The sequence below is a fragment of the Pseudomonas deceptionensis genome, from assembly GCF_900106095.1.
GTDB classification, from domain to species: domain Bacteria; phylum Pseudomonadota; class Gammaproteobacteria; order Pseudomonadales; family Pseudomonadaceae; genus Aquipseudomonas; species Aquipseudomonas deceptionensis.
This window is the reverse complement of sequence record NZ_FNUD01000002.1, coordinates 4,208,083-4,321,004: the sequence shown is the minus strand read 5'-3', so window position 1 is coordinate 4,321,004 and position 112,922 is coordinate 4,208,083. Positions and strand designations below refer to the sequence as shown.

Sequence of the window (112,922 nt, the reverse complement as noted above, 5' to 3'; positions counted from 1 at the left end):
ACAGCAAACCTTCGGTGGCCTGGCTGGCCAGATCAAAACTTGGGGTGACGAGGATCAGTCCTACGCTGACCAGTATCACCAAAATGATTTCGTTAAGCCGGATACGCTCGCGAAAAATCAGCCCCTCCAGTATTACGGTAAACGCCGGAAAGCTGGCAAAGCCCAGCGTTGCAATCGCCACCCCGGCAATCTTGACCGAGATAAAAAAACTCACCCAGTGCCCGGCCAGCAGCAAGCCGCTGAGCAGCAGATTGCGCGCGTCACGCAGTGATAACCGGTACCAGACCGTACTTTTGGCCAGCCCGGCGAAGCAGACCAGGGCCAGCACGGCGAAAGCGGCGCGGCCGAAGACAATGATCGAGGCGGATGCCGCCGCGAGTTTGCCGAACACGCCGGTCAGGCCGAACATCAACGCGCCAATATGCAGAGCGCCCAAAGCGGTACGCGGAGTCATTGCAATCCTTAAATCAATACAGGCAAGGGGTGCAGTCTAAGGCGCGTGTCGGGTGGCTGTCTGTCGCGGGACTGGCGTCAGTTGTCGCCAGCCTCGCGTCGCAGCACCGAGGGCGATGCACCGAATTCGCGGAGCATGGCGGCGGCGAATGCGCTTTGCGAGCTGTAACCGACGCGACTGGCGATTTCACCGATGGGCAGATGGCTATTGCTCAGGAGGGTGCGCGCGCTGTGCAAACGGCGCTGACGGATGTAGTCCATCGGTGTTTGCCCGCACTCGGTGATAAAGCGACTGTGCAGGCGCGCGCAGGACAAACCCGCAATGCGTGCAAGATCTGCAACCTGAAGCGGGTAGGCGGCGTTCTGGTCGATATAGGCATCCAGCGCGCCGAAGGGCAGGCGTTTGGGTTGGGCTTGTTCTGGCGCGAGGGTGTTCAAGCTGGCCAGCAGCAGAATCGCCCCTTGGTGAGCGATCAGGGGGTCCGTCACGGGGCTGGCGGCAAGCCAGCTCACCAGTTGATGCTGCCTGGGGTCGAGGGGCAAGTGCCCGGCGGTGTCGAGCAACCGGCGGCTGGCATCGGCGTGGTTGCCCAGGGATTGTCCGAGCCAGTTCTCGCCCGGCACATCTAGCACCAGGCAATGGCTGCCCAAGGGGCTGCCGCAGGTGTGGTGGGCCCCGGCGGGCACGATGATCAAGTGCTGTTGGTGCAGCAGGCTGGCCCGGCCGTCCACCTCAAAGTCGAGCTTGCCGGACAAGCTGATCACCACCTGCGCGTGCTCATGGCTGTGGGCAATCACGTCGTGACGGTAATGGCGCAGTGACAGGATTTGGCCCATGGTGATCTCATCTTGGTGTAGCCGCTGCCGCAGGCTGTCTAGTGACGCCAAAACGCCGGAATGCACAGTACGAACACGGTAATGATCTCCAGGCGTCCAAGCAACATGCCCAGCGACAGAATCCACTTGGCCGCATCCGGCAGGCTGGCGAAGTTGCCGGACGGCCCAATGGTCTCGCCCAGCCCCGGCCCTACGCCCGACACGGTACTGGCGGCGCCGGTGAGGGCGGTCATCCAGTCCAGTCCCAGTAGCGACAGTGCCAGCGCGATCACGCAAATGGTGATGGCGAAGAAGAACGAAAAGGTCAAAATCGAGCGTACGATTTCTTCGTCGAGGCGGTGGCCGTTGTATTTCTGTTTGATCACGGCCCGGGGGTGGATCAACTGGTTAAGGTTGGCCTTGAGCAGGATATAGGCAACTTGAAAGCGGAAAATCTTGATCCCGCCTGCGGTTGAGCCCGAACAGCCACCGATAAAACCCAGATAGAAAAACAGCATCAGCGAGAAGTTACCCCACAGGCTGTAGTCGCCCAGCGCAAAGCCTGTGGTCGTTACAACCGACGTCACGTTCAGCGCCACATGGCGGAAGGCGTCCCAGTAGGGCATGTTGGTGGTCCACCACAGCCAGGCGCTGAGTACGATCCAGGTCACCAGCAACAACCCGAGCAAGCCTTGTACCTGCTGGTCCTTGATTAGCGCCTTGCGATGACCGCGCAGGGTGGCGACATACAGGGTAAACGGCAGGCTGCCCATGATCATCACGGCAATGGCAACCCAGTGCACCGCCGGTTGTGACCACTTGGCCAGCGACTGGTCGGAGGTCGAGAACCCGCCGGTGGAAATCGCCGACATGGCATGGTTGATCGCATCAAACACACTCATGCCTGCCCACCAGAACGCCAGGCTACCGATGATGGTGATGCCGACGTAAGCGGCCACAATCAGGCGGGCCACCATGTGCGAGCGCGGCATGACCTTTTCGGAACGGTCAGAAGATTCGGTCTGGAACAGGCGCATGCCACCGATTCGCAGCAGCGGCAAAATTGCTACCGCCATGCCGATAAAGCCGATGCCGCCAAGCCAGTGCAGCATCGAGCGCCACATCAGGATCCCCGGGGACATGGTGTCCAGCCCGCTCAACACGGTTGAACCGGTGGCGGTGATGCCGGACATGCTCTCGAAAAACGAGTCGGTGTAGCTGATGTGCTGCGTCAGCAAAAACGGCAGCGCGGCAAACACGCACACCACCACCCAGCTGGACACGGTCAGCAGGTACATGTCACGAGGGCGCAGGTGTACCTGTTCGGGGCGGCCTGGGATGACCAGTGCCAGACCGGCAAGAAAGGTGATCAGGCTGGCCCACAAAAAGGACGGAAGATCGCCCATGTGGTCATAAATCACCAGCGTCAGCATGGGCACCGCCATGCTGATCGCGAGCGTAATCAGGAAGATGCCGATAATAAAACCGATGATGCGTAAGGTCGGCAACGCCATGAAGTCAGCTCGGGCTTGAAGGAGGGGCGCCATTCTACCTGTGGCCCGGGGTATGTAAACCGCCTGCGGTTGAGGAGATGCCGTTAGAATAGCCGCACATTTTCTTCAGGAGGTGGCCAATGGAGGCTCTCGACGCTTTGCTCAACCGTGTTTCTGCCCCGCGCCTGATCGATCCGGCACCGACGGCTGAGCAACGTGAAGTACTGTTTGCAGCCGCCTTGCGCGCCCCGGACCACGGCCAGCTGCGGCCTTACCGTTTTTTGACGGTTGAAGGCGATGCGCGCAACCAACTGGGCGAAATCCTCGCCGAGGCCGTCCAGATTCAGGGCGGGGAAGTGACACAGGCCGCGCTGGACAAGGCTCGCGCCATGCCTTTGCGCGCACCTATGGTGGTTGTGGTGGTGGCCCGCTTGCAGGATCACTTCAAAGTGCCAAAGTCTGAGCAGCTGATTACCGCGGGCTGCGCGGCCCATGCCATTGAGCTGGCGGCTTTTGCCCAGGGCATTGGCGCGGTCTGGCGCACGGGTGAGTTGTCGTATGCGCCGCACGTAGCCAAAGGCCTGGGTTTGAGCGAGGGCGAAGAAGTGGTGGCTTTCCTGTACCTAGGTACGGCGCTGAACGAACTGCGCACAGCGCCGAAGGTGGATAGCGCCGAATTTGTGAAGGCGTGGTCGGTCAAGTAATGCAGTACAGCTTGTAACCGCTGAGGAGCGGAGCGAGGCTGCGATCGGCGGCGTAGCCGTCGTACAACCTGAGTGCGCGGTATGTCTGGTACGCCTTGCAACCTGATCTTGCGACGGCTTTTGCGCCGATCGCAGCCTCGCTCCTCAGCGGCTACAGCGTTCCGTTGGGCTCCAATGGCAACTCCAGCGTGGCAATAAACCCGCCATCCGGATGATTGCCCAGAATCAAGCGCCCACCATGACGTTCCGCCGCCCGGCGAGCAATTGCCAGCCCCAGACCATGCCCTGCCGCCGTCTGCCCCGGCGCGCGGAAGAACGGCTCACCCAGCTGCGCCAAATACTCCTCGGCTACCCCGGGGCCATGGTCACGCACCTTGATGGTGATGTGCTCGCCCTCGCGCGCCGCACTCAACTCGATCGGCTGGCCGGGCGGGTTGAAACGTTGCGCATTGCGTAGCAGGTTGTCCACCGCCCGCTCGATCATGGTTGGCCAGCCATTGAGGCTCAAATCCGGCTCGGCAAGCAATTGCACCGATTGCTCGGGGGCCGCCATCGACGCATCCTTTTGCACCGCGCCGAGCAGGGCATTGAGCGCCACGTGCTCGGCGCTGGCCTGATCGGCATCCACCCGTGCCAGGGCCAGAATCTCGCTGATCAATGACTCCAGGCGATCGCATTCACGGGTCAGGCGCGGCCAGAGTTTTTCCCGCTCTTGCGGCCCGGCACGTTCGGCCAGCGCCAGGGCGATCTTGAGCCGGGCCAGCGGCGAGCGCAGCTCGTGGGACACGTCGCGCAGCAACTGGCGCTGGCTGCCGATCAAGCTTTGCAGGCGTGCGCCCATGCGGTTGAAGTCGGTAGCCAGCACGCCAAACTCGTCACGGCGCGAGGCCAGGCGCGCCAGGCTGTTCTGTTGATAGGTGGTCTGCCCCAGATCATGCACCGCCCCGCGCAGACGGCTCAGCGGGCGGGTGATCGACAGCGTGACCAGCAGGCTGAACAGTGTCAGTACCACCAGCGCAATCCCCAGCGCACTCAGCGGCCAGATCAGGCTCTGACGATGCCAGGCATCCAGTTCCGGGTGCGGAATGCGATAGATCAGCAGGTAAGTTTCGGCGGTTTTGGGGCTGGTGTACTCGACGGTCAGGCGGCGCCACGGCAACTGTTCTTCACCCGGGTGCTGACGGGCTTCCCAGGCGGCTGCCCGGCGGGGGAAGGTGCCACGTACTACGGGGTCGCCACTTTCGTTAAGGACTTGCACATCGATGTGGTAGCGACGTTTACGTTTTTCGAGGAATTCTTGCGCCGCGTCGGCGCCCTGAGTCTCGTAGCGCTCAGTCCATTGTGGCGCCAGATTGGCGATCCCTGGATGGCGAGAAAGAATCCACGCGTCCTGATTGAGCATATGCCCCAGCAGGATCGACAGCCCTGCGACCAAGGCAATCGCCAGCCAGAAGCTGGCAAGAATGCGCCAAAACAGTGACCGCACGGTAATTCCTCACGAGTAATGGATTAAAACGAGTAAAGCCCAACGGCCAAGGGCCGTTGGGCTTGATGTGCGCGTGGATTATTGCGCTTTAGTCGCTTGCTGTGCTTTCCATTCCTTGAACTGCTTCCACTCAGCCTGACGCTCGGCGCGTTTCTTTTGCATCTCGTCGAAGCGTTTTTGCTGATCAGGTTTGAGCACGGCACGGATATCGCTCTGGGTTTTGGCCTGCTTGGCCGCGATCTCGTCTTTCAGTGCTTTCTGATCAGCGGCTGGAAGTTTTTCCAGGTACTTCTCAACCAGCTGCTTGCGGTCGTGCATTTGTTCGCCCATCAACTTGCCGATCTCCTGGCGCTGTTCGCGGCTCAGGTCCAGTTGGCTGTAAGGGGCATCGCCGCGACCGTGGTGTTCACCGCCGTGTCGCTGGCCCATCGGGCCGTCACCACCAGGCATGGCCATTGCGACGGTTGGCAGCGCTGCAGCAAACATCAAAGCAATTAGAGTCTTACGCATGGTGTGTCTCCTTCGATTTCGGTTCCGGTGAATCCGGATGCGCCCAGTTTAGGGAGATCAAGGTCAATCGCTGTCAGCCATGCGTAAAGCTTTGGTAAAGACGGTTTTGCCGGGTGTTTACACAAGGGCTCAGGTTCCAGCCCTCTCCCGTTGGAAGAGGGGGCCTTGGCTTTAATCAGGCGCTGTAGAAGTACCCGCGGCTGCGCAGTGCCACGATGCGCGGACTGCCATCAGGGTGGGGGCCGATCTTTTTGCGCAGGTTGCTGACGTGCATGTCCAGGCTGCGGTCGTACAGGGTCAGCTTGCGGCCCAGGGCGATCTGCGCCAGTTCCTGCTTGTCCAGCGGCTCGCCGGGCTGGCGCAGCAAGGCTTCCAGCAGGCGGCTTTCGGAGACGGTCAGGGTGATGTCGTGCTGGTCGATAGTGACCACGCCGCGCATCGGGCTGAAGCACAGGTCCCCCAGCTCGATCTGGCTGGACACGGCGGTCGGGTGGCTGCGGCGCAATACGGCCCGCAGGCGCGCGGTCAGCTCGCGGGGGTCGCAAGGCTTGGCCAGGTAGTCATCGGCGCCCAGCTCGAGCCCCAGGATGCGGTCAAGCGGTTCGCCACGGGCTGACAGCATCAGCACCGGCAGGTCGGGGTGATCGTTGCGAAGTTGTTTGAGCAGCTCAAGACCGCTGCCGTCAGGGAGCATCACATCCAGCACTACGGCGTCGGGGCTGGATTCGGCCAGCGCCTTGCGGGCGCTCAGACCGTCGTGGCAAGCGCGGACCTGGAAGCCTTCCTGGCTCAGCCAACTGACCAGCAGCTCACACAGCTCCTGGTCATCATCTATCAGTAACAGGTCGCTCATGACTTACTCGATTTAGCCAGTGCCGACGTGTCTACGTCGGCTACCGGCAAAGATACCGCAGAGGGGCGGGTTACGGCAGGACCTGCTTGAACGGCTTGACGCTGACATTGGCGTACACGCCAGCAGCGATGTACGGGTCGGCGTCGGCCCAGGCCTGGGCGATGATCAGTGACTCGAACTCGGCCACGATCAGGCTACCGGTGAAACCGGCAGCGCCCGGATCATTGCTGTCGATGGCCGGGTGCGGGCCGGCCAACACCATGCGACCTGCCGCTTTAAGCTGTTGCAAGCGTTCAAGGTGCGCAGGGCGGGCAGCCAGGCGAGCTTCGAGCGAATTGGCGACGTCTGTTGCAATAATGGCGTAGAGCATGTCAGTCCTTGGTCTTGGGGGTGGTTGGATCGGTGTCATGCAGATGGCGTGACAGGTAAATGCCCTGGGCAATCAGGAACAGCACGGTCATGCCCAGGCTGCCGAACACCTTGAAGTCGACCCAGATGCTTTGATAAGTGAACGCAACGAACAGGTTGGCAGCGCCGCAAAACAGGAAGAAGGCGATCCAGGCAACGTTCAGGCGGGTCCACACGGGGTCGGGCAGGGTCAGGGCGTGCCCCATCATGCGTTTGATCAGCAGCTTGTCGCCAATGAAGTGGCTACCGGCAAACGCCAGTGCAAACAGCCAGTTCACCACCGGTGCTTTCCACTTGAGGAAGGTTTCGCTGTGGAAGGCCAGGGTCAGGCTGCCGAACAACAGGCAGGCGACCAAGGTCAGCCATTGGCTTTTTTCGAGTTTGCGCTGTTTGAAAAACAGGATGCCGTAAACCACCAGCGAACTGGCGATCAACATCGCCGTAGCGCTGTAGATGCCCCCTACGGACAGGCTGTGCCCGCCGATTTCGACGATGCGCGGGTCGATTTTGAAAACGATGAAAAACAGTAACAGCGGGATGAAGTCGATGAATTGTTTCACAGTGGCAGCCAGAAGCAGGATGTGGCGGCATAATAACAAACATCAATGACAGCGAAAGCGTCAGCTAGAGGTTATTAAATCCCCGTGGAAATTGACTTGCATTGCCATAGCACAGCTTCCGATGGCGCGCTGGCGCCTGCGGTACTGGTCGCACGTGCGTTCGAGAAAGGTGTGCGAGTCCTGGCCCTGACCGATCACGACACACTTGAAGGCCTTGACGAAGCCCGTGCAGCGGCCCAGGCGTTGAACATGACGTTGATCAACGGCGTCGAATTGTCATGCACCTGGGGCGGCGCCACGATTCATGTGCTCGGCTACGGTTTTGATGTCAATGCCCCGGCATTGGTCGAGGCCATTGCCAAATTGCACGACGGTCGCTGGCTGCGCGCTGAAGAGATCAGCCGCAAGCTGGAGCTCAAGGGCATGCCCGGCGCGCTTGAAGGTGCCCGTGCCATCCAGCAGGGGCTGGGCGACAGCGGCAATGCGCCGGCCCGTCCCCACTTTGCCGACTTTCTGGTTCAGGCCGGTCACGTCAAGGACCGCGCCGAGGCGTTTCGCAAGTGGCTGGGCGCCGGCAAGCTGGGCGACGTCAAGTTGCATTGGCCAACCCTTGAAGACACGGTTGCCACCCTGCGGGCCGCGGGGGCCTGGGTCAGCCTGGCGCACCCGTCGCACTACGATTTCACCCGTAGCAAGCGCCGACGGCTGATTGGCGACTATATTCAAGCAGGGGGTCACGCCATTGAAGTGGTCAACGGGCATCAGCCAGCCGAGCAGGTAGGCAGCCTGGCGATCCTTGCGCGTGAGTTCGGTCTGCTGGTCAGTGCCGGCAGTGATTTTCATGGCCCGGGAGGTTGGTCCGAAATCGGTGAGTACCGTCCGATTCCGGAAGACCTGCCACCACTGTGGTGTCGATTCAAATATGACCAGCCCGCAGCCAACGTCTGAACAGGTAACCACTGTGAGTCAATTTTTCCAGATTCATCCGGAAAACCCACAACCGCGCCTGATCAAACAGGCTGTTGAAATCATCAAGAAGGGCGGGGTAGTCATCTACCCCACCGATTCGTCCTACGCCGTGGGTTGCCAGATGGGTGACAAGGGCGCTATCGAACGGATCAAGCGCCTGCGCAATCTGGACGACAAGCACAACTTCACCCTGATGTGCTGCGACCTGTCGCAGCTGGGGTTGTTTGCCAAGGTCGATACCGGCACGTTCCGCCTGCTCAAGGCCCACACACCGGGGCCTTACACGTTTATCCTCAACGCCACCCGCGAAGTGCCGCGCCTGCTGCTGCACCCCAAGCGCCGTACCATCGGCCTGCGGGTGCCGAGCCATCCGATTGCGCTGGCGCTGCTGGAAGAGCTGCGCGAGCCGCTGATGAGCGTGACCCTGATCCTGCCGGGCGAAAGCGAGCCAATGGAAGACCCTTACGAGATCCGTGATGCCCTGGAAAAACAGGTCGACCTGATCATTGATGGCGGTTTCGGCGGCAACAAGGCCTCGACCGTGATCAGCCTGGTGGACAGCGGTGACCCCGAAATTGTCCGCGTTGGCTGTGGCGATCCAGAACCGTTTATGGTCGAGGCCTGATGTCTGACGTTCAAGCTCCTGAGGCGGTAGAGGCCCAGGCCGGTGTCCAGCAAGAACTGTCCCTCGCTATGGTCTATGGCCAGGCAGTCATCGAAATGCCCCAGGACCTGTACATCCCGCCGGATGCACTGGAGGTGTTTCTCGATGCCTTTGAAGGCCCGCTCGACCTGCTGCTTTACCTGATCCGCAAGCAGAACATCGACATCCTCGACATCCCGGTGGCGGAAATTACCCGCCAGTACATGGGCTATGTCGAGCTCATGAAAACGGTGCGTCTGGAGCTGGCTGCCGAATACCTGGTCATGGCCGCGATGCTGGCTGAGATCAAGTCCCGCATGCTGTTGCCGCGTTCGGTAGCAATCGAAGAGGACGAGGGCGACCCCCGTGCCGAACTGATTCGCCGTCTGCAGCAATACGAGCGCTTCAAGGCTGCCGCTGAAGGGATCGAAGGCTTGAGTCGGGTAGGGCGTGATGTGTATGTGCCCAGACTCGACGCGCCCGAAGCGCGGGCGCGCAAGCTGGTGCCGGATGTCGCGCTGGAAGAGCTGCTGATGTCCATGGCCGAAGTGTTGCGCCGCACCGACATGTTTGAAAGTCACCAGGTCAGCCGCGAGGCCCTGTCGACCCGCGAGCGTATGAGCGATGTGCTTGAGCGTCTCAAGGGCGGCGGTTTTGTGCCGTTTGTCGAGCTGTTTACCGCCGAAGAAGGCCGTATTGGTGTGGTTGTGACCTTTATGGCTGTCCTTGAGCTGGTCAAGGAGTCGCTGGTCGAATTGGTGCAAAATGAACCCTATGCACCGATCCATGTGCGGGCAAGAGCCGAATAAAGAGCTGAAACCATGAATTTGACTGAACCCCGCGAGCTGGCCCCCTTGCTTGAGGCCTTTCTGTTGGCCTCGGGAAAGCCGCAGAGCCTTGAACGCCTGTTTGAACTGTTTGAAGAGGGCGAGCGCCCGGAACCGCCCGTATTCAAAAAGGCCCTGGAGCTGCTGCGCAAATCCTGTGACGGCCGGGCGTTTGAGCTTAAGGAAGTCGCCTCGGGCTACCGCCTGCAGATTCGCGAGAAGTATTCGCCCTGGATCGGCCGCCTGTGGGAAGAGCGCCCGCAGCGCTACTCCCGGGCGATGCTTGAAACCATGGCATTGATCGCCTATCGCCAGCCCATCACCCGGGGCGAGATCGAGGATGTGCGGGGTGTGGCGGTCAACAGCCATATCGTCAAAACCTTGCTTGAACGCGAGTGGATTCGCGTGGTGGGCTATCGCGATGTGCCGGGCAAACCGGCGATGTTTGCGACCACCAAGGGTTTTCTCGATCACTTCAACCTCAAGAGCCTCGACGAGCTGCCGCCGCTGGCCGAGCTGCGTGAGCTGGAACCTGATCCGATCCTCGATTTCGACGATGCCCCGGTGCCTGCGCACCTTCAAGCGTTGGCTGACGAAAGTGCCGAGCCGGAAGAACCCAAGGATGAAACCAGCTTCCGCACCTTGCTGACGGAACTGGACTCGATGGAAGAAGGTCTTAAAACCGACTTTGACGACTTGCTGCGCGACGTTGCGCCCGTCGATGTTCCGGAGCCGGAGCCGGAGCCGGAGCTGGCGGTAGCGGTAGAAGTAGCGGTAGAGATTCAACCACAACCGCAGCAACCCTCTGCGGCAGAGCTGGCCCGTGAGCGATTGCGCGCAGCCGTTGCTGCCCTCGAGCAGCGATCCGCCATGAGCGAGGAAGCGCTTGAGGCGCAGGCTCTGGCTGAAGCCATCGAGCAAGAACGCCGCGAGCTGGAGGACTGACGCAAAACCCCTGTGGGAGCGAGCCTGCTCGCTCCCACAAAAAAAGCAGTTGAGGTGTATTCATGAGTTCACCCAAAGACCCCTGCATCGGCGTCTGCAAGTTTACCGATGACATTTGCATCGGTTGCGGGCGCACCAAGCGTGAAATCAAAGCCTGGAAGAAGCTCGACAAAGACGAAAAGCGTGTGGTGCTGGCTGAGTCGGCTCTGCGTTTACTGGCGTTTGAGGCCACCGGCCGGCGGAAAAAGAAGTAAGTCGCCACTTCGTGACCAGGCTTTGATGCGCAATGGCCAACATCAGCGTATGATTCGCGACCCCTCGGAACTCGTTCGAGTCCCAGGACCTATTTTCAACACTTCAGGCGTTCGCCTGAATTGACACACCGGGAGGTGCCCAGATGAAAGATCTAGACCCTAAAGACAGCCAGGAAATTGGCCCAGCAGGCGAAAAACTGCAAAAAGTCCTCGCCCGTATTGGCGTTGGCTCGCGTCGCGACGTAGAGAGTTGGATCAGCCAGGGCCGTATCAAGGTCAATGGCAAGGATGCAACCCTGGGTCTGCGCGTTGACCTGCACGACGCCATCTCCATCGATGGCAAGGTGATCAAGCGTGAAGAGGCAGCCGAATCGGTTCGCCGCGTGATCATGTACAACAAACCAGACGGCGAAATCTGCACCCGTGACGACCCAGAAGGCCGTCCGACCGTGTTTGACAAACTGCCGCGTCCAAAAGAAGGCCGCTGGATCAACATCGGCCGTCTGGACATCAACACCACCGGCTTGCTGATGTTCACCACTGACGGTGAGCTGGCTAACCGCCTGATGCACCCTTCCTACGAGATGGACCGTGAATACGCGGTACGTGTACGTGGCGAAGTGGATGACGAGATGATCGAGCGCCTCAAGGCCGGCGTTGTGCTGGAAGACGGCCCGGCGCGTTTCACCGACATCAAGCAGGCGCCGGGCGGCGAAGGCTTCAACCATTGGTACCACTGCGTAGTGATGGAAGGCCGTAACCGTGAAGTGCGTCGCCTGTGGGAATCCCAGGGCCTGGTGGTCAGCCGCCTGAAGCGCGTGCGTTTCGGTCCGGTGTTCCTCAACTCCGACCTGCCGATGGGTCGCTGGCGCGAAATGAGCCAGTTTGAGGTCGATATCCTCAGCGCTGAAGTTGGCCTCACGCCGGTTGCCATGCCGCAAATGAACGCCAAGAGCAAAGACAAGCTTGAGCGTATGCAGCGTAAATCGTCGCGTCCTGTGGCGCGTACCGACCGTGTTGCGCGCACTCTGCGCCCGGCCGAAGGTGCTCCACTGGTGCCGCGTCCAGCGCGTCAGCCGCACATCGAAGGCGAGCGCCCGGCGCGTCCTGCCCGCGAAGAAGCTGCCCGTCCTGCACGCAAGCCGTCGGGTCGCACTGACCGTGTGCCAGCGGGTCGTGGTGCACCGGTTGCCGAGCGTCCGAGCGAAGTCAACAAGCGTCCAACCAAGCCAAGCCGTTCAGGCCCCAAGCTGGTTGACGATGCACCGTCGGGCAAGCGTCGCGGCGCTCCAACCGGTTCCGGTCAGCGTCCAGGCTTCGGTCGTCGCAAGCCGCAGTAAGCTGTAGCGCTGTAAAAAGAACGCCAACCCCCTCGGGGGTTGGCGTTTTTTTATGCCTGGCTGATTGATGCCATTTTGGTCATGAACGGCTGCAGAGATACTTCGGCCGTGGGAGCGAGCCTGCTCGCGAAGAGCATTCGCGAGCAGGCTCGCTCCCACAAGGGGCCTTGTACAGGTTGGGCTGTTGTTTTTTAAGTGGCAATTTTTCGTTACGCTGCGTCAATAAATTCATACGAATTCAGCCACTTACCGACCTGCAACTTCCGAAAACAGCGCTCTGTAATGATTTTTTTCCGTTTTTTACAGAATCAAGACAGTTCCTATCGATATTGCGGCTTGTTTCGCCTTGCTATCGGCTGTGTGATGGGATCTTGCCTACGTGCGGGTGTACAATGCGCCGCGTTTTAACTGTGACTCAATTGCGTACCCGCGCATTTTGCCAAGGCTGCACGCCTTGAAAATTCCGCAACGCCACAAGCGCTGCGGGTTCGATTCCGTCACAGATAAAAACAAACAGGTGACGCATGACTCGTGAAACAACCTTGGATTCCTGGCGCCTGCGCTGGGGTTTGATTTGTGTTGTAGACCCTTCGATCACTGCCTCTGGTGCTCAAGCTGCAACGCACTGAATGACATCAAACCTTGTGTGGGACCTTTTCAATGAGTGGAAATACCTCGCATTCGGGCGAGCTTAAACGCGGCCTGAAAAATCGTCATATCCAGCTGATAGCCCTCGGTGGCGCGATTGGTACTGGCCTGTTCCTCGGTTCGGCCGGGGTACTGAAGTCGGCCGGCCCGTCGATGATCCTCGGCTACGCGATCTGCGGCTTTATCGCGTTCATGATCATGCGCCAGCTGGGTGAAATGATCGTCGAAGAACCGGTAGCCGGTTCTTTCAGCCACTTTGCCCACAAGTACTGGGGCGGTTTTGCCGGCTTCATGTCGGGCTGGAACTGCTGGGTGCTGTACATCCTGGTGGGCATGTCAGAGCTGACCGCCGTCGGTAAATACGTGCACTACTGGTGGCCTGAGATCCCGACCTGGGCTTCGGCAGCTGCCTTCTTTGTCCTGATCAACCTGATTAACCTGACCAACGTCAAAGTGTTCGGCGAGGCCGAGTTCTGGTTCGCGATTATCAAGGTTGTGGCGATTGTGGGCATGATCGCCCTGGGCAGCTACCTGCTGGTCAGCGGCACCGGCGGTCCTCAGGCATCGGTCAGCAACCTGTGGGAACACGGCGGCTTCTTCCCGAACGGGACGACCGGCCTGATCATGGCCATGGCCTTTATCATGTTCTCCTTCGGTGGTCTGGAAATGCTCGGTTTCACCGCAGCAGAAGCCGACAAGCCACGCACCGTGATCCCTAAAGCGATCAATCAGGTGATCTACCGCATCCTGATTTTCTACATCGGTGCTCTGGTAGTCCTGTTGTCGCTGACCCCGTGGGACTCGTTGCTTGAAACCCTGAATGCCGGTGGCGACAGCTACAGCAGCAGTCCGTTCGTGCAAGTATTCTCGATGCTGGGCAGCAACACCGCTGCGCACATCCTCAACTTTGTGGTCCTGACCGCAGCGTTGTCGGTGTACAACAGCGGTACCTACTGCAACAGCCGCATGTTGCTGGGCATGGCGCAGCAGGGCGATGCCCCGAAAGTGCTGGCCAAGATCGACAAGCGCGGCGTGCCGGTCAACTCGATCCTGGCGTCGGCTGCGGTGACCGTGATTGCGGTGCTGCTCAACTACCTGATGCCTCACGATGCGCTGGAACTGCTGATGTCGCTGGTAGTGGCCACGCTGGTGATCAACTGGGCGATGATCAGCTTCTCGCACCTCAAGTTCCGCCAGCACATGGACAAAACGGCACAAACGCCGCTGTTCAAGGCACTGTGGTATCCGTACGGCAACTACGTCTGCCTGGCATTTGTGGCCTTTATTCTGGTGATCATGCTGCTGATCCCGGGTATCCGGGTGTCGGTGTACGCGATTCCGGTGTGGGTGGTCTTCATGTGGGTGTGTTTCCTGGTCAAAAACAAGCGCGCGGTGCAGGCATCGGCTGCGGCCTACAGCTCAGCGGCTAAATAAGCTCGGCGGTAAACACGACAAACCCGGCCATTGCGCCGGGTTTGTTGTTTGTGGGGTATCCTGCAGGCCCTGAAGACGGACCCATTTTCAATGCTGGTGATTTCCAACAACGTGCACATCCCTGATGCCGAGATCGAGCTGACGGCGATTCGCGCTCAAGGTGCGGGCGGGCAGAACGTCAATAAAGTTTCAAGCGCCATGCACTTGCGCTTCGACATACCCAATTCGTCACTGCCGGAGTTTTACAAGGAGCGGCTGCTGGCGCTACGCGACAGCCGGATCACGGGCGAGGGCGTGCTGATCATCAAGGCCCAGCAATATCGCACCCAGGAACAGAACCGTGCCGATGCGCTGGAGCGTCTGGTCGAGTTGATCGTCAGTGCAACCAAGGTCGAAAAAAAACGCCGCCCCACCAAACCCACCCTGGGTTCGAAGAAGCGACGTCTGGAGTCCAAGACCAAGCGCGGCAGCATCAAGGCCGGGCGGGGCAAGGTAGATTTCTAGTTCTATGCTGATCGCTGGCGTTTGGCCTGGCGATACAGATAAACACTGAGCAGCAATCCGCTAAACGCCGCCAGTGCCGCAAACAGAAAGATCGAGGCAAAGCCAAAGCCTGCGGCCACGGCGCCCACCAGCGGGCCGGTGATGCCCAGCGACAGGTCGATAAACAGCGAGTACGCACCCACGGCTGCGCCACGGCTCGATGCGGGTACCAGGTTCACCGCCTCCACGCCCAGCGCCGGGAATACCAGCGAGAAGCCAAAACCGCTCAAGGCCGCGCCCGCCAGGGCCAGTTCCGGGTTTGGCGCCAGCCACAGCAACAGCAAACCCAGGGTTTCGACGCTCAGGCAGGCAATCGCCACCCGAAAACCGCCGATACGGTTGATCAGGTTGCCGAACAGCAGTCGCGCGCCGATAAAGCTGGCGCCAAACAGGCTCAGGCACAGCACTGCGTTTTCCCAGTGGTTGGTCGCGTAGTACAGGGTGATAAAAGTCGCGATCGTGCCAAAGCCGATCGAGCCCAGCGCCAGCCCGGCGCCGTGGGGGAAAACGCGTCCCAGCACATGCAGGAACGGCAAGCGCACGCCGCTGACGACAGGGGCGGCGCGTTTGGGCCAGGCCAGCAGCAGACCTACGGTCGCCAGCGCAATAATGCTCGCGCCCATGCTCCACATGCCCCAATGGCTGACCATCAGCACGCCCAGTGGCGCGCCAATGGCTATCGCGCCGTAGCTGGCGATGCCGTTCCAGGAAATCACCTTGGCCGTGTTGTGTGCACCTACCCGGCCAATGCCCCAGCCGATGGAACCGGAGCCCACCAGGCTCTCCGCGCTGCCCAGCACCAGCCGGCCGATCAGCAGGCAAGTCAGGCTCAAGGCCGGCGTCGCCGAGGTCCAGCTGGATGCCAGCATCAATACGCCACTCAAGCCGCAGCCCGCCAAGCCATACATCACGGCGCGCTTGCTGCCCAGGTTGTCGATGATGCGGCTGGCGTAAGGGCGGCTCAGCAACGTGGCCAGATATTGCACGCTGATCACCAGCCCGGCGATGACGGTGCCGAAACCGAGGTGGTTGTGGACGTAACCGGGCAGAACGGCCAGCGGGATGCCGATATTCAGGTAGCCGATAAAAGTGAACAGAACAATGGAAACCACTTGTAGCGTGATCGCCATAGGGCGCTGAGTGTCAGGCATGGGGTAGGGGTCCTGCGGGGAGCGGTTGGGTGCAGATTACAGTGGTGCTACCAATTGTGTCGCGATCAAGGCAGCCAGGGCATTTTCCTGGGTGCCGAAACGCTTGAGCAACGTTGCTTGCTTTTCGGGGCTGAGGCGCTCCCACAGGTCGATCATTTTTTCGGCGGTGCCGATCAGAACGCTGGCTTGGGTTTCGCTGAAAGTGTCAGTCACGCTTAGATCCGGGGGTAGAGGGGGGTGGAACGATTGTGTCAGACGGTGTGAAAAACAGGCTGCTTTTCGCACCGTCTGATTGTGAGCCGTCAGTCTTCGCTGTCGGCCTGGAGGCTTTCTGGTGCCTCATCCAGTGCGGTGTTTTCACCGCTGGAGTGTTGCGGGTTTGGCTGCTGAGTTTCGTGCAGGCTTGGGAAGGGGAGGTTTGGGATCTCGTGCATCGTCGCGCTCCTCGCAAGGTGTGTTTTAAGTAGCTTGCTAAGGATACAGGACAGAGTGTGACAATTTGTCTTTTTATTGCGTCTGGGGGGATTTGTATCGAATTTTATATCTTGAGGTGCGAACGGCGTGTGTAGCCGCTGCCGCAGGCTGCGATCGAGCCCGCAGGGGTCGCTCTTGTTCAAGAGTGAAGGTCCTGCGGCCCTTATCGCAGCCTTCGGCAGCGGCTACAGAGGGATCAGCGGGTGCAGACCTGCGCAATCGCCTTGGCCAGCAGGCTCAGGCGGGTGCCGTCGACGCCGGCCATGTTGGCGCGGCCAGAACCGACCATGTAGACGCTGTGCTTCTCGCGCAACAACTGGACTTGTTCCTGGGTCAGGCCGGTGTAAGAAAACATCCCGCGTTGCTCATTGATATGAGCGAAATGTTCGGCCAGCCCGAATGGCGCCAGTGCTTCTACAAGCCCGCTGCGTAATTGCGCGATGCGGCTGCGCATGGCCTCCACTTCGTCGATCCACAGGTTTTTAAGCGCTGCATCGCCAAGGATGGTCGCGACTACCGCCGCACCATGATCCGGCGGGTTGGACCACAGGTTGCGCGCCAGGTAGGCCAGCTGGCTGCGGATATCCGTCAGCTTTTCGGCATCATTGGCACACACGATCAAGGCGCCAACCCGCTCGCGGTACAGGCCGAAGTTCTTCGAGCATGAGCTGGTGATCAGCACTTCCGGCAATTCGCTGGCGAACAGGCGAGTCGACCAGGCATCTTCCTGCAGGCCGTCACCGAAGCCCTGATAAGCGAAGTCGATCAGCGGCAGCAGCTCGCGACGGCGTACCACCTCCAGCACCTGCAGCCAGTCAGCCCGGGACAGGTCGAAACCGGTCGGGTTGTGGCAGCAGGCGTGAAGCAGTACCACATCGCCTTTTGGTGCGTGTTCCAGTGCCTGGAGCATCGCCGCAACGTTGAGCTTGTTGTCGCGGCCCACGTAGGGGTAGTGGCTGATCTTCAGCCCGGCAGCGGCAAAGATGGTTTCATGGATCGGCCATGTCGGATCGCTCAGCCAGATGCCCCGGCCCGGCAGGCATTGCGCGATGAAGTCGGCGCTCAGGCGCAACGCACCGGTGCCGCCCGGGGTTTGGGTGGCTCCCGCACGTTTGCCCGCCAGCAGCGGCGAACCCTCACCCAGTACCAGTTCGCTGATCAGTTGCCCAAAGCGGCTGTCGCCATGACCGCCGATATAGGTTTTGGTCAGTTGCTGGTCAACCAGGCGCTGTTCGGCTTTCTTGACCGACTGCAAGATCGGCGTCAGGCCATTGGCGTCCTTGTAGACGCCCACGCCCAGGTCGAACTTGTCCGGGTTGCTGTCCTGCTGGTAGGCATCCATCAAACCGAGGATCGGGTCGCCCGGCACCCGCCCAATGGCTGCAAAGTGCATTACTTGCGGCCTTCTGCGGTTTTGGCGACTTCGTCAGTGCGCGCGGCCATGATGAAATCGTTGCGGTGCAGGCCTTTGATCGAGTGGCTCCACCAGGTCACGGTCACCGAGCCCCACTCGGTCAGCAGGCCCGGGTGATGGCCTTCGGCTTCTGCGATTTCGCCCACGGCATTGGTGAAGGCCAGTGCGAATTTGAAGTTCTTGAACAGAAAGACCTTTTCCAGCTGCATGATGCCGTCGCGAACTTCGATGTTCCAATCCGGAATCTGTTTGATCAGTACCGGCAGTTCTTCGTCGCTGACCTGTGGAGCATCGGCGCGGCAGGCTTCGCAGTGGGCTTGGTTCAGTGCGTTCATGGTGGATTCCTGAATTCAGTTTTTATTGATGTGTAAAAAGACGTGTTATGCCGCTTTCGGTTTAGGCGCGAACTTTGGCGCGTGCAGGCCCATGGTCATGCCTTTTTCTACCATGCCCATGATGTCTTCGTGGGCAAGGTCGAACAGTCGCTTCAAGTCCGGCAGGACAAAGTACAGCGGCTGCAAAATATCGATGCGGTACGGCGTGCGCATGGCTTCCAGCGGATCGAAGGCCTGATGTTCCGGCTCTGACGACAGGCTGTAAACCGTTTCTTTGGGCGACGAAAGAATCCCGCCGCCATAGATGCGTTTGCCTTCTGGCGTGTCGACCAGACCGAACTCGATGGTCATCCAGTACAGGCGGGCCAGGTATACCCGTTGCTCCTTGCTCGCTTGCAGCCCCAGCTTGCCGTAGGTGTGGGTGAACTCGGCAAACCACGGGTTGGTCAGCAGCGGGCAGTGGCCGAAAATTTCGTGGAAAATATCCGGCTCTTGCAGGTAATCCAGCTCTTCGGGGGTACGAATAAAGGTCGCTACCGGGAATTGCTTATTGGCGAGCAATTCAAAGAAGGTCTGGAAGGGGATCAGTGCAGGAACGCGGGCAACTTGCCAGCCAGTGGTGGCACCCAGTACCTGGTTGATTTCACTCAGTTGCGGGATGCGGTCGTGGGGCAGGCCCAGCTTTTCGATGCCTTGCATGTACTCTGGGCAGGCGCGGCCTTCCAGCAGCTTCAGCTGACGGGTAATCAGTGTGTTCCACACCGCGTGTTCGCCAGGTGTGTAGTCGATAAAGCCACTGGCATCCGGCTCACGGGCGACGTATTTCGTTTGCTTCATGATGCTCTCCGCAAGGAAATCGTTTTTATTATTCGGTGTTGTGCGATGCCTTAGTGATACCCCAAGTGATTGCTGCATGCAGCTAGCCTAAAGCCAGTAATGCTGGGATGATGCTCGTTATTCGTAAAGTATTCGTTACGCACTGAGGGTTTGGCTGTCATTCTTGAGTGTGCGACAGCAAAACTGTCACAAAATCGTGACGACGAAATGCCCCTGAAGTAGGAAAACTTCTCTGTGGGAGCGAGCCTGCTCGCGAAAGGCGCTCTTGAGGCCTTCGCGAGCACGCTCGCTCCCACACTGGATCTCCATTGTTAGTTATTCCCGAGCCCTGCCCATGCGTATCAAAGTTCACTGCCAAAACCGGATTGGCATCCTTCGCGACATTCTCAATCTGCTGGTTGCCTATGGCATCAACGTGAAGCGGGGGGAGGTCGGGGGAGATCAGGGCAACGCGATTTATCTGTACTGCCCGAACTTGATCAACCTGCAATTCCAGGCCATGCGCCCGAAATTTGAAACCATTGCCGGGGTGTTTGGGGTCAAACGCGTAGGTTTGATGCCCAGCGAGCGACGGCATATGGAGCTCAATGCCTTACTAGGGGCGTTGGAGTTTCCGGTGCTGTCCATCGACATGGGGGGCTGCATTGTTGCCGCCAACCGTGCGGCGGCGCAGTTGCTGGGGGTGCGGGTCGATGAAGTGCCGGGTATTTCCCTGTCGCGTTATGCCGAAGACTTCGACCTGCCCGAGCTGGTGCGGGCCAACAAGTCGCGGATCAATGGCTTGCGGGTCAAGATCAAGGGGCTGGTGTACCTGGCCGATATCGCGCCACTGCAACTGGAACATGATGAAAGCGAGGCCATGGCCGGCGCCGTCCTGACCCTGCACCGCGCTGACCGCGTGGGCGAGCAGATCTACAACGTGCGCAAGCAGGAGTTGCGCGGTTTTGACAGCATCTTCCAGAGCTCTAAAGTCATGGCCGCTGTGGTGCGTGAAGCCCGGCGCATGGCGCCCCTGGACGCGCCGCTATTAATAGAAGGCGAAACCGGCACCGGCAAAGAACTGCTGGCCCGCGCCTGTCACCTGGCCAGCCCCCGTGGCCAGTCGCCGCTGATGGCGCTCAACTGCGCAGGGCTGCCCGAGTCGATGGCTGAAACCGAGCTGTTCGGGTACGGCCCGGGGGCGTTTGAAGGCGCGCGGGCCGAAGGCAAGCTCGGCCTGCTGGAACTGACAGCGGGCGGTACGTTGTTTCTCGATGGTGTAGGCGAAATGAGCCCGCGTTTGCAGGTCAAGCTGCTGCGCTTTTTGCAGGACGGTTGCTTCCGGCGGGTCGGCAGCGATGAAGAGGTCTACCTCGATGTGCGGGTGATGTGCGCCACTCAGGTCGACCTGTCCGAGTTGTGCGCCCGGGGCGAGTTCCGCCAGGACCTGTACCACCGGCTGAACGTGTTGTCGCTGCATATCCCGCCGCTGCGCGATTGCCTGGACGGGCTGGAGCCTTTGGTCGAGCACTTTCTGGATCAGGCCAGCCGACAGATCGGTTGCCCGCTGCCCCGCCTGGCGCCTGCCGCGATGGATCGGTTGAGCCACTACCACTGGCCGGGTAACGTGCGCCAACTGGAAAACGTGCTGTTTCAGGCGGTGTCGCTGTGTGATGGCGGGGTGGTCAAAGCCGAGCATATCCGCCTGCCGGACTACGGCGTGCGCCAGCCGCTGGGCGAGTTCTCGCTGGAAGGCGGCCTGGACCAGATTGTCGGGCGTTTCGAGAAGGCGGTGCTGGAGCAGCTGTATTCCGAGCACCCGAGTAGCCGATTGCTGGGCAAGCGGCTGGGGGTTTCCCACACCACCATCGCCAACAAACTGCGCGAGTACGACATTATCAAGGCTAAGCAGTAGAGCCGTGGGAGCGAGCCTGCGCGCGAATGGCCTTCGCGAGCAGGCTCGCTCCCACAGGTTTTGCGTTGTCTGGCAGACCATGCCTTGCCGCTACCGGCAGAACCCCGCCGTATTCTCGTCTTTTGCTGCTCTGTCCTCATTCCGAAATCAGCCACCCGCCCAGTCAATGCGGCCTTTCGCAGCGTCAAAATAAAGTTGGTGCGCAAATTGCTTTAGCCATTGGAGTACAGCGGTGGGCGGCAAGCGTCCGTCAGACAGAGGAAAGACTGTGGACAAGTACCTTTATGTGGCAATGACCGGCGCCAGTCAGAACGCACTGGCGCAAAAGGCGCATGCCAACAATCTGGCGAACATCTCGACCAACGGGTTTCAGCGTGACCTGGAACAGGCCCGCTCGATGCCGGTGTTTGGTGACAGCTTTCCGGCGCGGGCCTTTGCCCTGACCGAACGCCCGGCGACTGACTTCACCCCCGGTGCCATGATTGAGACCGGACGCGATTTGGACGTGGCCGTGTCCGGCGATGGCTGGCTGGCCGTGCAGGCGCCTGACGGCAGCGAAGCCTATGTGCGTACCGCGAGCATGAACGTGGATGCCCTGGGCATTCTGCGTGCTGGCAACGGCATGCCGATCATGGGCAATGGCGGGCCGATCGCGGTGCCGCCCCAGCAGCAAATCGAAGTCGGCCAGGACGGCACCATCAGCATCCGTGCCCAGGGCGAAGGCCCGCGGGTGATGGCGCAAGTGGACCGCATCAAGCTGGTCCAGCCGGACCTGAAAACCATGAGCAAGGGCCTGGACGGCTTGATCCACACCAACGATGGCCAGCCGGCACAGGCCGATGCCAACGTGCAGGTGGTCTCGGGGTTTCTGGAGGCGAGCAACGTCAATGCCGTCGATGAGATGACCTCGGTGCTGGCCCTGTCCAAGCAGTTCGAGCTGCACATCAAAATGATGAACACCGCCAAAGAAGACGACCAGGCCATGACTCGGGTCTTGTCCATCAGCTAATTACTTGAACGCAGCGCCGAAAAACCGGCGCGCGAGGAGAGCACCATGCTTCCGGCACTTTGGGTTGCAAAAACAGGTCTGGCTGCACAAGACACCAACCTGACCACCATTTCCAACAACCTGGCCAACGTGTCGACCACCGGTTTCAAACGTGATCGCGCCGAGTTTCAGGACTTGCTCTACCAGATCAAACGCCAGCCAGGTGCCCAGTCGACCCAGGACAGCGAGCTGCCGTCAGGCCTGCAAGTGGGCACCGGGGTGCGCATTGTCGGCACGCAAAAGAACTTCGCCGCCGGTAGCCTGCAAACCACCGACCAGCCGTTGGACATGGCCATCAATGGCCGTGGTTTCTTCCAGATCATGCAGCCCGACGGGACTACGGCCTACAGCCGCGACGGTACTTTCCACCTGGACTCCAACGGCCAGATCGTCACCGCCAACGGCTTTGCCCTGGAACCGGCGATTGTGGTGCCTGCCGATGCCCAGACCTTCACCGTGGGCCAGGACGGCACCGTCTCGGTGACGATTTCCGGCAACCCGGCTGCCCAGGTGATCGGCAACGTGCAGACCGCCGACTTCATCAACCCGGCGGGCTTGCAGTCCCAGGGCGGCAACCTGTTCCTTGAGACTGCATCCAGCGGCGCACCGCAAATCGGCACCCCCGGTCTGAACGGTTTTGGTCTGACCATGCAAAGCATGCTCGAGACTTCTAACGTCAGCACCGTAGAAGAAATGGTCAACATGATCACCACTCAGCGCGCCTACGAGATGAACTCCAAAGTGATCTCCACCGCTGACCAAATGTTGTCGTTCGTAACGCAAAATCTGTAATCGCGCAGGAGAGCTCATGAAACGCTTGTTTTCTGTTCTGGCCCTGGGCGGCATTACGTTTCTGGCGGGCTGTGTCAGCCCGCCACCGCGTCAGAACGATCCGTACTACGCCCCTGTCCTGCCACGCACGCCGCTGCCGGCAGCGGCCAACAACGGCTCGATTTACCAGGCCGGTTTTGAGCAGAACCTGTACAGCGACCGCAAGGCGTTCCGCATTGGCGACATCATTACCATCACCCTGAACGAGAAGACCCAGGCGAGCAAAAACGCCAACTCGGCGATCGGTAAAAACAGCAATACCAGCATCGGCCTGACCTCCCTGTTCGGCAGCGGCCTGACCACCAACAACCCGCTGGGCAGTGGTGACCTGAGCCTGAATGCCGGATACAGCGGCAGCCGTGCCACCAAGGGCGACAGCAAGGCGGGGCAGGGCAACAGCCTCACCGGTTCGATCACCGTGACCGTGGCCGACGTGCTGCCCAACGGCATCATCGCCGTGCGCGGCGAGAAGTGGATGACCCTTAACACCGGCGACGAACTGGTGCGTATTGCCGGCCTGGTTCGCGCGGACGACATCTCCACCGACAACACCGTGTCCTCGACCCGGGTGGCCGATGCGCGCATCACCTACTCCGGGACGGGCTCGTTTGCCGATGCCAGTCAGCCGGGCTGGTTTGACCGCTTCTTCCTTAGCCCGCTTTTTCCTTTTTAGTGATGGCCCACATGCCCAACCTCAAGCATTTGCTGGCAGCCGTGTTGCTGATGTCGGCCTCCCTGGGCGCCCACGCCGAGCGGCTGAAAGACATCGCCAGCATTTCTGGCGTGCGCTCCAACCAATTGATTGGTTATGGCCTGGTGGTCGGCTTGAATGGTACGGGTGACCAGACCACGCAAACCCCGTTCACCCTGCAGACCTTCAACAACATGCTGTCGCAGTTCGGCATCAAGGTCCCGCCGGGTTCGGGCAATGTGCAGCTCAAGAACGTCGCGGCAGTGTCCATCAGTGCCGACTTGCCGGCGTTTGCCAAGCCGGGGCAGGTGGTCGACATTACCGTGTCCTCCATCGGCAACTCCAAGAGCCTGCGTGGCGGTACGCTGTTGCTGACACCCCTCAAGGGTATCGACGGCAATGTGTACGCCATCGCCCAGGGCAACCTGTTGGTGGGCGGGTTCGACGCCGAAGGCCGTGACGGTTCCAAAATCACCGTCAACGTCCCGTCAGCCGGGCGTATCCCCGGCGGCGCATCGGTTGAGCGGGCAGTGCCCAGCGGTTTCAACCAGGGCAACAGCCTGACCCTGAACCTCAATCGTTCGGACTTCACCACCGCCAAGCGCGTGGTGGACAAGATCAACGACTACCTGGGCCCGGGCGTTGCGCAGGCCATCGATGGCGGCTCGATCCGCGTCACCGCACCCCTGGACCCAAGCCAGCGGGTCGACTACCTGTCGATCCTGGAAAACCTCGAAGTCGACCCCGGGCAGGCGGTGGCCAAGGTCATCATCAACTCGCGCACCGGCACCATCGTGATCGGCCAGAACGTCAAGGTATCGCCTGCGGCCGTGACCCACGGCAGCCTGACCGTGACCATCACCGAAGACCCGATCGTCAGCCAGCCGGGCCCGCTGTCCAACGGCCAGACCGCCGTGGTACCGCGCTCGCAGATCAATGCCCAGCAGGAAGCCAAGCCGATGTTCAAGTTCGGCCCGGGCACCACGCTGGACGAAATCGTGCGTGCGGTGAATCAGGTGGGGGCTGCGCCCAGCGACTTGATGGCGATTCTCGAAGCCCTCAAACAGGCCGGCGCGCTGCAAGCCGACTTGATCGTGATCTGAGGCCAACGTCATGGACATGCGTAAGAGCGGTGTGGTCAGTGGCAGTGATTCCGGGGCGTTCACCGACCTTAATCGGCTGAACAACCTGAAGGTCGGCGACCGCGAAAGCGAAGGCAACATGCGTAAGGTTGCGCAGGAGTTCGAGTCGCTGTTCCTCAACGAAATGCTCAAATCCATGCGCTCGGCCAACGAAGTACTGGGCAAGGACAATCCGCTCAACACCCCGGCGGCCAAGCAGTATCAGGAAATGTACGACCAGCAGCTGTCGGTGACCTTGTCCCGGCAGGGCGGCGGCATCGGCCTGGCAGACGTGCTGATGCGCCAGATGTCGAAAAACAAATCCGCGGTGCCGGGGGAGGCTGCGGCCACCACCGCGCTGACCCCGCAAGCCAAGGCTCCGGTCGCTGCCACCTCTGCCGACAGCCCCTTTGTCCGCTCCAGTGGCCAGCGTCAGTTGTGGGCCTCGCGGGTCGCCATCGCGCCGAATGCGGCAGAGGGTGGGCACAAAAATGACATGGCCATGCTCAACCAGCGGCGTCTGGCGTTGCCGACCAAGCTGACCGACCGCTTGCTGGCCGGGATTGTGCCGTCCGCCGACCCGGCGCGCTCGACCCTCAACACCGGTGCAGTGCCGGGGCGCACCTCGCCGGGGCTGGATGCGGTGCTCAAGGGCAGCCGCCAGCCGATGCTCAGCGCCTCGGGTGCCCAAGGGCGGATGCAGATTTATGGCCGTGCCGTGGCGCAACCGCCGCTGGCCCCGGCCAAGCAAGCCTTCGAGTCGCCGGATGCCTTCGTCGCCACCATGCTGCCGATGGCGCAGCAGGCGGCCGACCGTATTGGCGTCGATCCGCTGTACCTGGTGGCGCAAGCTGCGCTGGAAACCGGCTGGGGCAAATCGGTGATGCGCCAGCAAGACGGCAGCAGCAGCCACAACCTGTTCGGCATCAAGGCCACCGGCAGTTGGCAGGGCGCGCAGGCGCGGGCCATCACCAGTGAGTTCAAGGGCGGGCAGATGGTCAAGGAAACGGCGGACTTCCGTTCCTACGACTCCTATCAAGACAGCTTCCACGATCTGGTGACGCTGTTGCAGAGCAACAATCGTTATAAAGAAGTGCTCAATGCGGCCGATAAACCGGAGCAGTTTGTACGCGAGTTGCAGAAGGCCGGTTACGCGACCGACCCTGAGTACGCGAGCAAGATTTCGCAGATAGCCAAGCAAATGAAAACCTACCAGAGCTACGCCTCGACGGGTTCTCTCACGAATTTATAAGGTTTGAACCATGGCGAGTTTGATCAACATCGGGATGTCGGGGCTTAACGCCAGTCAGGGCGCATTGGCCACCGTGGGCAATAACATTGCCAACGCCAATACCTCGGGCTATTCGCGTCAGCAAATCGTCCAGGGCAGTGGTGCCTCGCAACAGGTGGGCGGGGTGTTTATCGGCACCGGCACCACCCTGGCCGACGTGCGCCGCGTCTACAACGCCTACCTCGACGCCCAGTTGCAAACCACCACCTCGCTCAATGGCGATGCCCAGGCGTACCTGGATCAGATCGGTTCGGTCGACAAGCTGCTGTCGGATAAAAACACCGGCGTCTCGGCCGCCCTCAGCAGCTTTTTCTCATCGTTACAGACCGCCGCCAGCGCGCCCGGCGACATGTCGGCGCGCCAGTTGTTGCTGACCAACGCGCAAACCCTGAGCAACCGGTTCAACTCGATTTCGTCCCAGCTCAACCAGCAGAACGAAGGCATCAACAGCCAGCTGGACACCTTGACCTCGATGGTCAACCAGCACACGGCCACCATTGCTTCGCTGAACAAGCAGATTGCCCAGGCGACGACTGCCGGCAACACCCCGAACAACCTGCTGGATGCGCGCAACGAAGCCGTGCGCACCCTCAACGAGCTGGTGGGCGTTACGGTTCAGGAACACGACAACGTTTACGACATTACCCTGGGCACCGGCCAGGCGCTGGTGCAGGGCAATACGTCCAACACCCTCTCGGTGCAGCCGGGCCAGGTCGATAAAAGCCAGTACAGCGTTCAGATCAACTACGCGCAGTCCAAGTCCGACGTGACCTCGGTCATCAGCGGCGGCAAGATCGGCGGCCTGCTGCGTTATCGCGACGATGTGCTTGCACCTGCGATGAACGACCTGGGGCGCACCGCGATTGTGGTCGCCGATGCGATCAACAAGCAGCTGGGCCAGGGGCTGGACGCCAATGGCGAGTTTGGCTCGTCGCTGTTCAACAACATCAACAGCGAAAAGGCCATCACCCAGCGCAGCCTGGCAGCCACGGGCAACAGTGCCGGCTCCAGCAACCTGAACGTGAGCATCAGTGACAGCAGCCAACTGACGACTTACGACTACAAGGTGACGTTTACCAGTGCCACCGAATACACGGTCCAGCGTTCTGACGGCCAGGATGCCAAGGGGCCGTTCAAGCTCGGCGACAAGCAGGAGATCGACGGCTTTACCCTCCAGCTCCCCCAGGGCGGCGCGGTAGCTGCGGGCGACAGCTTCAAGGTCAGCCCCACCCGCAACGGCGCCAGCGCTATCGGCGTGCAAATGAGCGATGCCAATAAGTTGGCGTTTGCCGGGCCTTTGGTGGCGGGGGCGGGCGGTTCCAACAGTGGTACCGGTGCGGTGGGCGGCCTGAGCCTGTCCTCGGTGCTGGATATTTACGGCGGCGTCGATCTGGGCAAGTCGCAAAGTGATATTGAAGGCGCGATGCCGGTACGGATTGCCTTTGACGAAGCCGGCACCGACGGCACCCAGACTTATCGGGTGCTGAACGAAGCGGGCAAGGAAATCGGCAAAGGCAGCATCGTGCCGGGGCAGGACAACAAGGTCACGATCAATGTGCCCGTCACCAACGCGGACGGCACCACGACCAACGTCGGTTTTGACACTGTTATCAGCGGCTCGCCGGGCAAGGGCGACAGTTTCGATATCAAGTTCAACAAGGACGGCAAGGCCGACAACCGCAACGCCAACGAACTACTGGGCCTGCAAACCAAAGCCACCGTCGGCGTGGACAAGAGCGGCAACGGCGGTGTGAGCCTGGGTACCTCCTACAGCCAGCTGGTGTCCAAGGTGGGCGGCAAGGCCAGCCAGGCCTCGGTCGATGCCACGGCCAATGGCGCGGCACTGGCCTATGCCAAGGAAGTGCGCAACTCGGTGTCCCAGGTCAACCTGGACGAAGAAGCGTCCAACCTGGTCAAGTTTCAGCAGTACTACACCGCCTCGTCGCAGATCATTAAAGCGGCGCAAGCAACCTTCAGCACGCTGATCAACAGTCTTTAAGGGAGCCCGCGACGATGCGTATTTCTACCTCGCAGTTTTTTGAATCGACCAGTGCCACCTACCAGAACAACTTCTCGTCGGTGATCAAGACCCAGGGCCAGATCGACTCCGGCGTGCGCATCCAGACGGCCGCGGATGATCCGGTGGGCGCGGCCCGCCTGCTGCAACTGCAGCAGCAAAAAGACATGCTGGGCCAGTACAGCACCAACATGAACAGCATCAAGTCTTCCTTGGGTGCTCAGGAATCGGTGCTCGACAGCATCAACACCGCGCTGCAGAGCGCCAGTGAGCTGGCCTTGGGGGCTGGTAGCGGTAAAAGTGATGCTGATCGCGCCACGATTGCCAACGAGCTGAAAAACATCGAAGACCAAGTATTCAGCCTGCTCAATAGCAGGGACGCCTCGGGCAATTACATGTTCTCGGGCTCTAAGGCCGATACGCCGCCTTACACCCGCAATAACGACGGCACATATAGTTATCAGGGCGACGATACGCAGCTCAACCTGAAGGTTTCGGACACCCTGAATCTGGCCAGCAGCGACACGGCCAAAAGCTTTATGGAGAACGCGGTCAATACCGGACGTACACAAACCACGTATGTACCGACGCTGGACGCCAATGGGGTGCCGACAGTCAATGATGCCAAAGTCTCAGTGTCGGCCGGCTTGATCACCTCGAGTTCGGTGTTCAACAAAAGCTTTGCCGATGGTCAGCCCTACTCGCTGGAGTTCACCAGCAGCACGCAATACAAACTGACTGACACTAACGGCAAAGATGTGACCTCTGAAGTGCCGGGCAATGGCACCTTCGATTCGACCAAGGAGGGGGCGCACAGCATCAGCCTACGGGGTGTGTCGTTTGATATCGACGTGAACCTCAAGGATATTTCTGCGGCGGATCAGGATGCTTTTGTGGCTGGTCGTACCTTCAACCTGGAGGCCAAGCCGGACACCTTTCACGCATCGCGCACGCCGAGCAATGCCTCGACGGCACAGATTACCGGCTCAACAGTTGACGATGCTAAAGCTTATAGCGACAGCTTCCCGAGCAATGGCGCGGTGATTAAATTCACCAGCGACATCGAGTACGAAATCTACGCCCAGCCTATAACGGCGAGCAGCAAATCGATTGCCAATGGAAGCATGACCGGCGACGCAATCACGGTCATGGGGGTCAAGTTCGATTTTACCGGCGCGCGGGCGGCGGGCGACCAGTTTGTGGTCAAGGGCAACAACCACCAGAGCCAAAGTGCGCTAGACACCATCAGCCAGTTGCGTTCGGCCTTGATGGTGCCAACCGACAAATTCCCGGCGGCCCAACAAACCCAGAATGATGCCATCAACTCCGCCATTGGTAACCTGCAAAACGCCAGTGCGGGCGTTGATACTGCGCGTGGCTCGATTGGTGCGCGCTTGAAGGCCGTCGATGTCCAGGCCGACGCCAATATCAGCCTGGGCCTGGCCAACGACTCCACCACGGCGGCGATTGGCAACACCGACATGGCCGGGGCGTCCATCGAACTGGCGTTCCAGAAAGCCATGCTCGAAGCCTCGCAACTGGCGTTCGTCAAAATTTCCCAGCTGAGCCTGTTTAACCAGCTTTAAACAGCTGCGCTAAGGCCGCTGTGTGGGAGCGAGCCTGCTCGCGATAGCATTAACGAGGTGATTCAGGCATACCGCGTTGAGGCTATCGCGAGCAGGCTCGCTCCCACAGGGAATCTCTGCGTTCTCGTAATGTTTTGTATAAAACCACACAAAATAGCGTGACCTGTGAGTCATAACGCGCATCTTCACTGTATCGTGTGAAACGTACGGGCGGGTGCCGGGCCTTTTTCAGGCTGTTTTGTATTTTTTCAAGCACCCACATTCGCCGCATTCCTGCGCGATAAAGCCCTTTTATTGTCAGCGCCCCTCGATTGTGCGAGCGGGTGATCTCCAGCTATTTAGTATTGGGAAGCCACAATGATTGGCATTAAAAGCATCGCCAGTTACGTGCCGGCGGGCGGTATAGACAACTATGCCCAGGGCGCGAAGTTCTCCAAGGACGAAGACTTCATTCTGGGCAAGATCGGTTCGGCCTTTCTGCCACGTAAAGATGCTGACCAGGAAACCTCGGATCTGTGTGTCGAAGCCGTCAACGCGCTGTTCGCCAACAATCCGCAGCTCAAGCGCGAATCCATCGACGCGCTGATCGTCGTCACCCAGAACGGCGATGCTGAAGGCCTGCCGCACACGGCCGCCATCGTCCAGGACAAGCTCGGCCTGCCGACCCACGTCGCCGCCTTTGATATCTCCCTGGGTTGCTCGGGTTATGTCTACGGCATCTACGCGATGAAAGGCTTTATGGAAGCCACGGGCCTGAAAAACGGCTTGTTGATCACCGCCGACCCGTATTCGAAAATCGTCGACCCGGAAGACCGCAACACCACCATGCTCTTCGGCGATGCCGCGACCGCCACCTGGATGGGTGAAGACGCGACCTGGCAGCTGGGCAAGGCCAAATTCGGTACTGACGGCTCCGGCGCCCCGCATCTGAAAGTCAGCGATGGCGTGTTCTTCATGAACGGCCGCCAAGTATTCAACTTTGCATTGCTCAAAGTGCCTGCGCACTTGAACGAATTGCTGGAAGAGTCCGAGCTGACTTCCCAAGACATCGACGCCTTCTGCATCCACCAGGGCAGTGCGGCCATTGTCGACGCCGTGGCCCGTCGCTTTGAAGGCGAGCCCGAGAAGTTCATCAAGGACATGGTCGAGACCGGCAACACCGTGTCATCGAGCATCCCGTTGCTGCTGGAAAAGCACGCGATGGAGTCCACCTGGAAGCGCGTAGCCCTGAGCGGCTTCGGCGTTGGCCTGTCGTGGGGTTCGGCGATCCTCTATCGCCCATAAGCTTCACGCTGAAATACAAAACGCCCGTGGCCCAAAAAGCCACGGGCGTTTTGCGTTAAGAGCGGCCCTCACCCTAACCCTCTCCCGGAGGGAGAGGGGACTGACCGCGTTGTTCTGCCTAATCCATCGACCTGAATCATCGAGTCGATTATGGACTCACAGCCTCAATCTCAGGTCGAAGAGAATCTGCAGCATTCCAAAATCGGCTCACTCTCCCTCCGGGAGGGGGTGGGGTGAGGGTGGGATTTGAAGCCGGGCACAAGTTCGACGGCCTGAGCTAACCCCCTGAAATACAAGGGATGGCCCCCTGCCAGTAAAAAAAATCAAAAAACCCCTCAAGCAACCAGCATTCACGACGATAACTATTACGAAGGTTCTCTAGGCCACACCCGGCGGTTGCCAGGGCCGGAAGCCGCAGTATTCATCTAATGAGGATTTCGTCATGGGTTTATCAGTTAATACAAACGCAACGTCGTCGATTGTTCAGAACAACTTGAACAAGGCTGCTACTAACCTGAGCACCTCGATGACCCGTTTGTCTTCCGGCCTGAAAATCAACAGCGCCAAAGACGACGCCGCCGGCATGCAAATCGCTAACCGTCTGACTAGCCAGATGAAAGGCCTCACTGTTGCTGTTAAGAACGCCAACGACGGTATCTCCATGGCTCAGACCGCTGAAGGCGCGATGCAGGAATCGACCAACATTCTGCAGCGTATGCGTGAACTGGCCCTGCAATCGGCAAACGGCTCGAACAGCGATGAAGACCGCAAATCCCTGAACCAGGAATTCACTGCCCTGAAGGGTGAAATCAACCGTATTTCCAGCACCACCACCTTCGGTGGCAAAAACCTGCTGGACGGTACGATGCAGAATACCAAGTTCCAGGTCGGTGCTAACGCCAATGAAACCATCTCCTTCGGCGTGGGTGACCTGAGTTCGGCAGGCCTTAAAGGCCAGTACAGCACTGCTTCGGTTGCCGGTGGCAACCTGGCGGGCATGGCTGCTTCGGTTACTGGCGGTGCCAAGAATGGCGGTGCGACGGTTGTTACGGGTGCAGTGCCGGCTCCGGCATACACGACAACTGGGACTGAAAAACTCAATATCAATGGTCGAGATGTAACGATTGCTGCTGGTGAGGCAACTGTTGCTGACCAAGCGGCTGCCATCCAACTTGAGTTGGATAAAGATGCAACCAATACAATTAAAGCTACTGAAGCTGGTGGTGCTCTCGTCCTGACGAATACCCATGGTGGGGTTTCCATCGCCGGTGCGGATGCTGATAAGTTTGGTCTTACTGCAGGTACTACCAATACGGTCACTACTGGCGCCTCGAAGTTGGCTGCGGGCGAAATCACTGTCAATGGCAAGACAGTTACTTTGGGCGCCACTGGTAAAGACACCGTTAAGGATGTTCTCGATCAGCTTAACGCTCTGCCTGACGTAGGCTCTGCAACAATCGACAAAAATGGCCGCATCTCGCTGACCTCTGCGGATGGCAAAGCACTTACTCTGGCAGACGGCGCCAACGCTAACGGCGGTCCTGGCTCGCTCGCTGCACTGGGTCTGGCCAGCGGGACTACTAACGTAAAAACCGTTGCTGACACCTCGCTGAAAATTGGCGCAACCGAAATCAAGATCGCCAAAGGGAGCGACATTGACTCTGTGATCTCGTCGATCAACAGCGCCAGTGCAGGTGCAACGGCTACCAAGACTGAGGACGGCAAAATTTCCCTGTCCGCCAACAAGGATATCGTCATCAGTGCGGGCAGCACCGGCACCTTGGCTGATCTGGGCCTGAAAGCTGAAACTATCAGCGCTGTGACTTCGCAGACCACCGTCGATCAGTTGGATATTCTGGATGCTACTGCATCTCAGAACACCGTTCAGGCGCTTGACGCTGCAATTCAGCAGATCGACAGCCAGCGTTCTGCACTGGGTGCTGTGCAAAACCGTTTCGACAGCACTGTTTCTAACTTGAACAGCATCAATGAAAACGCCTCCGCCGCGCGTGGCCGTGTGCAGGATGCTGACTTCGCTTCTGAAACCGCTGAATTGACCAAGCAACAAACCCTGCAGCAGGCATCCACCGCGATCCTATCCCAGGCCAACCAGTTGCCATCCGCAGTTATGAAGCTGCTTCAGTAATAATGGCAATAGTTTGAAAACAGAAGGGCGCGTTTACGCGCCCTTTTGTGTTTTAGGCTCTTGGTGAATGCCAATGCCCGAGGTGGCATGAATTTTGTTGCTGTCTGCTGAATAAGGTGTTGTTAGCCAACAAAACGGCAGGCAGTGAAAGGAGAAAGAAGATGGCCAGTTCAACGGTGAGCGGTGTCGGCTCGGGTATTGATACTCAGTCCATTGTAAAGGCGTTGGTCGCTGCAGAAAAAGCGCCCAAGCAGACGCAAATTACTACCCAGCAAACGCAAACGACAACGCAACTGTCGGCACTGGGTACGGTAAAGGGCGCTCTTGATTCTTATCGTGCGGCCATCGACAAACTCAAGGACCCTTCCAGCTTCAGTGGCTTGGCGGGTACAACTTCAGACGACAAAAAAAGCAAGGTCACCATCGATGCTACGGCATCAACCGGCACTTACAGTCTTGTGGTCGAGCAGTTGGCCACTGCGTCGAAGGTCAGTAGTCCGGTGTACGAGAAGGGTGCTTCGGCAGTGGTCAATAGCGGTACCGAGGCCGCCACGCTGAAAATTTCTCAATCTGGTGTTGACTACAATGTGAGCATCGCCCCTGGTGCAACCATGAAGCAAGTGCGTGAGTCCATTAACACGCAGCTGTCGGGCAAGGGTATCAGTGCCAACGTATTGACCGATGCCAGTGGTTCCCGTCTGGTGCTGACCTCGTCGAAGATGGGCAAGGATACCGAGATCACCATGGGTGGTGACTCGGAGTTGGCTAACGGATATACCTCGCTGGTTGAGCCGCAAAACTCCATTTATACCATCGATGGTTTGAAGATGGAGTCGGCTAGCAACAAGGTTGACTCGGCCATCAGTGGTGTGACGATCGAGCTTCTGGCCGGGGACAAGGCGGCGACTACTATTACGGTTGCGGCTAGCTCCACGACGTTGAAAACCTCGGTACAGGCTTTCGTCACGGCCTACAACGCATTGATGACGACGATCAATGCTCAAACTAAGGTCACGGCCACGGGGGACTCCTCAACCACTATGTCGGGCGCTCTGACAGGCGATGCGTCCATGCGTCAGCTGGTGTCCAGCTTGCGTGGCGAGTTGCTCAATGGCGCGGCTGCGGAAACGACCATGGGGTTGTCGCAGATGGGGGTCAAGACGGATGCTAAAACTGGCTTGCTGACTCTGGATGATGCCGCGTGGAGTAAGGCAATCGCCAAACCCACGGGAGCGATGGATATCGCCAAGACTTTCACCGGTGACACGGGCCTGATAGCACGGATGACCAAAGCCACAGCTTCGTATGTGGGCTCAGCTGGCACCTTGACTCAGCGTACCGGCGATCTCAACAACAAGCTGACAGACCTGACGACGCAGCAGGCGGATCTAGATCGCCGTATGGAGACTCTGCAAACCACGCTCTCTGCCAAATACAATGCGATGGATACGCTGGTTGCTCAGCTCAATGCCACAAGTTCCAGTGTCATGACTACTCTGAATTCGCTTAATAACCCTAAGACAACCTGATCTCACTGAGCCTCACCGCTAAAGCTTCCGGCAGCTCAGTCGATATAAAAATCAAGAACCAGTCATTTTTGCCTGACACCGTAATGAGGTAGAAACATGAACCCGATGCGCGCCCTTCGTCAGTATCAGAAGGTTAATTCCCACGCTCAAATCTCCGAAGCCAGCCCCCATCGCTTGATTCAAATGCTGATGGAAGGCGGTCTGGATCGCATGGCCCAGGCCAAAGGCGCGATGAGCCGTGGTGATGTCCCGCAGAAGGCGATGTTGATCACCAAGGCCATCGATATCATCACCGGTCTGCGTCAGGGCCTGGATGAGGACAAGACCGACGACAAGGCGGCCTTGCAGCAGCTGGACAGCCTGTACGAGTACATGACCGTGCGCCTGACCCTGGCCAATGCCAAAAACGATCCGGAAATCATCGATGAAGTGGCGCGCCTGCTGATCACGGTGAAAAGCGGTTGGGATGCTATCGCGGCAGAACACGGCTAACAGCCTGAGGAGTGCGTCATGAGCCAGCTTCAACGAATTCAGGAAACCCGCGAAGCGCTGATTGATGCGCTGGCCGAGCGCAATTGGGATGCCATTGGCGAGTTGGACTCGGCCTGCCGGGTGTGTGTCGAGAATGTGCTGGACGAAGCGCCGCTGGATGAAGCCGTGTTGCGCGAAAATCTGGAAGGGCTGTTGGTGGTGTATCGCATGCTGCTGGAGGCGGCGACCGATGAGCGTCAGTCGGTCGTTGACCAAATGGGGCAGATCAATCAAGCAAAAAATGCGTCAAAGGTTTACCATCTATTCGGTTAAGGCATAAAGAATATGTGGTTAATCGCGTTTTAAACCGCCATAAATTTGACTATGCACAGTTTTTTGACTTAACTAGCGCGTTATTCTGTATTCAGTCGTCTTAGATATCCAACAGGGTTAGGGCGTCTATATATGTCTTGCCATCCGGGACATTGAGTTGACTAGGGAAGTTGCTATTGCATGTGGCGTGAAACCAAAATTCTGCTGATCGATGACGATAGCGTCCGCCGCCGCGACCTGGCGGTGATCCTGAATTTTCTCGGCGAAGAAAATTTAGCCAGCCCTGGCCACGAGTGGGAGCAGGCCGTCAGTTCGCTGACATCCAGTCGTGAAGTGCTCTGTGTGCTCGTAGGCACCGTGAGCACTGCGGGTGGTCTTTCTGGCTTGCTTAAGACACTGGCTGTGTGGGATGAGTTCCTGCCAATCATGCTTTTAGGTGAGGTTTCTTCGGTCGACTTGCCTGAAGACCAGCGCCGCCGGGTGTTGTCCAACCTCGAAATGCCCCCCAGCTACAGCAAATTGCTTGATTCCCTGCACCGTGCCCAGGTCTATCGCGAGATGTACGACCAGGCCCGCGAGCGCGGCCGTCATCGTGAGCCCAACCTGTTCCGCAGCCTAGTCGGTACCAGCCGGGCGATTCAGCATGTGCGCCAGATGATGCAGCAAGTGGCCGACACCGATGCCAGCGTATTGATCCTCGGCGAGTCCGGGACCGGCAAGGAGGTGGTTGCGCGTAACCTGCATTACCACTCCAAGCGCCGCGACGCGCCGTTTGTGCCGGTCAACTGCGGGGCGATACCTGCCGAGCTGCTGGAAAGCGAGTTGTTTGGGCATGAGAAGGGCGCCTTCACCGGCGCAATCACCAGCCGCGCCGGGCGTTTTGAACTGGCCAATGGCGGCACGCTGTTCCTCGATGAAATCGGCGACATGCCGCTGCCGATGCAGGTCAAGTTGCTGCGGGTGTTGCAGGAGCGGACCTTTGAGCGCGTAGGCAGCAACAAGACCCAGTGCGCCGATGTGCGGATCATTGCCGCGACCCACAAAAACCTCGAAAGCATGATTGAAGTCGGCGCCTTCCGCGAAGACTTGTACTACCGCCTCAACGTGTTCCCGATCGAAATGGCGCCCCTGCGTGAGCGGGTCGAAGACATTCCGTTGCTGATGAACGAGCTGATTTCGCGCATGGAGCACGAAAAACGCGGCTCGATCCGCTTCAATTCTGCCGCCATCATGTCGCTGTGCCGCCATGCGTGGCCGGGCAACGTCCGCGAGCTGGCCAACCTGGTGGAGCGCATGGCGATCATGCATCCGTACGGGGTGATTGGCGTGGCAGAGCTGCCGAAAAAATTCCGCTACGTGGACGACGAAGACGAGCAGATGGTCGACAGCCTGCGCAGCGACATGGAAGAGCGCGTGGCGATCAACAATGCCAACACCGACTTTGTGGCCAGCGCCAATGCGATGCTGCCGCCCGAAGGCCTGGACCTCAAGGACTACCTTGGCGGTCTGGAGCAAGGCCTGATCCAGCAGGCGCTCGACGACGCCAATGGCATCGTCGCCCGTGCGGCAGAACGCCTGCGGATCCGTCGCACCACCCTGGTGGAAAAGATGCGCAAATACGGCATGAGCCGTCGCGAAGGCGAGGAACAGGCAGACGATTGACGCTTGCGCGATCATCGCCCTGTAGCCGCTGAGGAGTGAAGCGAGGCTGCGACCGGCTGCGACCGGCTGCGAAGCAGTCGCAAAGTCGGATCATACGGTATATCAGGGTGTCCTCGCAGTCGGTCGCAGCCTTCGTTCCTCGTCAGCGGCTACAGTTGCAAAGCGTGCATTGTATGTAGCCCGATAATTCACCCCTATCAGGCACGGGTATTGCACCGCTTGGTCTAACGAACCGTTTTATGACGGTCAGCCAAGCGAGTACCCCCCCCCATGTCGCAAGCCGCCCAATTATCCTCGGCTCCTGATCCCTACAGTCTGCTTGAAGCCCGTGTCTCTGAGCTCAAAGGCGAGCTGGCGGTGGTCAGCGCGCAGCGCATGGCGGAGCTAGCAGAAAAAGAACGGCTGGCCAATCGGCTGCAAAACCTCCTGGACCTGCTGCCGGGCGGGGTCATCGTGATTGATGATCGCGGCCGGGTGCACGAAGCCAATCCTGCTGCCTGCGAGTTGCTGGGCCTGCCTCTGGTCGGCGAGTTGTGGCGCCATGTGATTGCCCGCTGCTTTGCCCCCCGTGAAGACGATGGCCACGAGGTGTCCCTGAAGGACGGGCGACGCCTGTCGATTGCCACGCGTTCGCTGGACGCGGAGCCGGGGCAACTGGTGCTGCTCAACGACCTGACAGAAACCCGGCGCCTGCAAGATCAACTGGCCCGCCATGAGCGCTTGTCGTCATTGGGGCGCATGGTCGCCTCCCTGGCCCACCAGATTCGTACGCCGCTCTCGGCGGCCCTGATTTACGCCAGCCATTTGACCGAGCAAGTGCTGCCGGTTGAAACCCAGCAGCGTTTCGCCGGGCGCCTCAAAGAGCGTTTGCACGAACTGGAGCATCAGGTGCGCGACATGCTGGTGTTTGCCCGGGGTGAGCTGCCCCTGACGGACCGGGTAACCCCCAAAGTCTTGATGCAAACCCTGCAAGCCGCCGCCCAGACCCATGTTCAGGGCGTGCCAGTCCGTTGGCAGTGCGACGCGTATACCGGTCAGTTGCTGTGCAACCGCGACACCCTGGTCGGTGCGGTGCTCAACCTGATTGAAAACGCCCTGCAAACCGGTGTGCCCCAGGCCCGGCTCAAAGTCCATCTCTACCGTCGTGACAACAACCTGAGGTTGTGCGTGAGTGACAGCGGCGGCGGTATTGAGCCCCGGGTGCTGTCGCGTCTGGGAGAACCGTTTTTCACCACCAAGGCCACCGGCACCGGCCTTGGGTTGGCGGTGGTCAATGCAGTGGTGCGGGCCCATCAGGGCCAGTTGCAATTACGTTCGCGGCTGGGGCGTGGCACCTGCGCCTTGCTCAGCTTGCCGCTGATTCCCGGTGTGGCGGAGGCAAACTGATGGTGATGCGAATCAACGTGCTGCTGGTGGAAGACGATCACGCATTGCGCGAAGCCCTGGCCGATACCTTGTTGCTGGCAGGTCACGGCTTTCGGGCTGTCAGTTCGGGGGAAGAAGCCCTGGCGGCGGTGATGGTGGAGTCGTTCAGCCTGGTAATCAGTGACGTGAACATGCCGGGCATGGATGGTCATCAACTGCTCGCCCGGCTGCGCACCTGTCAGCCTCAGTTGCCGGTGCTGCTCATGACCGCCCACGGCGCCGTGGAGCGTGCGGTGGATGCGATGCGTCAGGGGGCGGTGGATTATCTGGTCAAGCCGTTTGAGCCCAAGGCCTTGCTCGATCTGGTGGCCCGCCATGCCCTGGGCAGTCTTGGGGCGGCGGATACCCGAGGCCCGGTGGCGGTTGAGCCGGCAAGTGCGCAGTTGCTGGAGCTGGCGGCGCGGGTGGCCCGCAGTGATGCGACGGTATTGATCTCGGGTGAGTCTGGCACCGGCAAAGAGGTGTTGGCGCGCTATATCCACCAGCATTCCCGGCGGGTGGATCACCCGTTTGTGGCGATCAACTGCGCGGCCATCCCCGATAACATGCTCGAGGCCACGCTGTTCGGTCACGAAAAAGGTTCGTTCACCGGCGCGATTGCGGCCCAGGCCGGCAAGTTCGAGCAGGCCGATGGCGGTACCTTGCTGCTCGATGAGATTTCCGAGATGCCTTTGGGCCTGCAGGCGAAATTGCTGCGCGTGCTGCAAGAGCGGGAAGTCGAACGGGTGGGCGGGCGCAAGCCGATCGTGCTGGATATCCGCGTGGTTGCCACCACCAACCGCGACCTGGCGGGCGAAGTGGCGGCGGGGCGCTTCCGCGAAGATCTGTACTACCGCCTTTCGGTCTTTCCGCTGGCCTGGCGCCCGTTGCGCGAGCGCACCGCCGACATTCTGCCGCTGGCCGAGCGGTTGCTGGCCAAGCACATCGGCAAGATGAAGCACACGGCGGTGGGGTTCTCGGCGGATGCCAAGGCGTGCCTGAGTGCGTATCCGTGGCCGGGCAATGTGCGCGAGCTGGATAACGCGATTCAGCGAGCGCTGATTTTGCATCAGCACGGGATGATCGAAGCGGCAGATTTTTGCCTGGCCGGGCCCGTGGCCTGCGCACCGTTGCCGCCTTTGGCGCGTATTGAGCCGTTGGTGGTCGAGGTTGCGGAGTCGATGGGCGGGTTGGGCGATGACCTGCGTCGGCGCGAGTTTCAGATGATCATCGATACCTTGCGTGCCGAGCGTGGCCGGCGCAAGGAAGCCTCCGAGCGCCTGGGCATCAGCCCGCGCACTCTGCGCTACAAACTGGCGCAGATGCGCGATGCGGGGATGGATGTTGAGGCTTACTTGTTTGCTTCGGGCTGACAGAGTGCCCCTTTTCTGTGGGCGCGAGCCTGCTCGCGATGCGGTTTACCAGGTGCACAAGGTGATGCCTTCGCGAGCAGGCCCGCTCCCACAGAGTGGAGTAACTTTTTACCTGCGACGATTTGTAACGTTAATTGTTTTATAACGACAAAGAGCTGGCACCCTTGTTGCTACACCACTGTATGCGCTGTGAAAGTGTCAAAAAAATGCGGGTCGTCGGAGGCAGTAGTCCATGAGCCAAGGTATTGAATTTAATCGATTGATGTTGGACATGCGGGCCATGCAAATGGACGCCATGGCGCAACCGAAATCGGCTGTGCAGGCCGCTCCTGAAGCGGGTGCCAGCAGTTTCTCCGACATGCTCGGCAACGCGATCAACAAGGTCAGCGAAACGCAGCAGGCATCGAGCCAGCTGTCGAACGCGTTCGAGATCGGCAAGAGCGGTGTCGATCTGACAGACGTGATGATTGCTTCGCAGAAGGCCAGTGTCTCTTTTCAGGCGTTGACCCAAGTGCGTAACAAACTGGTTCAGGCGTACCAGGACATCATGCAGATGCCGGTTTAAGGACGATATCAAGTCATGGCAGATGCACTCCCGGATAATGCTCCGGCCAACCCAGGCGCAGGCAGCAAACCGCTGTTTGGTCTCTCGTTTCTGGATAACCTGGCCGATATGACCATGTTGCGTCAGGTCGGCCTTATGGTCGGTCTGGCGGCGAGCGTGGCGATCGGCTTTGCCGTGGTGCTGTGGTCCCAGCAGCCCGATTACCGGCCGCTGTACGGCAGCCTGGCCGGTATGGATGCCAAGCAGGTCATGGAAACCCTGACTGCTGCAGACATTGCCTACAGCGTTGAGCCCAACTCGGGTGCCTTGCTGGTCAAGGCCGATGACGTGTCCCGCGCGCGCCTCAAACTCGCCGCCGCAGGCGTCACCCCCACCGACAGTAATATCGGTTTCGAAATTCTCGACAAAGACCAGGGCCTGGGCACCAGCCAGTTCATGGAGGCCACGCGCTATCGCCGTGGCCTGGAAGGCGAACTGGCCCGCACCATCTCCAGCCTGAGCAACGTCAAGGGTGCTCGGGTGCATCTGGCAATCCCCAAAAGCTCGGTGTTCGTGCGCGATGAGCGCAAGCCCAGTGCCTCGGTATTGGTTGAACTGTACGGCGGCCGTTCGCTGGAGCCTGGCCAGGTGCTGGCGATCATCAATCTGGTAGCCACCAGCGTGCCGGAGCTGAACAAGTCACAGATCACCATCGTCGACCAAAAGGGCAACCTGCTCTCGGACCAGGCGCAAAACTCCGAACTGACCATGGCCGGCAAGCAATTCGATTACAGCCGGCGCATGGAAAGCATGCTGACCCAGCGCGTGCACAACATTCTGCAACCGGTGCTGGGCAATGACCGCTACAAGGCAGAAGTGTCGGCCGATGTGGATTTCAGCGCGGTGGAGTCCACCTCCGAGCAGTTCAACCCCGATCAACCGGCCCTGCGCAGCGAGCAATCCACCAACGAGCAGCGCACGGCCAGCAGCGGCCCCCAAGGCGTGCCCGGTGCATTGAGCAACCAGCCGCCGAGCCCTGCGTCCGCGCCACAGCAAACCGGGCAGGGTGCAGCCTCCGGGACCATCCAGCCGGGCCAGCCTTTGCTCGATGCCAACGGCCAGCAAATCATGGACCCGGGCACCGGTCAGCCGATGCTGGCGCCGTATCCGACGGACAAACGCTCGCAATCGACCCGCAATTTCGAGCTGGACCGCTCCATCAGTCACACCAAACAGCAGCAGGGTCGGGTCAATCGCCTGTCGGTGGCGGTGGTGATCGACGACAAGGTCAACGTCAACCCGGTCAACGGCGAGATCACCCAGGTGCCGTGGACCACGGATCAACTGGCGCGCTTTACCCGTCTGGTGCAGGACGCCGTGGGCTTTGATGCCAGCCGTGGCGACAGCGTCAGCGTGATCAACGTGCCGTTCTCCACCGAGCGTGCAGAAGTCATTGCCGACATCCCGTTCTACTCTCAGCCCTGGTTCTGGGATGTGCTCAAGCAAGTGCTGGGCGTGCTGTTTATTCTGGTGCTGGTGTTTGGCGTGTTGCGCCCGGTGCTCAACAACATCACCGGCAACGGGCGCGGCAAGCAGGTGGCCGGTATTGGCAGCGATGCCGAGTTGAACGGCATGGGTGGCATGGATGGCGAACTGGCCAACGACCGCGTCAGCCTTGGCGGCCCGCAAAGCATTCTGTTGCCTAGCCCGAGCGAAGGCTATGACGCTCAGTTGAACGCCATCAAGAGTCTGGTCGCAGAAGATCCGGGCCGTGTGGCCCAGGTAGTAAAAGAGTGGATCAATGCCGATGAGTGACAACCGAGCAGCCGTTAACGCCAAACTCAGCCGCGTCGACAAGGCCGCGATCCTGCTGCTGTCGCTCGGCGAAACCGATGCGGCCCAGGTGCTGCGGCACATGGGGCCCAAGGAAGTGCAGCGGGTAGGCGTGGCCATGGCACAAATGCGCAACGTGCACCGCGAGCAGGTTGAGCAGGTGATGAGCGAGTTCGTCGAGATCGTCGGCGATCAGACCAGCCTTGGCGTTGGCTCCGACAGCTACATCCGCAAAATGCTCACCTCGGCCCTGGGCGAAGACAAGGCCAACGGCCTGATCGACCGCATTCTGCTGGGTGGCAACACCAGCGGCCTCGACAGCCTTAAGTGGATGGAGCCGCGGGCCGTGGCCGACGTGATCCGCTTCGAACACCCGCAAATCCAGGCCATCGTCGTTGCCTATCTGGACCCGGATCAGGCCGGCGAAGTGCTCGGCCACTTCGATCAGAAGGCGCGTCTTGACATCATCCTGCGGGTCTCGTCGCTCAATACCGTGCAGCCGGCGGCGCTCAAAGAGCTGAACCAGATCCTCGAAAAACAGTTCGCCGGCAACTCCAACGCGGCGCGCACCTCACTGGGTGGCGTCAAGCGGGCGGCCGATATCATGAACTTCCTCGACAGTTCGATGGAAGCGCAGTTGATGGACTCGATCCGCGACATCGACGAAGACCTGTCCGGCCAGATCGAAGACCTGATGTTCGTGTTCAACAACCTGGCCGATGTCGATGACCGCGGCATTCAGGCGCTGCTGCGCGAAGTGTCTTCGGACGTGCTGGTGCTGGCGCTCAAGGGCTCCGACGAAAACGTCCAGGAAAAGATCTTCAAGAACATGTCCAAGCGTGCCGCCGAATTGCTGCGCGACGATCTGGAAGCCAAGGGCCCGGTGCGCGTCAGCGATGTCGAAACTGCGCAGAAGGAAATCCTCACCATCGCCCGCCGTATGGCCGAAGCCGGAGACATTGTTCTCGGCGGGAAGGGCGGCGAAGAGATGATTTAAGTGAGCAGCGGCGAGTCCCCCGGTGATGTGATCCGCGCCAAGGATGTGGGTGCCTTCGATGTATGGGGGCTGCCCAGCTTTGACCCGTGGCGCGAACCTGAAGAACCCGAGCCCGAGCCGGTCGAAGAACTGCCGGTGGAGAGCGAAGAAGTGCCGCTGGAAGAAGTCCAGCCACTGACCCTCGAAGAACTCGAAAGCATTCGTCAGGAAGCCTGGAACGAAGGCTTCGCCACGGGTGAGAGAGAAGGTTTTCACAGCACTCAGCTCAAGGTTCGCCAGGAAGCTGAAATCGCCTTGAGCGCCAAGGTCGACAGCCTCGAACGCTTGATGAGCAGCTTGCTGGCGCCGCTTGCCGAGCAGGACCAGCAACTGGAAAAAGCCATGGTCGGCCTGGTCGAACACATGACCCGGCAAGTGATCCAGCGCGAACTGAAAACCGATTCCACACAGATCGAGAAAGTGCTGCGTGAAGGCCTGAAACTGTTGCCGATGGGCGCCGAGAACATTCGGTTGTTTATCAATCCGCAGGACTTCGACCAGATCAAAGCCCTGCGCGAACGCCATGACGAGCACTGGCGGATTCTTGAAGACGACACCCTGCAGCCCGGCGGTTGCCGTATTGAAACCGAACACAGCCGCATCGATGCCAGCATCGAAACCCGCATCAAACAGGCCATGAACCAGTTGCTCGACCAGCTTCACGAGCAGTCGCTGCACCCGGCGGCGCCTGATATCGACATCGACCTCGATGCACCTTAAGCGCACCAGCTTTGCCAAGCGCCTGAGCACCTATGCCCCGGCCGTGTCTTTGCCTGTGCAGCCGGTGGTCGAAGGTCGCCTGCTGCGTATGGTCGGCCTGACCCTTGAAGCCGAAGGCCTGCGCGCCGCCATGGGCAGCCGCTGCCTGGTGATTAACGACGACAGCTTTCACCCGGTGGAAGTCGAAGCCGAAGTGATGGGGTTCTCGGGTGGCAAAATCTTCCTGATGCCCGTGGGCAGCGTCGCCGGGATCGCGCCGGGCGCCCGGGTGGTGCCCCTGGCCGATAACGGCCGCTTGCCCATGGGCATGAGCATGCTCGGGCGGGTGCTGGATGGCGCCGGGCGCGCCCTGGACGGCAAGGGTCCGATGAAGGCTGAAGACTGGGTGCCGATGGACGGCCCCACCATCAACCCGCTCAAGCGCGACCCCATCAGCGTACCGCTGGACGTGGGCATTCGCAGCATCAACGGTTTATTGACGGTCGGACGCGGTCAGCGTCTGGGTCTATTCGCTGGTACCGGCGTGGGCAAGAGTGTGCTGCTGGGCATGATGACCCGTTTCACCGAAGCCGACATCATCGTGGTGGGCCTGATCGGCGAGCGGGGGCGCGAGGTGAAGGAGTTCATTGAGCATATCCTCGGCACCGAAGGCCTCAAGCGTTCGGTGGTGGTGGCATCGCCTGCGGATGACGCGCCGCTCATGCGTTTGCGGGCGGCCATGTACTGCACGCGGATTGCCGAATATTTTCGCGACAAGGGCAAGAACGTCCTGTTGTTGATGGACTCGCTGACGCGATTCGCCCAGGCCCAGCGGGAAATCGCCCTGGCCATTGGCGAGCCGCCTGCGACCAAGGGTTACCCGCCTTCGGTGTTCGCCAAATTGCCCAAGCTGGTAGAGCGCGCGGGTAATGCCGAAGCCGGTGGCGGCTCGATTACCGCGTTCTATACCGTCTTGTCCGAAGGCGATGACCAGCAGGACCCGATTGCCGACTCGGCGCGGGGCGTGCTCGATGGCCATATCGTGTTGTCCCGGCGTCTGGCCGAAGAAGGGCATTACCCGGCCATCGACATCGAAGCCTCCATCAGCCGCGTGATGCCGTCGGTGGTGACGGAAGAGCACATGCGCCGGGCGCAGCAGTTCAAGCAGCTGTGGTCGCGCTTCCAGCAAGCGCGGGACCTGATCAGTGTGGGTGCCTACGTGCCGGGCGGCGACCGCGAAACCGACACCGCCATTGCCCTGCAACCGGCCATGCAGGCGTACTTGCGCCAGGGCCTGAACGACAATATCAGCCTGGCCGAGAGTGGCGGCCACCTGGGCTCGATTTTCGCGCCTGCTGCGGGGGGTTAATCGGCCATGGCCGGTGATTCAAGAGCGGCGCGCCTGGCGCCGGTGGTCGACATGGCCGAAAAGACCGAGAAGGCTGCAGCTCAGCGATTGGGGCACTTTCAAGGGCAGGTCAACCTCGCGAACAGCAAGCTGGGGGATCTGGAAAACTTTCGTGGCGAGTACCAGGCGCAGTGGGTTGATCGCGGCAGCCAGGGCGTGTCGGGCCAATGGCTGCGCAACTATCAATACTTCCTCGGCCAGCTGGAAACCGCCGTTGGCCAGCAGCGCCAAAGCCTGGTGTGGCATCAAAACAACCTCGACAAGGCCCGGGAGACCTGGCAAACGGCCTATGCCCGGGTTGAAGGGCTGCGCAAACTGGTGCAGCGCTACGCCGACGAAGCCCGCCAGCTTGAAGACAAGCGCGAGCAAAAGCTGATGGACGAGCTGGCCCAGCGGTTGCCGCGCAAAGAAGTCTACTGATCGCGCACGCCCTTCGGCAGCTGCTACGGGTATTGGCCTGCGGCGCAGCTTACAGAAGCGTCTATAGTTGCTGGGACAACCTCGGGAGCAACCCCATGGCAGTGACATCGGAAGTTTCGGCAGATGGCAGCAAGCTGACGATCGCAATCAAGGGTCGGTTCGACTTTGCCAAGCATCAGGAATTTCGCGACGCTTACGAAGAACTCAGCCCTGCGCCCGCGTGCGTAGTGGTGGATTTGAAAGAGGCGACCTACCTCGACAGCTCGGCGCTGGGCATGCTGTTGCTGTTGCGAGAACACTCGGGCGGTGATGACTCCGATATCCGGGTGGTCAACAGCAACCCGGACGTACGCAAGATTCTCGGCATTTCCAACTTCGACAAGTTGTTCGATATCAATTGAGCAGCCCCATGGAGCGCCTGCAGCGTCTGCAGCAAACGGTCTTGCAGCAGCGAGACCTGATTGCCCGGCACAACGACTACCTGCTCAATGAACAGCGGGTGGCCAAGGCGGTATTTGATCGGGTAGCGCATTCGGGCTGCCTGAGTGCGCCCAATATCCGCTACCTTCAATCGCCGTATGCCTTGTTCAACGGTGACTTGTTGCTGGCAGCCTACACGCCGACCGGGGACACCCACTTGCTGCTCGCCGACTTCACCGGCCACGGTTTGCCGGCGGCCATTGGCGCCATGCCGCTGGCGGAAGTGTTCTACAGCATGACGGCCAAGGGCTATGGCCTGGCTGAAATGCTTCGGGAAATGAACGCCAAGCTCAAACGTATCCTGCCCGTCGACATGTTCTGCTGCGCCACCTTGCTGTGTGTCAGCGCGCAGCGGCGGTGCGTCGAGGTCTGGAATGGCGGGATGCCCGATGGTTACTTGCAGGCTGGCGGCCAGCGCACGGCATTGACCTCGCAACACTTGCCATTGGGGGTATTGCGGGCGGAGAAGTTCGACCATTGCACCCGAGTGTTGCCGATGCTGCCCGGTGACCAACTGCTGTTATTGACCGACGGCGTGCTCGATACCTGCGGCCCGGACGAGCAACTGTTCGGGGTCGAGCGTCTGGAGCGGGTGCTGGATGCCAATTGTCAGCCGCAGCAGTTGATCGCCGAGATCGAGCAGGCCCTGCGCGATTTCCAGGGCCAGGCCCGCGATGATGTGAGCATGGTGCAGATCACTTCGCAGTTGCCTGCGTTTTTGGGCGTGCCTGCGGTGACCTATTCCGACAGCGGTCAATGCAGCCCGCTGGACTGGTCGGCCAGCTTTGAATTTCGGGCGCCAACCCTGCAACAGTTCAATCCACTGCCTTACGTGCTGCAATTGCTGATGGAAGTTCACGGGCTGCGTGCGCAAGGGGCGGTGATTCATGCGGTGCTGTCTGAGCTTTACGCCAACGCCCTGGAGCATGGGGTGCTGGGGCTCGATTCGCGCCTCAAGCGGGATGTTGAAGGGTTTGCGCATTACTACCAGCAGCGCAATGAACGCCTGGTCTCGCTGCAAAGCGGGTTTGTGCGGATATCGGTGCAGGTCGAGCCGGTAGGGGCGGGTGGTCGTCTGGTTATCCGGGTTGAAGACAGCGGCCAGGGCTTTGATGTTGCCAGGCTCATGGCCAGACCGCTTGATTTAGACCGTTTGTCGGGGCGCGGGGTGAGTTTGGTACGCCAGCTCTGCCCTGCAGCGCACTGGGCACCGGATGGTCGCAGTGCGACCGTAGAGTTTTCATGGGAGGCTCTGGCATAATCCGCCCATTCTTGATCAAGGAGTGAACAAGTGTCTGAGATTCATATGGATCCGAAAGTGGTCAGTGCATTACGTGACGTGATGGAAGGCGGTTTTGCAGACCTGCTGGACACCTTCCTCTCCGATTCCGAAGAGCGTATTGGCCAATTGCACAGCACGCGCGAAGCCGGTGACCTGACACTGGTCGCCCACAGCTTCAAAGGCAGCAGCAGCAACATGGGCGCCATTCGTTTGGCGCATCTGTGCGGGCTGCTTGAAGAGCGGGCGCAAAAAAAACAACTGGCCGGCATCCAGGAGCTGGTGATCAAGATCGACGATGAATACCAAATGGTACGGCGACTTTATCGCGCCGAGCGCCAGCGTTATGCACCACCCCATTTTGCGGCCGGCTGATTTCCCCAAAGCTGGCCCGAACCTTGCTCTGACTCTCTGACCTGTACCTATGCCAGCCGTACAGCGGAGACCTGTTAATGCCTCTTGCCGCCCAATCACTGCTTCAGACACCTGCCGCTGCTGCGCCCAAAGCTGCGGCTGGAAGCGCTGCGCAGCCTGTCAGACCCGTGACACAGCCCTTTTCACAGGTATATGCAAAGGCGTCAGACCCGGCGCCTGCCGTTGCCGATAGCGGCAACTCCTTGCCTGGCGGCAAGGCCAGTGACGCAGCCAGCACCGATCAGGATGACAGTGCTGGCAAGCCGGGCGACGAGGTGGCAGTCGCCGACCCGCTTGCCCTGCAACCCGTCACGCCACCCCCGGTCCCGGTTGTTGAGGTTGCACCTGAAGCGGTGCCCGTGCCCCCTGAGGTGCAAGTGGCGCAACTGGCAGTTCAAACTCCGCTGCCACCGGTGGCCGACGACACCTTCGACCCTGAAGCGGACCCGCTGGACGCGATGCCTGCCGTGCGCCTGGCGATGGAGCAGGGCGGGCATGTTTCCCCTTCCAGCCAGACTCCCGTCAAGAACGTATCCGGCGAAACCGCGCCTACCACGGCCCAGGGGCAGGCTGGCGGGATCGCCATGCTGGTGGATGGGGAAACCGATGCCTCCACCCCCGGTGAAGGCGGTGAGAAAGCGTTCAAAGGGTTGGTCGATGACGGCCTCAAAGACCTGAAGAATGCCGCCAGCGATACCCGGGTCGATGACTTTGCCAATCGTCTGGCAGCCCTTACCCAGGCGGCGGTGCCGAAGGCCGTGAATGCGCTGCCGGTCAATCAGCCGCTGGCCATGCATCAAAGCGGCTGGTCTGAGGAAGTGGTCAACCGCGTGATGTACCTCTCCAGTGCCAACCTCAAATCGGCTGATATCAAGCTGGAACCGGCGGAGCTGGGGCGTCTGGATATTCGTGTCAACATTGCTGCCGACCAGTCGGCGCAAGTCAATTTTGTCAGTGGCCATGCCGGTGTTCGCGAGGCGCTGGACAGCCAGATGCACCGTTTGCGCGAAATGATGGCCCAGCAGGGCATGGGGCAGGTTGACGTCAACGTGTCAGACCAGCCGCGCAACTGGCAGGGGCAGCAGGGTCAGGAGCAACAGGCCCGCAGTGGTGGCGATGGTCAGCGATTGGGCAGCGTCATCGATGAAGAACCGATAGAAGTGGCCGTTGCGCCAAGCATAGTACTGGGCTCCAGTGCAGTGGATTACTACGCGTAAAACCCCCAGCCCACCAACCCCGTGTAGCCGCTGACGAGCTACGCTCCTCAGCAACTACATCCGTTTCTGGCATAACACTTGCTGTGCCTACCCCGGCACCTGTGAAAACCAAATAGTGACGGATTATTGGCATGGCGACGAACGACGCGGTAAATGAACCGGCCACTAAAGGCAAACTCAAGCTGATTATCCTGATCGTCGTGGCTGTGCTGCTGGCGATTGGCCTGTCCGTGGGCGCCACCTGGTATTTCATGCACAGCCCCAAGAGCGAGCCTGTGCCCGAGGTGGATGCCAGCGTCAAACTGCCTGCGATTTATGAGCCCATGGCTCCGGCCTTTGTGGTCAATTACAGCGCCAACGGCCGCCAGCGTTACATGCAAGTGACCATGACCTTGCAGGCGCGCAATCCCGAGGATCTCAAGGCGCTTAAAGTGCATATGCCGGTGATCCGCAACAACCTGGTGATGCTGTTCTCCGGGCAGGTTTTCGACGACCTGGCCACTCCGGTGGGTCAGGAAATACTGCGCCAGAAAGCCACTGCCAGCGTGCAGGAAGTTGCGCAAAAAGAACTCGGCAAAGTGGTTATCGATCAGGTGCTCTTTACTAACTTTGTATTGCAGTAGGATCACGACATGGCCGTGCAAGACCTGCTGTCCCAGGATGAGATCGACGCGCTGTTGCATGGCGTGGATGACGGTCTGGTACAGGCCGAAACAGCTGCCGAGCCCGGCAGTGTCAAAAGCTACGACCTGACCAGTCAGGACCGCATTGTCCGGGGGCGCATGCCGACCCTGGAGATGATCAACGAACGTTTCGCCCGTTATACCCGCATCAGCATGTTCAACCTGCTGCGCCGTTCGGCAGACGTGGCCGTGGGCGGGGTGCAAGTGATGAAGTTCGGCGAGTACGTGCACTCACTGTACGTGCCCACCAGCCTCAACCTGGTCAAGATCAAGCCTTTGCGCGGTACGGCGCTGTTTATCCTCGACGCCAAGCTGGTGTTCAAGCTGGTGGACAACTTCTTTGGCGGCGACGGCCGCCACGCCAAGATCGAAGGCCGTGAATTCACCCCCACTGAGTTGCGGGTGGTGCGCATGGTGCTGGAGCAGGCCTTCATCGACTTGAAGGAAGCCTGGCAGGCGATCATGGAAGTCAACTTCGAGTACATCAACTCGGAAGTGAACCCGGCCATGGCCAACATCGTAGGCCCCAGCGAAGCCGTTGTGGTGTCCACCTTTCACATCGAACTCGACGGCGGTGGCGGCGACCTGCACGTGACCATGCCGTACTCGATGATCGAGCCGGTGCGCGAAATGCTCGACGCCGGTTTCCAGTCCGACCTCGACGATCAGGACGAGCGCTGGAGCAAGGCCCTGCGCGAAGACGTGCTCGACGTCAGCGTGCCGATCAGTGCCACGGTGGCCCGTCGCCAATTGCGCCTGCGGGACATCTTGCACATGCAACCCGGTGACGTGATCCCGATCGAGCTGGAAGACGAATTGGTGATGCGCGCCAATGGCGTGCCCTCGTTCAAGGTCAAGCTGGGCTCCCACAAGGGCAATCTGGCCTTGCAGGTTGTTGAACCCATCGGTCGGCGTTAAGCCGCTCCACACGAATCCAATGATTGATTGCCCGCCGAGGACACCCCATGGCTAACGAACACGATACAACTGCTGCAGACCAGGCGCTGGCTGATGAATGGGCCGCCGCGCTGGAAGAAACCGGCGATGTTGGCCAGGCAGATATCGACGCGTTGCTGGCTGCCGATGCGGCGACCAAACCGACCTCCAACCGTCTGGCGATGGAAGAGTTCGGCAGCGTTGCGCGCAATAACCAGCCGGTCACGCTCGATGGTCCCAATCTGGACGTGATTCTGGATATTCCGGTGTCGATTTCCATGGAAGTGGGCAGCACCGACATCAACATCCGTAACCTGCTGCAACTCAACCAGGGTTCGGTGATCGAGCTTGACCGCCTGGCCGGAGAACCGCTGGACGTGCTGGTAAACGGCACCCTGATCGCTCACGGCGAAGTGGTGGTGGTCAACGAAAAGTTCGGCATCCGCCTGACTGACGTGATCAGCCCAAGCGAACGCATCAAGAAGCTGCGCTAAGTGAAGCGGGTTCTCGGCGGTTTACTCGCGTTCCCCGTCACCGTGCTGGCGGCTGAGCCGTTGGCCAGCGCCACGACGGTTGCTGCGCCCGTTGTCGGCAGCAGCATCGGCGGGCAATTGACGCAGCTGGTGCTGGGCTTGCTGCTGGTGCTGGGGCTGATTTTTGCCCTGGCCTGGCTGCTGCGCCGAGTGCAACAGACCGGGCCGCGCCAGGGGCAGGTGATCGAACTGATCAGCTCCCGGGCCTTGGGCGCGCGTGATCGGCTGGTGCTGGTGCAGGTCGGCAACGAGCAGATCCTGCTCGGCCTTACACCGGGCCGTATCACCCCGCTGCACGTGCTCAAGGAACCGGTGCAAGTGCCAGGTACTTCACAGCCGGCAACCCCTGAATTTGCCAAGCGGCTGATGGAAATACTGGGTCAGCAAAAGGACAAGCCGTAATGCGTTTAGTTGTCGCGCTGTTGTTGGCGCTGGTCGCGCCATTGGCGTTAGGGGCTGACCCGCTGTCGATCCCGGCCATCACGCTGGGTACCGGGGCTAACGGCCAGCAGGAATATTCGGTCAGCCTGCAAATTTTGCTGATCATGACCGCGCTGAGCTTTATTCCGGCGTTCGTCATGCTGATGACCAGCTTTACGCGGATCATCATTGTGTTCTCGATCCTGCGTCAGGCCCTGGGTTTGCAGCAGACCCCGTCCAACCAGATCCTGACGGGGATGGCGTTGTTTCTAACTATGTTCATCATGGCGCCGGTGTTCGACCGGGTGAACCAGGACGCCTTGCAGCCCTACCTTGCGGAGAAGCTCTCGGCCCAGGACGCGATTCTCAAGGCCGAAGTGCCGATCAAGGACTTTATGCTGGCGCAAACCCGCAGCAGCGACCTTGAGCTGTTTATGCGCCTGTCCAAGCGCACCGACATCGCCACCCCGGATGCCGCGCCTCTGACCATTCTGGTCCCGGCGTTTGTCACCTCGGAGCTTAAAACCGCGTTCCAGATCGGCTTCATGATCTTCATCCCGTTTTTGATCATCGACCTGGTAGTCGCCAGTGTCCTGATGGCCATGGGCATGATGATGCTGTCGCCGCTGATCATCTCGCTGCCGTTCAAAATCATGTTGTTTGTGCTGGTGGATGGCTGGGCGCTGATTATCGGCACGCTGGCCAGCAGTTTCGGCGGAGTGTGAGCCATGACCCCAGAAGTTGCGGTTGACCTGTTTCGCAGTGCGTTGTGGCTGACCACGGTTATGGTCGCGGTGCTGGTGATCCCCAGTTTGCTGGTGGGGTTGCTGGTGGCGATGTTCCAGGCCGCGACCCAGATCAATGAACAAACCCTGAGCTTCCTTCCGCGTTTGCTGGTGATGCTGGTTACCCTGATCGTGGCGGGGCCGTGGCTGGTGCAGACTTTTATGGAATACATCCTGCAGTTGTACGGCAGCATTCCGCAGTTGATCGGCTAAATGTCGCTGCTCGCTCTGACAGACGCGCAGATCAGTACCTGGGTCGCCAGCTTCATGCTGCCGTTGTTCCGGGTGGGCGCGCTGTTGACCACCATGCCGATCATCGGCACGACTCTGGTGCCCAAGCGCATCAAGTTGTTCCTGTCGCTGGCGATCACCCTGGCGATCATGCCCAGCCTGCCGCCGTTGCCCACCGTTAACCCGCTGGACTTGAGCGGCCTGATGCTGATTGCCGAGCAAATCATCATCGGTGCGCTGCTGGGGTTTTCGCTGCAGCTGTTTTTCCAGGCGTTCGTGGTGGCCGGGCAGATCGTCGCGATCCAGATGGGCATGGGCTTTGCGTCCATGGTCGACCCGGCCAACGGGGTCAACGTGGCGGTGATCGGGCAGTTCTTCACCATGTTGGTGACCTTGCTGTTCTTGTCGATGAACGGCCATCTGGTGGTGTTTGAGGTGCTCACCGAGAGCTTCACCACCTTGCCGGTGGGTGGCGGGTTGCTGACCAACCACTACTGGGAAATTGCCAACAAGCTGGGCTGGGTGCTGGGCGCCGCGCTGTTGCTGGTGCTGCCGGCCATTACTGCGCTGCTGGTGGTCAACATCGCCTTTGGCGTGATGACCCGGGCCGCGCCGCAACTGAACATCTTCGCCATCGGTTTCCCGCTGACCCTGGTACTGGGCATGGTGATCCTGTGGATCGGCATGGCGGACATTCTCAATCAGTATCAACCGCTGGCCTCTGAGGCCCTGCAGTTTTTACGTGAACTGGCGCAGGCGAAATAGGCGGACCCTACTATGGCCGAAAGCGAAAGCGGCGCCGATAAAACAGAAGACCCCACGGAGAAACGAAAAAAGGACTCCAGAGAAAAGGGTGAAATCGCACGCTCTAAAGAACTGAATACCTTGGCCATCATGCTGGCGGGTTCTGCGGGCCTGCTGATTTTTGGCGGTGCGCTGGCCCAGGACTTGATGGAGTTGATGCGCTACAACTTCAGCCTGAGCCGCGACGTGCTGCTCAACCCCGACTCCATGGGCATCTTCCTGCTGCACTCGGGCAAGATCGCGCTGCTGGCCCTGCAGCCGGTGCTGATTACCTTGCTGATTGCTGCCCTGGTCGGTCCGATCTCCCTGGGCGGCTGGCTCTTTGCTGCTGGCAGCCTGGCCCCCAAATTCAGCCGCATGAACCCCGCCGCGGGGATCAAGCGCATGTTCTCGGCCAAGGCCCTGATCGAACTGCTCAAAGCGCTGGCCAAGTTTTTCATCATCCTGATCGTGGCTTTGCTGGTATTGAAGTCAGACATCGATGACCTGCTGCGAATCGCCCATGAACCGCTGGAACTGGCAGTGATTCACAGCCTGCAAGTAGTGGCGTGGAGTGCCTTGTGGATGGCCTGCGGGCTAATCCTGATCGCGGCTGTGGACGTGCCGGTGCAGTTGTGGGAAAGCCATCAGAAATTGCTGATGACCAAGCAGGAAGTGCGCGACGAGCACAAGGATCAAGAAGGGCGGCCCGAGGTCAAACAGCGGATTCGCCAGTTGCAGCGCGACATGTCCCAGCGGCGGATGATGGCAGCGATCCCGGATGCTGACGTGATCATCACCAACCCGACGCACTACGCGGTGGCGCTCAAGTACGACCCTGAGAACGGCGGGGCGCCGATGCTGCTGGCCAAGGGCAGCGACTTTCTGGCGCTCAAGATTCGCGAAATTGGTGAGAAGCACAACATCCTGTTACTTGAGTCGCCGGCGCTGGCCCGTTCGATCTACCACTCCACGGAGCTGGAGCAGGAAATCCCGGCGGGGTTGTACCTGGCGGTGGCTCAGGTACTGGCCTATGTGTACCAGATCCGCCAGCACCAGGCGGGCCAGGGCAAGCGGCCGGACCCGCTCAAGGACCTGCCGATTCCTCCGGATTTAAGGCGTGATGAGTGACGGTCGGAGTTATGTTTTTTTGATTATTCTTAAAAGCTGTATTGAAAACAGTATTGAATAAAAGATATAACAATAAGACTGTTGTATTGATGTATCTTGCTATTGAATAATAGTTATAGCTTAATTTGTTTGCGGTTGAAGTTCTGTAGTGGTGATCGGTAAGTTCCTACATATTTATTTAAATGTTCTTCTGTGTCGCTCAACATAATCTCGCGCTCGTTAAGTAAGTGTCCGGCGGATTGTTAATGAATTTCCTGCATATTTCCCAATAGATAACTGCTAATTTCTCCGCTGCTCTTTTTACAGGGCAAAATGTGATAGCTGGGATGAAGCCTGGCTTTGCATTGGTTAAATAAATGCAGGAGCCCATTTCAATGGCGATGGGTTTAATCTGTTTGCACGGGAGAATTGTGATGAGCGCTATTTCGAAAACTGTCCTTTCATTTATGTTGCTGGCTGCTTCTGTATCGGGAGTTCATGCGACGGGAGCGGGGTCAGGAACAATTGCATTTGAGGGCGAGATTCTGGAGGCTGCCTGCTCCATTAAACCTGGTGATAGTGATCAGACGATTCAACTGGGTGAAATTGCCAAGTCGCAGTTGGCTTTGGGTGGTTCAAGTCGCTCCAAGGAAATCAGCATCGAGCTGACCGGGTGTTCCATTACGGGTCTTGCTGATAAAACCGTGTCGGCCACCTTTACGGGTGCCGCATCGGCAGACGTGTCCGGGGCATTGGGTATTGCCGGAGATGCCAAGGGCGCAGGCATCATGTTGGTCGATGGCTCCGGCACAGCGATAACACTGGGGGCTCCAACCCAAGTGCAACTTCTTCAGGCGGGTGATAATACCTTGGTATTTAATGCCTATCTGAAAGGTAAAGCGACAGGCGATATTACACCTGGCCGGTTCGCTGCGGTGACCAACTTCTCCTTGGCTTACTTGTAATCAAGCCGTTTTCCCTGCTGCTGTTAGTTCAGTGGCAGGGTAAATGCAGGCGGGGTCTATTGTGGGTGCACTCGCGAAGCTCATCATGACGGGTTGTTTCAGTATGTTGATTGGTTCTTTAAGTACGATATCTGTTGCGCAAGAGTATCAAGGAAATGGCCGTGTAACGATGCTCGGAGAAGTACTTGATTCTGCATGTGCACTGGATGCGAGCAGTGCCTATCAAGTTATTGATATGAATCTTTTGTCGATGGGCAGTCTTATCCGTCAGCGAGTGAGTGAGCCTCGTGCGTTTAAATTGCGTTTGGTCAAATGTTCGTTAACACGCCCCGACCCTGCTCGTCCCGGTGCCAACTTGCCCGACTGGCAGCATCTGCGGGTGACCTTCGACGGGGTGGCTGACAGTAACGGGCGTGACTTTGCGGTTTTGGGTGCTGCAAGCGGTTTGGCCTTGCGCATTACCGACTCGAAAGGGCTGGAAAGTATACCTGGAGTCCCCATGCCACTCATCTCTCTGAGCGGGAATGATCAAGAGCTGCAATACACCTTGCAGCTGGTGGGCAATGGTCGCCCCATGGTTGCTGGATCTCATCGCACAGCTTTGCGATTCAGGCTGGAGTATTTTTGAATGTACGGGGTATTTGCATTACAGGGCTCTTCAAATGCCACGACCATTCTGCGTACCTGTGTTTTGAGCAGTGTGATGTCGATTGCCTGCGAAGTGTCGGCGGCTGAAGACATCCAGTTCAATACCGATATCCTCGACCTGAACGACCGCACCAATATTGACCTGTCGCAGTTCTCGCGCAGCGGCTTTATCTTGCCGGGTATCTACCCGATGCAGGTGCAGATCAACACGCTCGTACTCCCCGAACAGCACATTGCCTTTTATCCTCCGGACGATGATCCGAAAGGCAGTCAGGCCTGTTTGTCAGCCAGTCTGGTCGACCAGCTGGGCTTGAAGAGCAATAAGGTCACTCAACTCGCCTGGTGGAAAGATGGAGAGTGTCTGGATATTCGCAGCCTTGCGGGGATGGAGGTTAACGGTGACCTGAGTACATCCACGCTCTACATTTCTCTGCCGCAAGCCTATCTGGAGTACAGCGCCCAGAATTGGGATCCGCCTTCCCGCTGGGACGAAGGTGTTCCCGGCCTGCTGGTCGATTACAACCTTACGGGGCAATCAATCAATCAGAGAAACACTGCCAGCCGGACCGGCCTGACCGGTAATGGTACGTTCGGTGCTAACGCCGGCCCTTGGCGGTTGCGCGCTGACTGGCAAGGTCGTGTTGAGGATGAAGCTACTAATCGCGGTAAAAGCCTGGAGTGGAGCCGGTTTTATGCTTATCGCGCTCTACCTTCAATTCAGTCACGTCTGACGCTGGGGCAGAACTATCTGTATTCGGATCTGTTCGACAGCTTTCGTTTTACCGGTGCCGCACTCAACTCCGATGACAGCCAGTTGCCTCCGAACTTGCGAGGCTATGCGCCAGAGGTCGTCGGTGTTGCCAAAACCAATGCGAAGGTCACTATCAGCCAGCAGGGTCGGGTGCTGTATGAAACATTGGTCGCGGCCGGGCCCTATCGCATTCAGGATCTCAATGATGCGGTCAGCGGCAGTCTGGATGTCCGGGTGGAAGAGCAAGACGGCAGTGTCAATTCGTTCAGGGTCGAGTCGTCCAGCATTCCCTACCTGACACGGCCCGGTACCGTGCGCTACAAACTGGCCAGCGGTCGGCCATCCGGCCTTCATGATGGAGGGCAGGGCAGCCTCTTTGGCGCAGGCGAGTTTTCCTGGGGGGTGAGTAACGGTTGGTCAATTTATGGCGGGGGTATCAGCGACAACAACTACACGGCGCTATCGCTCGGTGTAGGGCGCGATCTGCTGGCTTTTGGTGCCCTTGCATTCGATGTTTCGCGGGCCACCACCACCCTGCAGGACGACACATTATCCGGCAACTCCTACCGTTTGAGCTACTCGAAAAACTTCGAAGAGTACGACAGTCAAGTCACCTTCGCAGGATACCGGTTTTCCGAGAAAAACTACTTGAGCATGAGTGAGTACCTGAATGCGCGTCGCTACGGCGGGCAGCTGGGGGGCAGCAAGTCTCTCTATACAGCGACATTCAACAAGCATTTTCGCGATGTTGGACTCTCCGCTTACTTGACCTACACCGATCAGTCTTTTTGGGATCGCCCGAACAGCCAGCGCTGGAACCTGTCGCTGGCTCGTTTTTTCAATATGGGGTCGGTCAAGAACATGAATGCTTCATTGAGCATGTTTCGAAATCAGGAACGAAACCAGCGCACGGGTACGCAAAGTAATAATACCGGGATGTTTCTTTCGCTCACCATGCCCCTTGGTAGATCCGGCACTTTAACCACCAGCGCCAACAGCTCGCAGAATAAAAACACGTATTCGGCGCGTTTCAACGATCAGCTGGATGAGCGTAGCAACTATCAGTTGGCTGTAAGTAACACCTCCGTCGGTGGTTATCTGAGTCATGCCGCCGATCATGCTGATCTGTCTCTGAGTGCCAGTCTGCAGGAAAACAACCACACCAGCCTTGGCATGTCTGCGCGAGGCGGCGCCACACTCACACCGTACGGTGGGGCGGCGCATCGCAGCGCAGGAACGGGCGGCACTCGACTGATGATCGATACCAGTGGTGTTCCGAGAGTGCCGGTCCGGGGTTATGGCCGCCCAACTCGCAGCAATGCCTTTGGCAAGGCAGTGATCGCTGACGTCAACAGTTACTTGCGCACAGCGGCCAGTGTTGACCTTGAAAGTCTGCCGGCCAATGTCGAGGCAACTCAGTCCGTGACCCAATTGACCTTGACTGACGGTGCCATTGGCTATCGCACGCTGGATGTGATTGCCGGCCATAAGGCCATGGTCTTGCTGCGCCTGTCCGATGGCAGCGTGCCGCCGTTCGGTGGAACGGTGAAGAATGAAAAACAGCAGGAAACCGGCATCGTCAATGACGGTGGCAGTGTCTATCTAAGCGGCATTCGGCCCGGGGAGAAGATGGTTGTCTCTTGGGGTGGTGCAGAGCGTTGCACGCTGGTAGTGCCTGCCAATTTACCGGTCGACGGGTTGGCCAGTGCCCTGGATCTGCCCTGCCAGATGGTAATACCTGATAACGCTGCATCTGCATCGCGGATCCGGCTTCCTAATACAGAGATAACACCTTCATGATCAAGACATTCAGCTTTGCAATCTCGGTTCCCGCCCTTGTGGCCATTTGCCTGATCAACAACGCCAATGCAGCCATTGGCCTTGACCGCACCCGAGTCGTGTTTGATGGCAGCAAAGAAGCCGTCAGCATGAACATCACCAACAACAACACACAGTTGCCTTATCTGGCCCAGGGCTGGATAGAAGATGAACAGGGCAACAAAATCACGTCCCCGTTGATCGTGCTCCCACCCGTCCAGCGTCTGGAACCAGGTAAGCAAAGCCAGGTAAAAGTCCAGGCATTACCGGCCATCAAGGCACTCCCGCAGGACAGGGAGACGGTGTATTACTTTAATCTGCGGGAGATCCCGCCGCGCAGTGACAAGGCCAACAGCCTGCAAATTGCCCTGCAGACCCGGATCAAATTGTTTTACCGCCCTGCCACGTTAGTTCAGGGTCGGCAGGAGCGGTCTGCCCCCTGGCAGCAAGAACTGACCCTCACCCGCGTGGGTGAACGCTACCAGGTAAACAACCCCACCCCGTACTACGTCACGCTGGTCGATGCCCGTCGAAGTAAAGACGCGGAAACCGCCCCGGACTTCGAGCCCCTCATGCTGTCGCCAAAAGACTCGTTGATGCTGGGGGGAGTGTTGCTGCGCTCGGCACCAAACCCAGACTGACCTATGTGAATGATTACGGCGGTCGCCCGACACTGGTTTTCAGTTGTGATGCCAACCTCTGCAAGGTGGACGTGGCTGCGTCCTCGGTCAATGAGTAGCGGACTGCGGTCTTGCACGGTCATGGCCCTGAGTTGCCTGTTACTGGTGTTGAGTGCCCAACAGGCTTGGGCCGGAGCGGTCGATGGCATGAGTGGCGTCCTGGATGTTTCGGGCTCATTGCATAACTCTCCCTGCGTCCTGGACATGACTTCGGCCTATCAGGATGTAGACCTGGGAAGTGTGTCTGGCAGTCAGTTGCTGCGCCCCGGCGATCAAGCAACGCCGGTTGCTTTTCAATTGCGCTTTGTCGATTGCCGGCGCGCTTCGGGCAGCATTCAGAGTGAGCGCACGGGCAACCTGGTGTGGAGTGCCTATCAGCCTGTGGTGTCGGTTGCCTTTGTGGCACCAGCCGATGCTGATGATCCACGTCTGGTCAAAGTGCAGGGTATTACCGGGATGGGTCTGCTTCTGACCGATGCCCTTGGGCGGGACGCAGGCCTGGGCAGTCGAGGTGAGCCTTTGTTCCTGCAACATGGCAGCGACACCCTGACCTGGCATGTGCGGCCGGTGCGCACTTCAGCAGCGCTGAGCCGTGGCGCCTTTCGGGCGGCCGTTGATTTCCGGCTTGTCTATGAATGAGGGTGGAGCGATGAGTATGTCAAAGCATTGGCTCGCACTAAGCGCCTTGGGCGGCCTGTTGTCGATTTGCTGTCAGGTTGCATTGGGGGACGTCAGTGTGAGCATCAAGGGGGTCGTCCTTATGCCTCCACCTTGCGTCGTCAACGCAGGGGGCACGTTGAATGTGCCTTTTGGAACCGGCCTTCTGACCACCCATATCAACGGCGTCAACTACAGCAAATCAGTGCTTTACACCGTGACATGCGGGCCGCAGCCAACCAATTTCATGAGCCTGAAATTAACCGGAACCGGCGCCGGGTTTGACAGTTCGGCCTTGGGTACCAGCAAAAGCAATCTCGGCATCAGGCTTTTGGTGGGGGGAGTTGCCTGGCCCCTCAATACCACCGTGAATTTCACCTACCCCAACTTGCCTGATGTGAAGGCGGTGCTGGTTAAAAAAACCGGCAGCACCCTCGCGGGCGGGACATTTTCTGCCTCGGCTACATTAGTGGTTGCACTGCGATAAGAGGAAAATATTGATGAGACTCAAGCAACGATTTGCACTTTTTGCAGTGTGCACCCTTGGCTTTGGCGGTAACGCAATGGCCAACCTGACGTTCAGTGGCACCTTGGTAGAACCGCCGCCCTGCACCATAAACAGTGGTGCCACCATTGCTGTCGACTTTGGGGATATAAGTGTAAAGAGTGTTGATGGGGTCAAGAGCCGCAAAGGGTTGAATTACACCATTACTTGCACTGCCAGCACTCTGCCGTGGGGGCTGAACTTGATGGTGACGGGTACGGCAACGAGTTTCGACTCGTCCGCCGTGCAGTCCAGTGTCCCTGATCTTGGCATCAAGGTACTGCGAAATAACTTGCCATTTGTGCTTAACACAAAGCATTCGATTAGCCTGTCAAGTCCACCGGTGCTGGAGGTGGTGCCGGTCAAGAGGTCAGGCTCCACGCTGCCTGAAGGCGATTTTACGGCCACAGCAGTACTGCTGGCTTTTTACGAGTGAGGAGTGCATCCCATGCGAGCCGAGAGCATAAGCAAGCGCTGGCAACCTGTAGTGATCGCGCTGCTGGGTGTGTCCTTGATATGGCCAGATGATGGGGTGGCGGCGAGCAACCTGACGCTCAAGGGGGCATTGGTTGCAGCAGCCTGCAAGATCAAGGCTGGCGACGAGACGTTGGCGATTGATCTTGGGGTGGTCACTAGCGCAGAGCTTTATCGTTATACCCGTACGATCGGCAAGACTTTCCAGATCCACCTTGAAGATTGCGACACAAGTATCAGTAACTCTGTGACGACCACCTTCAGTGGCACCGAGAGCATCAAACTGCCAGGCTTGCTGGCGCTGGGCGGCAGCATTGAAAAAGGAGTGGCGATCGGGTTGGAGACACTCGCGGGCACACCGTTGCCGTTAAATGTGGTCAGTGACAGGCAGGCATTAAGTAATGGCGCCAATGTAATTGCATTTCAGGTGTTTTTAAAGGGGGAGCCACAAGCAATTATCAATAAAACAATAGTGCCCGGGTACTTTGCGGCTGTTTCGACCTTTACGTTGGGCTACCCTTGAAAAAGTAATGCTTTGTAGTGCTGTTTTATATTGAGGAGTGTATGTGAGATATCTGACTGGCCTGCTTTTTTTACTGCTGATGCAAACCGTCAGTGCAACGGAGTGTCGATTGAATGGCGGTGCCTGGGTAGATCCTCAGGTGAAAGGGTTTAATGCTTATGTTGATCTCGTGCCGAACCTTGCCGCCGGAAAGGTTTTTCTGGATGGTTACACGCTTGAATGCAGGCATGGGTTGCCATCGCCTGTTAACCCGTCCGAACAAATATTGACTGATCCCAATGCGGTAGTGCTGTATTCGCAACCCGGTTATTTTCCTGAGGGTGGTTTGGATGTGACGGGTACTTATTATCCGACACCTGTCAGGGCAGGTATTCTTCTCTCCATACAGAGAAATGAGCCTTTGATGAGTGTGCTGGGGCGGCCCTATCTCAACATTGTAAGAGCACCAGGCCAATACATTAAGATCTCGTCAGGGGCGCTTATCGCTACCGTTAATTTAAGGGTGCGTACTTACGTTGGCTCATCGTTAGTCAAGCACTTCTCGACGTTTTTGAATGTGTATGCGAGCAATTCGCTCAACTTAAACCCGTCAACCTGCACGATCAATAATAATGCGCCCATTGATGTGGACTTCGGTTCGGTGGACTCCCTTGCGGTCGGAGAAAGTCCAACTTCTGCGCCCAACAGCAAAACGTTCGTGCTCAGATATTCTTGCCCTGATGCGGGTATTTCTTCACCCATCGATATTACGTTGAAGGGCGCGACCTCTTCGTTCAACTCAAGTGGCCTTGCCATGAGTAACCCCGATCTCTCTACTGTCGTGTATCGCACCAGTACGTTTGTGGTAGTACCTCCTGGAGGTTCGTTTAGAGGGGCTATCACCAATAGCTCGGGAAGGGACAGTGTTACCTTTGCACTTATCCGCAAACCCGGCAGCTTGCCTGCCGCAGGGCCATTTACAGGCAGTGCCACGCTGGTCATGAGCGTGCCCTGATGCTGACTGACCCCGCCCAGGTGTTGTTTGGGCGGTCAATGATCAAAGTTGGAAGGTTTCTTGCACAGGCAGGCTCTACGGCGCACATGGCGTCAAAAGTTTGCTAAAGGTTTGTCGCAATGTCATTGGATCGCTCTCAGTTAATCAACACCGCACGCAGCGGTCTGGCCGGTTTGGGTCGGGGGCAGTTGGGTGTGCCGCTGTTGCTGTTGGTGATGCTGGCAATGATGATGTTGCCCATTCCGGCCTTCCTGCTGGATGTGTTTTTTACCTTTAACATTGCGCTGTCGATTGTGGTGTTGCTGGTGTGCGTCTACGCCCTGAGGCCGCTGGACTTTGCGGTGTTCCCCACCATTTTGCTGGTCGCCACCCTGATGCGCCTGGCGTTGAACGTGGCTTCGACCCGGGTGGTGATGCTCCACGGTCAAGAAGGGCACGGGGCGGCCGGCAAGGTGATTCAGGCCTTCGGCGAGGTGGTGATCGGCGGCAACTACGTGGTCGGTATCGTGGTGTTCGCGATTTTGATGATCATCAACTTCGTGGTTGTGACCAAAGGTGCCGGTCGTATTTCCGAGGTCAGCGCACGTTTCACCCTCGACGCCATGCCCGGTAAACAAATGGCTATCGACGCCGACCTCAACGCCGGCCTGATCGACCAGAACCAGGCCAAGATGCGCCGCCAGGAAGTCGCCCAGGAAGCCGAGTTCTACGGCTCGATGGACGGTGCCAGCAAGTTCGTGCGCGGTGACGCCATCGCCGGTCTGTTGATTCTGTTTATCAACCTGATCGGTGGCATGGCAGTGGGTATCTTTCAGCACGGCATGACGTTCAGCGAAGCCGGCAAGGTCTACGCCTTGCTGACCATCGGTGACGGTTTGGTGGCGCAGTTGCCATCACTGCTGCTGTCCACCGCTGCCGCGATCATGGTGACCCGTGCTTCGGGCTCCGAAGACATGGGCAAGCAGATCAATCGCCAGATGTTCGCCTCGCCCAAGGCGCTGGCGGTAGCCGCGGGGTTGATGGCCGTAATGGGGATTGTGCCGGGCATGCCTCACTTCTCCTTCCTGAGCATGGCTGCAGTGGCAGGGGGTGTGGCGTACCTGATGTGGAAAAAACACAACGTGGTCAAGGTCCAGGCCCTGCAAGAAGTGCAGCGCCAACAGGAGCTGCTGCCGTCCCCGGCCCGCGCCCAAGAGACCAAAGAGCTTGGCTGGGATGACGTTACCCCCATCGACATGATCGGGCTGGAGGTCGGTTACCGGCTGATCCCGCTGGTGGACCGCAACCAGGGCGGCCAATTGCTGGCGCGGATCAAGGGTGTGCGTAAAAAACTGTCCCAGGACTTGGGCTTTCTGATGCCAACCGTGCATATCCGCGACAACCTCGACCTGGCTCCCAGCGCCTATCGCCTGACCTTGATGGGCGTGATTCTGGCCGAGGCCGAGATCTACCCGGATCGCGAAATGGCAATCAACCCCGGGCAAGTGTTCGGCACGCTGAACGGCATCACCACCAAAGACCCGGCCTTTGGTCTGGAAGCGGTGTGGATTGAGGTCAGCCAGCGCAGCCAGGCGCAATCGCTGGGCTATACCGTAGTGGACGCCAGCACCGTGGTAGCGACCCACTTGAACCAGATTTTGTACAAGCACTCCCATGAACTGATCGGCCATGAAGAAGTTCAGCAGTTGATGCAGTTGCTGGCCAAGTCCTCGCCCAAGTTGGCCGAGGAGTTGGTGCCGGGCGTGTTGAGCCTGTCGCAGTTGCTCAAGGTGTTGCAGGCCCTGCTGGCCGAGCAGGTGCCGGTGCGTGATATCCGCAGCATTGCCGAAGCTGTCGCGAACAATGCCCATAAGAGTCAAGATACTGCCGCTTTGGTTGCCGCTGTACGCGTCGGGCTGTCCCGCGCCATTGTGCAAAGCATTGTAGGCGTTGAGTCTGAGCTGCCTGTGATCACCTTGGAGCCAAGGTTGGAACAAATATTGCTCAATAGTTTGCAGAAGGCCGGACAAGGCCAGGAAGAGGGCGTTTTGCTGGAGCCAAGCATGGCAGAGAAGCTCCAGCGCTCGTTGATCGACGCTGCTCAGCGTCAGGAGATGCAAGGCAACCCGGTTATCTTGTTGGTGGCAGGCCCGGTACGCGCGATGCTGTCGCGTTTTGGCCGTTTGGCGGTGCCCAACCTGCATGTACTGGCGTACCAGGAAATCCCTGACAACAAGCAGGTCACGATCGTTGCGACAGTAGGCCCTAACGGCTGAGGGTTTGGTTTATGCAAGTGAAGCGATTTTTCGCCGCCGATATGCGTCAGGCCATGAAGCTGATTCGTGATGAACTGGGGGCTGACGCCGCCATTATTGGCAACCGCCGGATTGCCGGGGGCGTTGAGTTGACCGCGGCCCTGGATTACAAGCTGTCCGCGCTGGCACCTCGTGTGCCGAACATTGAGCTTGAAGAAGAACTGCGCAAGACCCAGTCGCGGATCGTCTCGGCCCAGGCCGAGCTGAGCCTGCGCGGGGAAGGCGAGGCGGGTGATAACCGTCAGTTGTTTGCCGGTTTGCCGCTGACCGCTGCCGAGCCGTTGATCGAGCCGACGCTGGAAGAACCACCGCGCCCTGCGCCGGTGGTCGCGCCGTCGATTGATCAGCGCGCTTTTGACAATATGCGCTCTGAACTCAATGGCCTGCGCGAGTTGCTTGAAGTTCAACTAGGCTCGCTGGCCTGGAGTCAGTTGCAGGATGCCAAGCCGGCGCAGGCCAATCTGTGGCGCCGCTTGCAGCGTATTGGTCTGTCCGGCCCGCTGTCGCGCGATTTGCTGGCGCAAGTGGCGGGTATTGAAGAGCCGCGCCAGGCCTGGCGGATGTTGCTGGCGCACCTGGCGCGGATGATTGCCACGCCTGAGCTGGAGCCGCTGGAAGAGGGTGGCGTGATCGCGATGGTCGGGCCTGCGGGGATGGGTAAAACCACCACGCTGGCCAAGCTGGCGGCGCGTTATGTGCTCAAGTACGGTGCGCAGAATATCGCGTTGGTGAGCATGGACAGCTTTCGCATTGGTGCCCAGGAGCAACTCAAAACCCTGGGCCGGATTCTCAATGTGCCGGTGACCCACGTGGCCCCGGGCCAGTCGTTGGGCCAGACCCTCGAACCGCTGGTGCGCAAGCGTGTGGTGCTGGTGGATACCGCCGGCCTGCAAGCCAGCGACCCGGCGTTGCGCCTGCAGCTTGAAAGCCTGGCCGGGCGCGGGATCAAGGCGCGCAATTATCTGGTATTGGCCACCACCAGTCAGAAACAGGTTCTGACGGCGGCCTACCTCAGTTACAAGCGTTGCGGGCTGGCCGGTTGCATCCTGACCAAGCTGGATGAAACGGCGAGCCTGGGGGAGGTATTGAGCCTGGCGATCAGTAACGCGTTGCCGGTGGCTTACCTGACGGACGGCCCGCGTATCCCGGACGATCTCCACCTGCCGCGGCGCCACCAGTTGGTGAGCCGTGCAGTGAGTGTGCAAATGCAGGAAGAACCCAGCGAAGAAGCCATGGCCGATATGTTCGCTGATATCTATCACAGCCCTCCCAAGCGGGTTGGCTGAGGTAGTCACGATTACGTTGCAATGTACCTACATCAGATGGTCTGAAGATTTTGTTCCGGTGGGGAACGCGCAGCCAACGTATGTAGCCGCGTCTAAGTAAGACAAGGTAAAGAAAGATCATGGGCAGCATGCATCCCGTACAGGTGATCGCAGTGACCGGCGGCAAGGGTGGCGTCGGTAAAACTAACGTTTCAGTCAACTTGTCTATCGCATTGGCCGAGTTGGGCAGGCGCGTCTTGTTGATGGACGCGGATCTCGGGTTGGCGAATGTAGACGTCCTGCTGGGCCTGACCCCGAAATTCACCCTGGCCGATGTGGTCGAGGGGCGTTGCGAGCTGCGCGACGTATTGCTCCAGGGCCCAGGCGGGATTCGTATCGTGCCGGCGGCCTCGGGCACCCAGAGCATGGTGCACCTGAGCCCGGCGCAACATGCCGGCTTGATTCAGGCGTTCAGCGACCTGGGCGATAACCTGGACGTGCTGGTGATCGACACCGCCGCCGGGATCGGCGAGTCAGTGGTCAGCTTTGTGCGCGCCGCCCAGGAAGTGCTGCTGGTGGTGTGCGACGAACCGACCTCGATCACCGATGCCTACGCGCTGATCAAGCTGCTGAACCGCGATTACGGGATGAACCGTTTTCGCGTGCTCGCCAACATGGCCCAAAGCCCGCAGGAAGGTCGCAACTTGTTCGCCAAGCTGACCAAGGTCACCGACCGTTTTCTGGACGTGGCCCTGCAGTACGTGGGCGCCGTCCCCTACGACGAATGCGTACGCAAGGCTGTACAGAAGCAGCGCGCCGTCTATGAAGCGTTCCCGCGCTCCAAATGCTCGCTGGCCTTCAAGGCCATCGCCCAGAAGGTGGACACCTGGCCACTGCCTGCAAACCCCCGGGGGCACCTGGAGTTCTTTGTCGAGCGTCTGGTGCAGCAAGCAGGGGGGCGCTTTTAATGACAGCCAGTGGCTATCGCATGTACAGCAAGGCATCGCGTGACAGCCAGTACGAGCTGATCGAGCGTTATGCCCCCTTGGTCAAACGCATTGCGTATCACCTGCTGGCGCGTTTGCCGGCCAGTGTGCAGGTGGATGACTTGATCCAGGCCGGGATGATCGGCCTGCTCGAAGTGTCGGGCAAATACGACGCGAGTAAGGGGGCGAGTTTCGAGACCTATGCCGGCATTCGTATCCGTGGCGCGATGCTTGATGAGGTGCGTAAGGGCGACTGGGCTCCGCGTTCGGTTCACCGCAATACACGCATGGTCAGCGATGCAATTCGGGTAATTGAAGCAAAAACCGGTAGTGACGCTAAAGATCACGAAGTTGCGGCCGAACTCCAGTTAAGCCTTGATGATTATTACGCCATTTTGAATGACACCCTGGGCAGCCGCCTGTTCAGTTTTGACGATCTGTTGCAGGACGGCGAACACGAAGGGCTGCATGAGGATGGCGCAAGTGCTCACCCGGAGCCTTCGCGGGACCTGGAAGACGAACGCTTCCAGGCCGCCCTGGCCGATGCGATTGCGCACCTGCCCGAGCGTGAGCGGCTGGTGTTGGCGCTGTACTACGACGAGGAGCTGAACCTCAAGGAAATCGGTGAAGTGCTGGGGGTCAGTGAATCCCGGGTCAGCCAGCTGCACAGCCAGTGCGCCGCACGATTGCGCGCACGCCTGAGTCAGTGGCGAGCGCACTAACCACCTTCTGTAGCCGCCGGCGCCGGCTGCGATAAGGGCCGCATAACCTTCGTTGCCTGTTCAAAGGCGGGGTTTCTGCGCAACCCGTCGCAGCCTTCGGCAGCGGCTACAGGGTTCGCGGTTTTGAATATTTACCGAACTTGATTGAATGGCGTGCTCAGGTGCTGGGCGCGTTTAAGACTGCTTGGAGGTCGAATTGGACAAGAACATGAAAATCCTCATCGTTGATGATTTTTCAACGATGCGGCGGATCATTAAAAACCTGTTGCGTGACCTTGGTTTCACCAACACGGTCGAGGCGGATGACGGCACTACGGCGCTGCCGATCCTCAATCTGGGGCATATCGACTTTTTGGTGACTGACTGGAACATGCCGGGCATGACCGGTATCGAGCTGTTGCGTCACGTGCGTGCAGACGAAAAACTCAAGCATTTGCCGGTACTGATGGTGACGGCTGAAGCCAAGCGCGAGCAGATTATCGAAGCGGCCCAGGCCGGTGTTAACGGTTATGTGGTCAAGCCGTTCACCGCTATTGCACTCAAAGACAAAATCGAAAAGATCTTTGATCGCATCGGTTGATCGGTTGCCTTGGGGGCGCTATGGAGCATCAAGAAGCTACGCAGGGCGATTTTGAATCGACCCTGAAAAAACATGCTCACGAATTGGTCGAAAGCCTTGAAAGAGGCCAGTTTGGCGATGCAGTGCAGCTGATTCACGAACTCAACCAGACCCGTGATCGCGGGTTGTACCGCGAAGTCGGCAAGCTGACCCGTGAACTGCACAGTGCGATTGTCAATTTCCATATTGACCCGAGCATGCCGCAAGCAGAAGAAGTGTCGCAGATCACGGATGCCACCGAACGTTTGGCCTATGTTGTGAAGCTGACGGAAGCCGCCGCCAACCGCACCATGGACCTGGTGGAGCACAGCACGCCGCTGGTCAACGGAATGGCTCAGGAAGCCAAAGCCCTGAGCACGGACTGGGGGCGCTTCATGCGTCGTGAAGTCGGTGCCGAGGAATTTCGCGAGCTGGCGCGTCGAGTCGACAGTTTTTTGACGCGTAGCGAAACGCAGAACAACACCGTGTCTGCAAACCTCACTGACATCTTGCTGGCCCAGGATTACCAGGACCTCACCGGTCAGGTGATCAAGCGGGTAACGCAATTGGTGACCGAAGTCGAAAGCAATCTGCTCAAGTTGGTGTTGATGGCCAGCCAGGTGGATCGCTTTGCAGGGATCGAACACGACCGTGATGCGATGCGTGCCGAAAATAAATCGCAAAAAAGCCAGACCAAGGGTGAAGGTCCGCAGATTCATGCCGATACACGTAATGACGTCGTATCCGGTCAGGATGATGTAGACGATTTGCTGTCCAGTTTAGGTTTTTAGGACTTCATGGACGTGCGGGCGCTGTTGCCTGGCGTCGAAGCCCTATTTCAAGGAGCACGTACATGAGCTTCGGCGCCGATGAAGAAATCCTTCAGGATTTCCTGGTTGAAGCCGGCGAGATTCTAGAGCTGCTGTCCGAACAGCTGGTCGAGCTGGAAAGCCGACCGGATGATGCGGATCTGCTCAATGCAATTTTTCGCGGTTTTCACACTGTAAAAGGGGGCGCCGGCTTCCTGCAGCTCCATGAGTTGGTGGAGTGCTGTCACATCGCCGAAAACGTCTTCGACATCCTGCGCAAGGGTGAACGCGGCGTCGACGCGGAGCTGATGGATGTGGTGCTTGAGGCCCTCGATGCGGTCAACGGCATGTTCAGCGAAGTGCGCGAGCGCTGCCCGATCACGGCGGCAACGCCTGAGCTGCTGGCGGCGCTGGCACGCCTGGCGGAGCCTGCCTCTGCCCAAGTGGCCGTTGCGCCTGTGCCAGTGGCAGCAGCCCCGGTAACCGATATCACCGACAGCGAGTTCGAACAGTTGCTCGACTCGCTCGATGCGGTCAAGGCGGCTGCGGCCGAGCCTGATCCGGTGACACCGGGGGAGGTTACGGCCAGCGACGAAATCAGCGATGCCGAGTTTGAGTTGCTGCTCGACCAGTTGCACGGCAAGGGCCAGTTTTCGGCGGATGCTGCGGTGGTTGCCGCCACGCCCGAAAAGGAGCCCGCTGTACCGGCCGAGGTCAGTAACGACATCACCGACGACGAATTCGAAGCCTTGCTTGACCAGTTGCATGGCAAGGGCTCTTTCAATGCTGGCGCGCTGGAAGCAGCGGCGCCTGTTGAACCCCAGGCCACGGCCGCTGAAGCTGTCGGTGATCCCGCGCTGATCAGCGACCACGAATTTGAAGCCCTGCTCGATGAGCTGCATGGCAAGGGCAAGTTCAGTGCCGACAGTGCAGCGGTAGTGGCTGCACCGGCTCCGGCTCCGGCAGCGGCCAAACCGGCTGCGGTGCGTGCGGCTGCGCCCCGGGCCGCTTCTGCTCCTTCGGAAAAGCCGGTCGCCTCCGAGGCTGAAACCACTGTGCGGGTAGACACCGCCCGGCTTGACGACATCATGAACATGGTCGGCGAGCTGGTGCTGGTGCGTAACCGTCTGGTGCGCCTGGGCCTGAACAGTCATGACGAAGATATGGCCAAGGCCCTGTCCAACCTCGACGTGGTCACCGCCGACCTGCAAACCGCGGTGATGAAGACCCGCATGCAGCCGATCAAAAAAGTATTCGGGCGCTTCCCGCGTCTGGTACGGGATCTGGCGCGTCAGCTGAAAAAAGAAATCAGCCTGGAGCTGGTGGGCGAAGAGACCGACCTGGATAAAAACCTCGTCGAGGCCCTGGCCGATCCGCTTGTCCACTTGGTGCGCAACGCCGTCGACCACGGGTGCGAAACTCCGGAAGAACGCGCCGCCGCCGGCAAGCCGAGCTGTGGCCGGGTGATCTTGTCCGCCGAGCAGGAAGGCGATCACATCCTGCTGTCCATCTCTGATGACGGCAAAGGCATGGACGCCAATTTCCTGCGTTCCCTCGCCGTGAAAAAAGGCTTGATGGACAAGGACGCCGCCGACCGCCTGAGCGAGAACGATTGCTACAACCTGATCTTTGCGCCGGGGTTCTCGACCAAAACCGAGATCAGCGATGTGTCCGGGCGTGGCGTGGGCATGGACGTGGTGAAAACCAAGATCGCCCAGCTCAACGGCTCACTGAGCATTGAGTCGGTCCTGGGGCGCGGCTCGAAAATCGTCATCAAAGTGCCGCTGACCCTGGCCATCATGCCGACCCTGATGGTGATGCTGGGCAATCAGGCGTTTGCGTTCCCGCTGGTCAACGTCAACGAGATTTTCCACCTCGACCTGTCGCGCACCAATGTGGTCGACGGCCAGGAAGTGGTGATTGTGCGCGACAAGGCACTGCCTCTGTTCTACCTCAAGCGCTGGCTGGTGGCTTCTGCCGCCCACGAAGAGCAGCGCGAAGGGCATGTGGTGATTCTATCGGTGGGTACCCAGCGTATCGGCTTTGTGGTCGATCAGTTGGTCGGTCAGGAAGAGGTGGTGATCAAGCCGTTGGGGAAAATGCTCCAGGGCACGCCAGGCATGTCGGGCGCCACCATTACCGGTGACGGCCGTATTGCCTTGATCCTGGACGTTCCGAGCATGCTCAAGCATTACGCATCACGGCGTATTTGATTCTGGTGAGTCGGGGCGTTTGCGCCCCGCACTGCCTAACGGAGTGTTTATGGTAGTCAAGGTCCTGGTGGTGGATGATTCCGGTTTTTTCCGCCGCCGCGTCTCGGAAATTCTGTCGGCCGACCCGACGATTAAAGTGATCGGCACGGCCACCAATGGCAAAGAGGCGATCGATCAGGCGCTGGCGCTCAAGCCGGACGTGATCACCATGGATTACGAGATGCCGTTGATGGATGGCATCACGGCCGTGCGCCATATCATGCAGCGCTGCCCGACCCCGGTATTGATGTTTTCCTCGCTGACCCACGAAGGGGCCCGCGTCACTCTCGATGCGCTGGATGCCGGGGCGGTGGACTTCCTGCCGAAAAATTTCGAAGACATCTCCCGCAACCCCGAGAAGGTCAAGCAGATGCTGTGTGAGAAGGTTCACAGCATTTCGCGCAGTAACCGTCGCTTGTCCAGCTACAGCGCGCCGGCACCTGTTGTGCCTACCCCGGCGCCCGCGCCGCGGCCTGCGCTCGGCGGCTTTGCGCCCTGCGCACCGGCAGTCTCGCCGCCCCCGGTGCGCACCACGCCCATTGCCAGCCGTGGCGCACCTGCGCCGACGTCAGCCTCTGCCGCGCCCAAACGCAAGGCTTACAGGTTGGTGGCAATCGGCACCTCGACCGGCGGCCCGGTAGCTTTGCAGCGGGTATTGACCCAGTTGCCGGGCAACTTTCCGGCACCGATCGTGCTGGTGCAGCACATGCCCGCTGCGTTCACCAAGGCATTTGCCGAGCGCCTGGACAAGCTGTGCCGGATCAGCGTCAAGGAAGCCGAAGACGGCGATATCCTGCGTCCCGGTCTGGCTTTGCTCGCACCGGGCGGTAAGCAAATGATGATTGATGGCCGTGGTGCGGTACGCATCCTGCCGGGTGATGAGCGTTTGAACTACAAGCCGTGTGTGGATATCACCTTCGGTTCTGCGGCCAAGTCCTTTGGTGACAAAGTTTTGGCGGTGGTCCTGACCGGCATGGGCGCGGACGGCCGTGAAGGCGCGCGCCTGCTCAAGCAGGGCGGCAGCCAGGTCTGGGCGCAGGACGAAGCCAGTTGCGTGATTTACGGCATGCCCATGGCCATCGTCAAAGCCAACCTGGCCGATGCGGTGTACAGCCTTGATGACATCGGCAAACACCTTGTGGAGGCCTGCCACTGATGGACGTGCTCAGCCTGATTGGCATCATCATGGCGTTTGTCGCGATTATCGGCGGCAACTACCTGGAGGGCGGCCATCTGGGCGCCCTGGCCAATGGCCCGGCGGCGTTGATCGTGCTGGGCGGCACCGTGGGGGCTGCGTTGTTGCAGTCGCCCATGAGTGCATTCAAGCGGGCGATGCACACCGTGGTCTGGATTCTGTTCCCGCCACGTATCGACATGGCGGGCGGCATTGACCGTGTCGTCAACTGGAGCCTGACGGCGCGCAAGGAAGGCTTGCTGGGCCTGGAAGGGGTGGCCGACACCGAGCCCGACAATTATTCGCGCAAGGGCCTGCAATTGCTGGTCGACGGGGTTGAACCGGAGGCCATTCGCAGCGTGCTGGAAGTCGATTACATGACCCAGGAAAGCCGCGATATCGAAGCCGCCAAGGTGTTTGAAAGCATGGGCGGCTATGCGCCGACCATCGGTATTATCGGTGCGGTCATGGGCCTGATCCATGTGATGGGCAACCTGGCCGACCCGGGGCAGCTGGGCAGCGGCATTGCCGTGGCGTTTGTGGCGACCATTTACGGGGTGGCCAGTGCCAACCTGGTGTTGCTGCCCATTGCCAGCAAACTCAAGGCGATTGCCATGCGCCAGTCGCTGTACCGCGAGATGTTGCTCGAAGGCATTCTGTCGATTGCCGAAGGCGAAAATCCGCGTTCCATCGAACTCAAGCTTCAGGGCTTTACGGGTTAATTATGAGCCGGCGCCGTCGTCCCGCTGATGAGCACGTCAATCACGAACGTTGGCTGGTGTCCTACGCGGACTTCATTACCCTGCTGTTTGCTTTCTTTGTGGTCATGTACTCGATCTCTTCGATCAACGAAGGCAAGTACAAGGTGATCTCCCAGGCGCTGGTGGGGGTATTCAATGATACCGAGCGCAGCATCAAGCCGGTGCCCATCGGTGAAGAGCGCCCGCTGACAATCCAGCCTGCCGAGCCGTTGATCAAGGACAGTGAGCACACCGATGCCGGCCTTGGGCAAGTGCCCGATGACCCGCTTAAAACCATTGCCGAAGACATCACCAACGCCTTTGGCGACTTGATCGCGTCCCGACAATTGACGGTGCGCGGCAATGAGCTGTGGGTCGAGATCGAACTCAATTCCAGCCTGTTGTTCGGCAGCGGCGACGCGATGCCGAGCAATGCCGCGTTCAACATCATCGACAAGGTGGCGGCGATCCTCAAGCCGTTCGCCAACCCTGTCCATGTCGAAGGTTTTACTGACGACTTGCCGATTCGTACCGCGCAATACCCCACCAACTGGGAGCTGTCGTCGGCGCGTTCGGCGAGCATCGTGCGCATGCTGGCGATGCAGGGCGTTAACCCCGGGCGTATGGCGTCGGTGGGCTACGGCGAGTTTCAGCCGGTGGCCAATAACGCTACGCCAGAGGGGCGCGCGCTCAATCGTCGGGTGGTGCTGGTGGTGTCGCGCAACCTGGAGGTGCGACGCAGCCTGACCGGTACGGGAACCGCCAATGCAACACCCGATGCCGCCCTGAAGCGGGCTGGCACACAAACTGCACCGCCACAGGCACAGCCACTGGTTCGTGGGGATGCCGTCAATTCCCCGTCACCAACCCTATAGTCTCGGCCGGCACGCATGCAGCCGGGAGGAACAACTGAATGAGAGTCTGGGCAGTAGCCAATCAAAAAGGTGGGGTCGGCAAGACCACCACATCCATCGCTCTGGCCGGTTTGCTGGCAGAGGCGGGCAAGCGCGTGGTGATCGTCGATCTTGACCCGCACGGCTCCATGACCAGTTACTTCGGGTATGACCCTGATGGTCTGGAACACAGCGTTTACGACCTGTTTCTGCATCAGGGCCAGGTGCCGGAAGGTCTGGCTGCGCAATTGCTGTTGCCCACCTGCCACGAAAAGATTGCCTTGCTGCCGGCGACCACCGCCCTGGCGACCCTGGAGCGTCAGGCCCCGGGGCAAAGCGGCCTGGGCCTGGTGATTGCACGCAGTCTGGCGCAACTGTGGCAGGACTACGACTACGCAATCATCGACAGCCCGCCGATTCTGGGCGTGCTTATGGTCAACGCATTGGCGGCCAGCCAGCAGTTGGTTATTCCGGTGCAAACCGAGCATCTGGCGCTCAAGGGCCTGGAGCGCATGGTTCACACCTTGCGCATGATCAACCGCTCCCGTGCGCAAGCGCTGCCGTTCTGCATTGTTCCGACCTTGTTCGACCGTCGTACCCAGGCTTCGATGAGCACCTTGCGGGTGTTGCGCGACGTGTATCCCGACACCCTGTGGCAGGGGTTTATCCCGGTCGATACCCGTTTGCGCGATGCCAGCCGCGCAGGCCAGACACCTTCGCAGTTCGATGATAAAACCCGGGGCGTCATCGCTTATCGCGCGTTGCTCAAGCACGTACTGACCCGTCAGCTTGCACCGCAGGTGGCTTGAGGTGGGCGGGTATTCAAGTATCGGCCGCGTGTGGCCGATAACGTCTACAGGTCTCTGTCGAGAGGCTGTTGAGTGGGGCACTTTATGACGCAGCCGGTAGCACTTTCCAACCGATCGCAAGTGGCGTTGCAGTCGTATCTCGACGACTTGCTGTTCGATGCAACGCAAGCGCTGGAGTTGGCTGAGCCCGCACCGCCTGAGCTGGAACAGCCCGCCACTGATGAAGCGCCGCTGGCGATGCCGGTGGAGCTGGCGCAAGTGGGTGTGCCTGCGCAGGCGCTGGCCCATCCGCTGGTGGAAGTTCATCGGCCGAGTGCGCCGGGGGCTCATCTTCCAGTCCCGGATGATGGCCGCCCGGCGTGGGCCGCCGAGCCTTTCGAGTGCCTGTTGTTCGATGTGGCCGGGCTGACCTTGGCGGTGCCTTTGGTGTGCCTGGGTTCGATCTATTCACTGGCCGGGCGCGAGTTGATCCCGCTGTTCGGTCAGCCCGACTGGTTTCTCGGGATGCTGCCGAGCCAGGGCGGCAAGCTCAACGTGCTGGATACGGCGCGTTGGGTGATGCCCGAGCGCTATCGCGATGATTTTCGCGAAGGCCTGCAATACGTCATTTCAGTGCAGGGCTACGAATGGGGGCTGGCAGTGCATCAGGTCAGCCGTTCGTTGCGCCTGCACCCGAACGAAATCAAGTGGCGCTCCCAGCGTGGGCAGCGACCGTGGCTGGCAGGCACCGTGATCGAACATATGTGTGCATTGCTGGACGTGGCGCAGTTGGCCGAGTTGATCGCCAAGGGCAAGTCATAAAAACACGTGTGGTTGATGCTCACCTGCAAGGTGAGCCGCCAGTTATCAGCATTCAGCGGTATTTCAGTCAGGGGTTTGGGGTATGAAACAGTCAGCGGCACAGGGTTTGGAAGATCCGATCCTGCAATGGGTTACCTTCAAGCTGGACAACGAGACCTACGGCATCAACGTGATGCAGGTGCAGGAAGTGCTGCGTTACACCGAGATTGCCCCGGTCCCGGGTGCGCCGGCGTATGTGCTGGGCATTATCAACCTGCGCGGTAACGTAGTGACGGTCATTGATACGCGCCAGTGCTTTGGCTTGTACAACGCCGAAATCACCGACAATTCGCGCATCGTCATTATCGAAGCGGACAAGCAAGTCGTCGGGATTCTGGTCGACAGCGTGGCCGAGGTGGTTTACCTGCGTCAGTCGGAAATCGAAACGGCGCCCAATGTGGGCAACGACGAATCGGCCAAGTTTATCCAGGGCGTATGCAACAAGAATGGCGAGCTGCTGATTCTGGTTGAGCTGGACAAAATGATGACCGAAGAAGAATGGTCGGATCTGGAGAGCATCTGATTGATCCTTGAGGCGGCGGTAATCGTCCTTGGCCTGTTGTGGGCCGTGACCCTGTGGCTGTTGGTGAGCCACATACGCCGCCAGCGCGTGCTGGCGGCGCAACAGGCCGCGGGCGATGAACAGCGTGACCGGCGCCTCAGGGAACTGGCGCGGCGCCTGGACACCTACCAGAACGGCAATGTGCAAATGGGTGAAGACCTGCATGAGTTGCGCGCCGTGGTAGCACCGCTGCCCGAGAAACTGACCCAGCTCGAACAGCGCGACCCCACCAGTCTGTCGTTCAACCAGGCGGCGCGTCTGGTCAGCATGGGCGCCAGCGTCGATGAACTGACCCAGTCCTGCGGCTTGACCCAGGCCGAGGCCGAGCTGATGAGCAAGATGCACAAGGGCTGAGCCTGGCTCTGCCCTTGGATCAGGCTCCCACAGATCCGGTTACTGCGCCTTCTCCTGCAGCGCCTGCCGCAACGCCTCAACCATTCGTGTCCTTGCCCCGTGTGCATGGCTGATCAGCACAATCCTGCGGTCATAGCGCTCATCACCCACAGGCTCCACGACACAGCTGCTCGTCCAGCGCTCAATCCCCGACCAGCAGGGAACCAGACTGACCCCCAGCCCTTCCGAGGTCAGCAGGGCGATGGTTTCCAGTGCATCCAGATCCAGCAGGGCGGTAAGTGTCAGGCCATGGTCTTGCAGGTACTGGACGGCATGGCGGCCGCCCCAGGCATCTGGGTCATATTGAATATATGGAGAGCTTTGCAAGCGGGCGCCAATGCTGTGGGGTGCGTGCTCATTGGAGATAAACACCAAGGGTTCTTTGCGCAGCAACACGGCATCGAAGCTTCTGGTCAGCGCAAACGGCGGCGCGACCACTATCGCGGCATCCAGCTCGCTGGCTTCCAGCGCCTGATACAGCGAACGCGACGTCCCTGGAACTATCACCGGTTTCAGCTGGGGGGTTGAGCGGGTCAAGCTGCGCAAGGCCTGAGGCAGAAGGCCCGTGAGTACCGTTGAAATAGCACCGATGCGCAAGGGGCCGGTCAAGCCTTGGGTGTCGACGTCACCTGCCAGAAGCGCTACTTCATTGACGATGCATCTGGCCCGGGGCAGCAAGTCCATGCAGGCCAGGCTGGGTTTGGCCTCATGTCCGACCCGCACCAGAAGCTGGAGCCCCAATTGCCGTTCGAGCGCCAGAATACGCTGACTGACGGCTGCAGCCGTCAGGTTTTCCAAGCGTGCTGCCTTGGCGATTGACCCGCACTCCACCACGGCAATCAGGCTTCTGAGATAGCGCGTATCCATAAGAATTTCTTTCTTTGATGGAAAAAATAACAGGTTATCTCTTTTGAATTGGTCACGGCATGATTTCCCGCATGGTCATTTAGCCAAGTCCGGTTTCAGGAGGTTATTTTGCAGTCGCTTTTTCATTTTGCTTACCACGTTCGCGACCTCGCGTCGGCGCGCCGGTTTTACTGCGATGTGCTGGGCTGCGCTGAAGGTCGCAGCACCGAAACGTGGCTGGATATCGATTTTTTCGGTCATCAATTGTCGTTGCACCTGGGTGAGCCGTTTGCCGTCAGCAACACCGGAAAAGTGGGCGATCACTGGGTGCCCATGCCGCATTTCGGGGTGGTGCTGAGCATGCCTGACTGGCTGGCCCTGAAAGAGCGACTGATGGCGCGTGACGTGGATTTTGTGCTGGCCCCGACCCTTCGTTTTGTCGGAACTCCGGGTGAGCAGGCGACGATGTTTTTCCTTGACCCGTCTGGCAATCCCATCGAGATCAAGGGTTTTGCGCAGTGGGCGTCGGTGTATGCCCAGTAACGCAGCTATGAACAGAGGTTGAATACAGCATGAGTTTTCTCGACACAGCGGATGCCCACTCGATTGCCGAACAGGTCCGCACTGCGCGCCTGAGCCCTGGCATAGTGGCCGAGCATTTCCTGGCCCAGACAAGCGCCCGTGAGTCAGCGATCCAGGCATTTGTCGCCCTCGACCCGCAGGTCGTGCGCAAACAGGCGCAGGGGCTGAGCAGCCCCGGGATCAACGGCTTGCTGGCCGGAGTGCCGGTAGGGGTCAAGGACATCATTGATACCCGCGACCACCCCACGGGTTTTTATTCCCCGATCTACGACAACAACTGGCCATCGCGCGATGCCCATGTGGTTGCGCTGCTGCGTCAGGCGGGCGCTGTGATCATGGGCAAAACCCACACCACTGAATTTGCCTATATGCACACCGGGCCGACCCGCAACCCCCTGGACCTGAACCGGACCCCGGGCAGCTCCAGCGCCGGTTCTGCTGCGGGTATGGCAGCGGGGTTTTTCCCCGTTGCATTGGGCACGCAAACCGCCGGTTCGTTGCTCAAGCCTGCGGCCTATTGCGGGTTGTATGCGTTTAAACCGTCTTACGGGCTGGTGTCCCTGGAGGGGATCAAACCCCTGGCGCCGAGCTTTGACACGCTGGGTTGGTATGGGCGCTCGGTCCGTGACCTGGGGTTGGTCGCGCAGGTGCTGATCCCCGGCTTGCCACATGTCACGCGCCCCAGCGGCCCGCGCACGTTTGGTTTTTGCCGCACCGCGAGCTGGGATCAGGTTGATCCTCTTGTGGCTGATGCGTTGCTGGCGGCGGTCGATAGATTAAAAGCCGCAGGGCACAGCGTGACCATGGTGGAGTTGCCGGATGAGTTTGCGCAGGTGTTTGACGACCATCTGTTGATCAATGATTGCGAAGGTGCCCGCTCGCTGTCCAAAGAATGGCAATCCAGCCCCGAGCTACTGAGCCCGTCCGTCGTGGCCATGATCGAGCGGGCCAAGGGCACAACATGGGAGCAGGAGTCTGCGGCCAAGGCGCGCCTGGCGGTACAGGCCCACGTATTGAAAGCCATCTTCGCGCCCTTTGACACCATGTTGAGCGTTACCTGCGGGATGGTGGCGCCGCTGGGTCTGGAAACCACGGGGCCTTCGGACTTCTGCAAGTTCTGGATGGCATTCGGGCTGCCGCAAATCAACATCCCCTTGCCACGACAGCCAGGGGAAATGCCGGTGGGGCTGCAGGTGATTGGTGGGTTTCGCGAGGACAGTGCGCTGCTGGACGCGGCCGGGCAAGTGGATTTGGCGTTGCGGGGTTAGTTACTTGTGTGGGAGCGCGCCTGCTCGCGAAGGCATCACTGCGGTTTGCCGGAAAGATCGCGTCGCCTGCTTCGCGAGCAGGCTCGCTCCCACAAAAAAGGGTGCTATTTAAAATCTGCTTTTTGCCTTTGCTTTTGCTGTAGCCACGGGAATGTTCAAGCAGCGCGAACGCTCATCACGGCTCTCCCGAATCCGGATCAAACCCTGCCGGGAATTTACCTTTGAGCTGCCAGGCAAAGGCAATGATTTCTGCCAGCGTGCGATACAGCTCCTGGGGGATGCTGTCGCCCAACTCCATGCGCGCCAGCAATTTCACCAGTTCGGCATTTTCATAAATCGGTACTTCGTACTCGCGGGCAAGGGCGATGATGGCTTCGGCCAGTTCGTCATCGCCCTTGGCCGTGAGGGTGGGGGCTTGTTTGCCGTCGTATTTGAGGGCTATCGCCTGGCGTGGTGCGGGCTCTGTCTTCATGCGGTTTCATCGACCCAGCGTTGTTCAAGTCGGGCAGGGCCACTGTGTGGCGGGGTGCCCTGGTGGCAGTCGAGATCGGTCACGCTCAGCCCGGCGTCATGCAAACGCTGGCGCAGGTTGCCCAGTTGGCTATCGATCAGGTGTGCGGTGTACGCCCGCTCAGCCCAGAGCTGGCCCGACAGGTTGCCGCGCAGCAGTTGCGCTTGCACGTGCAGCGGGCCGAGCGGCGCAAGGTCGAAGGCCAGTTCTACGCGCCACAGTTGATCCTTTGTCTCCCGTGACTCGGGTTTCTCTTGCGGCTGTTGTTCCGGCGGGTCTTCACGCTGGAACTTGACCTGCAACGGCACGATGTCATGGGCGTTGCGCATCGGGATCTCAAGTTGCCAAGTGGTCAGCGTGCCTCCGTCGGCGGTGCGTCCGCTCTGGTCCAGGCTCGACAGCTGATGGCTCTGCAGGCGCGAAATGGCTGCGGCTGCGAGTTTGAGCAGGTTTTCCAGGCTGTCCTCATGTTCGCCGCCCTGTACTGAGCGCTGGGGCAGGGGGAAACCACCCGGCTGCGGCTTGGCGCCGACCTGCCCGAGCATGCCCAGCGCGTTGCGTACAAAGGTCGGCATGGCCTGGGCCTGGGTGCTGGCAGCCATGCCGGGGTTGAAGGCGGTGCTGGCCGGCACGCCGGGCAGGATCTGCGCAATCAGCCGCAACAAAGTGGCTTTCATGTCCGGGGCCAGGGCCTGGGTTTGACCGCCCAGTAACCGGGCTTCCAGAAAGGCGCCGCTGTTGAGCAGGGCAGCGCTCAAGGCTTTGGGGTTGCTCAGCTGTGAAGGCGTAGGCAAACCCGCCAGCAGTTTGTCGATGGAGGTGCGTAATTCGTCGGGCATGCTGTCGCTGGGCGGGAGTTTTTGCAGAGCGTTGAGCAGCCCCTCCAGCGAGCCTTGACGGCTTTGTTGTGTTGCCAGTTGTTGCGCTATCGCCAGTTGCTCCTGGCGCCCGCTGAGCGGGACAAAGTTCAAGCTTTGCGGGCCTTGCACACGGGCGCTCAGCAAACTGCCGATACGCAAGGGCTGCGGGCTGTCCAGAGTCAGGGTGCTGCCGCTCAAGGCACTGTTGAGCAGTGTCACCAGCGAGCGGTAGATCGCCGGTTGCCCGGCAGCCTGCGGCAAAGCCTGGGTTGTCAGCACTTTGCCTTGCAGCAGCGTGCCCACCGGCAGTTGCTGCGTATCGAGGCGGGTGAGGGTGGCCACGCTGCTGCTCAGCGCCTGTTGCAGGCTGATCGCCAGGTTGCCTGCCGAAGGCTGGGTCACGGCCAGTTGTGTGCCCAATGGCAACGGAAAGTTGCTGCTGGCCTGCACATTGGTTTCTCGCCCGCCGGCCAGGGTCAACTTGAGGAGCAGCTGGAACGCCTGATCGTTTTGCTTGAGCGACAAGACTTCTGCTTGGGCGCTCTGGCCGGGTCGGATAAGGCCTTCAGCAGGTTGCAGCAACTTGAGCACTTCACCGCCCACAAGACCGGAGCGCAGACTGCTGGACGCGGTATGTGGCATGGGTGGAATATTCATGTCGCCTTTCATCGTAACAACCTGTCGAAATTGCCCTCTTTAGCGTAGGACATGGCATGTATAATGCTGCCCCGTCGTTCAGAGGGCATGGAAACATCACAAATGTTTGACCTGGCTCTCTGAAACCGGCCGCAAATGCATTTATTCTGCATCACTTTAACGGCCGCGCCTGAGCCGACTTGAACCGTGAAGGCCTCAATTACGTGACCAGCCCTCTTTTAGAAGCCGTATCGCTCGCGTGTGAGCGTGACTGGCGGATGTTGTTCGAGAACCTCGAATTGCGTCTGGCCAGCGGTGACATGCTGCAAATCAGCGGCCCCAACGGCAGCGGCAAAACCAGCCTGTTGCGATTGTTGGCGGGCCTGATGCAGCCGACGGCGGGGGAAGTACGTCTCAACGGCCAAGCCTTGAGCAGTCAGCGCCATGAACTGACGACTAACCTGCTGTGGATCGGCCATGCCGCCGGGATCAAGGATTTGCTCACCGCCGAAGAAAACCTCAGCTGGCTGTGTGCCTTGCACCGGCCCTCTACCCGCGAAGCGATCTGGTCGGCGCTGGCCGCGGTGGGGTTGAAGGGGTTCGAAGATGTGCCGTGCCACACCCTGTCGGCCGGGCAGCAGCGGCGAGTGGCACTGGCCCGTTTGTATCTGGACAGCCCGCCGCTGTGGATTCTCGACGAGCCCTTTACCGCGCTCGACAAGCAGGGCGTTGCGCAACTCGAAGAGCACCTGGCCGGCCACTGCGAACGCGGCGGCATGGTGGTGCTCACCACTCACCATACGTTGACCCGGATGCCGGCCGGTTACCGCGATATTGACCTGGGGCAGTGGGCTGTATGAGTGTGTTTGGAACGTTGGTGGCGCGCGAGGCGCGTTTGCTGTTTCGCCGGCCGGCCGAGCTGGCCAATCCGTTGGTGTTCTTCGCGATTGTGATCGCGATGTTCCCGCTGGCGGTCGGCCCCGAGACTCAATTGTTGCAAACCTTGTCTCCGGGGCTGCTCTGGGTCGCAGCACTTTTAGCGGTTTTGCTCTCGCTGGACGGGCTTTTTCGCAGTGATTTTGAGGACGGATCGCTGGAGCAGTGGGTCCTTTCGTCGCACCCCCTGCCACTACTGGTCCTGGCCAAAGTGCTGGCACACTGGGCGTTTTCCGGCCTGGCACTGGTGATTCTGTCGCCACTGCTGGCCTTGATGCTTGGGCTGCCGGTAGCCTGCCTGCCGGTGTTGCTGATGTCGTTGCTGCTCGGTACGCCGGTGTTGAGTTTGCTGGGGGCCGTGGGGGCCGCGCTGACCGTGGGCCTCAAGCGTGGCGGCCTGCTCCTGGCGTTGCTGATTCTGCCTTTATATATTCCGGTGCTGATCCTTGGCAGTGGCGCCTTGCAGGCGGCATTACAAGGTATGCCCGCAACCGGTTATCTGCTGTGGCTTGGTAGCCTGACCGCCCTGGCAGTAACCCTTACACCTTTTGCTATAGCCGCCGGGCTGAAAATCAGCGTCGGCGAATAATGAGGTCTGGCCCTGCGGGGCCAGTAAAGACCCTGGCTTTGATAGCGACCCCTGACGGTCGTGTCCAAGCACCGTGATGGAAACAGCGTGATGAACTGGACTTGGTTTCACAAACTCGGCTCGCCCAAATGGTTCTATGCCATCAGTGGGCGGCTGTTGCCGTGGTTAAGCATTGCCGCCGTGTTGCTGATCACCTGCGGGGTGGTCTGGGGCCTGGCGTTTGCACCGCCGGACTACCAGCAAGGCAACAGTTTCCGGATCATTTATATCCATGTTCCGGCCGCCATGCTGGCGCAATCCTGCTACGTGATGTTGGCGGTGTGCGGTGTGGTGGGTCTGGTCTGGAAGATGAAAATCGCTGATATCGCGTTGCAGTCCGCCGCGCCCATCGGTGCCTGGATGACCGCCGTGGCACTGATCACCGGTGCCGTCTGGGGCAAACCGACCTGGGGTTCGTGGTGGGTGTGGGATGCGCGCCTGACCTCAATGCTGATCCTGCTGTTTCTGTACTTCGGCCTGATTGCCCTGGGCAATGCCATCACCAATCGCGACAGCGCGGCCAAGGCCTGCGCGGTGCTGGCGATTGTGGGTGTGATCAATATCCCGATCATCAAGTACTCGGTGGAGTGGTGGAACACCCTGCATCAGGGCGCGACTTTCACCCTCACCGAAAAACCGGCCATGCCCATGGAAATGTGGATGCCGCTGCTGCTGACGGTGGTGGGCTTTTATTGCTTCTTTGGTGCGGTGCTGCTGTTGCGCATGCGCCTGGAAGTACTCAAGCGCGAGGCCCGCAGCAGCTGGGTCAAGGCTGAAGTGCTGAAGGCACTGGAGGGGGCGCGATGAGTTTTGCTTCTTTTGGCGACTTTATCGCCATGGGCCATCACGCGGTGTATGTCTGGTCGGCCTATGGCATTTGCCTGGCGGTACTGGCGTTGAACGTGGCACTGCCGATCATGGCGCGCCGACGTTATTTGCAACAAGAGGCGCGTCGTTTGCGTCGGGAGAATTCGAAGTGAATCCGCTGCGTAAAAAACGTTTGATCATCATCCTGGCGATTCTGGTGGGGGTGGGCGCTGCCGTGGCCCTTGCCCTGAGCGCCTTGCAGCAGAACATCAATCTGTTCTACACCCCGACCCAGATCGCCAATGGCGAAGCGCCACTGGATACCCGCATCCGTGCCGGCGGCATGGTTGAAGACGGATCGCTCAAGCGCACGGGTGACTCGCTGGACGTGCAGTTTGTGGTCACCGATTTCAACAAGTCCGTGACCATTACGTATCGCGGCATCCTGCCGGACCTGTTCCGTGAAGGGCAGGGCATCGTCGCGCTGGGCAAGCTCAATGCCCAGGGCGTGGTGGTAGCCGATGAAGTGCTCGCCAAGCACGATGAAAAATACATGCCGCCTGAAGTGACCAAGGCGCTGAATGAAAGTGGCCAATCCGCGCCTGTACCGGGCAACGCTGCACCGGCGAAAGAGGTTAAGTGATGATGTCTGGACTGTTTATTCCTGAATTGGGCCACCTGGCCATGATTCTGGCGCTGTGCTTTGCCATTGTGCAGGCCATCGTGCCGCTGCTGGGGGCCTGGCGCGGCGACAAATTGTGGATGAGCCTGGCGCAACCCGCCGCGTGGGGGCAGTTTGCCTTCTTGTTGTTCTCGTTCGCCTGCCTGACCTATGCCTTTATGGCCGATGATTTTTCGGTGGCGTACGTAGCGAGCAACTCCAACAGTGCGCTGCCGTGGTACTACAAGTTCAGTGCAGTGTGGGGCGCCCACGAAGGCTCGCTGCTGTTGTGGGCCATGATTCTGGGAGGCTGGACCTTTGCCGTATCGATCTTCTCCCGGCAATTGCCGCAGGTGATGCTGGCGCGGGTGCTGGCGATCATGGGCATGATCAGCGTGGGCTTCCTGCTGTTTTTGATCCTGACCTCTGACCCTTTCGTACGTTTGCTGCCTCAGATTCCTTCAGACGGTAATGACCTTAACCCGTTGTTGCAGGATATCGGCCTGATCGTTCACCCGCCGATGCTGTACATGGGTTATGTCGGTTTCTCCGTGGCGTTTGCCTTCGCCATTGCCGCCTTGCTCGGCGGTCGACTGGACGCCGCATGGGCACGCTGGTCTCGCCCGTGGACCATCGTGGCGTGGGCCTTTCTGGGTATCGGCATCACCCTGGGTTCGTGGTGGGCTTACTACGAACTTGGCTGGGGCGGCTGGTGGTTCTGGGACCCGGTGGAGAACGCCTCGTTCATGCCGTGGCTGGTAGGTACCGCGCTGATTCACTCGCTGGCTGTGACCGAAAAACGTGGCGTGTTCAAAAGCTGGACCGTGTTGCTGGCCATTGCCGCGTTTTCGCTGAGCCTGCTGGGCACCTTCCTGGTACGTTCCGGCGTGCTGACCTCGGTGCATGCGTTCGCCTCCGACCCTGAGCGCGGCGTGTTTATCCTGATCTTCCTGCTGTTTGTGGTGGGCGGTTCGCTGACCCTGTTTGCGTTGCGGGCGCCGGTGGTCAAAAGCCACGTCAGCTTCAAGCTGTGGTCACGGGAAACCTTGCTGCTGGGCAACAACCTGGTGCTGGTGGTGGCCGCGTCGATGATTCTGCTCGGCACCTTGTACCCGCTGATTCTGGATGCCATCAGTGGCGCCAAGATGTCGGTGGGCCCACCGTACTTCAACGCATTGTTCATTCCGCTGATGGGCCTGCTGATGGTCGTGATGGCGGTGGGCATGCTGGTGCGCTGGAAAGACACGCCGGTCAAATGGTTGTTGGGCATGCTGACCCCGGTATTGCTGGGCAGCGCAGCGCTGGCGGCGATTGCCGGTGTTGCCTATGGCGACTTCAACTGGGCCGTGATTACCACCTTTATGCTGGCGGCCTGGGTGCTGCTGGCCGGGGTGCGCGACATCGGTGACAAAACCCGGCACAAAGGCCTGGTCAAAGGCGTTCGAAGCCTGACCCGCAGTTACTGGGGCATGCAGATCGCCCACCTGGGGATCGCGGTGTGTGCGCTGGGTGTGGTGTTGTCGAGCCAGAACAGTGCTGAGCGCGACCTGCGCCTGGCGCCAGGCCAGTCGATGGAACTGGGTGGTTATCACTTCATCTTTGAAGGTGCCAAGCACTACCAGGGCCCGAACTTCACGTCAGACAAAGGCACCGTGCGTGTCATCCGTAACGGCAAGGAAGTCAGCGTGCTGCACCCGGAAAAACGTCTGTACACGGTGCAGAACTCGATGATGACCGAAGCCGGGATCGACGCCGGTTTCACTCGCGACCTGTACGTCGCGCTGGGCGAGCCTTTGGGCGATGGCGCCTGGGCGGTGCGGGTGCATGTGAAGCCGTTTGTACGCTGGATCTGGTTCGGCGGCCTGCTCACAGGTTTTGGTGGATTGTTGGCAGCGATGGACCGTCGCTACCGGGTCAAGGTTAAAAGCCGCGTGCGTGAAGCATTGGGCATGACAGGAGCCACGGCATGAGACGTTGGTTGATGCTGGTCCCGCTGGCCGCTTTTTTGGGCATGGCGTGGTTTCTCTACAAAGGCTTGTACCTGGACCCGACGGAGTTGCCGTCGGCGATGATCGACAAGCCGTTCCCGGCATTCAGCCTGCCTGCGGTCGAGGGCGACAAGGTCCTGACCGAGGCTGACCTCAAGGGCAAGCCGGCGCTGGTTAACGTGTGGGCCACCTGGTGCATTTCGTGCCGGGTCGAACACCCGATGCTGACCAAACTGGCCGGGCAGGGTGTGGTGATCTACGGCGTGAATTACAAGGACGTCAACGCAGACGCGAAAAAGTGGCTCAAGGAGTTCCACAACCCGTACCTGCTGGACATCAACGATGCTGACGGCTCTCTGGGCCTGAACCTCGGTGTGTACGGTGCTCCCGAGACATTCCTGATCGACAGCCAGGGCATCATTCGCCACAAGTTTGTCGGTGTGATCGACGAAACCGTGTGGCGCGAGCAACTGGCCGGCAAGTACCAGGCACTGGTTGACGAGGCCAAGCCATGAAGCGCTGGCTAGCCGCTGTGGTGTTCGGGTTGACGTTGACGGGCATTGCCCATGCGGCCATCGACACCTACGAGTTTGCCAACGACGCCGAGCGCGAACGTTTTCGCGAGCTGACCAAGGAACTGCGTTGCCCCAAGTGCCAGAATCAGGACATTGCCGATTCCAACGCACCGATTGCCACCGACCTGCGCCGCGAGATCTTCCGCATGCTGGGCGAGGGCAAGGACAACCAGCAAATCCTCGATTTCATGGTCGCCCGCTACGGCGATTTCGTGCTCTATAAACCGGCCCTGACCAGCAAGACTGCAGTGCTCTGGTTTGGCCCGCTGGCGTTGCTGATGGGCGGGCTGGTGGTGATTGGCGTCATCGTCGGGCGCCGCCGCCGTACCGGGCCGGCCGAAGGTCCGGACACACTTTCTGCCGAGGAGCGTCAGCGCCTCGACACTTTGCTGGATAAAACCAAAGATGATTGATTTCTGGCTTGCAGCAGGCTTGCTGCTACTGATCGCCCTCAGCTTTTTATTGATCCCTGTATTGCGCGGGCGTCGTGCCCAGCGTGAAGAAGACCGCACCGCATTGAACGTCGCGCTGTACCAGGAGCGTGTCGCCGAATTGCAGGTCCAGCGTGAAGAGGGCGCCTTGACCGCCGAACAACTGGAAACCGGTCGTGCCGAAGCCGCCCGGGAGCTGCTGGCAGACACCGAAGGCGTAGCCCCGGCGCGGGTTTCCAGCCTTGGCAAAGCCATCCCGTTGCTGGCGGCGATCATGGTGCCGGTGCTGGGCCTGGGCCTGTACCTGCACTTTGGCTCCAGCGACAAAGTCGAGCTGACCCGCGAATTCTCCCAGCCGCCGCAATCCCTTGAAGAAATGGTTGCGCGTCTTGAGCGTGCCGCCGCGGCGCAACCGGACTCGGCCGAAGGCCTGTACTTCCTGGGTCGCGCCTACATGGCGCAAAACCGTCCGGGCGATGCGGCCAAAGTGTTTGAGCGCGCTGCCAACCTGGCCGGGCGTCAGCCTGAATTGCTGGGCCAATGGGCCCAGGCGCAGTACTTTGCCGATGATAAAAAGTGGAGCGACAAGGTTCAGGCGCTGACCGACGAAGCCTTGAAGGCCGACCCGAAAGAAGTCACCAGCCTTGGTCTGTTGGGCATTGCCGCCTTTGAAGGCCAGCGCTATCAGGAGGCTATCGGTTACTGGCAGCGCCTGATGAATGAATTGCCCGTCGGCGATCAGTCCCGCACGGCACTGGAAGGCGGTATCGAGAAAGCCCGTGAGCAACTGTTGGCCAGTGGTGGCAAGGTTGAAGCGGCGCCTGCAGCCAAGGCCCAGGCTTCGATCAGGGTCAGCGTTGATTTGGCCGATGCGGTCAAGGCCAGCGCTTTGCCGGGTGACAGCGTCTTTATCTTCGCCCGTGCGGTGTCCGGTCCTCCGGCGCCCCTGGCAGTTAAACGTGTGACCGTGGCGGATTTGCCCATCACCGTTGAGCTGGGTGATGTCGACGCAATGATGCCGCAATTGAAACTGTCCAACTTTCCTGAAGTCCAACTGATGGCACGCATCTCCCGCGCCGGTCAGCCGACGGCTGGCGAGTGGGTAGGGCGCAGCCAGCCGCTGTCCAGCAGCACTAAAGAGCTGCAACAGCTGACCATCGACAGCCCGGATAAATAGAAATGCATCCACTTGCACGCATCACCTTGCTCACACTGGCTTTAGGCCTGAGCGCCTGTGCGGTTAATCAGCCTTACGAACCGACAGCGCCTTCAACACCGATGCCGATGCCGCAACCGTCGCCCCAGCCTTCCGGCAAACCCCTCCCGGACATGCCAATCCCCAAGCCGCCAAAACCGTTGCCGCGTACTTCGGCCACCTTTGCGCCGCCGCCGGGTGGCCCGAGCCATTGGGATGCGCGCATGGGCGTGTACGTGCTGGATGACCAGACCAACGTCTTCTACCGCCAGCGGGCCTACTACCGCTGGAACAACGGCTGGAGTCGTGCGGTCAGCCCTAACGGGCCGTGGGAAGAGACCGACATCAGCGGTGTACCACCGGGTTTGAGTCGGCAGTTCAAGTAACGCAAAACGGCGACCTCTGTGGGAGCGAGCCAGCTCGCGAAAGGCGTTAACAAAAGCCAGTGCTTACTGCCTTCGCGAGCAGGCTCGCTCCCACGGTTTAGTTTGAACGGACAGTTTCACGCCCAAATACGTCTTCTACCGCCAGCGGGCCGTGGGAAGAGACCGACATCAGCGGTGTACCGCCGGGTTTGAGCTGGCAGTTCAAGTAACGCAAAACGGCGACCTCTGTGGGAGCGAGCCAGCTCGCGAAAGGTGTTAACAAAAGCCAGTGCTTACTGCCTTCGCGAGCAGGCTCGCTCCCACGGTTTAGTTTGAACGGACAGTTTCACGCCCAAATAGGTCTTCTACCGCCAGCGGGCCGTGGGAAGAGACCGACATCAGCGGTGTACCGCCGGGTTTGAGCCGGCAGTTCAAGTAACGCAAAACGGCGATCTCTGTGGGAGCGAGCCAGCTCGCGAAAGGTGTTAACAAAAGCCAGTGCTTACTGCCTTCGCGAGCAGGCTCGCTCCCACGGTTTAGTTGGACGAACAGTTTCACGCCCAAATAGGTCTTCTACCGCCAGCGGGCCGTGGGAAGAGACCGACATCAGCGGTGTACCGCCGGGTTTGAGTCGGCAGTTCAAGTAACGCAAAACGGCGACCTCTGTGGGAGCGAGCCAGCTCGCGAAAGGTGTTAACAAAAGCCAGTGCTTACTGCCTTCGCGAGCAGGCTCGCTCCCACGGTTTAGTTTGAACGGACAGTTTCACGCCCAAATACGTCTTCTACCGCCAGCGGGCCGTGGGAAGAGACCGACATCAGCGGTGTACCGCCGGGTTTGAGCCGGCAGTTCAAGTAACGCAAAACGGCGACCTCTGTGGGAGCGAGCCAGCTCGCGAAAGGTGTTAACAAAAGCCAGTGCTTACTGCCTTCGCGAGCAGGCTCGCTCCCACGGTTTAGTTTGAACGAACAGTTTCACGCCCAAATCTGTATACTTCATATCCGTTCGCGTCAGGGCTTTACGCCTCTGATGTAGGACTTATCTTCCGGCACACGCCGGCCATTGCTGCAAGCACCGGGTTCAACGTGCTAGCGCACGCTTTACCTTTTGACGTGGGACGCCTCTTGCGTTCCGTCACTTGCCAGCCATCACTCTGACAACCCACGGACTGCTGTCCGCTATCGCCTGCCTGTCAGGAACTCCGGGTTGTTGCGCTTGCCGATTTTTGGCCTTTCGTTGCGTCTGTGACGATTGCGCGCACATAAAAAGGAGAAAGGAATGTTTCAACTTTCCACCCTCACTGTGTTGCTGCTTCTGTTCTGTTTCTATGGCCTGACTTTTCTGGTGTCTTTGCGCGTGGGTCGCAAGGAAGAAAATGTCGACGGTTATATGGTTTCCAATAACTCCATCGGTTTTGGCATGTCAGCCGCCAGCATGACGGCGACCTGGATCTGGGCCGCCTCGTTTTATGCCGCCGCCAGTGCGGGTTATAAATTCGGTCTCTCGGGGGCGCTGCATTACGGCTTCTGGGGCGCGCTGATGATTCTGTTCATCTACCCCTTTGGCCGGCGGTTCCGGCAACTGGCCCCCAAGGCCCACACGCTTGCCGAAATCATGCACGCCCGGCACGGGCGCTCCAGCCAGATGATTCTGGCGGGCTCCAACATTGTCGGCAGCCTGATCAGCCTGATGGTCAACTTCACTGCCGCCGGGGCGCTGGTGGCGGTGCTCTCGCCGCTGAGCTTTACCCATGGGGTGCTGATTGCAGGTGTCGGGATTCTTACCTACACCATCTGGTCGGGGTTTCGCTCGTCGGTACTTACGGACTTCGGTCAATTGTTCGCCATGATCTTCGCCGCCGTGGTGATTATTCCCATTATTTTCTTCCAGCTGGGCGGTCCGGAAGTCTTCACCCAGGGCATGCCGAAAATCACGCCCGAGCAAGCCAGCTTCTATTCGAAAACTGCAATTCTCGAGCAGGGCGCGCCTTACTTCGTGGCTGTGCTGGCATACGCCATCGGTAACCAGACCATCGCACAGCGCCTGTTTGCAGTGCGTGAAGACTTGATGAAGTCGACATTCGTCACGGCCACCATCGGTTATGCCTCGATTGTGATCGGGCTCGGCATGCTGGGCTTTCTGGCGCTGCTGGCCGGTATCGAACCGCTGGATGGCGACCTCAATAACCTGATCCCGCAGATGGCTTCGACCTACTTGCCGCCTTTTGCAGTGGGGCTGTTTTTCATCATGGTGATCGGATCGCTGTCCTCCACTGCCGACTCGGATCTGTCCGCCCTGTCTGCACTGGTCATGACGGACGTCTATGGCAAAAACATTGCCAAGGGCAAGCCCAATCCGAAAACCATGTTGTTTGTCGGGCGCCTGACCATGGTGCTGGCAACGATGCTGGCGATGATTTTTGCCAGTATGAAACTCGACATTCTGACCATGCTGATCTTTGTCGGCGCACTGTGGGGCGCCATCGTGTTCCCGGTGATCGCGAGCCTGTATTGGGAACGGATTACCAATGCGGCGTTTACCAGTGCGGCGATCGCAGGCTTTGTGATGTTTTTGGTCGCGCGGTTCGAGCTGCTGGAGATGCAGGGGCTGGTGGCGCTGTTTTTCGAGCTCTGCGCCTCGATTGGCGGTGGGGTGGTGATCGGCCTGATGGCATTCGGCTTTTTGGGTAAACGCGCCGGCTTTGTGCTGGGTGCGTTGGCCTTTATGGCGTTTGCGCCCTTTGCGTTTGGTTTTTTGCGTGATTACCCGGTACTGCTCAGCTCACTGACGGCCTATGGCGTCAGTACGGTGGTGTGTGTGCTGGTGAGTTTACGTTCCAACCAGACATTTGATTTTGACTGCATCAACGAGCGTGTCGTGGCCTTCCACCACAACGCGGAACCTGTCACTGAAAAAGGAGCCATCCCATGTCCAGCTTCGCTTTGACTGTTTATGTATTGATCTGGCCGGTCATCGCGGCCGCCGTGATGCTCACACTGTGCGTCAGTCTGTGGCGCGATGTGCGCAAGGCCAAGCGTGACGGCACGGATCTGGTTTAACCCCGTGTAATCGCTGTTGAGGCGAGGACGCCGCGATCTGCTTGTACAGCCGGTCGCGGCTTTTGTGTTTCTGCAGAGGCTACAAAACCGCGCCATCTTTTCCCGGATTGTGTAGGGTGCTTCTGGTCGTTATCAGGAGCTGGCCATGAGCCCATTTGAATTCAAGCAAGTTGATGTCTTCAGTACTGTTGCACTCAAGGGCAACCCGGTAGCGGTGGTTTTGAACGCTGACAGTCTGACCGATGCGCAGATGGCCGACTTTGCACGCTGGACCAATCTCAGTGAAACCACCTTCGTGCTGAAGCCGCAAAACCCTGAAGCGGATTACCGCTTGCGCATCTTTACCACCCTTAAAGAGCTGCCGTTTGCCGGGCACCCGACGCTGGGCAGTTGTCATGCCTGGCTGGAAGCCGGGGGCGAGCCCAAGGGTGAAGAGATCGTTCAGGAGTGCAGCGCGGGCTTGATCAGAATTCGCCGCAATGGCGAGCAGCTGGCCTTTACGGCACCGCCTCTGTTGCGTGCTGGCGCTGTCGAGGATGAGTTGCTGCAACGTATCTGTGGTGGCCTGGGCATCGAGTCTCAGGCTGTGGCGCTCGCGCGCTGGGTAGACAATGGCCCCGGCTGGGTGGCGTTGATGCTAAGCGACCGCGAGCAGGTGTTGGCCTTGAACCCTGATTACGCACAATTGCTGGGCCTGTCCATTGGCGTGGTCGCGCCCTGGAACGCCGAGCGCGATGGTGATGAAGCGCAGTTTGAAGTGCGTGCGTTTTGTGCCGGTGAAGGCATGCCCGAAGACCCGGTTACCGGCAGTCTGAATGCCGGGCTGGCCCAGTGGCTGATCGGCGACGGCCTTGCCCCGTCGCGCTATGTAGCCAGTCAGGGCGCGGCCATGGGGCGAGCAGGGCGGGTATCCATCGAGCAGATTGGCGACGATATCTGGGTGGGCGGTTCGGCCGTGACCTGCATTTCGGGGCAACTCACGCTTTAACATTCATGCCCCTTTGGGTTTCACCGCCCGTTTTGGCTTGGCCTTGCCCGTTGTGGTCTTGCGTTTCTTTTTCCAGGCCGGTGCAGCGCCCGCCGGGCTGGCCGGACCGCTGATGGTCATGGTCATGGCGCTGCACCGCTCGATATGTTTGCTCATCCATGCCGCCTGTTTGGAGACGAACGTGTCGAGGGTCATTTCGCCGCTTTGCACCATGTCCAGCGCCTGCTCCCAGATGGCGGTGGTGCCGGGGTCCGCGATGGCGCGGGGCACGGCGTCGATCAGGCTGAAGGCGGGCGCCGTGGCGGCCAGGGCCTTGCCGTTTTTGATCAGGTAGCCGCGATCCAGCAAGCCCTGGATGATCCCGGCACGGGTGGCTTCGGTGCCAATGCCGGTGGTGTCCTTGAGCTTTTGCTTGAGCAGCGGGTCTTGCACCAGTTTGGCGACGTTTTTCATCGCCTTGATCAGGTCGCCTTCGGTGAAGGGTTTGGGCGGCTGGGTCCACAGGTCTTTGAGATGGATGTTGGCGATCGCGCACTCCAGACCTTCGCGCAATATCGGCAAGGGTTGCGGTGCCGGGGCTTCGCGGCCTTTTGCCGGGGCCAGGGCTTCGGGCAAGGCGCGCTTCCAACCGGGTTCGACAATCTGCTTGCCAACGGCCCTCAGGTTTTGGCCTGCACAATCGAAGTCGGCCTGGGTGCGATCGTATTCGTGATTGGGCAGAAATTGCGCAAGGTAGCGTGCGCGAATCAGCGTATACACGGCTCGGTGTTTGCCGCTCAGACGCTCGATATTTTTGGCGGCAGCCGTGGGAATGATGCCGTGGTGGGCGCTGACTTTGGCATCGTTCCAGGCCCGAGAGCGGCGTTGAGGGTCGAGATACCCGGCCAGGGGTGTCAGTGCCGGATCAGCCTGTTGCAAGGCTGCCAGAATGGCCGGTGCTTCGCTGTGCTGGCTTTGCGGCAGGTAGCCGCAATCGCTGCGCGGGTAAGTCACGACCTTGTAGGTTTCGTACAGCGCCTGGGCGATGTCGAGGGTTTCCTGGGCGCCGAGGCCGAGCTTTTTGGAACACACTTCTTGCAGGGTGCCGAGGTCGAACGGCAACGGGGCCACTTCGCGCATGCGCTCGGTGCGCAGCTTGATCACCCGGGCGCTGCTGGAGTTGTTCATCGCGGCAGCGGCTTGTTGGGCGTGGGCCTGGTTGAGGCAGCGGTCCTGATCGTCGCAGGTGTCGGGGTCGGCACGCCATTGTGCGGTGAACAGTTGCCCGTCGTGTTTGAGCTGTACATCAATGGCCCAGTACGCCACGGGGATAAAGTCGCTGATGCTGCGATCCCGGTCGACCACCAGCCGCAGCGTCGGGGTTTGCACCCGGCCCACCGGCAACACGCCCTGATAGCCGGACTGACGCCCCAGCAGGGTGAACAGACGGCTCATGTTCATCCCGATCAGCCAGTCGGCCCGCGAGCGCCCCAGGGCTGAGTGGTAGAGGTTGAAGGTTTCGGCGCCCGGCTTGAGGGCGGCCAGGGCCTTGCGAATCGAGGCGTCGTCCAGGGCGCTGAGCCACAAGCGCTGGATGGGGCCACGGTAGCGGCAGTGCTCGACCAGCTCTCGGGCGATCATCTCGCCTTCGCGGTCGGCATCGGTGGCAATCACCAGTTCGCTGGCTTCACCGAGCAGGCGCTTGACGGCCTTGAACTGGCTGGCGGTCTTGGGCTTGACGCGCATTTTCCATTTTTCGGGAATGATCGGCAGGTCGGCCAGCACCCAGCGCTTGTAGCGCTCGTCGTAGGCGTCGGGCGGGGCGGTTTCGAGCAGGTGGCCGATGCACCAGGTGACGGTGGCAGCGGGGCCGACCCAGCAGCCATCACCGCGTCGGCTGGCACCGAGCACGGCGGCGATATCTTTGGCCTGGGAAGGTTTTTCACACAAAAACAACCGCATCGGTCAACTCATTCAGGGTGCGCAGAAGACGCACAGCATGGGCAGAGACGGGCGCGAGGGCAAGTGTTTTTACTGGCTTTATATACAGGTGTGCGGCGCGAGGACCTGTAGCCGCTGCCGAAGGCTGCGATAAGGGCCGAAGGCCCTTCAATGCAGGGCTGCTTCGCGCCCCGTCGCAGCCCCGTGCTCGACAGCGGCTGCAAAAGCCGTGTCGAGCTTGTGGAGCAGGCCGTTATTGACCGTTATAGATCTGGTCGAAAACGCCACCGTCGTTGAAGTACTTCTTCTGAACATCGCGCCAGTCGCCGAAGGTTTTTTCAACCGACAGAAAGTCAACTTTCGGGAAACGGTCGTTGTACTTGGCCAATATTGCCTGGTCCCGTGGGCGCAGGTAGTTCTTGGCGGCGATTTCCTGGCCTTCAGGCGACCACAGGTACTTCAGGTATTGCTCGGCAGTTGCGCGGGTGCCTTTTTTGTCGACTACTTTATCGACCACGGTCACTGGCGGCTCGGCTTCAGCAGACACGCTCGGGTAGATCACTTCGAACTGGTCGCGGCCAAATTCGCGGGCGATCATTTCAGCTTCGTTTTCGAAGGTCACCAGCACGTCGCCGATCTGGTTGGTCATAAAGGTGGTGGTGGCTGCACGGCCGCCGGTGTCGAGCACAGGTGCCTGTTTGAACAGCTTGCCGACAAACTCTTTGGCCTTGGTTTCGTCGCCGCCGTTTTTAAGTACGTAGCCCCAGGCCGAGAGGAAGGTGTAGCGGCCGTTACCCGATGTTTTCGGGTTGGGTACGATCACCTGTACGCCGTCCTTGAGCAAATCCGGCCAGTCTTTCAGGGCTTTCGGGTTGCCTTTGCGCACGATAAACACTGTGGCGGAGGTGAACGGTGCGCTGTTGTCCGGCAGGCGGGTCACCCAGTTTTCCGGGACCAGCTTGCCGTTGTCGGCGAGGGCGTTGATGTCGGTGGCCATGTTCATGGTGATGACGTCAGCCGGCAGACCGTCGATAACCGAACGTGCCTGTTTGCTTGAACCGCCAAAGGACATTTGTATGTTGAGCTTTTCGCCGTTGTGCTCTTGTGCCCAGTGCTTCTGGAAGGCAGCGTTGTAGTCTTTGTAGAAGTCACGCATCACGTCATATGACACGTTCAGCAGCGGCGGCGGGGCCGCTGCGTGAGCGATGCTGCTGAGGGCCAGGCCAGCGGCCAGGATCGAGGCGCTAAAAAGTTTGTTCACTGCGCATTCCTTGTTATAGGGGGCATATTGCCAGCAACTATAGCGGCTGGCGGTTAGTCCTTAAAAGATTAAAAAGTACGGTGGTTATACGTTTTTGGTAAATAGCGCATTACCGCATCTTGAGCAAAAAGACGCCGACTGTTCATGGGTGTTCTTCTTGCACGTGGGGCAGTCGTGCTTGAGTTGTTCGCCGCGCATGGCGTTGGCCAGTTCAGCGGTGAAGATGCCGGTGGGCACGGCAATGATCGAGTAGCCGGTGATCATCACCATGGCCGAGATGACTTGCCCCAGTACGGTTTTGGGCACGATGTCACCAAAGCCGACGGTCGTCAGGGTGACGATGGCCCAGTAAATGCTCACGGGGATGCTGGTGAAGCCGTTTTCCGGGCCTTCGACCACGTACATCAGGCTGCCAAACACCGTGACCAGCGTCGAGACACTGACCAGAAACACGATGATTTTTTGCTTGCTGCCGCGCAGGGCCGAGAGCAGGTAGTTGGCCTGGCTCAGGTAGGGCCGCAGCTTGAGGATGCGGAAAATGCGCAGCATGCGGATGATGCGAATGATCAGCAGGTACTGCGCGTCGCTGTAATAGATCGCCAGAATGCCCGGCACGATGGCCAGCAAATCCACCAGGCCGTAAAAGCTGAAGGCGTAACGCAGCGGTTTGGGCGAGCAATACAGGCGCAGGCCGTACTCGATGGCAAAGACTAAGGTAAAGCCCCACTCGATATAGGCCAGCAGGTCGGCGTAATCGCGGTGAATGCTGTTGATGCTGTCGAGCACCACGACCACCAGGCTGCACATGATGATCAGTAGCAGTGCGGTGTCAAAACGGCGCCCGGCGAGGGTGTCGGCCTGAAAGACCATGACATACAGACGTTGGCGCCAATCCTTGTTTTCCATGCAGGTTGCTCGATGCCCAAATGTCAGAAGGTTCGAGTATTAGCGCTCAATGCGCAACCTGCATTGTTCTTGTGCGGGGCTGAGTATCCGCACGCTGGCGTGTACCAGCCAGCAACTGAGAATAAACGGCGCGGTCAGGGGGGGTAGCCCCAGGGCGCTAAAACCGGGTGCGAGCAGCAGGGTGACGATGATGCCGACCAGAGGCAGCCAGGGGTGGCGGCGTTGCTGGCACAGGGCAAGGGCGGCCAGGGCCGGGTTGTAGCCTGTGAGCCCGTTCAAGGCGGCGGCCGTATCCTGTTGGTACAGGCCAAACACCAGACCGGCCAATGAGCCCGTGAGCGCCCACAGTGCAGCCCGCCGACTGCCAAGCCATAGCCCGAGCACAATCAGCAGCCCGGCAATCGGGTGTTGCAGCAGCATGACCTGGCCAATGCCTTTGAACAGCGCGTGCAGCAGCGTGAGGCTGTTGAGTGCCGGAAGCTGGCTCAAGGCCTGGGCAGGTGGGGAGTTGAGGTACAGCAAGATCCAGCCCAGCCCCACAAAAGGCGCGGTATAGGCCAGCAGGCTTTGCCCGTGGGCAGCCCGTTTTAACCACTGATGGACGAGCATGGTGCTCAGCCCGGCGCTCGCGATAATCAGCAAAGGCAGCAGGGCCGACCACTCCAGTTGGTGGCTCAACAGCAACCCCAGCAAAATGCCGTTGTAACTGTAGAGACCCGCCTGGCGCTCGGCTTTGGGATAGTCGCGCCGTTGCGCGGTCAGGAGCCCCGCAACACCGCCCAGCAAGGCGCCACCGAGCAGGGTGGGCGCACTGAGCAAAATCGCCAGCAGGCACATCACCCCGCACAGCGGATGGCGTTGCAGGAAAATCTGGCTGAAACCGGCGCACAGGGCAGTCGCCCAGTCGGGACAGGGATGAGAGCTCATGGTGATGGCTACGCAGTGTGGCGGTTGGAACCCGTAAACCCTGTAGAAACTATGGGTGGGAGCGAGCCTGCTCGCGAACGTCCTTCGCGAGCAGGCTCGCTTCCACGATTGAAGTTTCTCTGCAGAAGTCGCGCAGATTATTTGTCGCGAATCGAGAAGTTGGCCATATGTTCCAGGCCTTTGATCAGCGCCGAGTGGTCCCAATTGCTGCCACCGATAGCCGCGCAGGTGCTGAACACTTGCTGGGCGTTGGCGGTGTTGGGCAGGTTGATTCCCAGCTCGCGGGCACCGGCCAGGGCGAGGTTGAGGTCCTTCTGATGCAGGCTGATGCGAAAGCCCGGCTCGAAGGTGCCCTTGATCATGCGCTCGCCATGCACTTCAAGGATTTTTGACGAGGCAAAGCCGCCCATCAGGGCTTCGCGAACCTTGGCCGGGTCAGCGCCGTTTTTCGCGGCAAACACCAGGGCTTCGGCCACTGCCTGAATGTTCAGGGCAACGATGATCTGGTTCGCCACTTTGGCGGTTTGACCGTCGCCGTTACCGCCCACCAGGGTGATGTTCTTGCCCATGCTCTGGAGCAGGGGCAGGGCGCGGGCGAAGGTTTTTTCGTCGCCGCCGACCATGATGCTCAGGCTGCCGGCCTTGGCGCCGACTTCGCCGCCGGACACCGGAGCGTCCAGGTACTGCGCGCCCTTGGCGTTGATCTTAGCGGCGAAGGCTTTGGTCGCGGTGGGCGAGATCGAACTCATGTCGATCACCACCTTGTTCGGGCTCAGGCCTGCGGCGATACCGTCTTCACGGAACAGCACGTCTTCGACCTGAGGGGTGTCCGGCACCATCACGATGATGAACTCGGCTTCCTGGGCCACTTCTCGCGGGCTGGCCAGGGCGATCGCGCCGGCTGCTACCAGATCGGCCGGAGCGGCACCGTGATGGGTGGACAGAAACAGGCTGTGCCCGGCCTTTTGCAGGTTGCTGGCCATAGGCGAACCCATGATGCCTGTGCCGATAAATCCGATTTTAGCCATGACAAATCCTCTTGTTTTTATTGGGTATTTGTAGCCACTGCCGCAGGGCCTTCAAGGGGGACTGCTGCGCAGCCCATCGCAGCCTTCGGCAGCGGCTACAGAGTGTGTTGTGGTTACACCGCGTTATGGGTTTTTAGCCAGCCAAGACCTGCTTCGGTGCTGGTCAGCGGCTTGTATTCACAGCCGACCCAACCCTGATAGCCGATGCGGTCCAGGTGCTCGAACAGGAAGCGGTAGTTGATTTCGCCGGTACCCGGCTCGTGGCGGCCGGGGTTGTCGGCCAGCTGGATATGGTTGATCTGCGCCAGGTGCGTTTGCATGGTGCGGGCGAGGTCACCTTCCATGATTTGCATGTGGTAGATGTCGTATTGCAGGAACAGGTTGGCGCTACCGACCTTGTCCTGAATGGCCAAGGCCTGCTTCGTGTTGTTCAGGTAAAAACCCGGGATGTCGAGGGTATTGATCGACTCCATCACCAGCTTGATGCCCACCGCTTGCAGCTTGTCGGCGGCGTATTTGAGGTTGCTGACGAAGGTTTTTTCGATCAGGGCCTCGTCTGTGCCTTGTGGGCGAATCCCCGCCAGACAGTTGATCTGGTCGTTGCCCAGTACTTGGGCATAGGCGATGGCCAGGTCGACCCCGGCACGGAACTCTTCAACCCGGTCCGGGTGGCAGGCAATGCCGCGCTCGCCCTTGGCCCAGTCACCGGCCGGCAGGTTGAACAGTACTTGGGTCAGTTGGTTGGCATCGAGCTGGGCCTTGATTTCGGCCGAGCTGTAGTCGTAAGGAAACAGGTACTCAACACCGTGGAAACCAGCGTTGGCAGCCGCTTGAAAACGGACAAGGAAATCCTGTTCGGTGAACAGCATGGACAGGTTGGCGGCAAAACGCGGCATGGTGAACTCCTGCAAATAGGTGGCCCCTCTCACTGCAAGAGAGGGGCGGTCAATTAATCCAGCATCGAGATAGCAGTCGGGGCATCGTTACCCACCAGCGCCAGATCTTCAAACTCATTGACGGCGTTGATTTCGGTGCCCATCGAAATGTTGGTCACGCGCTCCAGGATGATTTCCACCATCACGGGCACGCGGAACTCCTTCATCAGCTCCTGGGCCTTGCGCAGGGCGGGCTGGATTTCACTCGGTTCGAACACGCGCAGGGCCTTGCAACCCAGGCCTTGAACGACGGCGACGTGGTCGACGCCATAGCCGTTGAGCTCCGGTGCGTTGAGGTTGTCGAAAGCCAACTGCACGCAGTAGTCCATTTCGAAACCGCGTTGTGCCTGACGGATAAGCCCCAGGTAGGAGTTGTTCACCACCACGTGGATATATGGCAGGTTGAACTGTGCGCCCACCGCGAGCTCTTCGATCATGAACTGGAAGTCATAGTCACCGGACAGCGCCACGACGTTGCGGGTCGGGTCGGCCTTGACCACGCCCAGCGCCGCAGGAATGGTCCAGCCCAGCGGGCCGGCCTGACCGCAGTTGATCCAGTGGCGCGGTTTGTAGACGTGCAGGAATTGTGCGCCGGCGATCTGCGATAAACCGATGGTGCTGACGTAGCAGGTGTCTTTGCCGAAGACCTGGTTCATCTCTTCGTACACGCGCTGTGGTTTGACCGGTACGTTGTCGAAGTGCGTCTTGCGCTGCATCGTGGCCTTGCGCTGCTGGCAGTCTTGTAGCCAGGCGCTGCGGTTTTTCAGCTTGCCGGCGGCTTTCCATTCCCGTGCCACTTCGAGGAACACCTTGAGCGCGGCGCCGGCGTCGGAAACGATGCCCAGGTCCGGGTTGAAGACGCGGCCGATCTGGGTCGGTTCGATATCAACGTGAATGAATTTGCGGCCTTCAGTGTAGACGTCTACCGAGCCGGTATGGCGGTTAGCCCAGCGGTTGCCGATACCCAGTACCACGTCGGACTTGAGCAGGGTGGCGTTGCCGTAGCGGTGGGACGTCTGCAGGCCGACCATGCCCACCATCAGCGGGTGATCGTCGGCAATCGTGCCCCAGCCCATCAGGGTCGGGATCACGGGGATGCCGGTCAACTCGGCGAACTCCACCAACAGGTCGCTGGCGTTGGCGTTGATCACGCCACCGCCGCTGACCAGCAGCGGGCGCTCGGCCTGGTCGAGCAGGGCCAGGGCTTTTTCTGCCTGGAGCCGGGTTGCCGATGGCTTGGCCAGAGGCAGCGGTTCGTAGGCCTCGATGTCGAATTCGATTTCAGCCATTTGCACATCGAACGGCAGGTCGATCAGCACTGGGCCGGGGCGCCCGGAGCGCATTTCGTAAAAGGCTTTCTGGAAGGCGTAAGGCACCTGGCCCGGCTCCATCACGGTGGTGGACCACTTGGTGACGGGTTTGACGATGGCGGTGATGTCGACTGCCTGGAAGTCTTCTTTATGCATCCGCGCCCGTGGGGCCTGGCCGGTGATGCACAGGATCGGGATTGAGTCGGCAGAGGCGCTGTAGAGGCCGGTGACCATATCAGTGCCCGCAGGCCCCGAGGTGCCGATGCAGACGCCGATATTGCCGGCCTTGGTGCGGGTGTAGCCCTCGGCCATGTGCGAGGCGCCTTCCACGTGGCGAGCAAGGACGTGATCGATGCCGCCGACCTTTTGCAGGGCCGAGTACAGCGGGTTGATGGCGGCGCCCGGGATACCGAATGCGGTATCGACACCTTCGCGACGCATCACCAGAACGGCGGCTTCGATTGCTCTCATTTTGCTCATTGTTTTGTGCCTCTTACGTTTTGTAATTGTATACAAGTGGCTGTTGAGCGAGTGTATTCATGGTCCGGTGTGCAGGTCAATGGCTTTTATCGAATCAATGACTGGCTGGTCTCAAGCCCTGTATTCTGGCTTTTTTGGTGGATTTTTAATTTTAAGCGCTAAAAAATTGTATACAAAGTAGATTATTATTGTGTTCTATTGGTTGCATGCAAAGCGCTTGAAAAGGCGTGCGAAAGGCTTTCCATAACAAGATGAGGACGGCAACCATGAGTGCTTTAACCTTGAAAGTCGCTTTAGACCTTACTGCTCAGGCCTTGAGCACAGGGCGCCAGATCAGCGCGGCACCGTTAACGGTGGCAGTGCTCGACAGTGGCGGGCATCTGTTGGCGCTGCAACGCGAGGACGGCGCAAGCCTGTTGCGCCCCAGCATCGCGATTGGCAAAGCCTGGGGCGCGATTGCGCTGGGCAAGGGCTCGCGTTTGCTGGCGCTGGACGCACAACAGCGCCCGGCGTTTTATGCCGCGCTTAACGGGATGGGGCAGAGCGACGTAGTACCGGCGCCGGGAGGGGTGTTGATTCGTGATCAATCGGGGCAGGTGGTCGGCGCGATCGGCATCAGCGGCGACACGTCGGATATCGACGAGCAGTGCGCGATCAGTGCGGTCGAGGCGCTGGGCTTGAGGGCGGATGCGGGGGTGGTGGTCTAAACACTTTCGCGAGCAGGCTCGCTCCCACAATGGCTGATCAAGGGTGGGAGCGAGCCTGCTCGCGAAGGCATTCCTCTAGACACATCATGCTAAAAAAACTACCCATCTGAGTCGTACTTACATGGCTAGCCTTTTCATGAACTCACTCTGAAAGGGCAAAGGAATGCCATCTCTGGCTGCTTCACACCGTCTGCGCACAGGCCGCTACTCTGAAAAAAATAGAATTTACCTGCTGAGCACCAATACTCTCTGTAGAGAACACATCTTCAATGATTTTGCTTTGGGCCGATTGGTTGTCGCACAATTTCGCGTTGCACAAGACCAGGGTTTTGCTGACTCACTGGCTTGGGTCGTCATGCCCGATCACTTTCATTGGTTGATCGAGTTGCGCCGGGGGACGCTCAGCGGATTGATGCAAAGAACCAAGTCCTTGAGCACCAAAGCGGTGAGCCCGTACATCGATCGCAAAATCAGTCTTTGGCAGAATGGTTTTCATGATCGGGCATTGAGGCAAGAAGAGGATTTGGTAAAAGTGGCTCGTTATGTTGTTGCCAACCCATTGAGGGCGGGCCTGGTTGATAAGCTGGGCGATTATCCGTTGTGGGATGCTATTTGGGTTTGAGCGGTGCCGGGTTGCAGTTTTCGCGAGCAGGCTCGCTCCCACAATGGCTGATCAAGGGTGGGAGCGAGCCTGCTCGCGAAGGCTCTGGCTCGGGCTGCCGATCCGGATTACAGCCCTTGAGCACCTGCCGGATGTTGATCAAGGGTGGGAGCGAGCCTGCTCGCGAAGGCCCTGGCTCGGTCTACCGGTCCGGCGCACAACCCTTGAGCACCAGCCGGATAATGGTCTGTGTCGCGGCTTCGTAGTCGCTGTCTTCCAGTTTGGCCTTGCCGGTGATGGCGGTTATTTGCCAGTCGAAGTCGGCGTAGGTCTGGGTTGCGGCCCAGATGCTGAACATCAGGTGATGCGGGTCGATCGGGGCGATCTGGCCGCGGTCGATCCAGATCTGGATGCACTCGATGTTGTGACGGGCCTGGGCGTTTAGCTGCTCGACCTGTTTTTCACTCAGGTGCGGCGCACCGTGCATGATTTCACTGGCGAAAACCTTGGACGCAAACGGCAGGTCGCGGGAAATCAGGATTTTCGAGCGGATGTAGTTGCTCAGCACTTCGTTCGGTTCGCCGTCGGCATTGAACGGCGTCGAAGCCCGCAGAATCGGGTCGATAATGCTTTCGAGCACCTCGCGATAGAGGTTCTCCTTGGATTTGAAGTAGTAGTAGACGTTGGGCTTGGGCACGCCTGCCTTGGCCGCGATGTCGCTGGTTTTGCTGGCGGCAAATCCCTTGTCAGCAAACTCTTCGCTGGCGGCACGCAAAATCAGTTCTTTATTACGCTCGCGGATACTGCTCATAAACCCGATATGTCCTTGCCTGCATGGGCGGTCGGGCATGGTAGCACCGGGCTTGCAAGCGGCTCAAGATTGCAGCTTTCAGGCTGGCACGCGCTATGCTTGTTGCCATTCAATCTAAAAGGACGTTTTTTCTATGGCTGGCAGTAGTTTGCTGATGTTGCTCGACGATATCGCCGCAGTACTCGATGACGTCGCACTGATGACCAAAGTGGCCGCCAAAAAAACCGCCGGTGTGCTGGGTGATGACCTCGCGCTCAATGCCCAGCAGGTCTCGGGTGTAAGGGCTGACCGGGAGTTGCCCGTGGTATGGGCCGTGGCCAAGGGCTCGTTTCGCAACAAGCTGATCCTGGTGCCCGCAGCACTGGCCATCAGCGCATTTGTGCCGTGGGCCGTGACGCCGCTGTTGATGGTGGGCGGTGCTTATTTATGTTTTGAAGGCTTCGAGAAGCTGGCCCACACCTTTATGCACCGTAAGGCCGACACCCATGGCGAGCGCCAGGCGTTGCAAGAGTCGCTGGCCGGTGCGGACGTCGATCTGGCAGCGTTCGAAAAGGACAAGGTCAAAGGCGCGGTGCGTACGGACTTCATTCTTTCGGCCGAAATTATTGCCATCACCCTGGGGATCGTGTCCGAGTCACCGCTGATGCAGCAAGTGGTCGTGCTCTCGGGCATCGCCATTGTGATGACCATCGGGGTGTATGGCCTGGTAGGGGGCATCGTCAAACTCGACGACGCTGGCCTGTACCTGAGCAAGAAGACCGGCGATGGTGTGTGGCCACGTTTTCAACGCAGTTTTGGTCACGGTGTGCTGAACACAGCCCCTTACATGATGAAAAGCCTGTCGGTGATTGGCACGGCGGCGATGTTTATGGTCGGCGGCGGCATCCTGACCCACGGCGTGCCGGCGCTGCATCATTGGGTCGAAGGCGTGGCACAAAGCAGCGCGCAATGGCTGGGTGTGGTCTCGGCAATCGTGCCGACCTTGCTCAACGCCGTGGCCGGCATTATTGCCGGCGCAGTGGTGCTGGCCGTGGTGGCGGGTGCGAGCAAGGTCTGGCGCGCGGTCAAAGGCTAGGCCGCTATGGCGCGGGGTACGGTGCTGTCCTGCAGCAGGCGGTAACCGAGCACGGCGAACAGCACCATCACGCCACCGGCAGCCAGTGAAACGGTAAATCCGGCCTGGGCGCCGTAAGCGTCCACCACCCAGCCACCCAGGACGGCGCCAAGCGCAACCCCCATGCCCAGGCCGGTAATCATCCAGGTCAGGCCCTCGGTCAGTTTGGCGGGCGGTACGATGTTTTCCACCAGGCCCATGGCGGTGATCAGGGTTGGCGCAAAAAACAGCCCGGCGACCAGCATTCCCACGGCCAGCGTGGCGACGCTGTCGACCCACATCAGTGGCACCATCGTGACCGAAGTGGCCAGTGCCCCCAGCACAAACAGTTTGGGCAGCGGCATGTTCAGTTTGAGTGTGCCGAAGATCAGCCCGGCGACACAGGAACCGAAGGCGTACATCGACAGTACGATGCTGGCAGCCGCAGGCTGGCCCTGATGTTGGGCAAAGGCCACGCTGACCACGTCCACTGTGCCCACAATCGTCCCCAGCCCAAGCAGGGCCAGCAGCAGGATCACCACGGCGCCCTGGCGCAATACGCTGCCACCGTGTTCGTTGCTGCGCGGATGTACCGGCGGTTCGGTTTTGCGTTGCAGCACAAACACGCTGACGCCAATGGCTAGCAGGATGGCTGCCGCCAGTGGCCCGGCCTGGGGGAACAGGGCGACGCTCAGGCCCACGGAAATCGGCGGGCCGATAATGAAGCTGACCTCATCGAGTACCGACTCGAATGAAAACGCGGTGTGCAATTTGGGCGAGCCGCGGTACAGCTCGGTCCAGCGTGCCCGCACCATCGCTGACATGCTGGGCATGCAGCCCGACAGTGCGGCGAACACAAACAGCGTCCAGTCCGGCGCGCCAAAATGGCTGCACAGCAGCAAAGCCAGCAGGCCGCTGACGCCAATGGCGGTGACGCCCGGCAGGATGCGGCTCTGGCCGTAGCGGTCGACCCAGCGTGAAATCTGCGGTGCCAGCAGGGCACTGGCCAGGGCAAAGGTGGCAGCCACGCCACCGGCCAGCCAATAGGAACCGTGCAACTGCGCAAGCATGGTGATGATGCCGATGCCGACCATGGATATCGGCATCCGTGCGATCAGGCCCGCGCCGCTGAAAGCCTTGGTGCCGGGGGCGCTGAAAATCTCGCGATAAGGGTTAGCCATACAAGCTCCGGAGCAATGTTGGGGTCGCATGTGTAGCCGCTGCCGAAGGCTGCGATCGGTTGCGACGCAGCCGTAAAATCAGTGAGTGCGATTTTACGACGACTGCGTCGCCGGGCGCAGCCTTCGGCAGCGGCTACAGGGAAATGGGGTGTCTGCCAAAAAATCACATACGCAGCGTATGTAGAAATATACGCATACACGGCGTATGTCAATTAACATACGCCGTGTATCCCAAAAAAAGGTGGCAGACATGGCGCCCAAAGCGCGGTCGCAAATGATCGAAGAAACCCGTGGCAAGCTGCTCGAAGCGGCACGGCTGGCTTTCGGCTCGGTGGGCTATGCCCAGACCTCGATGGATGAGTTGACGGCCTCAGTGGGCCTGACCCGTGGTGCGCTGTATCACCATTTCGGTGACAAGAAGGGCTTGTTCCAGGCCGTGGCCCAGCAAATCGATGCCGAACTGGATGCGCAGCTGGCGCAGGTCCTTGAGCAGGCCGAAAGCCAGTGGCAGGGGTTTCAGGATCAGTGCCGTCTGTATCTGGAGATGGCTCTGCAAGTCGAAGTGCAGCGCATTCTGTTACGGGATGCACCCTCGGTGCTGGGCTCGCAATACGTGCAGAACACGCAGTCGGTGTGCTGCCTTTCGATGGCGGCGATGCTGCTGGGGCTGATGGACACACATGTGATACAACGCACCGATCCCGAGGCGTTGGCGCGCCTGATTCAGGGCGGCTTGATGGATGCGTCGTTCTGGATTGCCGAGGCCGACAACCCGCCGCAGCGTCTGGCGGCTGCGCTGGACAGCCTGGACCTGATGCTGCGCGGTTTGCTGCAGGTGCCTCAGGTGCGATAACGCGCCTGAGGCCCAAGCATCAGAAGTGGTACTTGACCAACAGGCTCGCGGTGTCCTGATTGGTTTTGAACGAGCTGCTGTCTTCGATGCCGTACTTGTTTTTCCAGTAGTCGTATTCAACACCGACGTACAACTGCTTGGCGCCCCAGTTCAAGGCCTTGCCCAGGTCGTATTTGATCTGTGGGTTGAAGTGCAGGTTGGCGTGGTAGGTGCCGCGCGAGTTCTGGTCGTTGTCGACCACCCAGTCAATGTAACCGTCGATCAGCACATCGGAGTTGCCCACGGGCAGGGTGTAGGCCCATACCGGAGTGATCTGCCATACGCCTTTGCCTGCGCGGCTGCCTTCCGGGAAGCGCTGATAGAAGTTCAGCTGGAAGTAGTCAAAGCCCGGCACGTTCAGGTCAAAACCCGGGCCGATCAGGTAAGCGTCGGTGTCGCCTTCGCCAAACTCGTAAGTCATGGCCAGCAGCACGTCTTTGATCGGGCCGAATTCAATCTTCTGGTCAAAGATCTTGCCGAACGACAAGCGCGGGGTGATCTCGCCGTAATAGGTATTCGGGCCGACGTTGCCGTCTTTTTTACCGTTGTAGAAGATGCGGTCGACAAACAGGAAGTTGTCACCGTACTTCCAGCTGTCCGCGTGCTCGAAGGTCAGGGTTTGCTGGATCTTTGGATTGACCTGGAAGTCTTTGCCGTACAAGTAAGTCAGGCTGTTGGTTTGCCACTGCAGCAGGTCGCCGGCGATTGCCGGAGCCCCGCCCAACATGCTCCCCGCAAGCATCAGGCTGGTAAGAGTGCGCTTCATTCGGTTGCTCCAAAAGTTCAAGTGTTCTGCATGAAGGAACTCGACGCTCGGTAATGGCGCCTTGGTTCCTGATTCTAAATACGCGGTTTAAAGTGCGAGCCTTAACGTATTGATTTAAAGCAAAAAGTTGGCTTTAAAGTCAGCTTTAAACAGCGTTCATGTTTAAGAGGGCGCGCAGAGTACTGGCTCTGGCGCCCGGGCTCAAGTGCCCTGTGATTACTCAGGACGAGCCGCCACCTGCTGGCTTTAAAAGTGCACTTTGACCAGGGCGCTGGCGGTGTTTTGGTTAGTGTCCAGGCGACTGCTGTTTTCGACCCCGTACTTGTCTTTCCAATAGCTGTATTCAATCCCGACATACAGCTGTTTTTCACCAAAACCCATGGCTTTGCCCAGGTCATATTTGATCTGCGGGTTCAAATGCAGGTTGGAGTGATAGGTGCCGCGTGAGTTCTGGTCATTGTCGACCACCCAGTCCATGTAGCCGTCGATCAGCAGGTTGGAGCGACCCAAGGGGATGGTGTAGGAAAACGACGGGGTAATCTGCCAGGTACCGGTGCCAGGGCGCGGGCCTTCGGTATGGCGACGGTAGAAGTTCAGGGTGAAGTAGTTGAAGCCGGGTACCGCCAGGTCAAAGCCGGGGCCGATCAGATACGCCTCGCTGTCGCCTTCGCCGTACTCATAGGTCATGGCCAGCAACACGTCCTTGATCGGGCCGTACTCAAACTTGCGGTCGAAGATCTTGCCCAGAGACAGGCGCGGGCTGAACTCGCCGTAGTAGGTATGCGGGCCTTTGTTGGGGTCTTCCTTGCCGTTGTAGAAAATGCGGTCGACAAACAGGAAGTTGTCACCGTATTTCCACTTGTCGGCATGCTCGAAGGTGACGGTTTGCTGGATCGAAGGGTTGATCGCGAAGTTCTTGCCGTAGAGGTAAGTCAGGCTGTTGGTTTGCCACAAAAACAGATCACCGGCCATTGCCTGACCGGCAGCCAGAAAACCACCCGCGAGCGTGACGCCCCAGTGTTTGCAGTTCATGGGTAACTCCTTTTTTATTGTTGTTTTCTTTACCGCAAGCTCGTGAATCTGTGGGGGCGAGCCTGCTCGCGAAGGCATCAATGCGGTCGTTCAGAAATACCGCATCGTTTGCATCGCGAGCAGGCTTGCTCCCACAAGGAGGCAGTCGGATCAGTGCTGATGCACGTGACCGCTCATGGCTGCACGGCCGGCGCCGCCCAGTACGTTGAACATCAGGTTCAGGCATACCGCACTGACGGCGGCCATGGCGATGCCGCTGTGGGTGATGGGGTCCATCCACAGTGGCAGGTGGGCGAAGAACTCGGGGCGCACCACCGGGATCAGGCCCATGCCGATACTGACGGCTACCAGCAACTGATTGCGGCGGTCGGCAATGTCGGCTTCCTGCAGGATCTTGATCCCCGTGGCCGCGACCATGCCGAACATGGCGATGGCTGCGCCGCCCAGTACCGCAGGCGGAATGGAGGCCACCAGATACGCCGCCTTGGGCAGCAGGCTCAGGGTGATCAGAAATACACCGGCCATGATCGTCACCGAGCGGCAACGCACGCCGGTCATTTGCACCAGACCAATGTTCTGGGCGAATGAGGAGTGGGTGAAGGTGTTGAAGAAACCTGCAATGAACGACGCCCCGGCATCACACAGCAAGCCACGGCGCAGCATGCGTGGAGTGACCTCCTGGTCGGTGATTTTGCCCAGCGCCAGGAACATCCCGGTGGACTCGACAAAAATGATCACCACCACCAGGCACATGGAAAGGATCGGTGCCAGGTGAAACTCAGGCATGCCGAAGTGCAGCGGGGTGACGATCTGGAACCAGGGGGTGTTGTCCAGGCCGGAGAGGTCGACCATGCCGATTGCGCCTGACAGTACATAGCCCAGGGCCATGCCGATCAATACCGAAATGTTGACCCAAAAGCCACGCATGAAGCGGTTGATCAGCAGGATGGTTCCCAGCACCAGTGCCGCAATGGCCAGATACGTCGGGGAACCGAACTGCGCAGCAGCACTGCCGCCACCGGCCCAGTTGACCGCAACGGGGAACAGGGACAGGCCGATCGAAGTAATCACGGTGCCGGTGACCAGGGGTGGGAAGAAGCGGACCACCTTGGACATGAACGGCGCAATGATCATCCCGAAAAAGCCTGCGGCGATGGTTGCGCCGAAGATCCCGGTCAGGCCGATACCCGGCATTCCGGCCATTGCCACCATGCTGCCGACGGCGGCAAAACTGGCCCCCATCATGACCGGCATGCGAATGCCCATGGGGCCGATACCCATCGATTGCACGATGGTGGCGACACCCGCCACCAGCAGGTCGGCGTTGATCAAAAAGGCGATTTCTTCCCGACTCAGGCCTGCGGCCTGTCCGATGATCAGCGGCACGGCCACGGCGCCGCCATACATCAGCAGCACATGCTGCAAACCGACCAGGATCAGTTGCAGCATGGGTAGCCGCGCCAGCGGGGGCGGCGCGGTTATGGCGGGTATGCGCGGTTCGGTTAAATCGGACATGCAACACCTCGGTCATTTTTTATTGTTGTGAGCTAGTGGTGTGTTCCTGCGGTCGCAGCCAGGCTGCGACCGCATAGCGCGTGCGTCAGTTGGTCTGGGCTCCTGCACTGATCCAGGCGCCGACCAGGTCGCGTTCCTGTTGGGTCATCTGTGTGATGTTCCCCAGCGGCATTATCGGACTGGAGATGGCCTGGGCCTGGATGCGCGGGGCCATGAGCTTGATCTGTTGCGCGGTGTCGAACATCACGCCTGCCGGGGCCGCACTGAACAGGGGGCTGGTGGGGGTGGCGGAATGACAAACCGTGCAACGCTCCTGGATCACCACATGGACTTTTTCGAAGTCAACGCTGGCCACTGGCGCTGCGGGGGCAGCAGGTGCCGGTGCAGGCGGCGGGGCATCCGCGGCTTTGACGCCGCCCATAGCGGTTTCCGGAAGCGGCTGGTACTTGATCACTTTGGCCACTTCAGGGGCGGTTGGCGCAGGTTTTGGGCCTGTGACGTAAGCCAGGCAAATCATGCCCAGTGCCGCGACGGGCAGGGTCCAGGCAAATTTATGGCTGTTGTGGCGAGTGTTGAAGTAGTGACGAACCAACACGGCCAGCACCGCAATCCCGGCCAGGATCAACCAGTTGTACTGGCTGCCATAAGTGCTCGGGAAGTGGTTGCTGATCATGATGAACAGCACCGGCAAGGTGAAGTAGTTGTTGTGGCGTGAACGCAACAGGCCTTTGGCCGGCAGCGCCGGGTCGGGGCTGCGGCCTTCCTTGATCGCGGCGACCAGTGCGCGCTGGGCGGGCATGATGGTGCGGAACACGTTACCCACCATGATGGTGCCGATGATGGCGCCCACATGCAGGTACGCACCACGGCCGCTGAACACTTTGCTCAGGCCGAAGGCTGCCGCAACCAGCAACACAAACAGGACGAAACCGAGCAACGCCGGGCGTTTGCCCAGGGCGGAGTCGCAGAGAAAGTCGTAAATGAACCAGCCGGCAATCAGCGAGCCGATACCGATGGCAACTGCTTCGGGACCGCTCATGCTGGAGCCTGGAGCAATCAGGTACAGCGCGGGGTTGAAGTAGAACACCAGACACAGCAAGGCAATGCCTGACATCCAGGTGAAGTAGGCTTCCCATTTGAACCAGTGCAGGTTGTCCGGCATGGTCGGTGGGGCCAGCTTGTATTTTTCGAGGTGGTAAATGCCGCCGCCGTGAATGGCCCACAAATCCCCGGCCAGCCCTTCTTTGGGGTTGCTCCGGTTCAGGTTGTTTTCAAGCCAGACAAAGTAAAACGAGGCGCCAATCCAGGCCACGCCGGTGATCATATGAATCCAGCGCACGCTCAGATTCAGCCATTCCATTAGATGTGCTTCCACAGTCTTTACCTCTTGCCTGTCACCCTTGCGTGGGTCATCAGGCCTTCTCTTATTGGTGGGGGGCGAGGATCAACAACTCATCCTCTTTAAAGAAATGCTCATCGCAGTTATTGCCTGTGCCACTGCGATCAACCACCAGGAAGTCATCCCGCTTTTCGATCGTCAGCACCGGATGGTGCCAAACGCCGCGATGGTAATTAATGCCCTGCCTGCCATTACTGACAAAGGCTCGGACCAAGCCTGATACAGGTTCATCGCCAACGGGCGCGACCACGATCAGAAAGGGGTTGCCGAGCAGCGGGATAAAAGCCTGGCTGCCCAGCGGATGGCGCTCCAGCATGCGTACGGTAAACGGCATGTCCTGCGCTTCGGCGCGGAAAATGCTGATGATCGCCTTGTCTTCTGGCGTAGCCGTTTCGACCTCGGCCAGACGATGAAAGCGCATGGTCGAACCGTTATTGATCATGAAGTGGTCGCTGCCATCGGTTTCGATTACGTCACCGAAAGGGGCGAAGGCTTCTTTGGTCAGCGGTTCAATCATCAATGTGCGCATGGTGGTCTTCTTTTTCTGGTTTTTGTCAGGTAAACGTTTTGCTTTTGTAGGCGCTGCGGGAGGTTGCGATAGACCGTAAAGCAAGACCCTTCGGGTCTTGTCGCAGCCTGCGGCAGCGGCTACAGGCTCAGCATTACTTCGCTACTTTCCCCAAAATGCGCAGGCGGCTTATACCGCCGTCCGGGAACAGGTTGAGGCGGATGTGGGTGATCGGGCCCAGGGCTTTGATCTGCTCACTGAAGCTGTGCTCGGCGTGCATTTCAAGTTTTTGGCTCGGCAGCAGTTCGCGCCAGAACAACGACTGGGTTTCGATCT

At 59.5% G+C, this 112,922-nt stretch carries 116 protein-coding genes and 1 pseudogene (2 of these 117 only partly in view); 85 read left to right on the top strand and 32 right to left on the bottom strand.

Features of this window, described 5'->3' with window-relative positions; translation table 11 throughout:
* The 3 genes from BLW11_RS19995 to BLW11_RS19985 form a co-directional block, all read right to left on the bottom strand.
* Nucleotides 1-454, bottom strand: the 5' portion of a protein-coding gene (locus tag BLW11_RS19995; RefSeq protein ID WP_048360718.1) for a DMT family transporter. 440 nt of this gene lie to the left of the window's left edge; 454 of the gene's 894 nt are visible here — the first part of the coding sequence; its start codon is at nucleotides 452-454; its stop codon lies off the left edge, out of view.
* 77 nt (nucleotides 455-531) lie between these two features.
* A complete protein-coding gene (locus BLW11_RS19990; protein ID WP_048360719.1) occupies nucleotides 532-1,290 on the bottom strand; it encodes a helix-turn-helix transcriptional regulator in 759 nt (252 codons plus the stop codon).
* Between the two features lie 38 nt (nucleotides 1,291-1,328).
* A complete protein-coding gene (locus BLW11_RS19985) occupies nucleotides 1,329-2,783 on the bottom strand; it encodes a TrkH family potassium uptake protein (RefSeq protein WP_048360720.1) in 1,455 nt (484 codons plus the stop codon).
* Between the two features lie 119 nt (nucleotides 2,784-2,902).
* On the opposite strand from BLW11_RS19985, the gene BLW11_RS19980 reads away from it, so the two are divergent.
* Nucleotides 2,903-3,466, top strand: coding sequence for a nitroreductase family protein (locus BLW11_RS19980; protein WP_048360721.1), 564 nt, complete (start codon nucleotides 2,903-2,905; stop codon nucleotides 3,464-3,466).
* A 151-nt stretch (nucleotides 3,467-3,617) separates the two neighbouring features.
* Here BLW11_RS19980 and BLW11_RS19975 read toward each other — a convergent pair whose 3' ends face one another.
* The 5 genes from BLW11_RS19975 to BLW11_RS19955 form a co-directional block, all read right to left on the bottom strand.
* Nucleotides 3,618-4,952, bottom strand: coding sequence for a sensor histidine kinase (locus BLW11_RS19975; RefSeq protein WP_048360722.1), 1,335 nt, complete (start codon nucleotides 4,950-4,952; stop codon nucleotides 3,618-3,620).
* A gap of 78 nt (nucleotides 4,953-5,030) precedes the next feature.
* Nucleotides 5,031-5,462, bottom strand: a complete 432-nt coding sequence (locus tag BLW11_RS19970) for a Spy/CpxP family protein refolding chaperone (protein WP_048360723.1) — start codon at nucleotides 5,460-5,462, stop codon at nucleotides 5,031-5,033.
* Nucleotides 5,463-5,637: 175 nt separating this feature from the next.
* Nucleotides 5,638-6,315 (bottom strand): response regulator transcription factor, encoded by a 678-nt coding sequence (locus BLW11_RS19965; RefSeq protein WP_048360724.1) that lies wholly within the window; start codon nucleotides 6,313-6,315, stop codon nucleotides 5,638-5,640.
* Between the two features lie 70 nt (nucleotides 6,316-6,385).
* Complete coding sequence (locus BLW11_RS19960) at nucleotides 6,386-6,685, bottom strand: YciI family protein (protein WP_048360725.1); 300 nt, start codon at nucleotides 6,683-6,685, stop codon at nucleotides 6,386-6,388.
* A 1-nt stretch (nucleotide 6,686) separates the two neighbouring features.
* Complete coding sequence (locus BLW11_RS19955) at nucleotides 6,687-7,283, bottom strand: septation protein A (RefSeq protein WP_048360726.1); 597 nt, start codon at nucleotides 7,281-7,283, stop codon at nucleotides 6,687-6,689.
* A gap of 84 nt (nucleotides 7,284-7,367) precedes the next feature.
* Between BLW11_RS19955 and BLW11_RS19950 the strand changes: the two genes are divergently transcribed.
* The 8 genes from BLW11_RS19950 (at nucleotide 7,368) to arfB (ending at nucleotide 14,847) form a co-directional block, all read left to right on the top strand.
* Nucleotides 7,368-8,231, top strand: coding sequence for a PHP domain-containing protein (locus tag BLW11_RS19950; RefSeq protein WP_048360727.1), 864 nt, complete (start codon nucleotides 7,368-7,370; stop codon nucleotides 8,229-8,231).
* Between the two features lie 13 nt (nucleotides 8,232-8,244).
* Nucleotides 8,245-8,877: an L-threonylcarbamoyladenylate synthase gene (locus BLW11_RS19945; protein WP_048361059.1), complete on the top strand. Its 633-nt coding sequence runs from the start codon at nucleotides 8,245-8,247 to the stop codon at nucleotides 8,875-8,877.
* Nucleotides 8,878-9,005: 128 nt separating this feature from the next.
* Nucleotides 9,006-9,704 (top strand): segregation and condensation protein A, encoded by a 699-nt coding sequence (locus tag BLW11_RS19940; protein ID WP_162837867.1) that lies wholly within the window; start codon nucleotides 9,006-9,008, stop codon nucleotides 9,702-9,704.
* Between the two features lie 12 nt (nucleotides 9,705-9,716).
* Nucleotides 9,717-10,667: an SMC-Scp complex subunit ScpB gene (gene scpB, locus BLW11_RS19935; protein ID WP_048360729.1), complete on the top strand. Its 951-nt coding sequence runs from the start codon at nucleotides 9,717-9,719 to the stop codon at nucleotides 10,665-10,667.
* 62 nt (nucleotides 10,668-10,729) lie between these two features.
* Complete coding sequence (locus BLW11_RS19930) at nucleotides 10,730-10,921, top strand: DUF1289 domain-containing protein (RefSeq protein ID WP_048360730.1); 192 nt, start codon at nucleotides 10,730-10,732, stop codon at nucleotides 10,919-10,921.
* A gap of 143 nt (nucleotides 10,922-11,064) precedes the next feature.
* On the top strand, nucleotides 11,065-12,261 hold the full coding sequence (rluB, locus tag BLW11_RS19925; RefSeq protein ID WP_048360731.1) for a 23S rRNA pseudouridine(2605) synthase RluB: 1,197 nt from the start codon (nucleotides 11,065-11,067) through the stop codon (nucleotides 12,259-12,261).
* 660 nt (nucleotides 12,262-12,921) lie between these two features.
* Nucleotides 12,922-14,343: an amino acid permease gene (locus BLW11_RS19920; protein WP_048360732.1), complete on the top strand. Its 1,422-nt coding sequence runs from the start codon at nucleotides 12,922-12,924 to the stop codon at nucleotides 14,341-14,343.
* 90 nt (nucleotides 14,344-14,433) lie between these two features.
* Nucleotides 14,434-14,847 carry an alternative ribosome rescue aminoacyl-tRNA hydrolase ArfB gene (arfB, locus tag BLW11_RS19915; protein ID WP_048360733.1) on the top strand — a complete coding sequence of 138 codons (414 nt, stop codon included), beginning with the start codon at nucleotides 14,434-14,436 and terminating at the stop codon, nucleotides 14,845-14,847.
* Between the two features lie 2 nt (nucleotides 14,848-14,849).
* Here arfB and BLW11_RS19910 read toward each other — a convergent pair whose 3' ends face one another.
* The 6 genes from BLW11_RS19910 to phhA form a co-directional block, all read right to left on the bottom strand.
* Nucleotides 14,850-16,037 carry an MFS transporter gene (locus BLW11_RS19910; protein ID WP_048360734.1) on the bottom strand — a complete coding sequence of 396 codons (1,188 nt, stop codon included), beginning with the start codon at nucleotides 16,035-16,037 and terminating at the stop codon, nucleotides 14,850-14,852.
* A gap of 36 nt (nucleotides 16,038-16,073) precedes the next feature.
* Entirely contained in the window at nucleotides 16,074-16,250 is a 177-nt protein-coding gene (locus BLW11_RS24025; RefSeq protein ID WP_019828784.1) for a hypothetical protein, read from the bottom strand.
* A gap of 89 nt (nucleotides 16,251-16,339) precedes the next feature.
* Nucleotides 16,340-16,471 carry a hypothetical protein gene (locus BLW11_RS24205; RefSeq protein ID WP_277620431.1) on the bottom strand — a complete coding sequence of 44 codons (132 nt, stop codon included), beginning with the start codon at nucleotides 16,469-16,471 and terminating at the stop codon, nucleotides 16,340-16,342.
* Nucleotides 16,472-16,707: 236 nt separating this feature from the next.
* Entirely contained in the window at nucleotides 16,708-17,904 is a 1,197-nt protein-coding gene (locus tag BLW11_RS19905) for an amino acid aminotransferase (protein ID WP_048360735.1), read from the bottom strand.
* Nucleotides 17,904-18,260 (bottom strand): 4a-hydroxytetrahydrobiopterin dehydratase, encoded by a 357-nt coding sequence (locus tag BLW11_RS19900; protein ID WP_048360736.1) that lies wholly within the window; start codon nucleotides 18,258-18,260, stop codon nucleotides 17,904-17,906. The genes BLW11_RS19905 and BLW11_RS19900 overlap by 1 nt, the downstream gene beginning before the upstream one ends.
* 45 nt (nucleotides 18,261-18,305) lie before the next feature.
* On the bottom strand, nucleotides 18,306-19,097 hold the full coding sequence (gene phhA / locus BLW11_RS19895; protein WP_048360737.1) for a phenylalanine 4-monooxygenase: 792 nt from the start codon (nucleotides 19,095-19,097) through the stop codon (nucleotides 18,306-18,308).
* A gap of 334 nt (nucleotides 19,098-19,431) precedes the next feature.
* Between phhA and BLW11_RS19890 the strand changes: the two genes are divergently transcribed.
* The 57 genes and pseudogenes from BLW11_RS19890 to BLW11_RS19610 all read left to right on the top strand — a co-directional run bounded on the left by BLW11_RS19890 (nucleotide 19,432) and on the right by BLW11_RS19610 (nucleotide 76,941).
* Complete coding sequence (locus BLW11_RS19890; protein WP_048360738.1) at nucleotides 19,432-20,991, top strand: sigma-54-dependent transcriptional regulator; 1,560 nt, start codon at nucleotides 19,432-19,434, stop codon at nucleotides 20,989-20,991.
* 268 nt (nucleotides 20,992-21,259) lie between these two features.
* A complete protein-coding gene (locus BLW11_RS19885; protein ID WP_048360739.1) occupies nucleotides 21,260-22,000 on the top strand; it encodes a flagellar basal body rod protein FlgF in 741 nt (246 codons plus the stop codon).
* A gap of 45 nt (nucleotides 22,001-22,045) precedes the next feature.
* The gene (gene flgG / locus BLW11_RS19880) at nucleotides 22,046-22,831 is read left to right on the top strand and encodes a flagellar basal-body rod protein FlgG (protein ID WP_048360740.1); all 786 of its coding nucleotides are present in this window, start codon (nucleotides 22,046-22,048) and stop codon (nucleotides 22,829-22,831) included.
* A gap of 16 nt (nucleotides 22,832-22,847) precedes the next feature.
* Nucleotides 22,848-23,543, top strand: a complete 696-nt coding sequence (gene flgH, locus BLW11_RS19875; RefSeq protein WP_048360741.1) for a flagellar basal body L-ring protein FlgH — start codon at nucleotides 22,848-22,850, stop codon at nucleotides 23,541-23,543.
* Nucleotides 23,544-23,554: 11 nt separating this feature from the next.
* On the top strand, nucleotides 23,555-24,664 hold the full coding sequence (locus tag BLW11_RS19870; protein ID WP_048360742.1) for a flagellar basal body P-ring protein FlgI: 1,110 nt from the start codon (nucleotides 23,555-23,557) through the stop codon (nucleotides 24,662-24,664).
* Nucleotides 24,665-24,674: 10 nt separating this feature from the next.
* Nucleotides 24,675-25,934, top strand: coding sequence for a flagellar assembly peptidoglycan hydrolase FlgJ (gene flgJ / locus BLW11_RS19865; protein ID WP_048360743.1), 1,260 nt, complete (start codon nucleotides 24,675-24,677; stop codon nucleotides 25,932-25,934).
* Nucleotides 25,935-25,944: 10 nt separating this feature from the next.
* Complete coding sequence (gene flgK / locus BLW11_RS19860) at nucleotides 25,945-27,972, top strand: flagellar hook-associated protein FlgK (RefSeq protein WP_048360744.1); 2,028 nt, start codon at nucleotides 25,945-25,947, stop codon at nucleotides 27,970-27,972.
* A gap of 14 nt (nucleotides 27,973-27,986) precedes the next feature.
* On the top strand, nucleotides 27,987-29,576 hold the full coding sequence (locus BLW11_RS19855) for a flagellar hook-associated protein 3 (RefSeq protein ID WP_048360745.1): 1,590 nt from the start codon (nucleotides 27,987-27,989) through the stop codon (nucleotides 29,574-29,576).
* A 357-nt stretch (nucleotides 29,577-29,933) separates the two neighbouring features.
* Nucleotides 29,934-30,860 carry a ketoacyl-ACP synthase III gene (locus BLW11_RS19850; protein ID WP_048360746.1) on the top strand — a complete coding sequence of 309 codons (927 nt, stop codon included), beginning with the start codon at nucleotides 29,934-29,936 and terminating at the stop codon, nucleotides 30,858-30,860.
* Nucleotides 30,861-31,302: 442 nt separating this feature from the next.
* Complete coding sequence (locus BLW11_RS19845; protein WP_048360747.1) at nucleotides 31,303-33,006, top strand: flagellin N-terminal helical domain-containing protein; 1,704 nt, start codon at nucleotides 31,303-31,305, stop codon at nucleotides 33,004-33,006.
* A 161-nt stretch (nucleotides 33,007-33,167) separates the two neighbouring features.
* A complete protein-coding gene (fliD, locus tag BLW11_RS19840; protein WP_048360748.1) occupies nucleotides 33,168-34,535 on the top strand; it encodes a flagellar filament capping protein FliD in 1,368 nt (455 codons plus the stop codon).
* Nucleotides 34,536-34,631: 96 nt separating this feature from the next.
* Complete coding sequence (fliS, locus tag BLW11_RS19835; protein WP_048360749.1) at nucleotides 34,632-35,027, top strand: flagellar export chaperone FliS; 396 nt, start codon at nucleotides 34,632-34,634, stop codon at nucleotides 35,025-35,027.
* Between the two features lie 18 nt (nucleotides 35,028-35,045).
* Entirely contained in the window at nucleotides 35,046-35,339 is a 294-nt protein-coding gene (gene fliT / locus BLW11_RS19830; protein ID WP_048360750.1) for a flagellar protein FliT, read from the top strand.
* Nucleotides 35,340-35,519: 180 nt separating this feature from the next.
* A complete protein-coding gene (locus BLW11_RS19825; protein WP_048360751.1) occupies nucleotides 35,520-37,001 on the top strand; it encodes a sigma-54 dependent transcriptional regulator in 1,482 nt (493 codons plus the stop codon).
* Nucleotides 37,002-37,271: 270 nt separating this feature from the next.
* Nucleotides 37,272-38,387 carry a sensor histidine kinase gene (locus BLW11_RS19820; RefSeq protein WP_048360752.1) on the top strand — a complete coding sequence of 372 codons (1,116 nt, stop codon included), beginning with the start codon at nucleotides 37,272-37,274 and terminating at the stop codon, nucleotides 38,385-38,387.
* A gap of 5 nt (nucleotides 38,388-38,392) precedes the next feature.
* The gene (locus BLW11_RS19815) at nucleotides 38,393-39,778 is read left to right on the top strand and encodes a sigma-54-dependent transcriptional regulator (RefSeq protein WP_048361060.1); all 1,386 of its coding nucleotides are present in this window, start codon (nucleotides 38,393-38,395) and stop codon (nucleotides 39,776-39,778) included.
* A 232-nt stretch (nucleotides 39,779-40,010) separates the two neighbouring features.
* Nucleotides 40,011-40,343 (top strand): flagellar hook-basal body complex protein FliE, encoded by a 333-nt coding sequence (fliE, locus tag BLW11_RS19810; RefSeq protein ID WP_016781577.1) that lies wholly within the window; start codon nucleotides 40,011-40,013, stop codon nucleotides 40,341-40,343.
* Nucleotides 40,344-40,358: 15 nt separating this feature from the next.
* Nucleotides 40,359-42,137, top strand: coding sequence for a flagellar basal-body MS-ring/collar protein FliF (gene fliF, locus BLW11_RS19805; RefSeq protein ID WP_048360753.1), 1,779 nt, complete (start codon nucleotides 40,359-40,361; stop codon nucleotides 42,135-42,137).
* On the top strand, nucleotides 42,130-43,152 hold the full coding sequence (fliG, locus tag BLW11_RS19800) for a flagellar motor switch protein FliG (RefSeq protein ID WP_048361061.1): 1,023 nt from the start codon (nucleotides 42,130-42,132) through the stop codon (nucleotides 43,150-43,152). Before fliF ends, fliG begins: the two co-directional genes overlap by 8 nt.
* Nucleotides 43,153-43,911 carry a flagellar assembly protein FliH gene (fliH, locus tag BLW11_RS19795; protein WP_048360754.1) on the top strand — a complete coding sequence of 253 codons (759 nt, stop codon included), beginning with the start codon at nucleotides 43,153-43,155 and terminating at the stop codon, nucleotides 43,909-43,911. It abuts the gene before it with no gap.
* Nucleotides 43,901-45,259: a flagellar protein export ATPase FliI gene (gene fliI, locus BLW11_RS19790; protein ID WP_048360755.1), complete on the top strand. Its 1,359-nt coding sequence runs from the start codon at nucleotides 43,901-43,903 to the stop codon at nucleotides 45,257-45,259. Before fliH ends, fliI begins: the two co-directional genes overlap by 11 nt.
* 6 nt (nucleotides 45,260-45,265) lie before the next feature.
* A complete protein-coding gene (gene fliJ, locus BLW11_RS19785) occupies nucleotides 45,266-45,718 on the top strand; it encodes a flagellar export protein FliJ (protein WP_048360756.1) in 453 nt (150 codons plus the stop codon).
* A gap of 95 nt (nucleotides 45,719-45,813) precedes the next feature.
* Nucleotides 45,814-46,119 (top strand): STAS domain-containing protein, encoded by a 306-nt coding sequence (locus BLW11_RS19780; protein ID WP_048360757.1) that lies wholly within the window; start codon nucleotides 45,814-45,816, stop codon nucleotides 46,117-46,119.
* Between the two features lie 8 nt (nucleotides 46,120-46,127).
* A complete protein-coding gene (locus tag BLW11_RS19775; protein WP_048360758.1) occupies nucleotides 46,128-47,459 on the top strand; it encodes an ATP-binding SpoIIE family protein phosphatase in 1,332 nt (443 codons plus the stop codon).
* Nucleotides 47,460-47,489: 30 nt separating this feature from the next.
* Nucleotides 47,490-47,852, top strand: a complete 363-nt coding sequence (locus BLW11_RS19770; protein WP_048360759.1) for an Hpt domain-containing protein — start codon at nucleotides 47,490-47,492, stop codon at nucleotides 47,850-47,852.
* A gap of 77 nt (nucleotides 47,853-47,929) precedes the next feature.
* Nucleotides 47,930-49,108, top strand: a complete 1,179-nt coding sequence (locus tag BLW11_RS19765) for a flagellar hook-length control protein FliK (protein WP_048360760.1) — start codon at nucleotides 47,930-47,932, stop codon at nucleotides 49,106-49,108.
* Nucleotides 49,109-49,239: 131 nt separating this feature from the next.
* The gene (gene fliL, locus BLW11_RS19760; RefSeq protein ID WP_048360761.1) at nucleotides 49,240-49,731 is read left to right on the top strand and encodes a flagellar basal body-associated protein FliL; all 492 of its coding nucleotides are present in this window, start codon (nucleotides 49,240-49,242) and stop codon (nucleotides 49,729-49,731) included.
* A 9-nt stretch (nucleotides 49,732-49,740) separates the two neighbouring features.
* Entirely contained in the window at nucleotides 49,741-50,709 is a 969-nt protein-coding gene (gene fliM, locus BLW11_RS19755; RefSeq protein ID WP_048360762.1) for a flagellar motor switch protein FliM, read from the top strand.
* Nucleotides 50,710-50,756: 47 nt separating this feature from the next.
* Nucleotides 50,757-51,221, top strand: a complete 465-nt coding sequence (gene fliN, locus BLW11_RS19750) for a flagellar motor switch protein FliN (protein ID WP_048360763.1) — start codon at nucleotides 50,757-50,759, stop codon at nucleotides 51,219-51,221.
* Entirely contained in the window at nucleotides 51,222-51,662 is a 441-nt protein-coding gene (gene fliO, locus BLW11_RS19745; protein WP_048360764.1) for a flagellar biosynthetic protein FliO, read from the top strand.
* On the top strand, nucleotides 51,662-52,405 hold the full coding sequence (gene fliP, locus BLW11_RS19740) for a flagellar type III secretion system pore protein FliP (RefSeq protein ID WP_048360765.1): 744 nt from the start codon (nucleotides 51,662-51,664) through the stop codon (nucleotides 52,403-52,405). The genes fliO and fliP overlap by 1 nt, the downstream gene beginning before the upstream one ends.
* A 3-nt stretch (nucleotides 52,406-52,408) precedes the next feature.
* Complete coding sequence (gene fliQ / locus BLW11_RS19735) at nucleotides 52,409-52,678, top strand: flagellar biosynthesis protein FliQ (protein WP_048360766.1); 270 nt, start codon at nucleotides 52,409-52,411, stop codon at nucleotides 52,676-52,678.
* Nucleotides 52,679-53,461, top strand: coding sequence for a flagellar biosynthetic protein FliR (gene fliR / locus BLW11_RS19730; protein ID WP_048360767.1), 783 nt, complete (start codon nucleotides 52,679-52,681; stop codon nucleotides 53,459-53,461).
* A 12-nt stretch (nucleotides 53,462-53,473) separates the two neighbouring features.
* Nucleotides 53,474-54,610, top strand: a complete 1,137-nt coding sequence (flhB, locus tag BLW11_RS19725; RefSeq protein ID WP_048360768.1) for a flagellar biosynthesis protein FlhB — start codon at nucleotides 53,474-53,476, stop codon at nucleotides 54,608-54,610.
* A 413-nt stretch (nucleotides 54,611-55,023) separates the two neighbouring features.
* Nucleotides 55,024-55,554, top strand: a complete 531-nt coding sequence (locus BLW11_RS19720) for a fimbrial protein (protein WP_048361062.1) — start codon at nucleotides 55,024-55,026, stop codon at nucleotides 55,552-55,554.
* Nucleotides 55,555-55,657: 103 nt separating this feature from the next.
* Nucleotides 55,658-56,182, top strand: coding sequence for a fimbrial protein (locus BLW11_RS19715; protein ID WP_241486145.1), 525 nt, complete (start codon nucleotides 55,658-55,660; stop codon nucleotides 56,180-56,182).
* Nucleotides 56,183-58,753 (top strand): outer membrane usher protein, encoded by a 2,571-nt coding sequence (locus BLW11_RS19710; RefSeq protein ID WP_074836881.1) that lies wholly within the window; start codon nucleotides 56,183-56,185, stop codon nucleotides 58,751-58,753.
* Nucleotides 58,750-59,510: pseudogene (locus BLW11_RS19705) on the top strand (fimbria/pilus periplasmic chaperone). The gene BLW11_RS19710 and the pseudogene BLW11_RS19705 overlap by 4 nt, the downstream one beginning before the upstream one ends.
* A gap of 22 nt (nucleotides 59,511-59,532) precedes the next feature.
* Complete coding sequence (locus tag BLW11_RS19700; protein WP_241486146.1) at nucleotides 59,533-60,090, top strand: fimbrial protein; 558 nt, start codon at nucleotides 59,533-59,535, stop codon at nucleotides 60,088-60,090.
* Nucleotides 60,091-60,100: 10 nt separating this feature from the next.
* Complete coding sequence (locus tag BLW11_RS19695) at nucleotides 60,101-60,595, top strand: fimbrial protein (protein ID WP_048360770.1); 495 nt, start codon at nucleotides 60,101-60,103, stop codon at nucleotides 60,593-60,595.
* Between the two features lie 13 nt (nucleotides 60,596-60,608).
* Complete coding sequence (locus BLW11_RS19690; RefSeq protein ID WP_048360771.1) at nucleotides 60,609-61,088, top strand: fimbrial protein; 480 nt, start codon at nucleotides 60,609-60,611, stop codon at nucleotides 61,086-61,088.
* 12 nt (nucleotides 61,089-61,100) lie between these two features.
* Nucleotides 61,101-61,649: a fimbrial protein gene (locus tag BLW11_RS19685; RefSeq protein ID WP_048360772.1), complete on the top strand. Its 549-nt coding sequence runs from the start codon at nucleotides 61,101-61,103 to the stop codon at nucleotides 61,647-61,649.
* 43 nt (nucleotides 61,650-61,692) lie between these two features.
* Entirely contained in the window at nucleotides 61,693-62,643 is a 951-nt protein-coding gene (locus BLW11_RS23670) for a fimbrial protein (protein WP_082136264.1), read from the top strand.
* A gap of 125 nt (nucleotides 62,644-62,768) precedes the next feature.
* Entirely contained in the window at nucleotides 62,769-64,898 is a 2,130-nt protein-coding gene (gene flhA / locus BLW11_RS19675; RefSeq protein WP_048361066.1) for a flagellar biosynthesis protein FlhA, read from the top strand.
* A gap of 11 nt (nucleotides 64,899-64,909) precedes the next feature.
* Nucleotides 64,910-66,223, top strand: a complete 1,314-nt coding sequence (gene flhF / locus BLW11_RS19670; protein WP_048360774.1) for a flagellar biosynthesis GTPase FlhF — start codon at nucleotides 64,910-64,912, stop codon at nucleotides 66,221-66,223.
* Nucleotides 66,224-66,342: 119 nt separating this feature from the next.
* Nucleotides 66,343-67,170: a flagellar synthesis regulator FleN gene (gene fleN / locus BLW11_RS19665; protein ID WP_016781547.1), complete on the top strand. Its 828-nt coding sequence runs from the start codon at nucleotides 66,343-66,345 to the stop codon at nucleotides 67,168-67,170.
* Complete coding sequence (gene fliA, locus BLW11_RS19660; RefSeq protein WP_048360775.1) at nucleotides 67,170-67,910, top strand: RNA polymerase sigma factor FliA; 741 nt, start codon at nucleotides 67,170-67,172, stop codon at nucleotides 67,908-67,910. The genes fleN and fliA overlap by 1 nt, the downstream gene beginning before the upstream one ends.
* A gap of 208 nt (nucleotides 67,911-68,118) precedes the next feature.
* Nucleotides 68,119-68,490, top strand: coding sequence for a chemotaxis response regulator CheY (locus tag BLW11_RS19655; RefSeq protein WP_019411571.1), 372 nt, complete (start codon nucleotides 68,119-68,121; stop codon nucleotides 68,488-68,490).
* 20 nt (nucleotides 68,491-68,510) lie between these two features.
* On the top strand, nucleotides 68,511-69,299 hold the full coding sequence (locus BLW11_RS19650; RefSeq protein ID WP_048360776.1) for a protein phosphatase CheZ: 789 nt from the start codon (nucleotides 68,511-68,513) through the stop codon (nucleotides 69,297-69,299).
* A gap of 62 nt (nucleotides 69,300-69,361) precedes the next feature.
* Complete coding sequence (locus BLW11_RS19645; RefSeq protein ID WP_048360777.1) at nucleotides 69,362-71,530, top strand: chemotaxis protein CheA; 2,169 nt, start codon at nucleotides 69,362-69,364, stop codon at nucleotides 71,528-71,530.
* Nucleotides 71,531-71,579: 49 nt separating this feature from the next.
* A complete protein-coding gene (locus tag BLW11_RS19640) occupies nucleotides 71,580-72,725 on the top strand; it encodes a protein-glutamate methylesterase/protein-glutamine glutaminase (RefSeq protein WP_048360778.1) in 1,146 nt (381 codons plus the stop codon).
* Complete coding sequence (locus BLW11_RS19635) at nucleotides 72,725-73,465, top strand: flagellar motor protein (RefSeq protein ID WP_048360779.1); 741 nt, start codon at nucleotides 72,725-72,727, stop codon at nucleotides 73,463-73,465. The genes BLW11_RS19640 and BLW11_RS19635 overlap by 1 nt, the downstream gene beginning before the upstream one ends.
* Before the next feature lie 2 nt (nucleotides 73,466-73,467).
* Nucleotides 73,468-74,358, top strand: coding sequence for a flagellar motor protein MotD (motD, locus tag BLW11_RS19630; protein ID WP_048360780.1), 891 nt, complete (start codon nucleotides 73,468-73,470; stop codon nucleotides 74,356-74,358).
* A gap of 38 nt (nucleotides 74,359-74,396) precedes the next feature.
* Nucleotides 74,397-75,185 carry a ParA family protein gene (locus BLW11_RS19625; RefSeq protein ID WP_048360781.1) on the top strand — a complete coding sequence of 263 codons (789 nt, stop codon included), beginning with the start codon at nucleotides 74,397-74,399 and terminating at the stop codon, nucleotides 75,183-75,185.
* Between the two features lie 84 nt (nucleotides 75,186-75,269).
* Entirely contained in the window at nucleotides 75,270-75,986 is a 717-nt protein-coding gene (locus BLW11_RS19620; protein ID WP_048360782.1) for a CheW domain-containing protein, read from the top strand.
* An 82-nt stretch (nucleotides 75,987-76,068) separates the two neighbouring features.
* Entirely contained in the window at nucleotides 76,069-76,548 is a 480-nt protein-coding gene (locus BLW11_RS19615) for a chemotaxis protein CheW (protein ID WP_048360783.1), read from the top strand.
* Nucleotides 76,549-76,941 carry a DUF2802 domain-containing protein gene (locus tag BLW11_RS19610; RefSeq protein ID WP_048360784.1) on the top strand — a complete coding sequence of 131 codons (393 nt, stop codon included), beginning with the start codon at nucleotides 76,549-76,551 and terminating at the stop codon, nucleotides 76,939-76,941.
* A 39-nt stretch (nucleotides 76,942-76,980) separates the two neighbouring features.
* On the opposite strand, the gene BLW11_RS19605 is transcribed toward BLW11_RS19610, so the two are convergent.
* Entirely contained in the window at nucleotides 76,981-77,847 is an 867-nt protein-coding gene (locus BLW11_RS19605; RefSeq protein ID WP_048360785.1) for a LysR substrate-binding domain-containing protein, read from the bottom strand.
* A gap of 108 nt (nucleotides 77,848-77,955) precedes the next feature.
* On the opposite strand from BLW11_RS19605, the gene BLW11_RS19600 reads away from it, so the two are divergent.
* Entirely contained in the window at nucleotides 77,956-78,369 is a 414-nt protein-coding gene (locus BLW11_RS19600; RefSeq protein WP_048360786.1) for a VOC family protein, read from the top strand.
* Nucleotides 78,370-78,398: 29 nt separating this feature from the next.
* The gene (locus BLW11_RS19595) at nucleotides 78,399-79,676 is read left to right on the top strand and encodes an amidase (protein WP_048360787.1); all 1,278 of its coding nucleotides are present in this window, start codon (nucleotides 78,399-78,401) and stop codon (nucleotides 79,674-79,676) included.
* Nucleotides 79,677-79,851: 175 nt separating this feature from the next.
* Here the strand turns inward: BLW11_RS19595 and BLW11_RS19585 are convergent, their stop codons facing one another.
* Together BLW11_RS19585 and fliK are read right to left on the bottom strand one after the other, a co-directional pair.
* Nucleotides 79,852-80,148, bottom strand: a complete 297-nt coding sequence (locus BLW11_RS19585; RefSeq protein WP_048360788.1) for an EscU/YscU/HrcU family type III secretion system export apparatus switch protein — start codon at nucleotides 80,146-80,148, stop codon at nucleotides 79,852-79,854.
* Nucleotides 80,145-81,716, bottom strand: a complete 1,572-nt coding sequence (fliK, locus tag BLW11_RS19580) for a flagellar hook-length control protein FliK (protein WP_048360789.1) — start codon at nucleotides 81,714-81,716, stop codon at nucleotides 80,145-80,147. Before fliK ends, BLW11_RS19585 begins: the two co-directional genes overlap by 4 nt.
* 245 nt (nucleotides 81,717-81,961) lie before the next feature.
* On the opposite strand from fliK, the gene ccmA reads away from it, so the two are divergent.
* The 13 genes from ccmA (at nucleotide 81,962) to BLW11_RS19520 (ending at nucleotide 93,314) form a co-directional block, all read left to right on the top strand.
* Nucleotides 81,962-82,543, top strand: a complete 582-nt coding sequence (gene ccmA, locus BLW11_RS19575) for a cytochrome c biogenesis heme-transporting ATPase CcmA (RefSeq protein WP_241486153.1) — start codon at nucleotides 81,962-81,964, stop codon at nucleotides 82,541-82,543.
* Nucleotides 82,540-83,208, top strand: coding sequence for a heme exporter protein CcmB (ccmB, locus tag BLW11_RS19570; RefSeq protein WP_048360790.1), 669 nt, complete (start codon nucleotides 82,540-82,542; stop codon nucleotides 83,206-83,208). The genes ccmA and ccmB overlap by 4 nt, the downstream gene beginning before the upstream one ends.
* Nucleotides 83,209-83,295: 87 nt before the next feature.
* The gene (locus BLW11_RS19565; protein WP_193790194.1) at nucleotides 83,296-84,054 is read left to right on the top strand and encodes a heme ABC transporter permease; all 759 of its coding nucleotides are present in this window, start codon (nucleotides 83,296-83,298) and stop codon (nucleotides 84,052-84,054) included.
* The gene (gene ccmD / locus BLW11_RS19560; protein ID WP_048360792.1) at nucleotides 84,051-84,227 is read left to right on the top strand and encodes a heme exporter protein CcmD; all 177 of its coding nucleotides are present in this window, start codon (nucleotides 84,051-84,053) and stop codon (nucleotides 84,225-84,227) included. Before BLW11_RS19565 ends, ccmD begins: the two co-directional genes overlap by 4 nt.
* A complete protein-coding gene (gene ccmE, locus BLW11_RS19555; RefSeq protein ID WP_048360793.1) occupies nucleotides 84,224-84,697 on the top strand; it encodes a cytochrome c maturation protein CcmE in 474 nt (157 codons plus the stop codon). The genes ccmD and ccmE overlap by 4 nt, the downstream gene beginning before the upstream one ends.
* Nucleotides 84,697-86,685, top strand: coding sequence for a heme lyase CcmF/NrfE family subunit (locus tag BLW11_RS19550; RefSeq protein WP_048360794.1), 1,989 nt, complete (start codon nucleotides 84,697-84,699; stop codon nucleotides 86,683-86,685). The genes ccmE and BLW11_RS19550 overlap by 1 nt, the downstream gene beginning before the upstream one ends.
* Nucleotides 86,682-87,218, top strand: a complete 537-nt coding sequence (locus BLW11_RS19545) for a DsbE family thiol:disulfide interchange protein (RefSeq protein ID WP_048360795.1) — start codon at nucleotides 86,682-86,684, stop codon at nucleotides 87,216-87,218. The genes BLW11_RS19550 and BLW11_RS19545 overlap by 4 nt, the downstream gene beginning before the upstream one ends.
* Nucleotides 87,215-87,691 carry a cytochrome c-type biogenesis protein gene (locus tag BLW11_RS19540; RefSeq protein WP_048360796.1) on the top strand — a complete coding sequence of 159 codons (477 nt, stop codon included), beginning with the start codon at nucleotides 87,215-87,217 and terminating at the stop codon, nucleotides 87,689-87,691. The genes BLW11_RS19545 and BLW11_RS19540 overlap by 4 nt, the downstream gene beginning before the upstream one ends.
* Nucleotides 87,684-88,886: a c-type cytochrome biogenesis protein CcmI gene (ccmI, locus tag BLW11_RS19535; protein WP_048360797.1), complete on the top strand. Its 1,203-nt coding sequence runs from the start codon at nucleotides 87,684-87,686 to the stop codon at nucleotides 88,884-88,886. Before BLW11_RS19540 ends, ccmI begins: the two co-directional genes overlap by 8 nt.
* Nucleotides 88,887-88,888: 2 nt before the next feature.
* Nucleotides 88,889-89,290, top strand: a complete 402-nt coding sequence (locus BLW11_RS19530; RefSeq protein WP_048360798.1) for a hypothetical protein — start codon at nucleotides 88,889-88,891, stop codon at nucleotides 89,288-89,290.
* A gap of 1,255 nt (nucleotides 89,291-90,545) precedes the next feature.
* Nucleotides 90,546-92,213 (top strand): sodium:solute symporter family protein, encoded by a 1,668-nt coding sequence (locus tag BLW11_RS19525; protein WP_048360799.1) that lies wholly within the window; start codon nucleotides 90,546-90,548, stop codon nucleotides 92,211-92,213.
* Entirely contained in the window at nucleotides 92,195-92,326 is a 132-nt protein-coding gene (locus BLW11_RS24135) for a putative transporter small subunit (protein ID WP_241486147.1), read from the top strand. The genes BLW11_RS19525 and BLW11_RS24135 overlap by 19 nt, the downstream gene beginning before the upstream one ends.
* Nucleotides 92,327-92,471: 145 nt before the next feature.
* Nucleotides 92,472-93,314 carry a PhzF family phenazine biosynthesis protein gene (locus tag BLW11_RS19520; protein WP_048360800.1) on the top strand — a complete coding sequence of 281 codons (843 nt, stop codon included), beginning with the start codon at nucleotides 92,472-92,474 and terminating at the stop codon, nucleotides 93,312-93,314.
* 3 nt (nucleotides 93,315-93,317) lie between these two features.
* Here the strand turns inward: BLW11_RS19520 and BLW11_RS19515 are convergent, their stop codons facing one another.
* From BLW11_RS19515 to gcl, 7 genes are all read right to left on the bottom strand, one after another.
* Nucleotides 93,318-95,255, bottom strand: a complete 1,938-nt coding sequence (locus BLW11_RS19515) for a DNA topoisomerase III (RefSeq protein ID WP_048360801.1) — start codon at nucleotides 95,253-95,255, stop codon at nucleotides 93,318-93,320.
* 232 nt (nucleotides 95,256-95,487) lie between these two features.
* Entirely contained in the window at nucleotides 95,488-96,495 is a 1,008-nt protein-coding gene (locus BLW11_RS19510; protein WP_048360802.1) for a sulfate ABC transporter substrate-binding protein, read from the bottom strand.
* Between the two features lie 84 nt (nucleotides 96,496-96,579).
* On the bottom strand, nucleotides 96,580-97,401 hold the full coding sequence (locus BLW11_RS19505; RefSeq protein ID WP_048360803.1) for an ion transporter: 822 nt from the start codon (nucleotides 97,399-97,401) through the stop codon (nucleotides 96,580-96,582).
* 39 nt (nucleotides 97,402-97,440) lie between these two features.
* A complete protein-coding gene (locus BLW11_RS19500; protein ID WP_048360804.1) occupies nucleotides 97,441-98,328 on the bottom strand; it encodes an urea transporter in 888 nt (295 codons plus the stop codon).
* Between the two features lie 137 nt (nucleotides 98,329-98,465).
* Nucleotides 98,466-99,356, bottom strand: coding sequence for a 2-hydroxy-3-oxopropionate reductase (locus tag BLW11_RS19495; protein WP_048360805.1), 891 nt, complete (start codon nucleotides 99,354-99,356; stop codon nucleotides 98,466-98,468).
* Nucleotides 99,357-99,469: 113 nt separating this feature from the next.
* Entirely contained in the window at nucleotides 99,470-100,252 is a 783-nt protein-coding gene (hyi, locus tag BLW11_RS19490; protein WP_048360806.1) for a hydroxypyruvate isomerase, read from the bottom strand.
* A gap of 53 nt (nucleotides 100,253-100,305) precedes the next feature.
* Entirely contained in the window at nucleotides 100,306-102,081 is a 1,776-nt protein-coding gene (gene gcl / locus BLW11_RS19485) for a glyoxylate carboligase (RefSeq protein WP_048360807.1), read from the bottom strand.
* Nucleotides 102,082-102,347: 266 nt separating this feature from the next.
* On the opposite strand from gcl, the gene BLW11_RS19480 reads away from it, so the two are divergent.
* Together BLW11_RS19480 and BLW11_RS19475 are read left to right on the top strand one after the other, a co-directional pair.
* Entirely contained in the window at nucleotides 102,348-102,788 is a 441-nt protein-coding gene (locus BLW11_RS19480) for a GlcG/HbpS family heme-binding protein (protein ID WP_048360808.1), read from the top strand.
* 163 nt (nucleotides 102,789-102,951) lie between these two features.
* Nucleotides 102,952-103,410, top strand: a complete 459-nt coding sequence (locus BLW11_RS19475) for an REP-associated tyrosine transposase (RefSeq protein ID WP_048360809.1) — start codon at nucleotides 102,952-102,954, stop codon at nucleotides 103,408-103,410.
* Nucleotides 103,411-103,591: 181 nt separating this feature from the next.
* Here BLW11_RS19475 and BLW11_RS19470 read toward each other — a convergent pair whose 3' ends face one another.
* Complete coding sequence (locus BLW11_RS19470; protein ID WP_048360810.1) at nucleotides 103,592-104,200, bottom strand: TetR/AcrR family transcriptional regulator; 609 nt, start codon at nucleotides 104,198-104,200, stop codon at nucleotides 103,592-103,594.
* A gap of 133 nt (nucleotides 104,201-104,333) precedes the next feature.
* On the opposite strand from BLW11_RS19470, the gene BLW11_RS19465 reads away from it, so the two are divergent.
* Nucleotides 104,334-105,275, top strand: a complete 942-nt coding sequence (locus BLW11_RS19465) for a DUF808 domain-containing protein (RefSeq protein ID WP_048360811.1) — start codon at nucleotides 104,334-104,336, stop codon at nucleotides 105,273-105,275.
* Here BLW11_RS19465 and BLW11_RS19460 read toward each other — a convergent pair.
* Nucleotides 105,272-106,474, bottom strand: coding sequence for an MFS transporter (locus BLW11_RS19460; protein WP_048360812.1), 1,203 nt, complete (start codon nucleotides 106,472-106,474; stop codon nucleotides 105,272-105,274). The two genes, BLW11_RS19465 and BLW11_RS19460, sit on opposite strands and share 4 nt — an antisense overlap.
* Nucleotides 106,475-106,724: 250 nt before the next feature.
* Here BLW11_RS19460 and BLW11_RS19455 point away from each other — a divergent pair, with 250 nt between their 5' ends.
* Nucleotides 106,725-107,327 (top strand): TetR/AcrR family transcriptional regulator, encoded by a 603-nt coding sequence (locus BLW11_RS19455; RefSeq protein WP_048360813.1) that lies wholly within the window; start codon nucleotides 106,725-106,727, stop codon nucleotides 107,325-107,327.
* 19 nt (nucleotides 107,328-107,346) lie between these two features.
* Here BLW11_RS19455 and BLW11_RS19450 read toward each other — a convergent pair whose 3' ends face one another.
* The 6 genes from BLW11_RS19450 to alc all read right to left on the bottom strand — a co-directional run.
* Complete coding sequence (locus BLW11_RS19450; protein ID WP_048360814.1) at nucleotides 107,347-108,132, bottom strand: outer membrane protein OmpK; 786 nt, start codon at nucleotides 108,130-108,132, stop codon at nucleotides 107,347-107,349.
* Nucleotides 108,133-108,378: 246 nt separating this feature from the next.
* Nucleotides 108,379-109,164, bottom strand: coding sequence for an outer membrane protein OmpK (locus BLW11_RS19445; protein WP_048360815.1), 786 nt, complete (start codon nucleotides 109,162-109,164; stop codon nucleotides 108,379-108,381).
* 150 nt (nucleotides 109,165-109,314) lie between these two features.
* Nucleotides 109,315-110,679: a nucleobase:cation symporter-2 family protein gene (locus tag BLW11_RS19440; protein WP_048360816.1), complete on the bottom strand. Its 1,365-nt coding sequence runs from the start codon at nucleotides 110,677-110,679 to the stop codon at nucleotides 109,315-109,317.
* Between the two features lie 85 nt (nucleotides 110,680-110,764).
* Nucleotides 110,765-112,054 carry a urate hydroxylase PuuD gene (locus BLW11_RS19435; protein ID WP_048360817.1) on the bottom strand — a complete coding sequence of 430 codons (1,290 nt, stop codon included), beginning with the start codon at nucleotides 112,052-112,054 and terminating at the stop codon, nucleotides 110,765-110,767.
* Nucleotides 112,055-112,103: 49 nt separating this feature from the next.
* Nucleotides 112,104-112,607, bottom strand: a complete 504-nt coding sequence (locus BLW11_RS19430; protein ID WP_048360818.1) for an ureidoglycolate lyase — start codon at nucleotides 112,605-112,607, stop codon at nucleotides 112,104-112,106.
* Nucleotides 112,608-112,740: 133 nt separating this feature from the next.
* On the bottom strand, nucleotides 112,741-112,922 hold the end of the coding sequence (alc, locus tag BLW11_RS19425) for an allantoicase (RefSeq protein WP_048360819.1). 814 nt of this gene lie beyond the right edge of the window; 182 of the gene's 996 nt are visible here — the last part of the coding sequence; its start codon lies off the right edge, out of view — the gene reads right to left on this strand; the stop codon is at nucleotides 112,741-112,743.

Coding starts and splice junctions, on each gene's coding strand:
- BLW11_RS19990 (WP_048360719.1), bottom strand. CDS start 1,290: ATGGGCCAAATCCTGTCACTGCGCCATTACCGTCACGACGTGATTGCC.
- BLW11_RS19985 (WP_048360720.1), bottom strand. CDS start 2,783: ATGGCGTTGCCGACCTTACGCATCATCGGTTTTATTATCGGCATCTTC.
- BLW11_RS19980 (WP_048360721.1), top strand. CDS start 2,903: ATGGAGGCTCTCGACGCTTTGCTCAACCGTGTTTCTGCCCCGCGCCTG.
- BLW11_RS19970 (WP_048360723.1), bottom strand. CDS start 5,462: ATGCGTAAGACTCTAATTGCTTTGATGTTTGCTGCAGCGCTGCCAACC.
- BLW11_RS19965 (WP_048360724.1), bottom strand. CDS start 6,315: ATGAGCGACCTGTTACTGATAGATGATGACCAGGAGCTGTGTGAGCTG.
- BLW11_RS19960 (WP_048360725.1), bottom strand. CDS start 6,685: ATGCTCTACGCCATTATTGCAACAGACGTCGCCAATTCGCTCGAAGCT.
- scpB (WP_048360729.1), top strand. CDS start 9,717: ATGAATTTGACTGAACCCCGCGAGCTGGCCCCCTTGCTTGAGGCCTTT.
- BLW11_RS19930 (WP_048360730.1), top strand. CDS start 10,730: ATGAGTTCACCCAAAGACCCCTGCATCGGCGTCTGCAAGTTTACCGAT.
- rluB (WP_048360731.1), top strand. CDS start 11,065: ATGAAAGATCTAGACCCTAAAGACAGCCAGGAAATTGGCCCAGCAGGC.
- BLW11_RS19920 (WP_048360732.1), top strand. CDS start 12,922: ATGAGTGGAAATACCTCGCATTCGGGCGAGCTTAAACGCGGCCTGAAA.
- arfB (WP_048360733.1), top strand. CDS start 14,434: ATGCTGGTGATTTCCAACAACGTGCACATCCCTGATGCCGAGATCGAG.
- BLW11_RS19910 (WP_048360734.1), bottom strand. CDS start 16,037: ATGCCTGACACTCAGCGCCCTATGGCGATCACGCTACAAGTGGTTTCC.
- BLW11_RS24205 (WP_277620431.1), bottom strand. CDS start 16,471: ATGCACGAGATCCCAAACCTCCCCTTCCCAAGCCTGCACGAAACTCAG.
- BLW11_RS19905 (WP_048360735.1), bottom strand. CDS start 17,904: ATGCACTTTGCAGCCATTGGGCGGGTGCCGGGCGACCCGATCCTCGGT.
- BLW11_RS19900 (WP_048360736.1), bottom strand. CDS start 18,260: ATGAACGCACTGAACCAAGCCCACTGCGAAGCCTGCCGCGCCGATGCT.
- phhA (WP_048360737.1), bottom strand. CDS start 19,097: ATGAAGCAAACGAAATACGTCGCCCGTGAGCCGGATGCCAGTGGCTTT.
- BLW11_RS19890 (WP_048360738.1), top strand. CDS start 19,432: ATGCGTATCAAAGTTCACTGCCAAAACCGGATTGGCATCCTTCGCGAC.
- flgG (WP_048360740.1), top strand. CDS start 22,046: ATGCTTCCGGCACTTTGGGTTGCAAAAACAGGTCTGGCTGCACAAGAC.
- flgH (WP_048360741.1), top strand. CDS start 22,848: ATGAAACGCTTGTTTTCTGTTCTGGCCCTGGGCGGCATTACGTTTCTG.
- BLW11_RS19870 (WP_048360742.1), top strand. CDS start 23,555: ATGCCCAACCTCAAGCATTTGCTGGCAGCCGTGTTGCTGATGTCGGCC.
- flgJ (WP_048360743.1), top strand. CDS start 24,675: ATGGACATGCGTAAGAGCGGTGTGGTCAGTGGCAGTGATTCCGGGGCG.
- flgK (WP_048360744.1), top strand. CDS start 25,945: ATGGCGAGTTTGATCAACATCGGGATGTCGGGGCTTAACGCCAGTCAG.
- BLW11_RS19855 (WP_048360745.1), top strand. CDS start 27,987: ATGCGTATTTCTACCTCGCAGTTTTTTGAATCGACCAGTGCCACCTAC.
- BLW11_RS19850 (WP_048360746.1), top strand. CDS start 29,934: ATGATTGGCATTAAAAGCATCGCCAGTTACGTGCCGGCGGGCGGTATA.
- BLW11_RS19845 (WP_048360747.1), top strand. CDS start 31,303: ATGGGTTTATCAGTTAATACAAACGCAACGTCGTCGATTGTTCAGAAC.
- fliD (WP_048360748.1), top strand. CDS start 33,168: ATGGCCAGTTCAACGGTGAGCGGTGTCGGCTCGGGTATTGATACTCAG.
- fliS (WP_048360749.1), top strand. CDS start 34,632: ATGAACCCGATGCGCGCCCTTCGTCAGTATCAGAAGGTTAATTCCCAC.
- fliT (WP_048360750.1), top strand. CDS start 35,046: ATGAGCCAGCTTCAACGAATTCAGGAAACCCGCGAAGCGCTGATTGAT.
- BLW11_RS19825 (WP_048360751.1), top strand. CDS start 35,520: ATGTGGCGTGAAACCAAAATTCTGCTGATCGATGACGATAGCGTCCGC.
- BLW11_RS19820 (WP_048360752.1), top strand. CDS start 37,272: ATGTCGCAAGCCGCCCAATTATCCTCGGCTCCTGATCCCTACAGTCTG.
- BLW11_RS19815 (WP_048361060.1), top strand. CDS start 38,393: ATGCGAATCAACGTGCTGCTGGTGGAAGACGATCACGCATTGCGCGAA.
- fliE (WP_016781577.1), top strand. CDS start 40,011: ATGAGCCAAGGTATTGAATTTAATCGATTGATGTTGGACATGCGGGCC.
- fliF (WP_048360753.1), top strand. CDS start 40,359: ATGGCAGATGCACTCCCGGATAATGCTCCGGCCAACCCAGGCGCAGGC.
- fliG (WP_048361061.1), top strand. CDS start 42,130: ATGAGTGACAACCGAGCAGCCGTTAACGCCAAACTCAGCCGCGTCGAC.
- fliI (WP_048360755.1), top strand. CDS start 43,901: ATGCACCTTAAGCGCACCAGCTTTGCCAAGCGCCTGAGCACCTATGCC.
- fliJ (WP_048360756.1), top strand. CDS start 45,266: ATGGCCGGTGATTCAAGAGCGGCGCGCCTGGCGCCGGTGGTCGACATG.
- BLW11_RS19780 (WP_048360757.1), top strand. CDS start 45,814: ATGGCAGTGACATCGGAAGTTTCGGCAGATGGCAGCAAGCTGACGATC.
- BLW11_RS19775 (WP_048360758.1), top strand. CDS start 46,128: ATGGAGCGCCTGCAGCGTCTGCAGCAAACGGTCTTGCAGCAGCGAGAC.
- BLW11_RS19765 (WP_048360760.1), top strand. CDS start 47,930: ATGCCTCTTGCCGCCCAATCACTGCTTCAGACACCTGCCGCTGCTGCG.
- fliL (WP_048360761.1), top strand. CDS start 49,240: ATGGCGACGAACGACGCGGTAAATGAACCGGCCACTAAAGGCAAACTC.
- fliM (WP_048360762.1), top strand. CDS start 49,741: ATGGCCGTGCAAGACCTGCTGTCCCAGGATGAGATCGACGCGCTGTTG.
- fliN (WP_048360763.1), top strand. CDS start 50,757: ATGGCTAACGAACACGATACAACTGCTGCAGACCAGGCGCTGGCTGAT.
- fliP (WP_048360765.1), top strand. CDS start 51,662: ATGCGTTTAGTTGTCGCGCTGTTGTTGGCGCTGGTCGCGCCATTGGCG.
- fliQ (WP_048360766.1), top strand. CDS start 52,409: ATGACCCCAGAAGTTGCGGTTGACCTGTTTCGCAGTGCGTTGTGGCTG.
- fliR (WP_048360767.1), top strand. CDS start 52,679: ATGTCGCTGCTCGCTCTGACAGACGCGCAGATCAGTACCTGGGTCGCC.
- flhB (WP_048360768.1), top strand. CDS start 53,474: ATGGCCGAAAGCGAAAGCGGCGCCGATAAAACAGAAGACCCCACGGAG.
- BLW11_RS19720 (WP_048361062.1), top strand. CDS start 55,024: ATGAGCGCTATTTCGAAAACTGTCCTTTCATTTATGTTGCTGGCTGCT.
- BLW11_RS19715 (WP_241486145.1), top strand. CDS start 55,658: ATGTTGATTGGTTCTTTAAGTACGATATCTGTTGCGCAAGAGTATCAA.
- BLW11_RS19710 (WP_074836881.1), top strand. CDS start 56,183: ATGTACGGGGTATTTGCATTACAGGGCTCTTCAAATGCCACGACCATT.
- BLW11_RS19700 (WP_241486146.1), top strand. CDS start 59,533: ATGGCCCTGAGTTGCCTGTTACTGGTGTTGAGTGCCCAACAGGCTTGG.
- BLW11_RS19695 (WP_048360770.1), top strand. CDS start 60,101: ATGAGTATGTCAAAGCATTGGCTCGCACTAAGCGCCTTGGGCGGCCTG.
- BLW11_RS19690 (WP_048360771.1), top strand. CDS start 60,609: ATGAGACTCAAGCAACGATTTGCACTTTTTGCAGTGTGCACCCTTGGC.
- BLW11_RS19685 (WP_048360772.1), top strand. CDS start 61,101: ATGCGAGCCGAGAGCATAAGCAAGCGCTGGCAACCTGTAGTGATCGCG.
- flhF (WP_048360774.1), top strand. CDS start 64,910: ATGCAAGTGAAGCGATTTTTCGCCGCCGATATGCGTCAGGCCATGAAG.
- fleN (WP_016781547.1), top strand. CDS start 66,343: ATGGGCAGCATGCATCCCGTACAGGTGATCGCAGTGACCGGCGGCAAG.
- fliA (WP_048360775.1), top strand. CDS start 67,170: ATGACAGCCAGTGGCTATCGCATGTACAGCAAGGCATCGCGTGACAGC.
- BLW11_RS19655 (WP_019411571.1), top strand. CDS start 68,119: ATGAAAATCCTCATCGTTGATGATTTTTCAACGATGCGGCGGATCATT.
- BLW11_RS19650 (WP_048360776.1), top strand. CDS start 68,511: ATGGAGCATCAAGAAGCTACGCAGGGCGATTTTGAATCGACCCTGAAA.
- BLW11_RS19645 (WP_048360777.1), top strand. CDS start 69,362: ATGAGCTTCGGCGCCGATGAAGAAATCCTTCAGGATTTCCTGGTTGAA.
- BLW11_RS19640 (WP_048360778.1), top strand. CDS start 71,580: ATGGTAGTCAAGGTCCTGGTGGTGGATGATTCCGGTTTTTTCCGCCGC.
- BLW11_RS19635 (WP_048360779.1), top strand. CDS start 72,725: ATGGACGTGCTCAGCCTGATTGGCATCATCATGGCGTTTGTCGCGATT.
- motD (WP_048360780.1), top strand. CDS start 73,468: ATGAGCCGGCGCCGTCGTCCCGCTGATGAGCACGTCAATCACGAACGT.
- BLW11_RS19625 (WP_048360781.1), top strand. CDS start 74,397: ATGAGAGTCTGGGCAGTAGCCAATCAAAAAGGTGGGGTCGGCAAGACC.
- BLW11_RS19620 (WP_048360782.1), top strand. CDS start 75,270: ATGACGCAGCCGGTAGCACTTTCCAACCGATCGCAAGTGGCGTTGCAG.
- BLW11_RS19615 (WP_048360783.1), top strand. CDS start 76,069: ATGAAACAGTCAGCGGCACAGGGTTTGGAAGATCCGATCCTGCAATGG.
- BLW11_RS19605 (WP_048360785.1), bottom strand. CDS start 77,847: ATGGATACGCGCTATCTCAGAAGCCTGATTGCCGTGGTGGAGTGCGGG.
- BLW11_RS19595 (WP_048360787.1), top strand. CDS start 78,399: ATGAGTTTTCTCGACACAGCGGATGCCCACTCGATTGCCGAACAGGTC.
- BLW11_RS19585 (WP_048360788.1), bottom strand. CDS start 80,148: ATGAAGACAGAGCCCGCACCACGCCAGGCGATAGCCCTCAAATACGAC.
- fliK (WP_048360789.1), bottom strand. CDS start 81,716: ATGAAAGGCGACATGAATATTCCACCCATGCCACATACCGCGTCCAGC.
- ccmA (WP_241486153.1), top strand. CDS start 81,962: ATGTTGTTCGAGAACCTCGAATTGCGTCTGGCCAGCGGTGACATGCTG.
- ccmB (WP_048360790.1), top strand. CDS start 82,540: ATGAGTGTGTTTGGAACGTTGGTGGCGCGCGAGGCGCGTTTGCTGTTT.
- ccmD (WP_048360792.1), top strand. CDS start 84,051: ATGAGTTTTGCTTCTTTTGGCGACTTTATCGCCATGGGCCATCACGCG.
- BLW11_RS19550 (WP_048360794.1), top strand. CDS start 84,697: ATGATGTCTGGACTGTTTATTCCTGAATTGGGCCACCTGGCCATGATT.
- BLW11_RS19545 (WP_048360795.1), top strand. CDS start 86,682: ATGAGACGTTGGTTGATGCTGGTCCCGCTGGCCGCTTTTTTGGGCATG.
- BLW11_RS19540 (WP_048360796.1), top strand. CDS start 87,215: ATGAAGCGCTGGCTAGCCGCTGTGGTGTTCGGGTTGACGTTGACGGGC.
- ccmI (WP_048360797.1), top strand. CDS start 87,684: ATGATTGATTTCTGGCTTGCAGCAGGCTTGCTGCTACTGATCGCCCTC.
- BLW11_RS19530 (WP_048360798.1), top strand. CDS start 88,889: ATGCATCCACTTGCACGCATCACCTTGCTCACACTGGCTTTAGGCCTG.
- BLW11_RS19525 (WP_048360799.1), top strand. CDS start 90,546: ATGTTTCAACTTTCCACCCTCACTGTGTTGCTGCTTCTGTTCTGTTTC.
- BLW11_RS24135 (WP_241486147.1), top strand. CDS start 92,195: ATGTCCAGCTTCGCTTTGACTGTTTATGTATTGATCTGGCCGGTCATC.
- BLW11_RS19520 (WP_048360800.1), top strand. CDS start 92,472: ATGAGCCCATTTGAATTCAAGCAAGTTGATGTCTTCAGTACTGTTGCA.
- BLW11_RS19515 (WP_048360801.1), bottom strand. CDS start 95,255: ATGCGGTTGTTTTTGTGTGAAAAACCTTCCCAGGCCAAAGATATCGCC.
- BLW11_RS19505 (WP_048360803.1), bottom strand. CDS start 97,401: ATGGAAAACAAGGATTGGCGCCAACGTCTGTATGTCATGGTCTTTCAG.
- BLW11_RS19500 (WP_048360804.1), bottom strand. CDS start 98,328: ATGAGCTCTCATCCCTGTCCCGACTGGGCGACTGCCCTGTGCGCCGGT.
- BLW11_RS19495 (WP_048360805.1), bottom strand. CDS start 99,356: ATGGCTAAAATCGGATTTATCGGCACAGGCATCATGGGTTCGCCTATG.
- hyi (WP_048360806.1), bottom strand. CDS start 100,252: ATGCCGCGTTTTGCCGCCAACCTGTCCATGCTGTTCACCGAACAGGAT.
- gcl (WP_048360807.1), bottom strand. CDS start 102,081: ATGAGCAAAATGAGAGCAATCGAAGCCGCCGTTCTGGTGATGCGTCGC.
- BLW11_RS19480 (WP_048360808.1), top strand. CDS start 102,348: ATGAGTGCTTTAACCTTGAAAGTCGCTTTAGACCTTACTGCTCAGGCC.
- BLW11_RS19475 (WP_048360809.1), top strand. CDS start 102,952: ATGCCATCTCTGGCTGCTTCACACCGTCTGCGCACAGGCCGCTACTCT.
- BLW11_RS19470 (WP_048360810.1), bottom strand. CDS start 104,200: ATGAGCAGTATCCGCGAGCGTAATAAAGAACTGATTTTGCGTGCCGCC.
- BLW11_RS19465 (WP_048360811.1), top strand. CDS start 104,334: ATGGCTGGCAGTAGTTTGCTGATGTTGCTCGACGATATCGCCGCAGTA.
- BLW11_RS19460 (WP_048360812.1), bottom strand. CDS start 106,474: ATGGCTAACCCTTATCGCGAGATTTTCAGCGCCCCCGGCACCAAGGCT.
- BLW11_RS19455 (WP_048360813.1), top strand. CDS start 106,725: ATGGCGCCCAAAGCGCGGTCGCAAATGATCGAAGAAACCCGTGGCAAG.
- BLW11_RS19450 (WP_048360814.1), bottom strand. CDS start 108,132: ATGAAGCGCACTCTTACCAGCCTGATGCTTGCGGGGAGCATGTTGGGC.
- BLW11_RS19445 (WP_048360815.1), bottom strand. CDS start 109,164: ATGAACTGCAAACACTGGGGCGTCACGCTCGCGGGTGGTTTTCTGGCT.
- BLW11_RS19440 (WP_048360816.1), bottom strand. CDS start 110,679: ATGTCCGATTTAACCGAACCGCGCATACCCGCCATAACCGCGCCGCCC.
- BLW11_RS19430 (WP_048360818.1), bottom strand. CDS start 112,607: ATGCGCACATTGATGATTGAACCGCTGACCAAAGAAGCCTTCGCCCCT.